At 67.6% G+C, this 110308-nt stretch carries 108 protein-coding genes, 1 pseudogene and 1 riboswitch; of the genes and pseudogenes, 66 read left to right on the forward strand and 43 right to left on the reverse strand.

Annotated features, from left to right (window positions below):
- Positions 1 to 54 precede the first annotated feature (54 nt).
- Positions 55 to 417 carry a hypothetical protein gene (locus PcP3B5_RS04160; RefSeq protein WP_043273669.1) on the forward strand — a complete coding sequence of 121 codons (363 nt, stop codon included), beginning with the start codon at positions 55 to 57 and terminating at the stop codon, positions 415 to 417.
- A 321-nt stretch (positions 418 to 738) separates the two neighbouring features.
- On the opposite strand, the gene trxA is transcribed toward PcP3B5_RS04160, so the two are convergent.
- The 3 genes from trxA to PcP3B5_RS04175 all read right to left on the reverse strand — a co-directional run bounded on the left by trxA (position 739) and on the right by PcP3B5_RS04175 (position 2976).
- Positions 739 to 1608 (reverse strand): thioredoxin, encoded by an 870-nt coding sequence (trxA, locus tag PcP3B5_RS04165; RefSeq protein WP_061560623.1) that lies wholly within the window; start codon positions 1606 to 1608, stop codon positions 739 to 741.
- Between the two features lie 265 nt (positions 1609 to 1873).
- Positions 1874 to 2533, reverse strand: a complete 660-nt coding sequence (locus PcP3B5_RS04170; RefSeq protein ID WP_061560624.1) for a class I SAM-dependent methyltransferase — start codon at positions 2531 to 2533, stop codon at positions 1874 to 1876.
- Positions 2530 to 2976, reverse strand: a complete 447-nt coding sequence (locus tag PcP3B5_RS04175) for a YbaY family lipoprotein (protein ID WP_061560625.1) — start codon at positions 2974 to 2976, stop codon at positions 2530 to 2532. The genes PcP3B5_RS04170 and PcP3B5_RS04175 overlap by 4 nt, the downstream gene beginning before the upstream one ends.
- A 163-nt stretch (positions 2977 to 3139) precedes the next feature.
- On the opposite strand from PcP3B5_RS04175, the gene nrdR reads away from it, so the two are divergent.
- The 12 genes from nrdR (at position 3140) to PcP3B5_RS04235 (ending at position 12307) form a co-directional block, all read left to right on the forward strand.
- Positions 3140 to 3604, forward strand: a complete 465-nt coding sequence (nrdR, locus tag PcP3B5_RS04180; protein WP_024128042.1) for a transcriptional regulator NrdR — start codon at positions 3140 to 3142, stop codon at positions 3602 to 3604.
- A complete protein-coding gene (gene ribD / locus PcP3B5_RS04185) occupies positions 3601 to 4701 on the forward strand; it encodes a bifunctional diaminohydroxyphosphoribosylaminopyrimidine deaminase/5-amino-6-(5-phosphoribosylamino)uracil reductase RibD (RefSeq protein ID WP_061560626.1) in 1101 nt (366 codons plus the stop codon). Before nrdR ends, ribD begins: the two co-directional genes overlap by 4 nt.
- A gap of 114 nt (positions 4702 to 4815) precedes the next feature.
- Positions 4816 to 4981, forward strand: a riboswitch (FMN riboswitch).
- Positions 4982 to 5157: 176 nt separating this feature from the next.
- Complete coding sequence (locus tag PcP3B5_RS04190; protein WP_061560627.1) at positions 5158 to 5820, forward strand: riboflavin synthase; 663 nt, start codon at positions 5158 to 5160, stop codon at positions 5818 to 5820.
- Positions 5821 to 5834: 14 nt separating this feature from the next.
- Complete coding sequence (ribBA, locus tag PcP3B5_RS04195) at positions 5835 to 6929, forward strand: bifunctional 3,4-dihydroxy-2-butanone-4-phosphate synthase/GTP cyclohydrolase II (RefSeq protein WP_009617266.1); 1095 nt, start codon at positions 5835 to 5837, stop codon at positions 6927 to 6929.
- A gap of 99 nt (positions 6930 to 7028) precedes the next feature.
- A complete protein-coding gene (gene ribH, locus PcP3B5_RS04200) occupies positions 7029 to 7505 on the forward strand; it encodes a 6,7-dimethyl-8-ribityllumazine synthase (RefSeq protein ID WP_043313777.1) in 477 nt (158 codons plus the stop codon).
- The gene (gene nusB / locus PcP3B5_RS04205; RefSeq protein WP_043273460.1) at positions 7502 to 7981 is read left to right on the forward strand and encodes a transcription antitermination factor NusB; all 480 of its coding nucleotides are present in this window, start codon (positions 7502 to 7504) and stop codon (positions 7979 to 7981) included. The genes ribH and nusB overlap by 4 nt, the downstream gene beginning before the upstream one ends.
- Positions 7982 to 7995: 14 nt before the next feature.
- Positions 7996 to 8955 (forward strand): thiamine-phosphate kinase, encoded by a 960-nt coding sequence (gene thiL / locus PcP3B5_RS04210; protein WP_061560628.1) that lies wholly within the window; start codon positions 7996 to 7998, stop codon positions 8953 to 8955.
- A 5-nt stretch (positions 8956 to 8960) separates the two neighbouring features.
- A complete protein-coding gene (locus PcP3B5_RS04215) occupies positions 8961 to 9476 on the forward strand; it encodes a phosphatidylglycerophosphatase A family protein (protein WP_043313774.1) in 516 nt (171 codons plus the stop codon).
- An 84-nt stretch (positions 9477 to 9560) separates the two neighbouring features.
- On the forward strand, positions 9561 to 10208 hold the full coding sequence (locus PcP3B5_RS04220; RefSeq protein ID WP_009617275.1) for a retropepsin-like aspartic protease family protein: 648 nt from the start codon (positions 9561 to 9563) through the stop codon (positions 10206 to 10208).
- Between the two features lie 262 nt (positions 10209 to 10470).
- Positions 10471 to 11094, forward strand: a complete 624-nt coding sequence (ribA, locus tag PcP3B5_RS04225) for a GTP cyclohydrolase II (protein ID WP_043273465.1) — start codon at positions 10471 to 10473, stop codon at positions 11092 to 11094.
- Positions 11091 to 11507 (forward strand): hypothetical protein, encoded by a 417-nt coding sequence (locus tag PcP3B5_RS04230; protein WP_061560629.1) that lies wholly within the window; start codon positions 11091 to 11093, stop codon positions 11505 to 11507. The genes ribA and PcP3B5_RS04230 overlap by 4 nt, the downstream gene beginning before the upstream one ends.
- The gene (locus tag PcP3B5_RS04235; protein WP_061560630.1) at positions 11507 to 12307 is read left to right on the forward strand and encodes a cobalamin-binding protein; all 801 of its coding nucleotides are present in this window, start codon (positions 11507 to 11509) and stop codon (positions 12305 to 12307) included. The genes PcP3B5_RS04230 and PcP3B5_RS04235 overlap by 1 nt, the downstream gene beginning before the upstream one ends.
- 483 nt (positions 12308 to 12790) lie before the next feature.
- Here the strand turns inward: PcP3B5_RS04235 and PcP3B5_RS04240 are convergent, their stop codons facing one another.
- Complete coding sequence (locus PcP3B5_RS04240; RefSeq protein WP_061560631.1) at positions 12791 to 13804, reverse strand: zinc-binding alcohol dehydrogenase family protein; 1014 nt, start codon at positions 13802 to 13804, stop codon at positions 12791 to 12793.
- Between the two features lie 9 nt (positions 13805 to 13813).
- Complete coding sequence (locus PcP3B5_RS04245) at positions 13814 to 14107, reverse strand: putative quinol monooxygenase (protein WP_061560632.1); 294 nt, start codon at positions 14105 to 14107, stop codon at positions 13814 to 13816.
- Positions 14108 to 14210: 103 nt separating this feature from the next.
- Between PcP3B5_RS04245 and PcP3B5_RS04250 the strand changes: the two genes are divergently transcribed.
- Entirely contained in the window at positions 14211 to 15113 is a 903-nt protein-coding gene (locus PcP3B5_RS04250) for a LysR family transcriptional regulator (RefSeq protein ID WP_061560633.1), read from the forward strand.
- A gap of 3 nt (positions 15114 to 15116) precedes the next feature.
- Here the strand turns inward: PcP3B5_RS04250 and PcP3B5_RS04255 are convergent, their stop codons facing one another.
- Complete coding sequence (locus tag PcP3B5_RS04255; RefSeq protein ID WP_061560634.1) at positions 15117 to 16430, reverse strand: bifunctional DedA family/phosphatase PAP2 family protein; 1314 nt, start codon at positions 16428 to 16430, stop codon at positions 15117 to 15119.
- A complete protein-coding gene (locus PcP3B5_RS04260; protein ID WP_061560635.1) occupies positions 16427 to 17146 on the reverse strand; it encodes a DNA-3-methyladenine glycosylase in 720 nt (239 codons plus the stop codon). Before PcP3B5_RS04260 ends, PcP3B5_RS04255 begins: the two co-directional genes overlap by 4 nt.
- A gap of 63 nt (positions 17147 to 17209) precedes the next feature.
- Between PcP3B5_RS04260 and PcP3B5_RS04265 the strand changes: the two genes are divergently transcribed.
- The 4 genes from PcP3B5_RS04265 (at position 17210) to PcP3B5_RS30505 (ending at position 22971) form a co-directional block, all read left to right on the forward strand.
- Entirely contained in the window at positions 17210 to 18064 is an 855-nt protein-coding gene (locus PcP3B5_RS04265; protein ID WP_061560636.1) for a class I SAM-dependent methyltransferase, read from the forward strand.
- A gap of 385 nt (positions 18065 to 18449) precedes the next feature.
- Positions 18450 to 19940, forward strand: coding sequence for a DUF6531 domain-containing protein (locus tag PcP3B5_RS30500; protein WP_082816249.1), 1491 nt, complete (start codon positions 18450 to 18452; stop codon positions 19938 to 19940).
- A gap of 15 nt (positions 19941 to 19955) precedes the next feature.
- On the forward strand, positions 19956 to 22583 hold the full coding sequence (locus PcP3B5_RS04275; protein WP_082816250.1) for an RHS repeat-associated core domain-containing protein: 2628 nt from the start codon (positions 19956 to 19958) through the stop codon (positions 22581 to 22583).
- Between the two features lie 7 nt (positions 22584 to 22590).
- A complete protein-coding gene (locus PcP3B5_RS30505; protein WP_082033734.1) occupies positions 22591 to 22971 on the forward strand; it encodes a DUF4279 domain-containing protein in 381 nt (126 codons plus the stop codon).
- Between the two features lie 837 nt (positions 22972 to 23808).
- Here PcP3B5_RS30505 and PcP3B5_RS04280 read toward each other — a convergent pair.
- Positions 23809 to 25035, reverse strand: a complete 1227-nt coding sequence (locus PcP3B5_RS04280; RefSeq protein WP_061560637.1) for an alpha/beta fold hydrolase — start codon at positions 25033 to 25035, stop codon at positions 23809 to 23811.
- A 318-nt stretch (positions 25036 to 25353) separates the two neighbouring features.
- Between PcP3B5_RS04280 and PcP3B5_RS04285 the strand changes: the two genes are divergently transcribed.
- From PcP3B5_RS04285 to PcP3B5_RS04370, 18 genes are all read left to right on the forward strand, one after another.
- On the forward strand, positions 25354 to 26619 hold the full coding sequence (locus tag PcP3B5_RS04285; RefSeq protein WP_061560638.1) for a glutamate-5-semialdehyde dehydrogenase: 1266 nt from the start codon (positions 25354 to 25356) through the stop codon (positions 26617 to 26619).
- Entirely contained in the window at positions 26619 to 27281 is a 663-nt protein-coding gene (nadD, locus tag PcP3B5_RS04290) for a nicotinate-nucleotide adenylyltransferase (RefSeq protein ID WP_043313759.1), read from the forward strand. Before PcP3B5_RS04285 ends, nadD begins: the two co-directional genes overlap by 1 nt.
- An 11-nt stretch (positions 27282 to 27292) precedes the next feature.
- Positions 27293 to 27646, forward strand: a complete 354-nt coding sequence (rsfS, locus tag PcP3B5_RS04295) for a ribosome silencing factor (RefSeq protein ID WP_009617292.1) — start codon at positions 27293 to 27295, stop codon at positions 27644 to 27646.
- A gap of 6 nt (positions 27647 to 27652) precedes the next feature.
- Entirely contained in the window at positions 27653 to 28120 is a 468-nt protein-coding gene (rlmH, locus tag PcP3B5_RS04300) for a 23S rRNA (pseudouridine(1915)-N(3))-methyltransferase RlmH (protein WP_009617293.1), read from the forward strand.
- Positions 28121 to 28135: 15 nt separating this feature from the next.
- On the forward strand, positions 28136 to 30022 hold the full coding sequence (mrdA, locus tag PcP3B5_RS04305) for a penicillin-binding protein 2 (protein WP_009617294.1): 1887 nt from the start codon (positions 28136 to 28138) through the stop codon (positions 30020 to 30022).
- 50 nt (positions 30023 to 30072) lie between these two features.
- The gene (rodA, locus tag PcP3B5_RS04310) at positions 30073 to 31176 is read left to right on the forward strand and encodes a rod shape-determining protein RodA (RefSeq protein WP_099049098.1); all 1104 of its coding nucleotides are present in this window, start codon (positions 30073 to 30075) and stop codon (positions 31174 to 31176) included.
- Positions 31177 to 31197: 21 nt separating this feature from the next.
- The gene (gene mltB, locus PcP3B5_RS04315; protein WP_145923851.1) at positions 31198 to 32220 is read left to right on the forward strand and encodes a lytic murein transglycosylase B; all 1023 of its coding nucleotides are present in this window, start codon (positions 31198 to 31200) and stop codon (positions 32218 to 32220) included.
- A complete protein-coding gene (locus PcP3B5_RS04320; protein ID WP_061560640.1) occupies positions 32217 to 33248 on the forward strand; it encodes a septal ring lytic transglycosylase RlpA family protein in 1032 nt (343 codons plus the stop codon). The genes mltB and PcP3B5_RS04320 overlap by 4 nt, the downstream gene beginning before the upstream one ends.
- Before the next feature lie 89 nt (positions 33249 to 33337).
- Positions 33338 to 34498: a D-alanyl-D-alanine carboxypeptidase family protein gene (locus tag PcP3B5_RS04325; RefSeq protein WP_009617298.1), complete on the forward strand. Its 1161-nt coding sequence runs from the start codon at positions 33338 to 33340 to the stop codon at positions 34496 to 34498.
- A 196-nt stretch (positions 34499 to 34694) separates the two neighbouring features.
- Positions 34695 to 34985, forward strand: a complete 291-nt coding sequence (locus PcP3B5_RS04330) for a DUF493 domain-containing protein (protein ID WP_009617299.1) — start codon at positions 34695 to 34697, stop codon at positions 34983 to 34985.
- Positions 34985 to 35647, forward strand: coding sequence for a lipoyl(octanoyl) transferase LipB (lipB, locus tag PcP3B5_RS04335; protein ID WP_009617300.1), 663 nt, complete (start codon positions 34985 to 34987; stop codon positions 35645 to 35647). Before PcP3B5_RS04330 ends, lipB begins: the two co-directional genes overlap by 1 nt.
- Positions 35644 to 36627, forward strand: a complete 984-nt coding sequence (gene lipA, locus PcP3B5_RS04340; RefSeq protein ID WP_009617302.1) for a lipoyl synthase — start codon at positions 35644 to 35646, stop codon at positions 36625 to 36627. The genes lipB and lipA overlap by 4 nt, the downstream gene beginning before the upstream one ends.
- Before the next feature lie 393 nt (positions 36628 to 37020).
- The gene (locus tag PcP3B5_RS04345) at positions 37021 to 37563 is read left to right on the forward strand and encodes a fimbrial protein (protein ID WP_009617304.1); all 543 of its coding nucleotides are present in this window, start codon (positions 37021 to 37023) and stop codon (positions 37561 to 37563) included.
- Positions 37564 to 37612: 49 nt separating this feature from the next.
- The gene (locus PcP3B5_RS04350) at positions 37613 to 38344 is read left to right on the forward strand and encodes a fimbrial biogenesis chaperone (protein WP_043313755.1); all 732 of its coding nucleotides are present in this window, start codon (positions 37613 to 37615) and stop codon (positions 38342 to 38344) included.
- A gap of 5 nt (positions 38345 to 38349) precedes the next feature.
- The gene (locus PcP3B5_RS04355; protein ID WP_082816438.1) at positions 38350 to 40899 is read left to right on the forward strand and encodes a fimbria/pilus outer membrane usher protein; all 2550 of its coding nucleotides are present in this window, start codon (positions 38350 to 38352) and stop codon (positions 40897 to 40899) included.
- Positions 40900 to 40932: 33 nt separating this feature from the next.
- On the forward strand, positions 40933 to 41931 hold the full coding sequence (locus PcP3B5_RS04360; RefSeq protein WP_061560641.1) for a fimbrial protein: 999 nt from the start codon (positions 40933 to 40935) through the stop codon (positions 41929 to 41931).
- Between the two features lie 8 nt (positions 41932 to 41939).
- Positions 41940 to 42926, forward strand: coding sequence for a fimbrial protein (locus tag PcP3B5_RS04365; RefSeq protein ID WP_061560642.1), 987 nt, complete (start codon positions 41940 to 41942; stop codon positions 42924 to 42926).
- Positions 42927 to 43169: 243 nt separating this feature from the next.
- Positions 43170 to 44195, forward strand: a complete 1026-nt coding sequence (locus PcP3B5_RS04370; protein ID WP_082816251.1) for a fimbrial protein — start codon at positions 43170 to 43172, stop codon at positions 44193 to 44195.
- A 43-nt stretch (positions 44196 to 44238) separates the two neighbouring features.
- On the opposite strand, the gene PcP3B5_RS04375 is transcribed toward PcP3B5_RS04370, so the two are convergent.
- The 9 genes from PcP3B5_RS04375 to leuS all read right to left on the reverse strand — a co-directional run bounded on the left by PcP3B5_RS04375 (position 44239) and on the right by leuS (position 55916).
- Positions 44239 to 45543: a lytic murein transglycosylase gene (locus tag PcP3B5_RS04375; protein WP_371263889.1), complete on the reverse strand. Its 1305-nt coding sequence runs from the start codon at positions 45541 to 45543 to the stop codon at positions 44239 to 44241.
- A gap of 77 nt (positions 45544 to 45620) precedes the next feature.
- Entirely contained in the window at positions 45621 to 45911 is a 291-nt protein-coding gene (locus PcP3B5_RS04380) for a hypothetical protein (protein ID WP_009617320.1), read from the reverse strand.
- 129 nt (positions 45912 to 46040) lie between these two features.
- On the reverse strand, positions 46041 to 46193 hold the full coding sequence (arfA, locus tag PcP3B5_RS04385) for an alternative ribosome rescue factor ArfA (RefSeq protein ID WP_043313745.1): 153 nt from the start codon (positions 46191 to 46193) through the stop codon (positions 46041 to 46043).
- An 81-nt stretch (positions 46194 to 46274) separates the two neighbouring features.
- A complete protein-coding gene (locus tag PcP3B5_RS04390; protein ID WP_058071575.1) occupies positions 46275 to 47231 on the reverse strand; it encodes a helix-turn-helix domain-containing protein in 957 nt (318 codons plus the stop codon).
- Between the two features lie 96 nt (positions 47232 to 47327).
- Positions 47328 to 49409, reverse strand: coding sequence for a caprolactamase subunit alpha (gene capA, locus PcP3B5_RS04395; protein ID WP_061560644.1), 2082 nt, complete (start codon positions 49407 to 49409; stop codon positions 47328 to 47330).
- Positions 49410 to 49419: 10 nt separating this feature from the next.
- Entirely contained in the window at positions 49420 to 51093 is a 1674-nt protein-coding gene (capB, locus tag PcP3B5_RS04400; RefSeq protein WP_237142649.1) for a caprolactamase subunit beta, read from the reverse strand.
- A 448-nt stretch (positions 51094 to 51541) separates the two neighbouring features.
- A complete protein-coding gene (gene holA, locus PcP3B5_RS04405; protein WP_009617330.1) occupies positions 51542 to 52579 on the reverse strand; it encodes a DNA polymerase III subunit delta in 1038 nt (345 codons plus the stop codon).
- Positions 52580 to 52618: 39 nt separating this feature from the next.
- Positions 52619 to 53233 (reverse strand): LPS-assembly lipoprotein LptE, encoded by a 615-nt coding sequence (locus PcP3B5_RS04410; RefSeq protein WP_043273491.1) that lies wholly within the window; start codon positions 53231 to 53233, stop codon positions 52619 to 52621.
- Positions 53234 to 53294: 61 nt separating this feature from the next.
- On the reverse strand, positions 53295 to 55916 hold the full coding sequence (leuS, locus tag PcP3B5_RS04415; RefSeq protein ID WP_061560645.1) for a leucine--tRNA ligase: 2622 nt from the start codon (positions 55914 to 55916) through the stop codon (positions 53295 to 53297).
- Between the two features lie 237 nt (positions 55917 to 56153).
- Between leuS and PcP3B5_RS04420 the strand changes: the two genes are divergently transcribed.
- The gene (locus PcP3B5_RS04420) at positions 56154 to 56582 is read left to right on the forward strand and encodes a hypothetical protein (RefSeq protein ID WP_009617334.1); all 429 of its coding nucleotides are present in this window, start codon (positions 56154 to 56156) and stop codon (positions 56580 to 56582) included.
- A gap of 50 nt (positions 56583 to 56632) precedes the next feature.
- A complete protein-coding gene (locus tag PcP3B5_RS04425; protein WP_061560646.1) occupies positions 56633 to 57394 on the forward strand; it encodes a YdcF family protein in 762 nt (253 codons plus the stop codon).
- A 205-nt stretch (positions 57395 to 57599) separates the two neighbouring features.
- Here the strand turns inward: PcP3B5_RS04425 and lnt are convergent, their stop codons facing one another.
- The 5 genes from lnt to miaB form a co-directional block, all read right to left on the reverse strand.
- Entirely contained in the window at positions 57600 to 59132 is a 1533-nt protein-coding gene (gene lnt, locus PcP3B5_RS04430; RefSeq protein ID WP_061560647.1) for an apolipoprotein N-acyltransferase, read from the reverse strand.
- A 332-nt stretch (positions 59133 to 59464) separates the two neighbouring features.
- The gene (locus tag PcP3B5_RS04435) at positions 59465 to 60304 is read right to left on the reverse strand and encodes an HlyC/CorC family transporter (protein ID WP_009617338.1); all 840 of its coding nucleotides are present in this window, start codon (positions 60302 to 60304) and stop codon (positions 59465 to 59467) included.
- Between the two features lie 21 nt (positions 60305 to 60325).
- The gene (gene ybeY, locus PcP3B5_RS04440) at positions 60326 to 60787 is read right to left on the reverse strand and encodes an rRNA maturation RNase YbeY (protein ID WP_061560648.1); all 462 of its coding nucleotides are present in this window, start codon (positions 60785 to 60787) and stop codon (positions 60326 to 60328) included.
- Positions 60780 to 61796, reverse strand: a complete 1017-nt coding sequence (locus PcP3B5_RS04445) for a PhoH family protein (protein WP_043273496.1) — start codon at positions 61794 to 61796, stop codon at positions 60780 to 60782. The genes ybeY and PcP3B5_RS04445 overlap by 8 nt, the downstream gene beginning before the upstream one ends.
- 90 nt (positions 61797 to 61886) lie before the next feature.
- The gene (miaB, locus tag PcP3B5_RS04450; protein WP_043273497.1) at positions 61887 to 63227 is read right to left on the reverse strand and encodes a tRNA (N6-isopentenyl adenosine(37)-C2)-methylthiotransferase MiaB; all 1341 of its coding nucleotides are present in this window, start codon (positions 63225 to 63227) and stop codon (positions 61887 to 61889) included.
- Positions 63228 to 63359: 132 nt separating this feature from the next.
- Here miaB and PcP3B5_RS04455 point away from each other — a divergent pair, with 132 nt between their 5' ends.
- Entirely contained in the window at positions 63360 to 63689 is a 330-nt protein-coding gene (locus PcP3B5_RS04455; RefSeq protein WP_009617346.1) for a DUF1820 family protein, read from the forward strand.
- A 148-nt stretch (positions 63690 to 63837) separates the two neighbouring features.
- Here the strand turns inward: PcP3B5_RS04455 and PcP3B5_RS04460 are convergent, their stop codons facing one another.
- The 4 genes from PcP3B5_RS04460 to PcP3B5_RS04475 all read right to left on the reverse strand — a co-directional run bounded on the left by PcP3B5_RS04460 (position 63838) and on the right by PcP3B5_RS04475 (position 67379).
- The gene (locus tag PcP3B5_RS04460) at positions 63838 to 64383 is read right to left on the reverse strand and encodes a tetratricopeptide repeat protein (protein WP_043313729.1); all 546 of its coding nucleotides are present in this window, start codon (positions 64381 to 64383) and stop codon (positions 63838 to 63840) included.
- Between the two features lie 215 nt (positions 64384 to 64598).
- Positions 64599 to 65882 (reverse strand): glutamate-1-semialdehyde 2,1-aminomutase, encoded by a 1284-nt coding sequence (gene hemL, locus PcP3B5_RS04465; RefSeq protein ID WP_058488471.1) that lies wholly within the window; start codon positions 65880 to 65882, stop codon positions 64599 to 64601.
- Positions 65883 to 65938: 56 nt separating this feature from the next.
- Positions 65939 to 66562, reverse strand: a complete 624-nt coding sequence (thiE, locus tag PcP3B5_RS04470) for a thiamine phosphate synthase (RefSeq protein ID WP_009617352.1) — start codon at positions 66560 to 66562, stop codon at positions 65939 to 65941.
- Positions 66563 to 66581: 19 nt separating this feature from the next.
- Complete coding sequence (locus tag PcP3B5_RS04475) at positions 66582 to 67379, reverse strand: hydroxymethylpyrimidine/phosphomethylpyrimidine kinase (RefSeq protein WP_024128129.1); 798 nt, start codon at positions 67377 to 67379, stop codon at positions 66582 to 66584.
- A 180-nt stretch (positions 67380 to 67559) separates the two neighbouring features.
- Between PcP3B5_RS04475 and PcP3B5_RS04480 the strand changes: the two genes are divergently transcribed.
- The 3 genes from PcP3B5_RS04480 to PcP3B5_RS04490 all read left to right on the forward strand — a co-directional run bounded on the left by PcP3B5_RS04480 (position 67560) and on the right by PcP3B5_RS04490 (position 72371).
- On the forward strand, positions 67560 to 69947 hold the full coding sequence (locus PcP3B5_RS04480) for a hybrid sensor histidine kinase/response regulator (protein WP_043313724.1): 2388 nt from the start codon (positions 67560 to 67562) through the stop codon (positions 69945 to 69947).
- Between the two features lie 130 nt (positions 69948 to 70077).
- Positions 70078 to 70725, forward strand: a complete 648-nt coding sequence (locus PcP3B5_RS04485) for a TetR/AcrR family transcriptional regulator (RefSeq protein WP_061560649.1) — start codon at positions 70078 to 70080, stop codon at positions 70723 to 70725.
- Entirely contained in the window at positions 70722 to 72371 is a 1650-nt protein-coding gene (locus PcP3B5_RS04490) for an acyl-CoA dehydrogenase family protein (protein WP_043313719.1), read from the forward strand. The genes PcP3B5_RS04485 and PcP3B5_RS04490 overlap by 4 nt, the downstream gene beginning before the upstream one ends.
- A 32-nt stretch (positions 72372 to 72403) precedes the next feature.
- On the opposite strand, the gene PcP3B5_RS04495 is transcribed toward PcP3B5_RS04490, so the two are convergent.
- A complete protein-coding gene (locus tag PcP3B5_RS04495; protein WP_009617370.1) occupies positions 72404 to 72739 on the reverse strand; it encodes a type II toxin-antitoxin system RelE/ParE family toxin in 336 nt (111 codons plus the stop codon).
- A complete protein-coding gene (locus PcP3B5_RS04500; protein WP_009617373.1) occupies positions 72739 to 73005 on the reverse strand; it encodes a type II toxin-antitoxin system Phd/YefM family antitoxin in 267 nt (88 codons plus the stop codon). The genes PcP3B5_RS04495 and PcP3B5_RS04500 overlap by 1 nt, the downstream gene beginning before the upstream one ends.
- Before the next feature lie 166 nt (positions 73006 to 73171).
- On the opposite strand from PcP3B5_RS04500, the gene amn reads away from it, so the two are divergent.
- A complete protein-coding gene (gene amn / locus PcP3B5_RS04505; RefSeq protein ID WP_009617376.1) occupies positions 73172 to 74647 on the forward strand; it encodes an AMP nucleosidase in 1476 nt (491 codons plus the stop codon).
- An 84-nt stretch (positions 74648 to 74731) separates the two neighbouring features.
- Positions 74732 to 75490 (forward strand): deoxyribose-phosphate aldolase, encoded by a 759-nt coding sequence (deoC, locus tag PcP3B5_RS04510; protein WP_061560650.1) that lies wholly within the window; start codon positions 74732 to 74734, stop codon positions 75488 to 75490.
- Positions 75491 to 75798: 308 nt separating this feature from the next.
- Here deoC and PcP3B5_RS04515 read toward each other — a convergent pair whose 3' ends face one another.
- Positions 75799 to 76845, reverse strand: a complete 1047-nt coding sequence (locus PcP3B5_RS04515; RefSeq protein ID WP_061560651.1) for an MBL fold metallo-hydrolase — start codon at positions 76843 to 76845, stop codon at positions 75799 to 75801.
- A 95-nt stretch (positions 76846 to 76940) separates the two neighbouring features.
- On the opposite strand from PcP3B5_RS04515, the gene PcP3B5_RS04520 reads away from it, so the two are divergent.
- Complete coding sequence (locus tag PcP3B5_RS04520) at positions 76941 to 77549, forward strand: pseudouridine synthase (protein ID WP_061560652.1); 609 nt, start codon at positions 76941 to 76943, stop codon at positions 77547 to 77549.
- A gap of 7 nt (positions 77550 to 77556) precedes the next feature.
- On the opposite strand, the gene PcP3B5_RS04525 is transcribed toward PcP3B5_RS04520, so the two are convergent.
- From PcP3B5_RS04525 to PcP3B5_RS32405, 3 genes are all read right to left on the reverse strand, one after another.
- Positions 77557 to 77760, reverse strand: a complete 204-nt coding sequence (locus PcP3B5_RS04525; RefSeq protein ID WP_009617380.1) for a DUF2788 domain-containing protein — start codon at positions 77758 to 77760, stop codon at positions 77557 to 77559.
- 559 nt (positions 77761 to 78319) lie between these two features.
- Positions 78320 to 78799 carry an Lrp/AsnC family transcriptional regulator gene (locus PcP3B5_RS04530; RefSeq protein WP_009617381.1) on the reverse strand — a complete coding sequence of 160 codons (480 nt, stop codon included), beginning with the start codon at positions 78797 to 78799 and terminating at the stop codon, positions 78320 to 78322.
- Between the two features lie 485 nt (positions 78800 to 79284).
- Positions 79285 to 79707, reverse strand: a complete 423-nt coding sequence (locus tag PcP3B5_RS32405) for a hypothetical protein (RefSeq protein ID WP_324288145.1) — start codon at positions 79705 to 79707, stop codon at positions 79285 to 79287.
- 207 nt (positions 79708 to 79914) lie between these two features.
- Between PcP3B5_RS32405 and PcP3B5_RS32410 the strand changes: the two genes are divergently transcribed.
- Positions 79915 to 80397, forward strand: coding sequence for a DUF6515 family protein (locus PcP3B5_RS32410; protein WP_338052334.1), 483 nt, complete (start codon positions 79915 to 79917; stop codon positions 80395 to 80397).
- On the opposite strand, the gene PcP3B5_RS04545 is transcribed toward PcP3B5_RS32410, so the two are convergent.
- Genes PcP3B5_RS04545 through PcP3B5_RS04555 form a run of 3 tightly spaced genes read right to left on the reverse strand, consistent with a single transcriptional unit; the run spans position 80390 to position 82216 of the window.
- Positions 80390 to 81280: a cation diffusion facilitator family transporter gene (locus PcP3B5_RS04545; protein ID WP_371263888.1), complete on the reverse strand. Its 891-nt coding sequence runs from the start codon at positions 81278 to 81280 to the stop codon at positions 80390 to 80392. The two genes, PcP3B5_RS32410 and PcP3B5_RS04545, sit on opposite strands and share 8 nt — an antisense overlap.
- Positions 81281 to 81282: 2 nt before the next feature.
- On the reverse strand, positions 81283 to 81798 hold the full coding sequence (locus tag PcP3B5_RS04550; protein ID WP_061560654.1) for a DinB family protein: 516 nt from the start codon (positions 81796 to 81798) through the stop codon (positions 81283 to 81285).
- A 1-nt stretch (position 81799) separates the two neighbouring features.
- Complete coding sequence (locus PcP3B5_RS04555) at positions 81800 to 82216, reverse strand: hypothetical protein (RefSeq protein WP_009617385.1); 417 nt, start codon at positions 82214 to 82216, stop codon at positions 81800 to 81802.
- 167 nt (positions 82217 to 82383) lie between these two features.
- Between PcP3B5_RS04555 and hrpB the strand changes: the two genes are divergently transcribed.
- From hrpB to PcP3B5_RS04580, 5 genes are all read left to right on the forward strand, one after another.
- Positions 82384 to 84900, forward strand: coding sequence for an ATP-dependent helicase HrpB (gene hrpB / locus PcP3B5_RS04560; protein ID WP_043273516.1), 2517 nt, complete (start codon positions 82384 to 82386; stop codon positions 84898 to 84900).
- 88 nt (positions 84901 to 84988) lie between these two features.
- Positions 84989 to 85378, forward strand: coding sequence for a helix-turn-helix domain-containing protein (locus PcP3B5_RS04565; protein WP_051879367.1), 390 nt, complete (start codon positions 84989 to 84991; stop codon positions 85376 to 85378).
- 117 nt (positions 85379 to 85495) lie between these two features.
- Complete coding sequence (locus PcP3B5_RS04570) at positions 85496 to 86152, forward strand: paraquat-inducible protein A (RefSeq protein ID WP_009617388.1); 657 nt, start codon at positions 85496 to 85498, stop codon at positions 86150 to 86152.
- Entirely contained in the window at positions 86139 to 86759 is a 621-nt protein-coding gene (locus tag PcP3B5_RS04575) for a paraquat-inducible protein A (protein WP_009617390.1), read from the forward strand. The genes PcP3B5_RS04570 and PcP3B5_RS04575 overlap by 14 nt, the downstream gene beginning before the upstream one ends.
- Positions 86752 to 89055 carry a PqiB family protein gene (locus tag PcP3B5_RS04580; RefSeq protein ID WP_061560655.1) on the forward strand — a complete coding sequence of 768 codons (2304 nt, stop codon included), beginning with the start codon at positions 86752 to 86754 and terminating at the stop codon, positions 89053 to 89055. The genes PcP3B5_RS04575 and PcP3B5_RS04580 overlap by 8 nt, the downstream gene beginning before the upstream one ends.
- A 413-nt stretch (positions 89056 to 89468) precedes the next feature.
- Here PcP3B5_RS04580 and PcP3B5_RS04585 read toward each other — a convergent pair whose 3' ends face one another.
- From PcP3B5_RS04585 to mksB, 5 genes are all read right to left on the reverse strand, one after another.
- Complete coding sequence (locus PcP3B5_RS04585; protein ID WP_061560656.1) at positions 89469 to 91028, reverse strand: ABC transporter permease; 1560 nt, start codon at positions 91026 to 91028, stop codon at positions 89469 to 89471.
- The gene (locus PcP3B5_RS04590; RefSeq protein ID WP_061560657.1) at positions 91028 to 92035 is read right to left on the reverse strand and encodes an iron ABC transporter substrate-binding protein; all 1008 of its coding nucleotides are present in this window, start codon (positions 92033 to 92035) and stop codon (positions 91028 to 91030) included. Before PcP3B5_RS04590 ends, PcP3B5_RS04585 begins: the two co-directional genes overlap by 1 nt.
- Positions 92036 to 92157: 122 nt before the next feature.
- Complete coding sequence (gene mksF / locus PcP3B5_RS04595; protein ID WP_061560658.1) at positions 92158 to 94995, reverse strand: Mks condensin complex protein MksF; 2838 nt, start codon at positions 94993 to 94995, stop codon at positions 92158 to 92160.
- A complete protein-coding gene (gene mksE / locus PcP3B5_RS04600; RefSeq protein WP_061560659.1) occupies positions 94992 to 95711 on the reverse strand; it encodes an Mks condensin complex protein MksE in 720 nt (239 codons plus the stop codon). Before mksE ends, mksF begins: the two co-directional genes overlap by 4 nt.
- A complete protein-coding gene (mksB, locus tag PcP3B5_RS04605) occupies positions 95701 to 96978 on the reverse strand; it encodes an Mks condensin complex protein MksB (RefSeq protein ID WP_061560660.1) in 1278 nt (425 codons plus the stop codon). The genes mksE and mksB overlap by 11 nt, the downstream gene beginning before the upstream one ends.
- 241 nt (positions 96979 to 97219) lie before the next feature.
- On the opposite strand from mksB, the gene PcP3B5_RS04610 reads away from it, so the two are divergent.
- The 9 genes from PcP3B5_RS04610 (at position 97220) to PcP3B5_RS04650 (ending at position 105239) form a co-directional block, all read left to right on the forward strand.
- Positions 97220 to 97825 carry a hypothetical protein gene (locus PcP3B5_RS04610; RefSeq protein WP_009617406.1) on the forward strand — a complete coding sequence of 202 codons (606 nt, stop codon included), beginning with the start codon at positions 97220 to 97222 and terminating at the stop codon, positions 97823 to 97825.
- 160 nt (positions 97826 to 97985) lie between these two features.
- Positions 97986 to 99050 (forward strand): hypothetical protein, encoded by a 1065-nt coding sequence (locus PcP3B5_RS04615; protein ID WP_009617411.1) that lies wholly within the window; start codon positions 97986 to 97988, stop codon positions 99048 to 99050.
- A gap of 14 nt (positions 99051 to 99064) precedes the next feature.
- Positions 99065 to 99610: a hypothetical protein gene (locus tag PcP3B5_RS04620; protein ID WP_061560661.1), complete on the forward strand. Its 546-nt coding sequence runs from the start codon at positions 99065 to 99067 to the stop codon at positions 99608 to 99610.
- Between the two features lie 43 nt (positions 99611 to 99653).
- Positions 99654 to 100673 (forward strand): DUF6160 family protein, encoded by a 1020-nt coding sequence (locus PcP3B5_RS04625; RefSeq protein ID WP_058071548.1) that lies wholly within the window; start codon positions 99654 to 99656, stop codon positions 100671 to 100673.
- A gap of 106 nt (positions 100674 to 100779) precedes the next feature.
- A complete protein-coding gene (locus PcP3B5_RS04630) occupies positions 100780 to 101589 on the forward strand; it encodes a hypothetical protein (protein ID WP_061560662.1) in 810 nt (269 codons plus the stop codon).
- Positions 101586 to 102038, forward strand: coding sequence for a ribosomal protein S18-alanine N-acetyltransferase (gene rimI / locus PcP3B5_RS04635; protein ID WP_009617416.1), 453 nt, complete (start codon positions 101586 to 101588; stop codon positions 102036 to 102038). Before PcP3B5_RS04630 ends, rimI begins: the two co-directional genes overlap by 4 nt.
- 162 nt (positions 102039 to 102200) lie before the next feature.
- Positions 102201 to 103445 (forward strand): C69 family dipeptidase, encoded by a 1245-nt coding sequence (locus tag PcP3B5_RS04640; protein ID WP_061560663.1) that lies wholly within the window; start codon positions 102201 to 102203, stop codon positions 103443 to 103445.
- 66 nt (positions 103446 to 103511) lie between these two features.
- On the forward strand, positions 103512 to 104156 hold the full coding sequence (gene can, locus PcP3B5_RS04645; protein WP_009617419.1) for a carbonate dehydratase: 645 nt from the start codon (positions 103512 to 103514) through the stop codon (positions 104154 to 104156).
- An 87-nt stretch (positions 104157 to 104243) separates the two neighbouring features.
- The gene (locus PcP3B5_RS04650; RefSeq protein ID WP_061560664.1) at positions 104244 to 105239 is read left to right on the forward strand and encodes an isocitrate/isopropylmalate dehydrogenase family protein; all 996 of its coding nucleotides are present in this window, start codon (positions 104244 to 104246) and stop codon (positions 105237 to 105239) included.
- A gap of 2 nt (positions 105240 to 105241) precedes the next feature.
- On the opposite strand, the gene PcP3B5_RS04655 is transcribed toward PcP3B5_RS04650, so the two are convergent.
- Positions 105242 to 105436, reverse strand: a complete 195-nt coding sequence (locus PcP3B5_RS04655; RefSeq protein ID WP_009617424.1) for a hypothetical protein — start codon at positions 105434 to 105436, stop codon at positions 105242 to 105244.
- A gap of 301 nt (positions 105437 to 105737) precedes the next feature.
- Between PcP3B5_RS04655 and PcP3B5_RS04660 the strand changes: the two genes are divergently transcribed.
- Together PcP3B5_RS04660 and PcP3B5_RS04665 are read left to right on the forward strand one after the other, a co-directional pair.
- A complete protein-coding gene (locus PcP3B5_RS04660; protein WP_061563199.1) occupies positions 105738 to 105995 on the forward strand; it encodes a type II toxin-antitoxin system Phd/YefM family antitoxin in 258 nt (85 codons plus the stop codon).
- Between the two features lie 26 nt (positions 105996 to 106021).
- The gene (locus tag PcP3B5_RS04665; RefSeq protein ID WP_061560665.1) at positions 106022 to 106273 is read left to right on the forward strand and encodes a HigA family addiction module antitoxin; all 252 of its coding nucleotides are present in this window, start codon (positions 106022 to 106024) and stop codon (positions 106271 to 106273) included.
- A 615-nt stretch (positions 106274 to 106888) separates the two neighbouring features.
- Here PcP3B5_RS04665 and PcP3B5_RS31300 read toward each other — a convergent pair.
- Both PcP3B5_RS31300 and PcP3B5_RS30515 read right to left on the reverse strand, forming a co-directional pair.
- Entirely contained in the window at positions 106889 to 108244 is a 1356-nt protein-coding gene (locus PcP3B5_RS31300) for a P-loop NTPase family protein (protein WP_009617427.1), read from the reverse strand.
- Positions 108245 to 108438: 194 nt separating this feature from the next.
- On the reverse strand, positions 108439 to 108612 hold the full coding sequence (locus tag PcP3B5_RS30515; protein WP_306151184.1) for a hypothetical protein: 174 nt from the start codon (positions 108610 to 108612) through the stop codon (positions 108439 to 108441).
- Between the two features lie 218 nt (positions 108613 to 108830).
- Here PcP3B5_RS30515 and PcP3B5_RS04670 point away from each other — a divergent pair, with 218 nt between their 5' ends.
- From PcP3B5_RS04670 to PcP3B5_RS04685, 4 genes and pseudogenes are all read left to right on the forward strand, one after another.
- Positions 108831 to 109103, forward strand: a complete 273-nt coding sequence (locus tag PcP3B5_RS04670) for a hypothetical protein (RefSeq protein WP_058071543.1) — start codon at positions 108831 to 108833, stop codon at positions 109101 to 109103.
- Positions 109104 to 109120: 17 nt separating this feature from the next.
- Positions 109121 to 109507: pseudogene (locus PcP3B5_RS04675) on the forward strand (tyrosine-type recombinase/integrase); the annotation flags it as partial.
- A gap of 80 nt (positions 109508 to 109587) precedes the next feature.
- Entirely contained in the window at positions 109588 to 109833 is a 246-nt protein-coding gene (locus tag PcP3B5_RS04680) for a FitA-like ribbon-helix-helix domain-containing protein (RefSeq protein ID WP_009617429.1), read from the forward strand.
- A complete protein-coding gene (locus tag PcP3B5_RS04685) occupies positions 109830 to 110249 on the forward strand; it encodes a type II toxin-antitoxin system VapC family toxin (protein ID WP_061560667.1) in 420 nt (139 codons plus the stop codon). The genes PcP3B5_RS04680 and PcP3B5_RS04685 overlap by 4 nt, the downstream gene beginning before the upstream one ends.
- Positions 110250 to 110308 lie beyond the last annotated feature (59 nt).

The following is a 110308-nucleotide window of genomic DNA, read 5'->3' on the forward strand; positions in this document are numbered from 1 at the left end:
ATTGGCGCGGCCGGGCTGGCGTGGGAGCATGCCGGCATGCAGGAGGAAACCGACATGCGAATCCGTGGAAGCATCGGCGACTGGCCGGTGGACCTGAGCCTGGAACTGGACGAGGAAGAGTGGCAGCGCCTGGGCGCGGCACTGCGCCATGCGCCCGCCGCCCCGGTCGCCGCGCCGGCAGCGCCTGTGGATAACCCGCCGGTGGCGCCCAGCGGCGTTGATCGACTGTGGCAGGCGGCCCGCGACCTGCTGCGCCAGGCCGGCAGCTATGAAGGCCCGCAGCTGCTCGATGAACTGGCGGCTCTGGCTGGTAGCGCTGGCGCGGCGAAGGGGTTGTTGGTGCGCTTGCGGCATAGCGCGGATGTGAGGATCGAGGTGCGGGAGGGGACTCAGGTGTTTACCTGGGTTGGGGAGTAGGGGCTTTTTGATTTTTGCTTTTCGTAGGAGCGAGCTTGCTCGCGAACCTGGCGCGGGGTTCAACTCCGCTCCCTCTCCCTAACCCTCGGCTGCGCGCCCCGCCCTGAAGGGAGAGGGGACTGTTCGGAGCGCTTGGGTATTCCTGAGTTAGCCGGCTAGTCCGTTGGCTTCGAGCTGAAACCATCACCTCTCTCGGCACGGACAAGCCCCCTCTCCCTTCAGGGAGAGGGCTGGGGAGAGGGGACGGCGCCACACCCAGCACCAGAGCAGCCGGTTGGCACCGTTCGCGAGCAAGCTCCTACACGAAACGAACCCCGCCACTCAATACAGCAGATTGGCCAACTTCCGCCGATAGGCGATCACCAGCGGATGCTCATTGCCCAGCAGGTCGAACACCTGCACCAGCGTCTTGCGCGGCAGGTCTTCGCCGTAGCCGCGGTTGCGCTGGAACAGGCGCAGCAGGCCATCCATCGCCGCCTCGTACTGCTGCCGCGCGAGTTGCTGCACGGCCAGTTGGTAGGCGGCCTCGTCGTCGCCGGCGTCGGCCGCCAGGCGGGTTTTCAGGGTGGCGGCGTCGGGCAGGTCGGCGGCCTGGCGCAGGAAGGTCAACTGGGCGCGGGCGGCGGCCAGGGCGGCCTTGTGCTCGTCGCTCTTCACCGCGTCCAGCACCGTCTCGGCTTCGCCCAGCTCGCCGCGCTCGGCCAGGCAGCGGGCGTAGAGAATCAGCGCCGCTGCGTTGGTGTTGTCTTCGCCCAGCAGGGCCTTGAGCTGGGCCTCGGCCTCGGCGAAGCGGCCTTCGGCGAAGGCCGCTTCGGCGGCGTCCAGCGGGTTGGCGGCGGGGGCCGCCGGCGGTTGTACGTGCTGCTCCAGCATCTGCCGCACCGCCGATTCCGGTTGTGCGCCGGCGAAGCCGTCGACCGGCTGGCCGTCCTTGAACAGCACCACGGTGGGCAGGCTGCGGATGCCGAAGCGCATGACGATGTCCTGCTCGACGTCGCAGTTGACCTTGGCCAGCAGCAGCTCGCCCTGGTAGGACTCGGCGACCTGCGCCAGCATCGGCATCAGCGCCTTGCAGGGCGCGCACCAGTCGGCCCAGAAGTCGACCAGCACCGGCTTGTGGAAGGAGTTCTGGATCACCAGCTGGTCGAAGTCGGCGCTGGTGACGTCGAAGATGTAGGGCGTGTCGCTCATGGGGGCTCTCGTCGGGCGAAAGGGGCGAAGGATGCTGGTCACTATAAGTGGGGGCGCGGCGGACGGAAACAAGGCAATGCCGCGCCGCGCCCTACGTCCCTGTAGGAGCGCGCCCTGCGCGCGAATCGCGGGCAGGGCCCGCTTCCTACAGTTCCAGGAAAGCCCGTAGGATGGGTTGAGCGAAGCGATACCCATCACCATGGCCCGATGGGTTTCGCAAGCTCAACCCATCCTACGAAAAGCACCTCGACGCAGACGGTTGCTCCTACAGGGGACGGCTGGCGTGATACAGGCTGACCTTGCGGAATTCGTGGGGCTCGGCCAGGTCCGGCCAGGTGCAGGCGTCGAGGATGTCCAGGCGCCGGTACAGCGGGTGCTGGAAGTCGCGCACCCGCGAGTCGGCCACCAGGGCCTCGCGGCCCTTGCCGAGGAAGGCGTCGAGCAGCGGCAGGTTGGCGCGGTCGTAGAGCACGTCGGCGACCAGGATCAGGTCGTAGCGGTCCTCCTCGCCGAAGAAGTCTTCGGAATAGCTCAACTGCACCCCGTTCAGCTCGGCATTGGCGCGGCTGGCGGCCAGGGCCAGCGGGTCGAGGTCGCAGGCCACCACTTCGGCGGCGCCGGCCTTGGCCGCGGCGATGGCGGCGATGCCGGAGCCGGCGCCGAAGTCCAGCACGCGCTTGCCGGCCACCCACTGCGGGCGCTCGGCCAGCCAGCGCGCCAGGGCCAGGCCGCTGGCCCAGCAGAAGCACCAGTAGGGCGGTTCTTCGAGGATGCGGCGGGTCTCGTCGGGGCTGAACTGGCGGTCCATGTTCTGCGCATCGATCAGCCACAGCGCCAGGTCGGTGCCGGGCAGGCGCTCGGCGCCCAGGCGGGCGTCGCCGAGCAGCTCGCCCAGGGCCTGTTGCAGGTCCTGCGGGGCCTTCATGGCGCCGGCTCCAGGCGCAGCTCGCCGAGGGCCTGGGACTGCCCGGGAGCGATGGTCAGCGGGCGCAGGCGCCAGGCCAGCTGGCCGTTCTGCGCCACCCGCGCATGCAGTTCGATGCGCCCGCCGCTGGGGAAGTCGCTGGGGTCGTAGCGCAGGCTGAAGGGCAGGGCGCCGCCGTTGCCCACCAGCTCCAGGCTGGCCAGGGCGCGCTGCGGGCGGTCGCGTTCGTCCATCAACAACAGGGCCAGTTCCACCTCGGCGCCATCGGGCAAGGCGCCGCGGCTGCTGGTGAGCACCCCGGACAATTCGCGCTGGTTGGTCGGCAGCGGCGTCGCGACGGCCTTGGCCGGGGCGCTGGCGGCGGGAGGCTGCGGAGCGGGTTGCTTGCTCGAACAGGCGGCCAGCAGGGCCAGGGCGAGCAGGCAGAGAAGGCGGTGCGGCATGGGCGATTTCCCTCGCGGCGGTTTCCAGGGCGGCGCCTGTATAGCGTAAAGCCTGCGGCTTGTCTCGGGGAGCGCGGCGCCGGATGTTTCGTCGAACGGCCGGTCGAAGGGCCCGGGCGGATGGGGTACCATGGGCCACCATTTCGTAGGGCCATTCTCTGCCATGCATTGTCCCTTCTGCGGTGCCCACGACACCAAAGTCATCGATTCCCGCCTGGTCGCCGAGGGCGACCAGGTCCGCCGCCGCCGCGAGTGCCTGGCCTGCGGCGAGCGCTTCACCACCTTCGAGACCGCCGAGCTGGTCATGCCGCGGCTGATCAAGCAGGACGGCAGCCGCCAGCCGTTCGACGAGGACAAGCTGCGCGCCGGCATGCAGCGCGCGCTGGAGAAGCGTCCGGTCAGCGTCGAGCGCCTGGAAGAGGCCATCGCCCACATCAAGCACAAGCTGCGCGCCACCGGCGAGCGCGAGGTGAAGTCGCGGGTGCTCGGCGAGCTGGTGATGGCCGAGCTGCAGAAGCTCGACGAGGTGGCCTACATCCGCTTCGCCTCGGTGTACCGGCGCTTCCAGGACCTCAACGAGTTCCGCGAGGAAATCGAGCGCCTGGCCCGGGAGCCGTCCAAGGAATGAGCGCCGTCGACCAGGCCTACATGGCCCGCGCGCTGGAGCTGGCGCGCAAGGGGCTGTATTCCACCCACCCCAACCCCCGCGTCGGCTGCGTGGTGGTCAAGGACGGCGTGGTGATCGGCGAAGGCTGGCACGTCCGCGCCGGCGAGCCCCATGCCGAGGTCCACGCCCTGCGCCAGGCCGGCGACAACGCCCGCGGCGCCACCGCCTACGTCACCCTGGAGCCCTGCAGCCACTTCGGCCGCACCCCGCCCTGCGCCGATGCCCTGGTGAAGGCCGGCGTCGCCCGCGTGGTGGCGGCCATGCAGGACCCCAACCCGCAGGTTGCCGGGCAGGGGCTGCGGCGCCTGGCCGAGGCCGGCATCGAGGTGGCCTGCGGCGTGCTGGAGGCCGAGGCCCGGGAAATCAACGTCGGCTTCATCAAGCGCATGGAGACCGGCCTGCCCTTCGTCCGCGTCAAGCTGGCGATGAGCCTGGACGGGCGCACCGCCATGGCCAGCGGCGAGAGCCAGTGGATCACCGGCCCCGCCGCGCGCCGCGCCGTGCAGCGCCTGCGGGCGCGCTCCAGCGTGGTGCTCTCCGGCGCCGACACCGTGCTGCTGGACGCTGCCCGCCTGACCGTGCGCCCCGACGAGCTGGGCCTGGACGCCGAGCAGACCGCCCTGGCCGCTGCGCGCCAGCCGCTGCGCGTGCTGGTGGACGGCCGCCTGCGGGTGCCGACCGACGCTGCTTTCTACCAGGCCGGCCCGGCGCTGGTGGCCAGCTGCGCCGAACGCGACGGTTTCGCCGCCGAGGGCCGCGAACTGCTGGTGCTGCCCGGCGCCGATGGCCACGTCGACCTGGCGAAGCTGCTCGCCGAGCTGGGCGCGCGCGGCGCCAACGAAGTGCTGGTGGAAGCCGGCCCGCGCCTGGCCGGGGCCTTCGCTCGCCTGGGGCTGGTGGACGAGTACCGGATTTTCGTCGCGCCCAGGCTGCTGGGTTCCAGCGCCCGCCCGCTGCTGGAGCTGCCGTTGGAGAAGATGGCCGAGGCGCGCGAACTGAAGATCGCCGACATCCGCGCCGTGGGCGACGACTGGCTGGTCACGGCGCGGCCGGTCTGACGGAATCGTCTGTGCTACCCCCTGCGAATGCGCGGGGAGAGCAAACTGAACCTTCCGACTTGCGCCGGCCTGTGGTAAAACGCCACACGCGGCCAACGCTGTAACGGCCGCGATTGACGTTCTCAGGGCGGGGTGCAAGTCCCCACCGGCGGTGATGGCGCGCAACGCGTCGAGCCCGCGAGCGCTTGCCACGACCGGCTTACCGCCGCAGCGGCAAGGTCAGCAGACCCGGTGCGATCCCGGGGCCGACGGTAACAGTCCGGATGAAGAGAGAACGGGATGAACCTGCGCAAGGTGCGTCTGCACGCCTGCGCGTCGTGTCCCTTCGATCGGTATGCCCTGTTTTTCCCAAAACAGGAGTTCCAACACCATGCACCATCCCTTCGTTTCCACTGCGCTGGCTCGCGCCGGCCGGCACGCCTGCGCGCAACCGCATTGCGCCGTCCGGGAGGCCCCATGTTCACCGGCATAATCGAAGCCATCGGCAGCATCCGCTCGATCACCCCCAAGGGCGGTGACGTGCGTCTCTACGTGCAGACCGGCAAGCTCGACCTCGCCGACGTCAAGCTCGGCGACAGCATCGCCGTCAACGGCATCTGCCTGACCGCCGTGGAGCTGCCCGGCGACGGCTTCTGGGCCGACGTCAGCCGCGAGACCCTGGCGCGCACCGCCTTCGCCCAGCTCAAGGTCGGCAGCCGCGTCAACCTGGAGAAGGCCCTGACCCCCACCACCCGCCTGGGCGGCCACCTGGTCAGCGGCCACGTCGACGGCGTCGGCGAGATCGTCAAGCGCGAGGATAACGCCCGTGCCATCCAGTTCACCGTGCGCGCCCCGCGCGAGCTGGCCAAGTACATCGCGCTGAAGGGCTCGATCACCGTCGACGGCACCAGCCTCACGGTCAACGCGGTGAACGGCGCCGAGTTCGAGCTGACCATAGTCCCGCACACCCTGGGCGAGACCATCATGGGCGACTACCGCCCCGGTCTTCAGGTGAACCTGGAAGTGGACCTGCTGGCGCGCTACCTGGAGCGCCTGCTGCTCGGCGACAAGGCCGCCGAGCCCGCCGCCAGCGGCATCACCGAAGCATTCCTGGCCGAAAACGGCTTCATGAAGCATTGATAGGAGCTGCCCAGATGGCACTCAACAGCATCGAAGAACTGGTCGAAGACATCCGCCAAGGCAAGATGGTCATCCTCATGGATGACGAGGACCGCGAGAACGAAGGCGACCTGATCATGGCCGCCGAGTGCGTGCGCACCGAAGACATCAACTTCATGGCCAAGTACGCCCGCGGCCTGATCTGCATGCCGATGACCCGCGAGCGCTGCGAGCGCCTGGGCCTGTCGCTGATGGTGCAGCGCAACGGCTCGGGCTTCGGCACCAAGTTCACCGTTTCCATCGAGGCCGCCGAAGGCGTCACCACCGGCATCTCCGCCGCCGACCGCGCTCGCACCGTGCAGGCCGCCGCCGCGAAGGAAGCGGTGGCCGCCGACATCGTCAGCCCCGGCCACATCTTCCCGCTGATGGCCCAGCCCGGCGGCGTGCTGGCCCGCGCCGGCCACACCGAGGCGGCCTGCGACCTGGCGCGCATGGGCGGCTTCGAGGCCTCCGGGGTGATCTGCGAGATCATGAACGACGACGGCAGCATGGCCCGCCGCCCGGAACTGGAAGCCTTCGCCGAGCAGCACGGCATCAAGATCGGCACCATCGCCGACCTGATCCACTACCGCCTGATCCACGAGCGCACCGTCGAGCGCCTCGCCGAGCAGCCGCTGGATACCGAGCTGGGCCAGTTCAACCTGATCACCTACCGCGACTCGGTGGAGGGCGAGGTGCACCTGGCGCTGACCCTGGGCGAGATCTGCGCGGAAGAGCCGACCCTGGTGCGCGTGCACAACATGGACCCGCTGCGCGACCTGCTGATGGTCAACCAGGCCGGGCGCTGGAGCCTGCGCGCGGCCATGGCCAAGGTGGCCGAGGCCGGCAGCGGCGTGGTGCTGCTGCTGGGCCACCAGATCGGCGGCGAGGACCTGCTGGCCCACGTGCGCGAGATCGCCGCCAGCGCGCCGGCGCCCAAGCCCACCACCACCTACAGCACCGTCGGCGCCGGTTCGCAGATCCTCCGCGACCTGGGCGTGCGCAAGATGCGCCTGATGTCGGCGCCGATGCGCTTCAACGCGATATCCGGTTTCGACCTGGAAGTTGTAGAATACCTGCCCGCCGAATGAACCCGCGCCGCCGTGCCCTGGCACGGCGGCGTTGTTCTTCTAGCCTAATTTCGCGGAGCGTCGCCGACGCTCCGGCTCTTTAACAGACGAGACCTGCCCATGACCCTGAAGACCATCGAAGGTACCTTCATCGCCCCCAAAGGCCGCTTCGCCCTGGTGGTTGGCCGCTTCAACAGCTTCGTGGTGGAAAGCCTGGTGCAAGGCGCCATCGACGCGCTGGTGCGCCACGGCGTCGCCGAAGGCGACATCACCATCATCCGCGCCCCGGGCGCCTTCGAGATCCCCCTGGTAGCCCAGAAAGTCGCCCAGCGCGGCGAGTTCGACGCCATCATCGCCCTCGGCGCGGTGATCCGCGGCGGCACCCCGCACTTCGAATACGTTGCCGGCGAGTGCACCAAGGGCCTGGCGCAGGTTTCCCTGCAGTTCGGCGTGCCGGTGGCCTTCGGCGTGCTGACCGTCGATTCCATCGAGCAGGCCATCGAGCGCTCCGGCACCAAGGCCGGCAACAAGGGCGCCGAGGCCGCGCTGTCCGCCCTGGAAATGGTGAGCCTGCTGTCGCAGCTGGAGGCCAAGTGAGCAGCAACGACAACGGCGCTCCGTCCAAGCCGGCCAAGCCCAACAAGATCGCCATGCGCCGCAAGGCCCGCAGCCTAGCGGTGCAGGCCCTGTACTCCTGGCAGATGGCCGGCCAGCCGCTGAACGAGATCGAGGCGACCTTCCGCACCGACAACGACTTCAGCGACGTCGACGGCGCCTACTTCCACGAGATCCTCCACGGCGTGCCGCGCCTGAAGACCGAGCTGGACCAGGAATTCACCCCCTGCCTGGACCGCCCGCTGGAAGAGATCGACCCGGTCGAGCTGGCCATCCTGCGCCTGGCCACCTACGAGCTGCGCAACCGCCTGGACGTGCCCTACAAGGTGGTGATCAACGAAGGCATCGAGCTGGCCAAGACCTTCGGCGCCACCGACGGCCACAAGTTCGTCAACGGTGTGCTGGACAAGCTGGCGCCGCGTCTGCGCGCCGCCGAGCTGCGCGGCGCCAAGCGCTGAGTCCGCCGCAAGGCATGGGTGAGTTCGAACTGATCCGCCGCTATTTCGCCGCGGCCGCCTGTGCGGCCGCGGCCGATGGCGTGGCCCTGGGCATCGGCGATGACTGCGCCCTGCTGGCGCCGGCCGCCGGGCAGCAACTGGCGGTGTCCACCGACACCCTGGTGGCCGGCGTGCACTTCCCTGCGCTGTGCGATCCCTTCCTGCTCGGCCAGCGCGCCCTGGCGGTTTCCGCCAGCGATCTGGCGGCCATGGGCGCCGCGCCCCTGGCCTTCACCCTCGCCCTGACCCTGCCCGAAGCCGATCCGGCCTGGCTGGAAGCCTTCGCCCAGGGCCTGAACCGCATGGCCGCGGCCTGCGGCCTGGCGCTGGTCGGCGGCGACACCACCCGCGGCCCGCTGAGCATGACCCTCACGGTGTTCGGCCAGGTGCCCGTCGGCCAGGCGCTGACCCGCAGCGGCGCCCGTCCCGGCGACCTGCTCTGCGTCGGCGGCCCGGTCGGCGAGGCCGGCGGCGCCCTGGAGCTGGTGCTCGGCCGCCTTGCCGCCGAACCCGAAGTGGCCGAGCCGCTATTGGCGCGCTACTGGGCGCCGCAGCCACAGCTGGCCCTCGGCCAGGCCCTGCGCGGCCGCGCCACGGCGGCGCTGGACGTGTCCGACGGCCTGCTCGCCGACTGCGGCCACATCGCCCGCGCCTCCGGCGTGGCCCTGGTCATCGAGGCCGAACGCCTGCCGGCCAGTGCGCCGCTGGAAAGCCTGCTGGGCGCCGAGCGCGCGCTGCAGGCCAAGCTCGGCGCCGGCGACGACTACGTCATCGCCTTCACCCTGCCGCCTGCGCAGTTGCCGGCCCTGCAGGCGCAATGGCCGCAGCTGGCGGCCATCGGCCGCGTCGAGGCCGGCAGCGGGGTGCGCGTGCTGGACGGCGCCGGCCACGACATCACGCCGCGCCAGGGCGGCTACCTGCATTTCACGGAGTGACCGCAGTGCCCGAACATCCCGACCAAGCCCCCGCCCAGCCCGTGCCGCCGTCGGTCTGGCGCAACCCCTGGCATTTCCTGGCCTTCGGCTTCGGCTCCGGAACGCTGCCCAAGGCGCCGGGCACCTGGGGCTCGCTGGTGGCCATCCCCTTCGTCCCGCTGTGGCAGTTGCTGCCGGACTGGGGCTACTGGCTGATGCTGGGGCTGACCATGCTGTTCGGCTTCTGGCTGTGCGGCAAGGTCGCCGACGACCTGCGCGTGCACGACCACGAAGGCATCGTCTGGGACGAGATGGTCGGCATGTGGATCACCCTCTGGCTGGTGCCCGAGGGCTGGTGGTGGCTGCTGGCGGGCTTCCTGGTGTTCCGCTTCTTCGACATCCTCAAGCCCTGGCCGATCCGCTGGGTCGACCGCCACGTGCACGGTGGCGTGGGCATCATGCTCGACGACGTCCTCGCCGGGGTCTTCGCCTGGCTGGCCATGCAGGGCCTGGTCTGGGCCTGGGCCACCTGGCTGCTCTGACAACAGCCGACTTCATCACTGACGGCGCAGCGGCGCCGGTGTAACGTGGCGCCACCCTCGCGCCAGCCGACAAGGAGCCCCACCATGCTGCGCCTGCTGCCCGCCCTGAGCCTCGCCCTTGCCGCCAGCGCGGCCCTCGCCGCCCCGCAGGTATGGGTGGTGGGGCTGTTCCCCAACGCCGCGGTGGTCAACATCGACGGCCAGCGCAAGTTCCTCCGCGTCGGCGAGACCGGGCCGCAGGGCGTGCAGGTGGTCAGCGCCGACGCGCACAAGGCGGTGCTGCGCGTCGAGGGCGTGGAACGCACCTACGAACTGAGCCGCGAATACAACGCCAGCGGCTACTCGGCCCCGGCGCCGGTGCAGGAAATGAGCATCGCCCGCGGCACCGGCGGGCACTACTGGGTGTCCGGCTCGATCAACGGCCAGAACGCCCAGTTCCTGGTCGACACCGGTGCCACCACGGTGGCGATGAACGAAGCCCAGGCGCGGCGCCTGGGCATCGACTACCGGGTGGTCGGCAAGCCCATGGTCGCCTCCACCGCCAGCGGCACCGTCAAGGGCTGGCGCATCAGCCTGAACAGCGTGAAGCTCGGCGGCATCGAGGTGCTGGGCGTCGACGCCAGCGTGCTGGAAGGCGAGTTCCCCACCGAGATCCTGCTGGGCATGAGCTTCCTCAACCGCGTCGGTTGGCGGGAGGAGCAGGGGATGATGTACATCCAATCCAAACATTGAGAGCCCCTCCACAGCCTGCTGCGCGTCGGCATAACTGCGTTGGGAACAGGTTCGAAATGCTCATTTAGCGGCCTGAACTGCGCTTCCGAACCTGTTCCCGCCTTGTTCTGCTCCAGCTTGCGAGGCGGTGAAGGGACTCTGCCAGATCGCCGATCCATCGATGGCTTCGATAGCCAAGTTGCGGATTTCGCAATGACGGCGGCCCCGGCACTGCTGTTACAATGCCGGCTCCTTACTACTGTCTGACTTTCAGGAGTTTCCGGTGTCCGTCGTGTTCGTCGCCGCCTCCAAGCTGCCCACTCCCTTCGGCGAATTCACCATGCATGGCTTCCTCGACGAGGAAACCGGCAAGGAACATGTCGCCCTGACTATGGGCACCCTCGACGACGGCCAGCCGGTGCTCGGTCGCCTGCATTCCGAATGCCTGACCGGCGATGCCCTGTTCAGCCTGCGCTGCGACTGCGGCTTCCAGCTCGAAGGCGCGCTCTCGGCCATCGCCCGCGAAGGCCGCGGCGTGCTGCTGTACCTGCGCCAGGAAGGCCGCGGCATTGGCCTGCTGAACAAGATCCGCGCCTACGCCCTGCAGGACGAAGGCGCGGACACGGTCGAAGCCAACCTCAGGCTGGGCTTCGGCGCCGACCAGCGCGACTACGCCATGTGCCTGCCGATGCTGCAGCACCTGGGCGTCTGCTCGCTGAAGCTGATGACCAACAACCCGCGCAAGGTCAAGGCGCTGGAAGGCTACGGCCTCACAGTGGCCGAGCGCGTGCCCCTGCAGAAGGGCCTGAACCCGCACAACAAGCGCTACCTGGCGACCAAGGCCGGCAAGCTCGGGCACATGCTCGGCGAGCTGCACCAGGGCGAGGCGGAGATCGAGGCGCAGTGAACCGCGCCGCCGAGTTCGGCCGCCTGGGGCGTCTGTGGTGGCTGCACCTGGCCCTGGCTCTCGGGCCGCTGCTGGCGCTGCTGCTGTGGGGCTTCGAGATCGACGCCCTGGCCGTGCTGGCCACCCCGCTGTACGTCGTTGCGCTGGTCTCGATGTACTTCACCCTGCCGCTGTTCCGCCGCTACAAGCTCGCCCTGATCGACGCCGGCAAGGTCCGTGACACGGCCGAAGAGCCCGTCGCCTGGGCGGAATTGGCGCGCACCTGGCGCAACGGCGTCCTCGGCGCCAGCCTGCCGGCCTGGATCGGCGTGCTGGCGTGCTTCACCGACCTGTCCGGCGTGGCGCTGATCCTCCTCGGGCTGACCAGCCTGCTGATCCTCTGGCTGTACCGCCTGCCGCGCCAGTTGCTCTGATGCGCCTGCTCGTTGCCGTCCTGCTGCTATCGCTAGGCCTGCCGGCACTGGCGGCGCAGCGGGTGGTGAGCCTGTCGCCCTCGATGACCGACAGCGTCCTGGAACTGGGCGCCGGCGCGCGCCTGGTGGGTGTGCTCGACGGCGACGAACGCCCGGCGCAACTGGCGGCCCTGCCTTCGCTGGGGCGCTACGGGCAACTGAACCTGGAACGCCTGCTGAGCCTGCGGCCGGACCTGGTGCTGGTCTGGCCCGGCAGCATTCCCGATGCGCAGATGGCGCGGCTGAAGGGCCTGGGCCTGAAGCTCTACGTCGCCGAACCGCACCGGCTGGAGGATATCCCCAGCCAACTGGAAGAGCTGGGCGCGCTGCTCGGCGCCCAGGACAAGGCCGCGGCCCTGGCCGCCAGCTTCCGCCAGCGCATCGCCGAACTGCGCCAGCAGTACGCCCGCGAGCACCCGCTGCGGTTGTTCTATCAGGTATGGAACCGCCCGCTGTACACCCTGGGCGGACGCCAGGTGGTCAGCGATGCCCTGCAGGTCTGCGGCGCGCGCAACCTGTTCGACGACCTGCAGCAGCCGGCGCCGCAGGTGGGCATGGAAGCGGTGCTGGCCCGCGATCCGCAAGTGATACTGGCGCCCAACGCCGAACAAGCGGCGCAATGGCGGGCCATGAAACAGCTGAGCGCAACGCGCCTGAACCAGCTGTGGGTACTGCCCGACCGCAACCTGGAGCGGCCGAGCTACGCCATGCTGGCCGCCACCGAAAAACTCTGCCGCCTGCTCGCCCAGGCCGAGCCGTAGGGCGGATAACCGTTCGCGGTTATCCGCCGGCCGGGATGCCGTACCCCCCCATAACCTGTAGGAGCGGGCCCTGCCCGCGAAATCGCGCGCAGGGCGCGCTCCTACGAAAAGCTGTGCTCGCCTGCAGCGTAGGACCTCATCCGCGAATCGCGTCGGTATGTCCGGCTATCGCGGACAAGGTCCGCTCCTACGGGAGAGGAATGCCGTGCCTCCCGGCGGACTGTAGGGGCGGGCCCTGCCCGCTATTTCGCGCGCAGGGCGCGCTCCTACAGGGGAGCGGTGCGGGTGGGGCAGCGTAGGAGCGGATCTTATCCGCGAATCGCGCCGAAACCTCCGGCTATCGCGGACAAGGTCCGCTCCTACGGGAGAGGAATGCCGTGCCTCACGGCGAACTGTAGGAGCGGGCCCTGCCCGCGATTCGCGCGCAGGGCGCGCTCCTACATGGGGATGGTGTGGGGGGCGGCGTACCGTGCCTCCCGCCGTTCAGAACCCTTCCAGCACGATCTTGCCCTTGGCCTTGCCGCTTTCCAGCAGCGCGTGGGCGCGGCGCAGGTTGGCGGCGTCGATGCGGCCGAAGTGCTCGCCCAGGGTGGTGCGCAGCACGCCCTGGTCGACCAGGCTGGACACGCGCTGCAGCAGGCGGTGCTGCTCGATCATGTCGTCGGTCTGGAACATCGAGCGGGTGTACATGAACTCCCAGTGCAGCGACAGGCTCTTCTGCTTGAGCAGGCTCACGTTCAGGTTCGCCGGGTCGTCGATCAGGCCCAGGCGGCCCTGCGGGCGCAGGCTGGCGACTATCTGCTGCAGGTGCCCGTCGGTGTGCGTCAGGCTGGCCACGTGGCTCACCTGGCCGATGCCGATGCGCTGCAGTTCCTCGCTCAGCGGCTTGCCGTGGTCGATGACGTGGTGGGCGCCGAGGTCGCGGACCCATTCCTGGGTTTCCGCCCGCGAGGCCGTGCCGATCACGGTCACGCCGGTCAGGTGCCGGGCCAGTTGGACGAGGATGGAGCCCACGCCGCCGGCGGCGCCGACGATCAGCAGGCTCTGCCCGGCGCTGCCCGGGCCCTCGGCGATCTGCAGGCGTTCGAACAGCAGTTCCCAGGCGGTGATGCTGGTCAGCGGCAGGGCCGCGGCCTGGGCGAAGTCGAGGCTGGCTGGCTTGGCGCCGACGATGCGCTCGTCCACCAGTTGCAGTTCGGCGTTGCTGCCCGGGCGCGTCAGGTCGCCGGCGTAGAACACCTCGTCGCCGGGACGGAACAGGCTGACCTCGCTGCCCACCGCGCGGACCACGCCGGCGGCGTCCCAACCCAGCACCTTGTATTCGCCGGCCGCAGGCTCCGTGCGCTGGCGCACCTTGGTGTCCACCGGGTTGACGGAAATGGCGCGGACCTCCACCAGCAGGTCGCGCGGGCCGGGCGTCGGCTCCGGCAGCTGGATGTCGAGCAGGGCGTCGTCGGCGTCGATCGGGCGGCTGTGGGTGTAACCGATGGCTTTCATGGCGGCTCCTCAGTCGATGCGGTTCATCAGGCGGATGTCGAGTTCGTCCAGATCGTCCCGGCTGGCGGCGACGAAGGCCTGGAAGTGCTCGCTGGCCTCGTGCTCGGCGAGGGCCGCCTCGTCGCGCCATTGCTCGATCATGTAGATCAGGTCGGCGTCCTTGCGGTCGCGGTGCAGGTCGTACTGGATGCAGCCGGGCTCGGCCCGCGAGGGCACGCGCAGCTCGGCCAGGCGGGCCTGCAGGGTGTCGGCGCGGCCGGGCTTGGCGCGGATGATGGCGATCAGGGTAATGGGGCTGCTCATCGGGACTCTTCCTTGCGGCAGTGGGGGATGGGCGCATCCTCCGCTCTTTCGTTGTGAAGAAAAACCGCGTAGGAAGAAAGTCTCTTTCAAAGGAAAATTGAAAATGCTGCGTTTCGACGACCTCCAGCTGTTCGTCCGCACCGCCGAGCGCGGCAGCCTCTCCGCCGCGGCCCGCGAACTGGAGGTGTCGCCGGCGGTGGCCAGCGCCGCGCTCAAGCGCCTGGAGGGCGCCCTGCAGGCGCGCCTGTTCGCCCGCTCCACCCGCAGCCTGCGGCTGACCGCCGAGGGCGAGCAGTTCCTGGCCCATGCGCGGGCCTCGCTGCAGAGCCTGGAGGAGGGCCGCCAACTGCTGGCCGGCGGGCGTAGCGAGATCGCCGGGCCGTTGCAGGTCTCGGCGCCCTCGGACCTGGGGCGCAACGTGCTGTTGCCCTGGCTCGACGAGTTCCAGGCGCAGCACCCGCGGCTGGTTTTGCGCCTGCTGCTCAGCGACCGCCAGGCCGACCTCTACCGCCAGCCGGTGGACGTGGCCATCCGCCTCGGCCAGCCGCCGGACTCCAGCCTGGTGGCGCTGCCCCTGGCGGCGGACAACCGCCGCGTGCTGTGCGGCGCGCCGGCCTATTTCGCCCTGCATGGCCGGCCGCAGCGGCCGCAGGACCTGGCCCGGCACAACTGCCTGCTGTACATGCTCGGCGGCCGTGTGCACGAACGCTGGCGCTTCGGCGACGAGACGGTCGAGGTGGGCGGCGACCGCGTCAGCGACGACGCCGACGTGGTGCGGCGCTGGGCGGTGGCCGGGCGCGGGCTGGTCTACAAGTCCTGGCTGGACGTGGCCGCCGACGTGCGCGCCGGGCGCCTGGAGGTGGCCCTGGCCGACCAGCGGGGCGAGGCGGCGCCGCTGAACCTGTTCTGCACCCACCGCGCGCAGCTGAGCCCGCCGGTGACCTTGCTGCGCGAGTTCGTCCAGCAGCGCTGCGCCGAGCATCTGCGCGGCGCGCCCTGGCGCTGAGCCTCAGAGCGGGGTGTAGCGCGCCACGGCGTGGCTGAGGTTCCAGCCGACCGAGACCGAGAACACCAGCAGCAGGGCCGGCACCAGGCACCACCAGATGCGCTTGGGCAGGGCCGGCAGTGACTGGCGCAACTGGCTGGCCCAGAGCGCGGCGGCGCAGACGGCGGCGGCGAGCAGGGCGCCGGCGATCACGTCGCTGGGCCAGTGCGCGCCCAGGTACAGGCGCGAGCCGGCGATCCAGGCCGCCGGCAGCATGGCCAGCAGCAGCCAGGTCAGGCGCACCCGCGGCGAGCCCTCGCGGCTGGCCAGCACGCCGAGCACCAGGAAGCAGGCGAAGGACGCCGAGCTGTGCCCGCTGGGCATGCTGAAGGCGCTCAGCGGGTCGGCGATCACCTCGGGGCGGGCGCGGCCGAAGAAGTGCTTGAGGGTGGTGTTGAGCAGTGCCGTGGCCAGCAGGGTGCCGCCGGCGAACAGCGCATGGCGCCATTTGCCCAGGCCCAGCAGCAGGCCGCTGACGACGATGCCGACGATCACCTGGGTGCGGAAGTCGCCCAGGCGCGTCACCGCCACCATGATCTGGTTCAGCAGCGGGCTGCGTTCCTGCTGGATCAGCGTCATCAGGCCGTGGTCGAGGGCGTCCAGGTGCGGCCAGCCGATCAGGATGCCCAGCAGCAGGGCGGCGCTCAGCCCGGCGGCGATCAGTGCGGTGCCGTGGCGCCGCTTCAGGCAGGCATGGATCAAGGCGCCGCCGAGCACGGCCAGGCCGCCGGCGACCACCGCCATTTCCGGCCAGAAGCCTTCCGGCAGTGGCAGGCGCAGGGCCGCGCCGGTGGTCCAGCCGGGTAGCAGGTAGGCCACCGACCAGCCGGCGGCGGCCAGGATGGAGACCGCCAGGAAGCGCCCGAAGGGCATGTCGAGCATGCCCGCCACCAGCGGCAGGAACGGCCGCAGGGCGCCGATGAAGCGGCCCACCAGCAGGCTGGTGACGCCGTAGCGGGCGACGAAGCCTTCTGCGCCGGCCAGCCATTCCGGATGGTGGCGCAGCAGCGGCAGGCGGCGGATGTCCTGGTGGAAGCGGCGGCCGAGGAAGTACGAGCAGAGGTCGCCCAGCAGGCCGCCGGCGAAGGCCAGCAGCAGCGTCTGCCCCAGGCCCAGGGCGCCGCCGCCGGCCAGCACGGCCACGGCGAAGAGCATCACCACGCCGGGCAGCACCAGGCCGACCACCGCCGCGCATTCGAGGAAGGCGATGAGGAAGACCACCAGCCCCAGCCACTGCGGGTGGCCGGCGATCCATTGGTTGAACAGGTCCAGGCTCATGTGCGGTGCGCTTCCGAGCTGTCCAGCAGGTAATAGTCGCGGCCTTCGACCTGGCCGCGGCGCAATGGGTTTCGCGTGCAGAAGGGCGCGAAGGCGGCGTCGACGAAGCGGTACATCAGGTGCTCGTCGCGGCCGTGGGGGATGCCCAGGCGGGTGGTCTGGATGACCTGGGCCGGGGTGTCGCCGATGTCGTCGACGAACAGCCGCTGCACGTCGAACTGCCTGGCGTCCCAGTCCGGCACCTTGAGGCCCATGGCCTTGCACAGCAGGGTCTGGCCGGCGCAGAGCTTGCCCAGCGGGCGCTCGCTGCCATCGGCGGCGGGGTTGAGCTGGCGCATGCGGGCCAGGGCCTCGTCGCCGCTGACGCGGTCCATCCAGGGGTGGCCGGACTTGATCAGCACGGCATTGCCGGCGCCGCCTGCGCTGAAGTTCAGCGAGTCGCCGCCGCGCGCGTAGTACATGTAGATGTGCCCGCCGTCGAGGAACAGCGCCTTGCGCTTCTCGGTGTAGCCGAGCGAGGCGTGGCTGCCTTTCTCGGCCAGGTAATAGGCTTCGGTCTCGATGATCCGCGTGGACAGCCAGAGCTCGCCGACGCGGTGACGGATCACCTTGCCCAGCAGTTGGCGCGCCACCAGCAGGGCGTCGCGGTCGAAGAAGGAATGGGGCAGCGGCCGCGCTTCGGGCCAGGGCAAACCAAGGATGGGATCGGCAGGCATGGGATTGTCGTGGGTACCAGGGCGCTCTTAGGCTGGCGGATGATAACAACAAGAGACTGAATCATGGCTGAACGCATCCGCGCCGACAGCGCGCACATCACCCCCAGTGCGCACTACACCGGCTATGTCTGGTTCCGCCACAAGCTCGCCGAGCCGGCCTTCGCCACCGCCTTCGGGCGCTGGGTGCACGGCTGCGTGGCGCCGATCGCCTGGGGCGCGCGCCTGGGCTTCGGGCTGAACATCGAGGACTTCCTGCTGCAGCGCCACCTGCTGATAGACGCGCGCCTGCGCCAGGCCATCGAGCAGCGCGGCGTCACCCAGGTGGTGGAGATCGCCTGCGGCCTGTCGCCGCGCGGCAGGCGCTTCCGCCAGCGTTACCCACAACTGGACTACCTGGAGGCGGACCTGCCGCCCATGGCCGCGCGCAAGTCGGCCCTGCTGCAAGGGCAGGGCTGGCTGGACGAAAGGCACCGGGTGCACCCCGTGGACATCCTCGCCGAACAAGGCCCGCATACCCTGGCCGCGCTCTTCGCCCAGCTCGACCGCCAGCGCCCGGTGGTGGTGATCACCGAGGGCCTGGTGAACTACTTCCAGCGCCCGCTGATCGAGGGCTTCTGGACGCGCCTGGCGGCGGTCCTGGGCGACTTCCCGGCGGCCACCTACCTCACCGAACTCTACCCCGACCTGCGCGAACACCCGCGCTACCGGCAGATCCGCTGGGGCGTCGGCCTGATCGGCCGGCTCACCCGCGGCGGCTACCCGCTGCACTACCGCAGCGAGGCGGAAATAGCCGCGGCCTTCCGCGGCTGCGGCTTCGCCGGCGTGGAAGTGCTCGATCCACAGGTGCATGGCGCCGAACTGTGCCTGCCGCGCGGGCGGATGCCGAGCCTGGTGCGCGTCATCGAAGCCCGCATTTGAATTTGGACGAAACAGGAGAGGAACTGTCGCTATCCTGGGCATGGATATGATTTGAAGGGATTTCCTACAAATTAAGTTCGCTGTTCCCTTTGATATTTGCGACTCATGTATAGGGTTGTGTTCTGTTCTTTATTTATCTTTTGTGCATGCGGAAATTTTTTGCTGTTGGTGTATGTAATTAATTATTTCTCTCACCTTGCTTGCCTTTCTTGGTGAAAGATCAATTCAATCATTTTCTTCTGTTTTTCTTCTAATGGGCATTGTCTGTTCCGCGTGGCCTGATTTTTCGTCTTGAAATACTTCTTTACATGCGTCTGACATCGCTCCTTGGGCCGATGGATTTACCACTGTGTGGTCGGTCAATTCAGCACATGGAGGTAGGCGTATGCACAGGTTCACTCTGCTTGCAGTCGCGGTCATGGCGCCGTTCACGGCCCAGGCCTGTTCGTTGAGTTTCACCTCTCCAGGGGATGGCGCAACGGTTCGCAGTCCGGGTATTACCGTCTATGGCCAGGGCGGTGCGAATGCCCAGGAAGGCGATCAAGGAACGGTGACTGCCACGCTCAATGGCGTCCCCTTTTTCAACTATTCCGGCTCATTTACCGCTGCGGTTTCCTTTCTCGAGAGTCGCGGTGTGCCGGTCAGGCTGAGGCCTGGGCAGAATTTTCTATTCGTCAGCGGTAGCGCGGGTAGTTGTTCCGCATCGGATACCATGACCGTGACCTACGATCCCGAGGTGACCCAGGCGAAGAACAAGGGGGAGCCACCTCCGGAAACCTGCATCGGTAATCCGATCAACCTGGCCGTCGGGAACAAGTACCAGCGGGAGGTCGACTATCTCGACAAGTCTTCGCCGCTCATGGAGTTCGCCAGAGCGTACAACAGCTTCGACGGATACTGGCGGCATAACTTCTCGACGCGCCTGGTCGTGGGAAAGACCAGCATTCGCCTTGTCCATGCGGACGGAAGAGAAGTCGAATTTGCACTGGCCGGTAACGTGGCCACACCTCCGGCCGATGAGTTGGGCAGCTTGAAGCATGAGGCGGGAAAATGGCTGTTCGCCTCGGCTGACCAGGAGCAGGGCGCGTTCGACGGGCAGGGGCGCCTGTTGTCCTGGCGGGACGCATCGGGGAGAGGCGTGGCGCTGGATTATTCGGCCGCCGAGATAACGGTCACGGATGATCATGGCAAAAGCTTCAGGTTCACCCAGGACGAGAAGTATCAGCCATTGTCCTTCGTGGCAGCGGATTCGACAGTGGATTATGCCTATGACTCGACCAGGCGCCTGGTCAGCGTCAAGCGATCCGGCCAGGGCAGTACCGGGGAACGCCGCTACCTCCATGAGAACAAGCTGTATCCCCGCTTCCTGACCGGCATCGTCGACGAAAACGGAGTCCGCTACGCAACCTGGACATACGACGGCCAGGGGCGTGCCATTTCCAGCGAGCACGCCAATGGCGCCGAGAAAATCGTTCTGGCGTACAACCAGGACGGTTCGACCACGGTCACCAACGAATACGGCAAGAAGGCCACCTACCGTTTTCAGGTGATCCACGGGATTCGCAAGCTGGTGGCCGTCGAGGGCGAGCCTTCGCCGAACTGCCCTGCCAGCAACTCCACCTTCGCCTACGACGAGCGCGGGTTGTTGACGCGTCGTACGGACAACAACGGCAACGTCACCACCTACGAATACAACGAGCGCGGGCTGGAGACCTCCCGCCGCGAAGCGCTGGGCACGCCCCAGGAACGCACCATCCTCACGCAGTGGCATCCCCGCTTCTACCTGCCTAGCCAGGTGGAGGAGCCCGGACGAACCATCCGCTACCAGTACGACGAACAAGGGCGGCAGATCAGCCAGACCTTTTCCACTCACTGAACAAGGATGTCGATCATGCGTAAGCCATACAGCTTCCGGCTTGGGGCTCTCGCCCTGGCCTGCACCTTGAGCCTGGGCATCCAAGCTGCCGAGCGCAGCTGGACCTACAGCTACAACGACCTGGGCCTGATCGAAAGCGCCGACGGCCCGCGCACCGACGTGCAGGACGTCACCCGCTACAGCTACGACGCCAAGGGCAACCTCACCGCCGTGACCAACGCCCTGGGCCACGTCACTCGCCTGGCCGACCACGACGAGCGCGGCAACCCCGGCACCCTCACCGACGCCAACGGCGTGGTCAGCACCCTGACCTACAGCGGCATCGACGCGCGTCTGGCCTCCATCGGCAGCGCCGGCAGCACCACCCGCTTCGAATACGACGCGGTCGGGCAGATCACCCGCCTGACCCGCGGCGACGGCAGCTGGCTGGCCTACACCTATGACGACGCGCGGCGCCTGGTGGCCATCGCCAACAATCTCGGCGAGCGCCTGGAATACGACGTCGACGCCCAGGGCAACCGCACGGCGCAGCGGCTGAAGGACGCCAGCGGCAGCCTGGTGCGCCAGCAGCAGTGGGTGTACGACGAACTCGGCCGGCTGCTGCGCTCGGTCGGCGCCGCCGGCCAGACCCACCACTACCGGTACGATCTCAACGACAACCCCACCGGCCGGACCAACCCGCGCCAGTACGCCAGCACCCAGGCGTTCGACGCCCTCGATCGCCTGGTCAGCCATACCGACGCCCTCGATGGCGTCACCCAGCTGACCTACGACGCCCAGGACAACCTCACCCAGGTCAGCGATCCCCGCGGCGTCACGACGCGTTATGTGTATGACGGCCTGGGCAACCTCATCCAGCGCATCAGCCCCGACAGCGGCGCCACCCACTTCGAGTACGACGCCGCCGGCAACGTCATCCGCCAGACCGATGCCCGTGGCGTGGTGGTGGAGTTCAGCTACGACGCCCTGAACCGCCTGAGCGAACGCCGCTACCCGGCCACCCCGGCCTTCGACGTGCGCTACCAGTACGACGGCAGTGCCGACGGCAACCACGGCATCGGCCGCCTGACGGCCATCGAGGATGGCAGCGGCCGTCTCGCCTATCGCTATGACGCGCGCGGCAACCTGGTGCAGCAGACGCGCAGCCTGAGCGTCAACGGCCAGGTATTGGAAGAGTCCCTGAGCTTCCAGTACGACGCCGCCGACCGCCTGGTTGGCATCGGCTATCCGTCCGGCTACACCCTTGGCTACCCGCGCAATGCCGGCGGCCAGGTGAGCAGCGTCACCCTGGGCGTAGGCAGCCAGGCGCCTCTCGTCCTGGCCAGCGATATCGCCTATCTGCCCTTCGGCCCCCTGCAACGCCTGAGCTGGGCCAACGGCATCAGCCTGGCCCGCGAGTACGACCAGGACTACCAACTGATCCGCCAGCGCATCGGCCCCTGGCAGAGCGACTACCGGCACGACGCCAACGGCAACATCACCCAACTGGCCCACAGCCTCTGGGGCACGCTGGACTACCAGTACGACCCCCTGGACCGCCTGACCACGGAACGCAGCAGCCAGGCCGAGCGCCGCTACGGCTATGACGCCGTGGGCAACCGCACCGAGAAGAGCGCCACGCGCCTGGCCGACGGCGAATCCCTGCAGGACAGCTACCGCTACGCCAGCGACAGCAACCGCCTCACCGCCCTCAGTGGCCACACGGTGACCAGCGATGCCGCCGGCAACCTGCTCCAGGACCGCGCCAGCCGCCTGCTCGGCTATGACGCCCAGGGCCGCCTGGCGAACGTGCGGATCGACGGCCAGGAAGTCGCCCAGTACCGCTACAACGCCCACGGCCAGCGCATCGCCAAGCTGACCGCGCAAGGCTTCACCACCTACCTCTACGGCCCCGACGGCCAACTGCTCGGCGAAGCCGCCTACGATCGGAATGGCCAGTCCCGCCGCGAACAGTACTACCTGTGGCTCAACCGCCTGCCCCTGGCCACCCTGAGCACGGCCTACGACGACCAGGGCCATCCGGGCAACCCCCGCGTGCTCTACCTGCACAGCGACCACCTCGACACCCCGCGGCTGGCCAGCGACGACGACCAGCGCCTGGCCTGGCAATGGCAGTCCGACGCCTTCGGCAACGGCCAGCCCAGCAGCCCGGACAACACCGTGGTGAACCTGCGCTTCCCTGGGCAGTACTACGACGCCGAGAGCGGCCTGCACTACAACTACTTCAGGGATTACGACCCGCAGATCGGACGGTATGTGGAGAGTGATCCGATTGGGCTTGAGGGTGGTTTGAACACCTATGGCTATGTGTTTGCCAATCCGCTCATCTACGCTGATTATTTCGGGCTTGCTGTAAAATGCAAAACCATTCTTAAACTGCCATATAACGACATCCAAGCTTGCACAAAAGATAATAGTCTCCCAAGCGAACAGGACGCTAAAGATGCTACGCGGATGTCTAAAAAAGAACTTGATCAGGCATGTAAGAATAATGGCTATAAGGATGCTCATGACATGAAAAGAGATTTGCAGCTAGACTCTAAGTACGACATTTTTGTGGACAAGCATGGGAATATGTACGCCGGCCCCCGGCAGGGTACAGGAATTCCCCAATATCTGAATATGAACACACAGGGTTGGTGAGTTTGTAATGGATAGCTCTCTGCAAATTGATTTTCAGCTTCTAGGGACTACAGTATCTCCGAAGGATATTTCTAGGATCATTGAAATAGTCCCGGATACGGCTCTGCTGCAAGGTGAACGAAATCCCACCCGCGGATTGCCGCGACAGAACGTTTGGTCTGTCAGGTCAAGATCTAAATCTAGTGATCTTGTTGATCACTGGAAAAGCCTGGAAGCGGCCTTGCTCAAGGCCAAGGAAAAGATCAGGAATATAGCAAGGACAGGTAAGGCAAAAATAACCATCATAGTTTCTGATGGGGACAGAATTCCGCCGCTCACCATACCTCCTGCTATGTCCGAGTTTGCTGGGTTTATAAAGGCCGAAATAGATATCGATCATCTTCAATGATAACGCCTATTGCGCGGTGCAGAAGGCTGTGGTCTATAGACTTCGATTGCTAATAGTCCATTTCATGATTTCTGGAGGTGGTTCAAATTTTGATGTGGGAATAGAGGGTGGAAGCCTAACTAAGGATTAGCTGATGTCTTTTATGTATTTGAAATTTAGTTTATTTCGACGGAAGTGGTGCTCATTTTGACGTTTCTGTGCGGTTTTTTTGTGTAAAAATTTTCTGGTGCTGTAAAGCGCTGAACAAGGCGCTCTGCTTGTTAATTTAAGAGATTTATAAAGTAAATATGGCTACGATCTATGACTTGGAGTTAAAGTTTTTGCTGAGGGAGGAGGTTGACCTGGAGTTATTGGTCTCTATGGTGGGTGAGAGTTTAAAGCTCTCAGGCTGTGAGGTTTCTATATTTTTGGGTGATTTTCTATTGTCGGATTTTGAGGTTTTTAATAGGAATGTCTGTGATCGACTTGTGCCGTTTTTAGGTGTTAATTGGGCTGGAGGGTGTTTGAGAGTTGGGGTTTTCTATGATTTGAGTGAGTCGATCGTGTTTCCTATGAAATATGGTTTGGAATTAATGCGTCTTTTGGTGAGCATGAACTTGAGCATCGAGTGTGTGGGCTATCCATGTGATGGATAATGGACGATCGATTTAGCGCTGAGGTCTGTGCAGAAACGGTGCGGGTAGAAAGCCACCGTGGCCCAAATGGCAAGACAATACGAGCATCTCGGATGCTACATGGGAGTTTTTTCCAGGCCACGCTATGAGGGGCGCGCCCTGTCTTGTATTTAAGCGAATACGTAGGGACGCACGACCGTTTGTGATCTTGCGCCATCCGGTATCAGGCCGCGCAGGCCCCTTGCTGCAGCGGCACCACCAGCTCCGCCAGGCTGGCGCTGGCGCGAGGATCGCCGTGGGGGAAGATGAAGGCGACGCCGTCCGTGGTGCGGCGCAGCGGCAGGATGTCCAGTTCTTCCACGCCGGGGACGGCCAGGCGCCAGCCGCGTTGCGGCAGTTCCGGCGGCAGGTCGGCGTGGGCCAGGCCGCCGAAGTAGCCGATTTCCACCAGTTCGGCGCGCCATTGCCCGCCGTCGGCGTGGCGCAGCAGGGCGCGGGGTTGCGGTGGCGCCAGGCGCGGTTCGAAGCGGCGCTCCAGGTGTGGCAGTTGCTGGCGCTGGAAGCGCGTGCTGCCGGCGGCGTTGCGCGGCAGTGGCTGGCCGTCGAGGAAGGGCGTGTACAGCCGGGCGCAGGCGCCGCGGCGTTCGAACTGGGCCAGGTGGTCGGCGTCGTGGATCAGGGCGAACTGGGCGTCGGCGCAGGCGAGGGCGAATTCGGCGTGTTCCCAGGGCTGGGTGAAGTGGTCGTATTCGCCGGCCAGCACCAGGGTCGGGCATTGCGGGTGGCGCTCGAAGCCGCCGAAGGCCAGCAGGCGCCGGCTGTTCTGCCGGTAGCGTTCGACTTCCGCCGGTGTCAGGCGCTGCAACTGGCGCAGCAGGGCCTTGCGGAACACCGGGGAGACGCCGGTATCGGCCAGGCGCAGCGGGTTGACCAGGCCGGTCAGCACGCCGTTGGCGAAGGCTTCGTGCTGGCCCAGGTCCAGGCGCGCCAGGGCTTCTTCCAGCAGGGCGCGGGCGCCGGGGCGGCCGAAGGCGGTGATGCCGGCCAGCAGCAGGCGCGCGCAGCGCCCGGGGTGGCGGGCGGCGAAGAGGGCGGCCAGGGCCGAGCCGTAGGACAGGCCGATGGGCATCAGCGGTGGCAGGCGCAGCGCCTCGGCGAAGGCGGCGATCAGGTCGGCCAGGTCCTCCAGGCTCAGCTGCGGCGCCAGTTGCAGGTTGCCGCCCTGGCTGGGCAGGTCGAGGAGGATCACCGGGTGCTCGGCGAGCAGTTCGCTGACTTCGCCGGCGAAGGAGCGGAAGCTCTGGAAGGCGCCGCCGAGCAGCAGCACCGGCGGGCGCGGGTCGTCCGCGCGGTGGGCGAAGGCCTGGTAGTGGAGTTGCCAGCCGTCCAGTTCGAGCACCGCCGGGGCGGCGGTGAGGGTCTGGGCGCTGTAGTCGGTGCGGTAGCGCATGGCGAATCTCCGGCGGTGTTCCGCCTCTTGTTGTTCTTCCCTGGCGTGCCGGATGGCGAACGGCTGGCATTGCGCGGCGGGGTGGCTCCAAGGTAGACAGAGGCCGGCCTTTTGTTTACCCAACCTTCGGGCGGGGGAAATCGCAACGCGCTGTTGCGGGTGTCACCGTTCCGCGGCCGGTGCGCGGCCCGCGGCGCCCGGGCGGCGTTACCGGCGCGCCGGCGGGACGCCCTGTCTACCGGCTGGCTGCTGTGGCTGGGCGGGCGCAGGCGGGGTCGCTATAATCGCGCATTTCCCTCACGCAGACGCGTACGAACCATGACCGAGTCCGTCCTCGACTATATGAGCCGCCTGGGCCGCGCCGCCCGTGAAGCCTCGCGCGTGCTCGCGCGGGCCTGCACCGCGCAGAAGAACGCCGCCCTGCTGGCCGCCGCCGATGCCCTGGACGCTGCCCGCGAGCAGCTCGCCCACGCCAACGAGCAGGACCTGGCCGCCGGCCGGGCCAATGGCCTGGAGCCAGCCATGCTCGACCGCCTGGCGCTGACCCCGGCGCGCATCGACGACATGATCGAGGGCCTGCGCCAGGTGGCCAAGCTGCCGGACCCCATCGGCGAGATCCGCGACATGCGCTTCGTGCCCTCGGGCATCCAGATCGGCAAGATGCGCGTGCCCCTGGGCGTGGTCGGGATCATCTACGAGTCGCGGCCGAACGTGACCATCGACGCCGCCAGCCTGTGCCTGAAATCGGGCAACGCCACCATCCTGCGCGGCGGCTCCGAGGCCATCCATTCCAACCAGGCCATCGCCCGCTGCATCCAGCAGGGCCTGGCCGCGGCCGGCCTGCCGGCGAGCGCCGTGCAGGTGGTCGAGACCACCGACCGCGCCGCCGTGGGCGCGCTGATCAGCATGCCCGAGTACGTCGACGTGATAGTCCCGCGCGGCGGCAAGGGCCTGATCGAGCGCATCAGCCGCGAGGCCAAGGTGCCGGTGATCAAGCACCTGGACGGCATCTGCCACGTGTTCATCGACGAGTCGGCCGACCTCGACAAGGCCATCCGCATCGCCGACAACGCCAAGACCCAGCGCTACGCGCCGTGCAACACCATGGAAACCCTGCTGGTGCACAAGGCCATCGCCGCGCGCGTGCTGCCGCCGCTGGCCGCCATCTACCGCGACAAGGGCGTGGAGCTGCGCGGCGACGCCGCCACCCGCGCGCTGCTGGGCAGCGAGGTGCTGGAGGCGACCGAGGAAGACTGGCGCACCGAGTACAACGCGCCGATCCTGTCGATCCGCATCGTCGACGACCTGGACAGCGCCATCGAGCACATCAACACCTACGGCTCGCAGCACACCGACGCCATCGTCAGCGAGAACTTCAGCAACGCCCGGCGCTTCCTCGCCGAGGTGGACTCGGCTTCGGTCATGGTCAACGCCTCGACGCGCTTCGCCGACGGCTTCGAGTATGGCCTGGGCGCGGAGATCGGCATTTCCACCGACAAGCTGCACGCCCGCGGCCCGGTCGGCCTGGAAGGCCTGACCAGCGAGAAGTACGTGGTCTTCGGCGACGGGCACGTGCGCACCTGATGAGTAAACGGCAAGCGCGGCGGATCGGCCTCTTCGGCGGCACCTTCGATCCGGTGCACATCGGGCACCTGCGCAGTGCGCTGGAAACCGCCGAGCTGCTGGGCCTGGACGAGCTGCGCCTGCTGCCGGCGGCGCGCCCGCCGCACCGCGAGACGCCGCAGGTCTCGGCGCAGCAGCGCCTGGCCATGGTCGAGCTGGCGGTGGCCGGCGTCGCGCCCCTGACGGTGGATGCCCGCGAGCTGGCCCGCGACAAGCCGTCCTACACCATCGACACCCTGGAATCGCTGCGCGCGGAGCTGGGGAGCGAGGCGCAGCTGTTCCTGATGGTCGGCTGGGACGCTTTCTGCGGCCTGCCCACCTGGCACCGCTGGGACGAGCTGCTGCAGCACTGCCACATGCTGGTGCTGCAACGCCCGGATGCCGACGTGGAAGCGCCGGAAGCCCTGCGCGATCTGCTGGCGGCGCGTAGCATGGCCGACCCCAACGCCCTCGCCGGGCCGGCCGGGCAGGTCACTTTCATCTGGCAGACGCCCCTGGCGGTGTCGGCCACCCAGATCCGCGCCCTGCTGGCGCAGGGGCGCTCGCCGCGCTTCCTGGTGCCGGACGCGGTATTGAACTACATCGAGGCGCACGGGCTGTACCGCGCGTCCCTGGCAAACTAGAGAGTCATTCAATGCAAACCGAACAACTGGTCGAGCTGGCCGTCGCCGCTCTGGAAGACATGAAAGCGCAGGACATCACCGTCCTCGACGTGCGCGACAAGACCAGCATCACCGACGTCATGGTCATCGCCTCCGGCTCCTCCAGCCGCCAGGTCAAGTCGCTGGCCGACAACGTCCTGGAGAAGGTCAAGGAACAGGGCGTCAAGCCCATCGGCAGCGAAGGCCAGGAAGGCGGCGAGTGGGTGCTGATCGACCTGGGCAACGTCGTGGTCCACGTCATGCAGCCGGCCACCCGCCAGTTCTACGACCTGGAGCGCCTCTGGCTCGGCGCCGAACAGAGCCGCGCCCACCACAGCGGCGAGTAAGCGTCCTTGCGCCTGCGTCTGATCGCGGTCGGCTCGCGCATGCCGCGCTGGGTCGAGGAGGGCTGGCAGGAGTACGTCAAGCGCCTGCCCTCGGAGTTGTCCCTGGAACTGGTGGAGATTCCGCTGAACACGCGCGGCAAGAACGCCGACGTGGCGCGGCTGATCCGCCAGGAAGGCGAAGCCATGCTGGCCAAGGTGCAGCCCGGTGAACGGGTGGTGACCCTGGAAGTCGAAGGCAAGCCCTGGAGTACCCCGCAACTGGCCGCCGAGCTGGACCGCTGGCGCCTGGACGCGCGCACCGTCAACCTCATGGTCGGCGGCCCGGAAGGGCTGGCGCCGGAGGTCTGCGCGCGCAGCGAACAGCGCTGGTCGCTGTCGCCGCTGACGTTGCCGCACCCGCTGGTGCGCATCCTGGTGGGCGAGCAGATCTACCGCGCCTGGACGGTGCTGTCCGGGCACCCCTACCACAAGTAGTCGTAGCCGTACCCGATGCCGCAGCCGATACAACTCAAGGACCACGAGAAGGACGCCCGCCTGGTGCGTCGCCGGGTCGTCGTCGGCGCGGTGGCGATCTTCCTCCTGGCCCTGGTGCTGGTGGCGCGCATGTACCACCTGCAGGTCACCCAGTACGAGTACCACTCGACGCTGTCGGAGAACAACCGCGTCCACGTCCAGCCGATCCCGCCGAACCGCGGCCTGATCTACGACCGCAACGGCGTGCTGATCGCCGACAACCGCCCCAGCTTCAGCCTCACGGTCACCCGCGAGCGCACCGAGAACCTGCAGCAGGAGCTGCAGGCGCTGGTGGAGATCCTCGGCCTGACCGAGGAGGACAAGGCGATCTTCGAGAAGCGCATGAAGCAGGGCCGGCGGCCGTTCGAGCCGGTGCCGATCATGTTCGAGCTGTCCGAGGAGCAGATCGCCCGCATCGCCGTGAACCAGTACCGTCTGCCGGGCATCGACGTCACCGCGCAGTTCGTCCGCCACTATCCGCTGGGCGAGCACTTCGCCCATTCGGTGGGCTACGTCGGGCGGATCAACGAGGCCGAACTGAAGGTGCTCGACCCGGTCAACTATTCCGGCACCCACCACATCGGCAAGACCGGCGTGGAGAAGTTCTACGAGGCCGAGCTGCACGGCACCGTGGGCTACGAGGAGGTCGAGACCAACGCCCGCGGCCGCGTGCTGCGCGTGCTCAAACGCACCGACCCGGTGCCGGGCAAGGACATCGTCCTGAGCATCGACAGCAAGCTGCAGGCCAAGGCCGAGGAGGCCCTGGGCGGGCGCCGCGGCGCCATCGTGGCGATCCAGCCGGCCACCGGCGAGGTGCTGGCGATGGTCAGCCAGCCCAGCTACGACCCCAACCTGTTCGTCACCGGCATCAGCTTCAAGGACTACTCGGCGCTGCGCGATTCCATCGACCGCCCGCTGTACAACCGCGTGCTGCGCGGCCTGTACCCGCCGGGCTCGACGGTGAAGCCGGCGGTGGCCCTGGCCGGCCTCGACGCCGGGGTGGTCACGCCCAGCTCGCGGGTCTTCGACCCCGGCTACTACCAACTGCCCAACTACGATCACAAGTACCGCAACTGGAACCGTTCCGGCGAGGGCTGGGTGAACCTGGAGACGGCGATCATGCGTTCCAACGACACCTACTTCTACGACCTCGCCCACAAGCTCGGCATCGACAGGCTGCACGACTACATGAGCCGCTTCGGCTTCGGCCAGCGCGTGTCCCTGGACATGTACGGCGAGTCGCCGGGGCTGATGCCCTCGCGCGAGTGGAAGCGCGCCACCCGCCGCCAGGTCTGGTTCCCCGGCGAGACGCTGATCCTCGGCATCGGCCAGGGCTACATGCAGTCCACGCCGCTGCAGCTGGCGCAGATGACCGCGCTGATCGCCAACCACGGCAAGTGGATCCGCCCGCACCTGGCCAGGACCGTCGACGGCCAGCCGCCGGTCGACCCCGAGCCGATGCCCGACATCGAGCTGCGCGAGCCGGGCAACTGGGAACTGATCGACTCCGACATGCAGCAAGTGGTGCACAATGCCCGCGGCACCGCGCACAAGGTCGGCGCCGCCTCGGTCTACCGCATCGCCGGCAAGTCCGGTACCGCGCAGGTGGTGGCGATCAAGCAGAACGAGCGCTACGACCGTTCCAAGCTCAACGAGCGCAACCGCGACCACGCGCTGTTCATCGGCTTCGCCCCGGCGGACAACCCGCAGATCGCGGTGTCGGTGATGGTGGAGAACGGCGAGTCCGGCTCCGGCGTCGCCGCCCCCGTGCTCAAGCAGGTGATGGATGCCTGGCTGCTGGACGAGAGCGGCAAGCTCAAGCCCGAATTCGCGCCACAGGTGGCGGAGGCGCCGAAGCCATGAGCATGAACATGAACCCCAACTTCGACCGCACGCTGTCCAACGAGGACGTGATGAAGCGGCGCGCCAGCCTGCTGCAGCGGCTGCACATCGACGGCCTGCTGCTGCTGCTGTTGCTGGTGCTGGGCGCGGCCGGCCTGTTCGTCCTCTATTCGGCCAGCGGCAAGAGCTGGGACCTGCTGCTCAAGCAGGCCTCGTCCTTCGGCCTGGGCCTGGTGATGATGTTCGTCATCGCCCAGATCGAGCCGCGCTTCCTGGCCCGCTGGGTGCCGCTGGGCTACCTGATCGGGGTGCTGCTGCTGGTGGTGGTGGACGTCATGGGCCACAACGCCATGGGCGCCACGCGCTGGATCAACATCCCCGGGGTGATCCGCTTCCAGCCCGCCGAGTTCATGAAGCTGTTCATGCCCATGACGCTGGCCTGGTACATGTCCAAGCGCAACCTGCCGCCGAACCTCAAGCACCTGGCGATCAGCCTGGCGCTGATCGGCGTGCCCTTCGTGCTGATCCTCAAGCAGCCGGACCTGGGTACCGCCATGCTGGTGCTGGCCTCCGGCGCCTTCGTGCTGTTCGTCGGCGGCCTGCAGTGGCGCTGGATCCTCGGCGCGGTGACCGCGGCGGTGCCGGTGGCGGTGGCCATGTGGTTCTTCGTCATGCACGATTACCAGAAGCAGCGCGTGCTGACCTTCCTCGACCCGGAAAGCGACCCGCTGGGCACCGGCTGGAACATCATCCAGTCAAAAGCGGCCATCGGTTCCGGCGGCGTGTTCGGCAAGGGCTGGCTGCTGGGCACCCAGTCGCACCTGGATTTTTTGCCGGAAAGCCATACGGACTTTATCATTGCCGTGCTCGGCGAAGAGTTCGGCCTGGTGGGGGTATGCCTGCTGCTGGCCCTGTACCTGATGGTGATCTACCGCGGGCTGGTGATCACGGCGCAGGCCCAGACGCTGTATGGCAAGCTGCTGGCCGGCAGCATCACCATGACCTTCTTCGTGTACGTGTTCGTCAACATTGGTATGGTCAGCGGGTTGCTGCCGGTCGTGGGGGTTCCGCTTCCCTTCATCAGCTACGGCGGAACTTCGCTGGTGACGCTGATGTCAGGGTTCGGGGTTTTGATGTCGATTCATACGCACCGGAAATGGATCGCCCAGGTTTGAAGAAGAAACGTTGAGACCAGAGTGAAGAAAGGAATGCAGATACTGCGCGAGTGGGCCGTCAGGGGTGTCCATTGGGTGGGGCTGGCCGGGGCCATCGGCTTCGGCGGCGCCGCCCAGGCGGGCGACTACGACGGCTCGCCCCAGGTCGCCCAGTTCGTCGGCGAGATGACCCGCGACTACGGCTTCGCCGACGAGCAGCTGCTTTCGCTGTTCCAGGACGTCGAACGCAAGCAGTCGATCCTCGACGCCATTTCCCGGCCCGCCGAGCGCGTCAAGCCGTGGAAGGACTACCGGCCGATCTTCCTCACCGACGCGCGCATCAAGCGCGGCGTGGAGTTCTGGAACCAGAACGCCGAGGCCCTGGCCCGCGCGGAAAAGGACTACGGCGTGCCGGCCCAGTACATAGTGGCGATCATCGGCGTCGAGACCTTCTTCGGCCGCAACACAGGCAACTACCGGGTGATGGACGCGCTGTCCACTCTGGCCTTCGACTACCCGCCGCGCGCCGACTTCTTCCGCAAGGAACTCAAGCAGTTCCTCCTGCTGGCCCGCGAGCAGCAGGTCGACCCGCTCGGCCTGAATGGCTCCTACGCCGGCGCCATGGGCCTGCCGCAGTTCATGCCCAGCAGCTTCCGCGCCTACGCCGTGGACTTCGACGGCGACGGCCACATCAACATCTGGACCGACCCGACCGATGCCATCGGCAGTGTCGCCAGCTACTTCAAGCAGCATGGCTGGCAGGCCGGCGAGCCGGTGGTGTCGCAGGCCGAGCTGAGCATGGACAGCGCCCAGGACGCCGTCACCCAGGGCCTGGAGCCGCAGATGAGCCTCGGCCAGCTGCGCGCCGCGGGCTGGCGCACCCATGACGTGCTGCGCGACGACCTCAAGGTCACCGCCATCCGCTTCGAAGGCGCCGACGGCCCCGAATACTGGGTCGGGCTGCCCAACTTCTACGTGATCACCCGCTACAACCGCAGCGCCATGTACGCCATGGCGGTCCATCAGCTGGCCGGCGAGATCGTCCGGGCGCGAGGTGTCCAGTGAACCAGCGACTGAAGCGACCGGGCTTCTGGTCGGCGGCGGCGTGCTTCGGCCTGAGCGCCGTGCTGCTCGCCAGCTGCACCAGCTCCCGGGCTCCGCAACCGGCGAAAAGCGGCGGCCTTTCCGGGCCGATGGACTACAACCGGCCGCACCGCGACGGCGCCCCCTGGTGGGACGTCGACGTGTCGCGCATCCCCGATGCCGTGCCGATGCCGCACAACGGCCCGTTCAAGAACAACCCCTACACCGTGCTGGGCAAGACCTACTACCCGCTGAACGACGCGCGCGCCTACAGCGTGACCGGCACGGCGTCCTGGTACGGCACCAAGTTCCACGGCCAGGCCACCGCCAACGGCGAGATGTACGACCTCTACGGCATGACCGCGGCGCACAAGACGCTGCCGCTGCCCAGCTACGTGCGGGTGACCAACCTGGACAACGGCAAGAGCGTCATCGTCCGCGTCAACGACCGCGGCCCGTTCTATTCCGACCGCGTCATCGACCTGTCCTTCGCCGCGGCCAAGAAGCTCGGCTACGCCGAGACCGGCACCGCGCGGGTCAAGGTCGAGGGCATCGACCCGCAGCGCTGGTGGGCCGCCCAGGGCCGCCCGGTGCCGATGGTCCTGGCGCAGCCGAAGATGGCGCCGGTGCAGAGTGCCCCGGCGGCCGGCGCGCAGCCCCAGGCGGTGGCCATGGCCCAGCCGATCGAGGTCTACACCCCGCCGCCGGCGCAGCACGCCGCGCCCGTGGCGCCGGTGCAGGTCGACTCAAAAAAAAACGCTTCATTACCAGCCGCTGGCCTGTATCTCCAGGTGGGTGCCTTCGCCAACCCGGACGCTGCGGAACTGCTCAGGGACAAGATCAGCGGCATGACCTCGGCCCAGGTCTTTATCAGCTCGGTCGTGGTCAACAAGCAGACCTTGCACCGGGTGCGCCTGGGGCCGATCGGAACGCAGGATGAAGCGGCGCGGATGCAGGACAGCATCCGCCTGGCCAACCTCGGCCAACCCAAGCTGGTGCGCCCGGACTGAACGCGGCGCACCGATCAAGCGGCACGCCAGAGGCCGCCCGGGAATTCCCCCAAGGGATTGTTTGACCATTAGTGAACCCAGAGAGACGGATGAACATCATCACCATCGCCAAACGCCTGTCCATGCTCGTGTTGCTCAGCGCCCCCGTGGCCGGCTGGGCGGCTGAATCCGTTGTCCCCGCCGCGCCGCAGCTGGCGGCCAAGGCCTGGGTGCTGATGGACGGCGCCAGCGGCCAGGTCCTGGTGGAGAACAACGCCGACGAGCGCCTGCCCCCGGCCAGCCTGACCAAGCTGATGACCGCCTACATCGCCACCAAGGAAATCGAGGGCGGGCGCATCGCCGAGAGCGACATGGTGACCGTCAGCGAGCACGCCTGGCGCACCGGCGGCTCGCGCATGTTCATCAAGCTGGGCTCGCAGGTGTCGGTCAGCGACCTGCTGCACGGCATCATCATCCAGTCGGGCAACGACGCCTCCGTCGCCCTCGCCGAGCACATCGCCGGCAGCGAGGACGCCTTCGCCGACATGATGAACAACACCGCGCAGAAGCTGGGCATGACCAATTCCCACTTCATGGACGCCACCGGCCTGCCGAACCCGGAGCACTACTCCTCGGCCCGCGACATGGCGACCCTGGCCCGCGCCATCATCTACGGCGAGCCGACCCACTACGCCATCTACGCGCAGAAGGAATTCCTCTGGAACAACATCAAGCAGCCCAACCGCAACCTGCTGCTGTGGCGCGACAAGACCGTCGACGGCCTGAAGACCGGCCACACCGAGGAAGCCGGCTACTGCCTGGTGGCCTCCGCCGTGCGTGACGGCCAGCGCATGATCGCCGTGGTGTTCGGCACCAACAGCGAGCAGGCCCGCGCCGCCGAGACGCAGAAGCTGCTGACCTACGGCTTCCGCTTCTTCGAATCGCAGACCTTCTACAAGAAAGGCGCCGAGCTGACCAAGGCCATGGTCTGGAAGGGCTCCGAGCATGAAGTGAAGGCCGGCCTGTCCGAAGACCTGACCATGACCGTGCCGCGCGGCCAGCTCAAGCAGCTGCAGGCCAACATGGTGCTGCAGCCGCAGCTGATGGCCCCGATCCAGCAGGGCCAGGTGATCGGCAAGGTGGAAGTGAAGCTGGGCGACAAGGTCGTGCGCACCTCCGACCTGGTGGCCCTGAACGCCGTGGAGGAGGGTGGTATCTTCCGCCGCCTGTGGGATAGCATCCGCCTGTTCTTCTACGGCCTGTTCAACTGACCGACGGTCCCCCGGGCTCGTACTTTTGTATACAAGCCCGGGAATTTCTACGCATGCGCGCGCCCGACTCAGGTAAAATGCGCGCCTGCGCCTGATCGACCTCCCCCGTGGCGTCGGCAGCCGTCAGGTCCGATCCATCCGGAACCTCCCGACCCGGGAGCTTCGTGCGGAGGCGGGCTACCCGCCCGCGACAGCCATGACTGAAACCACTGATACCAGCACTCCTCCCGCGCCCAAGATCGAGTTCCCCTGCGAACGCTACCCGATCAAGGTGATCGGTGACGCCGGCGACGGCTTCGCCGACCTGGTCGTGGAGATCATCCAGCGCCACGCGCCGGACCTGGACGTCACCACCCTGGTGAGCCGCGACAGCCGCAACGGTCGCTTCCTCTCGGTGCAGGTGCTGATCACCGCCACCGGCGTCGACCAGTTGCAGAACATCCACAGCGACCTGCGCGCCAGCGGCCGCGTGCACATGGTGCTGTGATGCCCGAGGCCGGTTCTTCCCTGGGCTTCCGCGAACTCGGCGTGCTGCCCTACGAGCCGACCTGGCACGCCATGCAGCGCTTCACCGCCGAGCGCGACGAGGGCACGCCCGACGAAGTCTGGCTGCTGGAGCACGAGCGGGTGTTCACCCAGGGCCAGGCCGGCAAGGCCGAACACGTGCTGATGCCCGGCGACATCCCGGTGGTCAAGGTGGACCGCGGCGGCCAGGTGACCTACCACGGCCCCGGCCAACTGGTGGCCTACCTGCTGCTCGACGTGCGCCGCTCGCACCTGGGCGTGCGCGAGCTGGTCACGCGCATCGAACAGAGCCTGATCGGCCTGCTCGAGGGCTTCGGCGTCAGCGCCGTGTCCAAACCCGACGCCCCAGGCGTCTACGTGGACGGCGCGAAGATCGCCTCCCTCGGCCTGCGCATCCGCAACGGCCGGTCCTTCCATGGCCTGGCGCTGAACGTCGACATGGACCTGGAGCCTTTCCGTCGTATCAATCCCTGCGGCTACGCAGGCATGGCCATGACCCAGCTGCGCGAGCTGGCCGGCCCCATCACCCTGGCCGAGGTGCGCGAACGCCTGCGCGGCGAACTCACCGAGCGTCTTGGCTACGCTGAACAGAAGACCCTAACGGGCGGGATCGAACTGAGATGAGCACTGTTGTGGAGACCCCGGGCCAAGGCAAGCCGGGCAAGGTGGAAGTCGGCGTGAAACTGCGCGGCGCCGAGAAGGTGGCGCGCATTCCGGTGAAGATCATCCCCACCGAGGAACTGCCGAAGAAACCCGACTGGATCCGCGTGCGCATCCCGGTCTCGCCCGAGGTGGACCGCATCAAGCAACTGCTGCGCAAGCACAAGCTGCACAGCGTGTGCGAAGAGGCCTCCTGCCCGAACCTGGGCGAGTGCTTCTCCGGCGGCACCGCGACCTTCATGATCATGGGCGACATCTGCACCCGCCGCTGCCCGTTCTGCGACGTCGGCCACGGCCGGCCGAAGCCGCTGGACGTGGACGAGCCGACCAACCTGGCCATCGCCATCGCCGACCTGCGCCTGAAGTACGTGGTGATCACCTCGGTGGACCGCGACGACCTGCGCGACGGCGGCGCCCAGCACTTCGCCGACTGCCTGCGCGAGATCCGCAAGCTGTCCCCCGGCATCCAGCTGGAAACCCTGGTCCCGGACTACCGCGGACGCATGGACATCGCCCTGGAAATCACCGCCGCCGAGCCGCCGGACGTGTTCAACCACAACCTGGAAACCGTGCCGCGGCTGTACAAGTCCTCGCGCCCGGGTTCGGACTTCGAGTGGTCGCTGGACCTGCTGCAGAAGTTCAAGCAACTGGTGCCCCACGTGCCGACCAAGTCCGGCCTGATGCTCGGCCTGGGCGAGACCGACGACGAGGTCATCGAGGTCATGCAGCGCATGCGCGAGCACGACATCGACATGCTGACCCTCGGCCAGTACCTGCAGCCCTCGCGCAACCACCTGCCGGTGCAGCGCTTCGTCCACCCGGACACCTTCGCCTGGTTCGCCGAGGAAGGCGCGAAGATGGGCTTCAAGAACGTCGCTTCCGGCCCGCTGGTGCGCTCCTCGTACCACGCCGACCAGCAGGCCCACGGCGGCAAGATCGGCTGACCGGCGCCCGATACCCCGGCCGGCCCGCAAGGGGCCGGCCGTTCATCCTGCGAATTTTCCCCTCCCTGCGACACCTCTCTTTCCCCTCCGCGCCATACCCACGAACCGCGCTTGCCCCGGGCCTCTGTGCGGCCGGTCACAGATATGGCTTACGGGAATAGTGGCACATTGCCAGGAAATAAGTGGGGCTGAAGGCGCCTTTCCCTGACTGTATAGGGGAAAAGTTCGATTGGGCGTATAGGGCGTTTCCTACGTTTTTTGGGGGTTCCCTTACCTTAATTCATTTCCGAGTTTGTTCGACCATTTGTCCGGGCCTTTGAAGACGCCCTGACAACCAACGAGTCAGTGCCAGCCAAGCGCTGCCTGACGCCGTATCGACTGGAGTTCGAACAAATGAGCAAGAAGCTAATCGCCGCCCTGGCGTGTCTTTCCGTGGCCGGCTTGTCCGGTGCGGCAACGGCTGCCGACGGTACCCTGACCTTCGAGGGCCTGGTCAACGCCAAGACCTGCACCCTCGAGCCTTCCAGCGCCAGCCAGCTCGTCACCCTGCAGCCGGTGAACGCCGACCTCCTGCAGGGCGCCGGGACGGTTGCCGGCTCGCAGACCTTCACCCTCAACACCACCGGCTGCGACGCCAATGCCATGGTCGCCGCGGTGTTCGCCACCGGCGGCAACGTCGACCCCGCCACCGGCAACCTGAACAACACCATCCCTCCCGCGAACGGCGGCACCAATGCGCAAGTCGCCCTGTTCCGCGCCGACGGCACCACCAAGATCGACCTGAGCGACATCTCCAGCTCCGGCGGCTACCAGGTGGAGTCCGGTGCTGACGGCAAGGCTTCCCTGGGGTTCGTCGCCAAGTATGCCGCGAGCAGTGCCACCACCACCCCTGGCGTACTGAAGACCAACCTGCAGTACACCATGAGCTACCAGTAAGTCCCGCTTCCCCCGGGAGGCGACTCCCGGGGCATCCACCGAGGTTTCCATGAGCATGCTGATTCGTGCTGTCGCAATGACGGCAGGGCTCGCCTTTGCCGCGTGCCTGAGCACTTCCGCCTGGGCCGCCGTCACCGTCCAGGGCACCCGCCTGGTCTACCCCGCCGGCGAGCGGGAAATCACCGTCCGCCTGAGCAACGACGGCAAGGTCCCGGCGCTGATGCAGATCTGGGTCGACGAAGGCGACATCCAGACGCAACCCCAGGATGCCGACGCGCCCTTCGTCATCACCCCGCCGATCTTCCGCCTCGACCCCGCCAAGGGCCAGTCGGTGCGCGTGGCCTTCAGCGGCGAGACGCTGCCGGACGACCGCGAGTCGCTGTTCTGGTTCAACGCCCTGGAGATCCCGCCGCTGCCGGACGCCAGCGAGCGCAGCTACATGCAGATCGCCGTGCGTTCGCGGCTGAAGCTGTTCTACCGCCCCTCGGGCCTGCCCGGCAGCGCCGCGGAGGCGGTGCGCAAGGTGCGCTGGCAGGTGCTGGAACAGGCGGGCAAGCGCGTACTGCGCGGGGAAAATCCCACGCCTTACCACGTCTCCTACGCCAGCCTGGGGCTGAAGCAGGGCGGGCGCGGCCACGATCTCGGCCCGGGCATGCTCAAGCCGTTCTCCCACGAGGACTTCGCCCTGCCCGCCACCCTGCAGGCCGCCGGCAGCACCCTGGAGTACAGCTGGATGAGCGACTACGGCGTCGCCACCGACGACAAGGTCAAGCTGCCGTGACCGGCATGGGCTCCTGCACAGGCTTCATCCGGCGCTGGAGCGGGCGGCGCGGGACCACCGTCGCCCTGGGCTCGCTCGCCGCCGCCCTGGCCGGCCTGCCGAGCCTCGTCGGCTGGGCGGACGACCAGCCGGTGCGCTTCGACACCGACTTCCTGCGCAACGCGCCGGGCCAGACGGTCGACCTGACGCGCTTCGAGCAGGGCAGCCCGGTGCAGCCCGGCAGCTACACGCTGGACCTGTACCTCAACGACAACTGGCAGGGGCGGCAGCGCGTCGAGGTGCGCGAGGACGCCAGCGTGTGCTGGGCGCGCGAGCAACTGCCGCTGCTGGGGCTGGCCATCGACCGCCTGCCGGCCGAGGCCCGCGAGGCGCTGCAGGCCGCCGACCCGGCGTGCATCGACCTCCAGCGCCTGATCCCGGACAGCCGGGTTGCGCCCGACCTGGCCGACATGCGCCTGGAACTGAGCATTCCCCAGGCCTACCTGCGCCGCACCCGCGCCGACCACGTCGACCCGCGCGACTGGGACCGCGGCATCACCGCGGCCTTCGTCGACTACAACGCCAACGCCTACCGCAGCGACGTCGGCGGCAGCAGTTCCAGCCAGTACTACGCCGGGCTCAACAGCGGGGTGAACCTCGGCGACTGGCGCCTGCGCCACAACGGCAGCTACAGCCGCTCCGACGGCGCTTCCGAGTACGACGCCATCAGCAGCTATGCCCAGCGCGACATCACCGCGCTGAAGTCGCAGCTGACCCTGGGCGAGTACTACACCCCCGCCGACCTGTTCGACAGCGTGCCCTTCACCGGCGTCCAGCTGGCCTCGGACGAGCGCATGCTGCCCGACTCGCAGCGCGGCTTCGCCCCGGCCATCCGCGGCACCGCCGAGACCAACGCCAAGGTCACGGTGCGCCAGGGCGGCAACATCCTCTACGAAACCACGGTGGCGCCCGGCCCCTTCATCATCGACGAGCTCTACGGCACCGGCTATGCCGGCGACCTTGAGGTCACCGTGACCGAGGCCGACGGCCGCGAACGGCGCTTCACCGTGCCCTTCGCCAGCGTGGCGCAGCTGCTGCGTCCGGGCGTGTCGCGCTACAGCCTCAGCGCCGGCGAGTACCGCGACGAGCGCCTGGACGACGCGCCTAAGTTCCTCCAGGGCACCTACCAGCGCGGCCTGTCCAACCTGTGGACCGGCTACACCGGCGGCATAGTCGCGCAGAACTACCTGGCGCTGCAGGGCGGGGTGGCGCTGAGCACGCCGGTGGGCGCCTTCGCCTTCGACGTCACCCGCTCCAGCGCCTCCGGCCTGGACCCGGTCCACGGCCTGGGCGGCGATGCCAGCGGGGAGAGCTACCGGCTGAGCTACAGCAAGCTGGTGGAGTCGACGCGCACCAACTTCGCGGTCGCCGCCTACCGCTTTTCCAGCGAAGGCTACCTGGGGCTGGGCGAGTTCGCCGAACTGAGCGACGGCTCCGGCGGCACCGGGCGCTTCCGCCAGCGCAACCGCCTGCAGGCCAACATCAGCCAACCCCTGGCGGACGGCTGGGGCAGCTTCTACCTCAGCGGCTCGGCGCAGAACTACTGGAACGTCGACGCCGGCAGCGACCTCAGCTACCAGGCCGGCTACAGCAACGGCTGGCGCTGGGGCAGCCTTAACCTGTCGGCCAGCCGCACCCGCTCGCAGTCCGGGCAGAGCCAGAACCAGTACATGCTCAGCCTGTCGCTGCCCCTGGGCCGCGCGCCCAGCTCGCCCTACCTGAGCAGTTCCTACAGCCGCACCGACAACGGCGCCAGCGATGCCCAGCTCGGCCTGTCCGGCTCCCTCGGCGAGCGCAGCGCCTTCAGCTACGGCGTCTACGCATCGCGCAGCCGCAACGACGGCGGCAGCAGCACCAGCAGCGGCGCCAACGCCCAGTATCGCGCCTCGGCCGCCTCGCTGTCGGCCAGCGTCAGCGATGGCGACGGCTACCGGCAACTGGGCGTGGGCCTGTCCGGCAGCCTGCTGGCCCATGCCGGCGGCATCAACTTCAGCCCCGACCAGGGCGAGACCAAGGTCCTGGTCGAGGCCCGCGGCGCCAGCGGCGCCGGCCTGGTCAACAGCACCGGCGCGCAGGTCGCCGGCAACGGCTTCGCCTTCACCAGCGGCCTCACCCCCTACCGGCGCAATCGCGTGGGGCTGGACCCCAAGGGCCTGGGCGAGGACGTCGAACTGCAACTGACCGAGCAGACGGTGGCCCCGCGCTTCGGCTCGGTGGCCCTGCTCAAGTACCCGACGCGCAACGGCCAGCCGCTGCTGCTGACGCTGCGGGACGAGGACGGCGGCAAGCTGCCGGTGGGCGCCGAGGTGCTGGATGCCGAGGGTACCAGCCTGACCCTGGTGGGGCAGGGCAGCCGCGTGTTCCTGCGCGCCGAACAGGCGCAGGGCGAACTGCTGGTGCGCTGGGGAACCAGCCCCGACCGCCAGTGCGCGGCCGCCTACCAACTGCCGGAAGCGAAGGCCGAAGGCCAGCCGTTCTTCCGCCTCGAGGCGCTCTGCCGCCGATCCGCCAACTGACAGGTGGGCGCCCGGCGTCCACGGAGACTCCCCATGCTGAGAACAACCCTGTCGCTCTGCCTGCTGCTGTTCGCCGCGCCCTCGGCCTGGGCTTCCTGCGCCTTCGTGCCGGGCTACATGACCTCGGTCTTCAGCGTGCCCATCGATAACGTCCTGGCCGTTCCGCGGGACGTGCCGGTCGGCACCGCGCTGTTCGACAGCGGCTGGCAGCGCGCGACCGGCGTGACCATCCGCTGCGACAGCAGCGGCCAAGCACAGGGCCAACTGGGCGGGGGCTTCGGTGCGCCACTGTCGGGCATTCCCGGGTTCGGCAATGGCGAGGTGCTGGATACCGACATTCCGGGTGTGGGCATCCAGGTGTTCTGGTGCAACTACGACTCCAAGTGCGGAAGCCCTCCCGTGCCGAACGAGAGCGTGTCGCTGGTACAGAAGCTGGACTGGCGGGTGTTTGCCGAGACCTATTCGCCCAGGAACAACTGGTGGGTGCGGCTGGTGAAGACCGGGCCGCTCCAGGCTGGCCTCCACAGCTTCGCTGGCACGGCGACGGTACGCTACATCGACCTGGACATCGGTACGCTCAGCGTCCAGGGCTCGTTGACCACCAGCGCACCGACCTGTCGGCTGGACACGCCCAACCTGGTGGTGCAGATGCCCACCGCGCCCCTGGATGCCTTCCAGGGCCCGGGGGTATTGCCGGAGCCCTGGCAGAAGCGCTTCGACATCAACCTGCAGTGCGACGCCGGCATCCGCCTCAGCTACCGGGTCGACCCGCTGTCGCTGTCGGCCGCGGCGGTGGGTGTCATGGCCAACCGCGAGGGGCCGCACATGGCCAGGAACGTCGGCATCCAGCTGTTCCACGGCGATGGCGACGACGCGCAGCCGCTGCCCATCATGACCAAGCTGCTGCACACCCCCTCGACCGCGGCCGGCCTGGTGCGCATCCCGCTGCTGGCCAGGTACTACCAGATTTCCCCGAAGGTCACCTCGGGGCTGGTGACCACCTCGGCCACGCTGACCCTGACCTACGAGTGAGGCCTTCCATGTTCAACAGAACCCTGGGTTGTGCCCTGTGCCTGCTGCTGTGCCTAGCCGCACCGGCGGCCTGGGCGAAATGCAGTTTCAAGCAGGGCTACATGAAGTCCGTCTACAAGGTCGAGCTGCCGGCGGACCTGGACTTCCCCCAGGACCTGGCGCCAGGCCGGATGCTGTATTCCAGCGCCTGGCAAAACGCCACCGGCGTGCGCATCGCCTGCAACGCCTCGGGCTGGGTGTCCGGGCGGGTGGCGGGGCACATCGGCCCGCTGCTCGAGGTGCCGGGCTGGTACAACGGCGGCGTGCATTCCACCAACGTGCCGGGCGTGGGCGTCGCCGTGTACTGGTGCAACCGGGGCAACAGCTGCGAGCCCTCGCTGCCGGTCACCAGCCTGGACTGGGAGGTCGGGCCCTGGGACTACGATCCGGAGAACAACTGGCTGGTGCTGCTGGTCAAGACCGGGCCGATCGCCTCGGGCGTGCACGACTTCCTCGGCACCGCGACGGTGAGCTACGACAACCTGGACGTCGGCGAGCTGAGCATCCACGGGCGCTTGAAGGTGACCGCCCGGGGCTGCCGGCTCGACCCCGCCAGCAGCACCCAGACCATACGCCTGCCGACGGTCCCGGTGGATGCCTTCCAGGAGGGCGGCGTGTTGCCCGACCCCTGGCTGGGGCGGCCCTTCGACCTGCGCATGGAGTGCGATCCGGACATCCGCCTGAGCTACCGCATCGATCCGCTGTACCCCAGCAACTTCCCCGACGTCCTGGCCAACCGGCAGGGCGACGGCCTGGCGCGCAACGTCGGCATCCAGCTGTTCCGCGAGCTTGGCGGCAAGAGCGTGGTGCTGCCGCTGCGGATGACGGTGTTCGAGGGCTGGACCCAGGGCGGCGCGCAGCGTATCTCGCTGTTCGCCCGCTACTACCAGACCGGCGCGCGGGTCACGCCCGGCGCCCTCAACACCGCTGCGACCTTCAGCATGATCTACGAGTGACGCATTCGACATCCTGAGCCCTGGCGGCGGAACCCGTTTGCATTTGCGCGGACGGGCCGTTGAGCCAGGGCGGCGACACCCCGATCATGGTCCGACCCGGCAGGCGCCTGCCGCCGAGCCGGGGCACATTGCCACGGAGCGGGGGAGTCGTGTGCGGAGGTTCCGGGCACCGTTCGTCTGCCACTGGATGGAGAACGAGAAGTGTCACGGAAATGCTTGCGTGTCGGACCCTTGTCATTGCCCATGAAATCCCTGGGGTTGTCGATCGCCTCGGGCCTGGCGCTACTGTCGCCGGTGCTGGCCCAGGCCGACTGCTCCTGGAGCAACGGCGGCTCGGGGTATGCTGGCCCCGGCAAAGTCGATTGGCCTCTACCTGCCACGCTGTCGGTTCCGCGGGATAAACCGGTAGGCGCGGTGCTCTGGCGTTCGGGTTGGAAATGGGGGGCCACCGGCATGCTCAACCGCTGTTCGGCGGGGCGTATCAGCGGCCGCCTGAGCAGCGACATCGGCCAGCCCACCGGCAATCCTGCGGTCCATGCCACGAACGTTCCCGGTATCGGCATCGCGGTGTTCTGGTGCAACGTGGGCCAGTCTTCCTGTGTGCCCGATCCGTTTCCGCTCGGGCTGACCGACAACCGCACCTGGTCGGAAGTCTCGGCGCTGAACTGGAGCTACCGGGCCGGCACCTACGATCCTTTCACGCACTTCATCGTGTATCTGGTGAAGACCGGCGACGTCAGCCCCGGCGTGATACGGATCGGTGGCCTGTCACAAGTGTTCTACAACGCCATCGAGGTCTCCCAGCTGACCCTGTCGGGGCAAACCATCGTCAGCGCGCCCGCCTGCCAGATCACCTCGGGCACCGACGTGCGCGTGCGGATGCCCCAGGTGACGGTCACCGACTTCCCGCCGGGCATCGGGGTGATGACCGACGACAGCAAGGCCGCCCCGTTCAAGATCGGCCTGCTGTGCAGCGGCAGCATGAAGGTCAGCTACAGGATCGATCCGCTGAACGCCGCGACCGTCGCCAACGTCATCGACAATGCGAAGGGCGCGGACTACGCGGCGGGCGTCGGCATCCAGCTGTTCCAGGGCGACGCGTCCAGTTCCACGGTGCTGCCGCTGTCCACCCGCCTGACCCAGGCGAACGTCTCGGGCTCCAACCTGCCGCTGTCGATCCCGCTGGTGGCCAGGTACTACAAGACTTCCAACCGCATCAGCGGCGGTGCGGTGCGGGCTTCGGCGATGTTCACGCTGTTCTACGAATGAGGCGGTCGGTGCGGGCCGGCGTTGCCGGCCCGCACTGGACCTTTCAGTCGCCTTGCTGCAGGCGCGCCAGCAGCGCCGGAGTGGGGTAGCCGTCGGCCGGCAGGCCCTGGCTCTGCTGGTAGGCGCGGATGGCCGTGCGGGTGTTGGCGCCGATGATGCCGTCCGGGTTGCCCGGCTGGTAGCCGCGGGCGGCCAGGCCCTGCTGCAGGGCGATGCGCTCGCTGCGGCTGAGCGGGCGGTCTTCCACCGGCCAGCCGGCCTCGATGCGGCCCAGGCCCTTGAAGCTGTCCGACAGCAGCCCGACGGCCAGCGCATAGGCGGTGGAGTTGTTGTACCTGAGGATGGCGCGGAAGTTGTCCAGCACCAGGAAGGCCGGGCCGCGGTAGCCGGCCGGCAGCAACAGCGAGGCCGTGGCCTGGGGGTTGCCCGGCAGGCGCCCGCCCACCGGTTGCACGCCCAGGCGCAGCCATTCGCCGATCGGCTTGCGGATGCTCATGTCGGCCTGGGCGTAGTCGAAGCCCTGGGCCAGGCGCACCTCGAAACCCCAGCTCTGGCCGGGCTTCCAGCCGGAGGCCTGGAGGTAGTTGGCGGTGGAGGCGAGGGCGTCGTCGGCGGAGCGCCAGATGTCGCGGCGGCCGTCGCCGTCGAAGTCCACCGCGTACTGGTCGTAGGTGGTGGGGATGAACTGCGTCTGGCCCATGGCGCCAGCCCAGGAGCCGACCATGGCGCTGGCCGGCACGTCGCCGTGCTGGATGATCCGCAGGGCGCTCAGCAACTGGCCGTGGGCGTACTCCGGGCGGCGCCCTTCGTAGGCCAGGGTGGCCAGGGAGCGGATCACGTTGCGCTCGCCCATGTTGTTGCCGAAGTTGCTTTCCATGCCCCAGATCGCCACCACGGCCTCGGCATCCACCGCGTAGCGGCTGTCGATGCGCTGCAGCACGGCGGCGTTCTGCGTCAGCTTGCCCTGGCCATTGCGGATGCGCGCCGGCGACACGGCGCCGGCCAGGTATTCCCACACCGGCCGGGTGAACTCCGGCTGGCTGCGGTCGGCGGTGACCACCGCCGGGTCGGGCTCCAGGCCGGCGAAGGCCTGGTCGAAGGTCTGCGCGCTGATGCCGGCGGCCAGGGCCTGCTGGCGGAAGCCCTCGCGCCAGGTCTCGAAGCTGATGGACGGCAACGGCTGGCCATCGGCGTCGAGCAGCACGCTGGCCGTGGACGGCTGCGAATTCGCCGCCGGCGCGTCGGCGCAGGCGGAGAGCACGCAGGCACTGAGAAGGGTCAGGCAGAGGGGAAACAGACGGAAGGGTGAAGCGGGTGTGCGCATTGCGCTCCTCGGCGGGTTCTTCAGGCAGCGGCCACCTTAGCACGCGGACGCCGGAGCGTCTGCCGCCGGGCCGGGCGCCGCGATGACAGGTTGTTGCAGGTTCAGGGGGCGGGCTTGGCCTTGGCGGCGCTCTGGTCCAGCTCCTTGAGCATCTGGTCGTAGGCCGCGCAGTCGTCCGGGCGCTCCTTGCTGGAACGGCTCTTCTTCATGGCGGCGAGCTGGGCGTTGAGGCGCTTGGCGGTTTCCGGGTCGCGCTGGGTGATGGCGGCGACCTTGTCCGCGACCTGGCGGCCCTTGGCCAGGGCCTGCTGGTCGGAACAGAAGGCCCAGGCCGAGCCGGCCATGGGCAGCAGGGCCAGCACCAGGCCGGCGGCGAGTGTCCTGGTGTTCATCGTGCTTCTCCGGGTGTCGTGCCTATTCCATGGAGGCTCGAACGGGCTGCCAAGTTCAATCGAACTGGCCGGGAAGCGCAGGGGGCGGGGAGGGACGAGGGCGGGGCGATGCGGAGGGACGTGCGGTTTTCAGGCTGCCAGAAAGAACGAAGCCTCCCAGTTGTGGGAGGCTTCGCGGCGGTAGCTGCCTTTGCCTTTCTGCGGTTTTTCCTGGCGGCTGCGGAACAGCGGTTGGGCTACCAGGGACTTGGCCTTGTTCGGCCGCTTGGCTTTCTTCGCCATGCTCTTCTCCTCGGGATGAACGCCCGCCCATTGCGGGCGCGGGCATCATCGGCGCTTTCGCCGGGAATGTCCATGCTCGGCTCAGGCCTTTGGTCGGTTGCGCCGGACCTCGCCGGGGGTGACGCCGAAGCGCTGCTTGAACAGACGGCTGAAGTGGGCCTGGTCGGCGAAGCCCCAGCGGTAGGCCAGCTCGCCCAGCGGCAGGTTCGGCGGGCCGCTGCTCAGGGCCTCGTGGCAGGCCTGCAGACGCAATGCGCGAATCCACTCCTGCACGCTGCGGCCGCTGCCCTGGAACAGGCGGTGCAGGTAGCGCACCGAAATGCCGCAAGCCGCGGCGATGCTGGCTGGACTCAGGTCGTTGTCGCCGAGGTGGCGGTGGATGTGCCGCTCGATGCGCAGCAGGTGGGCGGCGCTCACCGCGCTTTCGCCGCTCTCGCCCGGGGCCTGGCGCTCCAGGGCCAGGCCCAGCAGTTCCATGAGCTGGCGGCCAAGGTGCGCTTCGTCGCCGGGGTGCAGTTCGCCGAGGCGCCGCACGCACAGCTCCAGGTAGTCGACGAAAAGGGCGCCGGCGCCCTGGCTGGCGTCGAAGGCCAGGGCGCAGAGGCGATCGGGTGCGGCCACGTGGCGGCGCAGGGTGGTCTCGGGCAGCTTGAGCACGCGCAGCAGGTTGTCCTGGGCGTAGTGGAACTCGTAGGGCTCGGCGCTGCGCTCGAGGACGAAGGACCCGGGCGCGCAGCGGATGCTGCGGCCGCGCTGGGTAAATTCGAAACAGCTGTGCAGCGGCAGCGTCAGCAGGAACGACGCCTCGTCGCAGGCGCTCAGGTGGCGCGTCTGGCGGCGGTAGCACAGCGGCGTGGAGCGCAACTGGGAGAGCGACAGTTCGCCCAGGTCGAAGAGCTCCAGGCTGGCGCACAGGGGCTGGGGCCCGGTGTAGTCCAGTTCCAGCGGGAAATAGGCGCCGCTGACGCACTGGTTCCAGTAGGCCTGGCGCTGCTGTTCGGGCTGGCTGGCGGTGTCGAAGCGGGCGATGGCGGTCATGGCGGGCGCTGTGTGGCTGGCGTGCAGGGGCGTTTTCCAAGCAGGTCCCGTGCCGCATCCCGGGCAACGGCCGGGGCGGGGCCCCGGCCGTGCGGCTCAGCGCTGGCGCGTCAGGCGGTAGCAGCCGGACTCGTGCAGCTCGACGACCCAGCTGGGGCGGATGAGGATGTTGGTGGTGGCTTCCTCGATCACCGCCGGGCCGTGCAGGCGGTCGCCGGCCAGCAGCAGGGCGCCCTGGTAGACCGGCGTGTCGGTGCGGATGCCGTCCTCGCCGAAAAGCATCGGCCGGCTGCCGGCCAGGGCCCGCTGGGCATGGCCGTCGCTGGCCGCCAGGCTGGGGAAGGGCGGGCGCGAGACGCGGCCGATCACCTGGCTTTCCAGGTTGACGATCTCCACCGGGTTGTCCGCCTCGGCGTAGGTGTAGAGCGCCTCGTGGCGGCGGTGGAAGGCTTCGACTATGGCCGGCAGGGTGTCGGCGTTGACCTGCAGGTCGCCGATTTCCACCGTGCATTCGTGGATCTGCCCGACGTAGCGCATCTCCAGGCTGCGCACCACGGCGATGTCCTCGTCGCGGAAGCCGTCGCCGCGCAGGGTGGCGCGGCCCTGCTGCTCCAGTTCGGCGAAGGCCGCTTCCAGGCCGGCCAGGTCGGTGTCCTCGCGGGCGAGGATGGGGTAGGTGGCCAGGTAGTTGTGCTTCACGTCGGAGAGGATCTGCCCGAGCGCGCACAGGCCGGAGGCGACCTTGGGGATCAGCACGGTGTCGATGCCCATGTCCTCGGCCAGCGCGGTCATGTGCACGCCCGCCGCGCCGCCGGCGCCGATCAGGGCGAAGTCGCGCGGGTCGTAGCCGCGCTCGATGGACACGCGGCGGATGCCGTTGACCATGTTGGCGTTGACGATGGCGTGGATGCCCCAGGCCGCCTTGTCCACGTCCATGCCCAGGGGCTCGGCGATCTTCGTGCGGATGGCCGCCAGCGCCGCCTCGCGGTCCAGGCTGATGCGCCCGCCCAGGCGCGCCTCGGGGTTGAGGTAGCCCAGGGCGAGGTTGGCGTCGGTCACCGTCGGCTGCTCGCCGCCCTGGCCGTAGGCCACCGGGCCGGGGCTGGAGCCGGCGCTCTGCGGGCCCACCTCGAGCATGCCGTAGGGGTTGATGTGGGCGATGGAGCCGCCGCCGGCGCCGAGGGTCTCGACCTGGATCATCGGCACGCCGATGCGCTGGCGCAGGAAGTCGGCGTCGCGGCTGAGGTTGGTCTTGCCTTCGCGGGTCAGGGTGATGTCGAAGGAGGTGCCGCCCATGTCCACGGTGATGACGTTGCGGATGCCGAATGGCTGGGCCACGAACAGCCCGGCCTGGGGCGCCGAGGCCGGGCCGGAGTTGATCGCGTTCACCGCGCGGCCGCGCATGTGCTCGCCGGTGGCCAGGCCGCCGTTGGACTGGAAGTAGCGCACCGGGCGCTGGGCGCCGAGCTGGCGGAAGTAGTCGTCGATCTTCGCCACGTAGCGCGCCATCACCGGGCTCAGGTAGGCGTTGACCAGGGTGGTGGAGGTGCGGGTGTATTCGCGGATCTGCGGGAACACCTCGGTGCCGGTGCAGACGAACACCCCCGGCAGCATTTCGCGGAGGATGGCCGCGGCGCGCTGCTCGTGGGCCGGGTTGCGCACCGACCAGAGGAAGGACACGGCGACCGCCTCCACGCCCTGCTCGGCGAACAGTCGCGCGGCCTCGCGCACGTCGTCCTCGTTCAGCGGCGTGTGCTCGCGGCCATCGGCGAGGATGCGCCCGCGCACCGGGCGGCGCAGGAAGCGCCGGGCCAGCTGCGGCGCCGGCGGGTAGTCGGGGTCGTAGCGGTAGCCTTCTTCCTTGTGGCCCAGGCGGATCTCGATGCTGTCCTCGTGGCCGGCGCTGGCCAGCAGGCCGACCTTCACGCCCTTGAGTTCGATCAGCGCGTTGAGCGCCACGGTGGTGCCGTTGATGCAGAGGTCGCAGTTGGCGACGACCTCCTGCACCGGGCGGCCCAGCGCCTGGCTGATCTGGCGCAGGCCGTCAGCGATGGCCAGGGTGCCGTCCTGCGGGGTGGAAAGGGCCTTGAACAGGTGAACGCGGCCTTCGCGCTCGGCCAGGATGAAGTCGGTGAAGGTGCCGCCGGCGTCGACACCGAGGCGGTATTGGCTGTGCATGTCGGTTTCCTCAGGCGGTTTGGCGGCGTTGGGCGGTGGCGTCGTGGTCGACTTCGCCGGCGGGGCTCAGCACCACGCCGTAGTCGAGTTCGGCGCCCTGCGGCGAGACCAGGCCGTCGCGCACGTCGCGGGCGACCGCCTCGGGCAGGCGGCGGAAGGCCGGGCCGTAGCCGCCGCCACCCGGGGTGCGGTTGACCAGGCGCTCGCCGGGTTTGAGCACGGTCATGACGTTGCGGGTGTGCTTCTCGTGCTCGCCGGCGCGGACGATCTCCACGCCGCCCAGCTTGGGCGCGTCCAGGCCGTTGGCCGCGCCGGCGGCGCCCATGGTGGTGCGCTGGCGGCCTTCGCCGAAGGAGATCACGGTCATCTCGTGGTCCAGCGGCTCCACTTCCAGGCAGGTGCCCGAGCCGCCGCGCAGCTGGCCGGCGCCGGCGCTGTCGGCCATCAGGCCGTAGCGGTGGATGAGGATCGGGTAGCTGTACTCCAGCAGCTCGATGTCCCCGGAGTAGAGGGCGCCGAAGCAGCACAGCGGGCCGCAGGCGTGCCAGCCGTCCAGCTCCGAGGTGGCGCCGGCGCCGGAGATGATCGAGGCCAGCACCATGGTCACGTATTCCTCGCCGGTGCGTGGGTCGACGCCGGCGATGTTCACCCCGCTGGTGTGCCCCCAGGAGGCGGTGACGCGTTCCGGCGCGGCCTGTTCGAAGGCCTGGCGCACGGCGTCGGTGAGGGTTTCCATGGGCGTGGTGGTGCAGTTGACGTGGGGCGCCGGTTCCTCGGCGTTGCACAGGGTGCCTTTCGGCCCCAGGTCCACGGTCACGCAGCGGTACAGCCCGGCGTTATAGGGCGGCGGCACCTGGGCGAACATCATCAGCCCGAGGTAGATGCCCGACATCGAGTTGCCGGCGTAGGAGTTGATGAAGTAGGGCACCTGCGGCGGGCTCTGCACGGCGATGTGGCAACTGTCGTCCTCGATGGTGACGGTGGCGCTGATGGCCAGTTCGCCCAGGCCGTGGCCGGAGTCCTCCAGCACCGCGTGGCCGGTGTAGCTGCCGTCGGGCACCGAGCGGATCAGCTCGCGCATCTGCCGGTCGGCCATGTCCTTCAGCTCGGCGATGCACTCGCGCACCGTGGCCACGCCGTACTTGTCCAGCAGGGCGACCAGGTTGCGCTCGCCGACGCGGCAGGCGCCGTACTGGGCGTTGAGGTCGCCCTCCTGGTTGCGCCGGGCGCGCATGTTGGTGAGCAGCAGGTTGATCACGTCCTCGCGGCGGCGGCCCTTTTCCCACAGCTTCACCGGCGGGATGCGCAGGCCTTCGGCGTAGATTTCCTTGGCGTCGGGGTTGTAGCCGGCCGGCACCGGGCCGCCGATGTCGGTGAGGTGGCCCTTGCACACGGTCCAGAACACCAGTTCGCCCTGGTAGAACACCGGCTTGTACATGCAGCAGTCGATGATGTGGCTGCCGGCGTAGGTGGGGTCGTTGTGGTAGATCACGTCGCCTTCGGCGATGTCGTCGCCGAAGTAGCCGGACACGGCTTTCATCGCCGGGATCAGCGAGCCCAGGTGGATGGGGATGTCCTGGCCCTGCAGGATCATTTCCGAGTGGTGGTCGAAGAGCGCGTTGGAATAGTCGTGGGCGAGGTTGAAGACGCTGGAACGGCTGGTTTTCTCCAGCGTCAGGGTCATCTCGCGCTGGGTCATCTCCAGCGCGCCGCGCACCACGGCCAGGGTAATAGGATCGGCCGGCATCGCTTTGTTCTCCTTATCGGCGGGTCGATGGGGCGACGATAGGGAGGCGCCGGCCGGGCGTATTGCGCGGCAGCGCAGTGGTTTTTGTCGTACAGCGCACAGGTGCCGAACGGGGGCTTTCCGGCATCAACCTGTAGGAGCGGGCCCTGCGCGCGATTCGCGCGCAGGGCGCGCTCCTACCAGGGAACGGCGCGGGTGAGCAGCGTAGGAGCGGATCTCATCCGCGAATCGCGCCGGGACGTCCGGCCATCGCGGACAAGGTCCGCTCCTACGGCTCCGGCAAACCCGACACCCCGTAGGATGGGTTGAGCGAAGCGATACCCATCACCTGGGTCTGTAGGAGCGGATTTATCCGCGATTCGCGCGCAGGGAGACGGCAGGGGGATCAGCCCGGCGGCAGCGGCAAACGCTGGCCGGCCAGCAGCAGCGCCAGGCGCGCCAGGCCGTTCCAGGCGTCGCCCTGGGCCTGGCCCTTGATCTGCGCGTCGATCAGCTGGGCGTCCTGCAGCAGCTGGTTCCAGCGGTTGCCGCTGTGGCGCTGCAGGGCGCGGGTGAGCAGGGGGCGGCGTTTGTCCCACACCGGCGGGCGGCATTGGGCGAAGGCCTTGTCCAGGGGCACGCCCTGGCCGAACTGCTGGGCGATGCCGGCCAGCTGGCGGATTTCCCGGGCCAGGGCCCAGAGGATCACCGGCGGCTCCACGCCCTCGCCGCGCAGGCCTTCGAGCATGCGCAGGCTGTGCGCGGCTTCGCCGGCCAGGGCCGCGTCGATCAGGCCGAACACGTCGAAGCGCGCGCTGTCGGCCACCGCCGCCTGTACGGTGGCGGCGTCGAGCTGGTTGCCGTCGGCCAGCAGCTTGAGCTTCTCGATTTCCTGCGCGGCGGCCAGCAGGTTGCCTTCCACCCGCGCGGCAATCAGGTCCACCGCGTCCTGGCTGGCGGCGAGGCCGGCCTGGGACAGGCGCTGGCGGATCCACTGCGGCAGCTGGTGCACGTCCACCGGCCAGATCTGGATGAACTGCGCGGCCTCGCCGTCGATCAGCGCCTTGGCCCACTTGGTCTTCTGGGTGGCGCCGTCGAGCTTGGGCAGGGTGACCAGCAGCACCGTGTCTTCCGGCGGGCGCTGCAGGTATTCCTGGAGGGCGGCGGCGCCCTTGTCGCCGGGTTTGCCGGAGGGCAGGCGCAGCTCCAGCAGGCGCTTCTCGGCGAACAGCGAGAGGCTGGCGCCGGCTTCCAGCAGCAGGCCCCAGTCGAAGTTGGCTTCGGCGTTGAACACCTGGCGTTCGCTGAAATCACGCTGGCGGCAGGCGGCGCGGATGGCGTCGCAGGCTTCCTGGCAGAGCAGCGGTTCGTCGCCGCTGACCACGTAGACGGGGGCCAGGCTGCCCTGCAGGTGCTTGGCGAGTTGGGCGGGATTGAGCTTCATGAAAGTACTGGGGCCGGCATGGCCGGCCCCCTGGTCCTCTTACTGCGCCTTGGGCAGTTCGATCGGCGACTGCTGCGGCTGCTGCCTGGCCGCTTCGTCCGCGGCCTTGAGCGCGTCGGCTTCGGCCTTGGCCTTGGCTTCGGCCTGCTGCTGCAGGTATTCCAGGCGGGCCGGGGTGAGCATCTGCAGGCGCAGGGCGAGTTGCTGCACCAGGTCGCGGCGCATTTCCTTGCGCAGCTGGGCGGCTTCCTGGTCGGAGCCGATCAGGTTGTTCTCGTCGTGCAGGTAGACCTTCTGCACCTCGACCTTGTCGGTCATCAGCAGCAGGTTGTCGGCGCCGCGCACTTCGTAGTCGACCGTGGTGGTCAGCTCGTACTCGGCACTGCGCGCCGAGCTGCTGTAGCTGGCGGTGCGCTGGGTCTCGGCCTCGCTGGCGAGGAACAGGTGGTAGGGCGCGCTCTTGGTCACTTTCACGCCGCTGTTCTCCAGCAGGCGCTGCAGGTCCTTGACGGTGTCGCCATAGGCGTTGCGCGCGCTCAGGTCGACTTCCTTGAGCGCGAAGTTCGTATCGCCCAGGCCGCGCAGGTGGAAACCGCAGGCGGCCAGCACGGTGGTCAGGCCGATCAGCGCGATGCCGGTCAGGATACGTTTCATCAAGCTTCCCTCACTCCTGTTGATCCGGGTTGCCCGCGGCAAGCGCCGCGGGCGAATGCCATCAGTTGGCGACGATGTTGACCAGCTTGCCGGGGACCACGATCACCTTGCGGATGGTCAGGCCGTCGGTGAAGCGCAGCACGTTCTCGTTGGCGCGGGCGGTGGCCTCGACGTCCTCGCGGCTGGCCTCGGCCGGCACTTCGATGTGCCCGCGCAGCTTGCCGTTGACCTGCACCACCAGTTGCAGGGTGTCTTGCACCAGCGCGCTCTCGTCGACCTGCGGCCAGGGCGCGTCGATCACCGCGCCGGTGTGGCCCAGCTCGTGCCAGAGCACGTGGCAGATGTGCGGGGTGATCGGCGCCAGCAGCAGGGCGACGGTCTCCAGGCCTTCCTGCAGCAGGGCGCGGTTGCCGGCGCCTTCCTGCGGGACCTTCTCCAGCACGTTCATCAGCGTCATCACCGCGGCGATGGCGGTGTTGAACTTGTGGTTCTGGCCGATATCCTGGCTGGCCTGCTTGATGGCCAGGTGGATGGCGCGACGGATTTCCTTCTGCGCGTCGTCCAGCGTGTCCTGCGCCACGGCGGCGGCGAAGCCGGCGTTGACGTGGGCCTGGGCCAGGCGCCAGACGCGGCGCAGGAAGCGGCTCGCGCCCTCGACGCCGGAGTCGGACCATTCCAGGCTCATGTCCGGCGGCGAGGCGAACATCATGAACAGGCGGCAGGTATCGGCGCCGTAGGCGTCGATCATGGCCTGCGGGTCCACGCCGTTGTTCTTCGACTTGGACATCTTCTCGGTGCCGCCGATCTCCACCGGCAGGCCGTCGGTCTTCAGGCGCGCGCCTATGACCTTGGCCTTGGCGTCGCGCTCGACTTCCACGTCGGCCGGGTTGAACCAGTCCTTGCCGCCGTTGGCGGTGGTGCGGTAGTAGGTCTCGGCGACCACCATGCCCTGGGTCAGCAGGTCCTTGAACGGCTCGTCGGAGTCGATCAGGCCCTCGTCGCGCATCAGCTTGTGGAAGAAGCGCGCGTACAGCAGGTGCAGGATGGCGTGCTCGATGCCGCCGATGTACTGGTCCACCGGCAGCCAGTAGTTGGCGGCCTTCTTGTCCAGCATGCCGTCCTCGAACTGCGGGCAGGCGTAGCGGGCGAAGTACCAGGACGACTCGACGAAGGTGTCCATGGTGTCGGTTTCGCGCTTGGCCGGCTGGCCGCATTTCGGGCAGTTGCACGCGTAGAATTCCGGCATTTTCGCCAGGGGCGAACCGGCGCCGTCCGGCACCACGTTCTCCGGCAGCACCACCGGCAGCTGGTCGGCCGGCACCGGCACGTCGCCGCAGGCTTCGCAGTGGATGATCGGGATCGGGCAGCCCCAGTAGCGCTGGCGGCTGATGCCCCAGTCGCGCAGGCGGAACTGGGTGCGCGCCTGGCCCAGGCCCTTGGCGGCCAGGTCGGCGCCGATGGCGTCGAAGGCGGCCTGGTAGCCGAGGCCGTCGTACTTGCCGGAGTTGACGGTGCGAATGCTGTCGTCCTTGGCGCCGTACCACTCCTGCCAGGCGCTGGCGTCGTAGCCGTCGTCGCCGGCGGCCAGGGTGATCACCTGCTTGATCGGCAGCTGGTACTTGTTGGCGAACTCGAAGTCGCGCTCGTCATGGGCCGGCACGGCCATCACCGCGCCTTCGCCGTAGGTCATCAGCACGTAGTTGGCGATCCACACCGGCAGCTTCTCGCCGGTCAGCGGGTGCTCGACGAACAGGGAGGTGGCGACGCCCTTCTTCTCCTGGGTGGCGATGTCCGCCTCGGCGACGCCGCCGCGCTTGCACTCGTCGATGAACGCCTGCAGGGCCGGCTCGCGCTGGGCGGCCAGGGTCGCCAGCGGGTGCTCGGCGGCCACGGCCACGTAGGTGGCGCCCATCAGGGTGTCCGGACGGGTGGTGAAGACCTTCAGCTGGCCGGCCTCGCCGATGGAGGCCTGGTCGTAGGGGAAGGCGATCTCCATGCCGCGGGACTTGCCGATCCAGTTGCGCTGCATGGTCTTGACCTGTTCCGGCCAGCCCGGCAGGTGGTCGAGGCTTTCCAGCAGCTCTTCGGCGTAGGCGGTGATCTTGAAGTAGTACATCGGGATTTCGCGCTTCTCGATCAGCGCGCCCGAGCGCCAGCCGCGGCCGTCGATGACCTGCTCGTTGGCCAGCACGGTCTGGTCCACCGGGTCCCAGTTGACGGTGCCGTTCTTGCGGTAGATCACGCCCTTCTCGAACAGGCGGGTGAACAGCCACTGTTCCCAGCGGTAGTAGTCCGGCTTGCAGGTGGTGACTTCGCGCGACCAGTCGATGGCCAGGCCCAGGCTGTTGAGCTGGGCCTTCATGTAGGCGATGTTGTCGTAGGTCCAGGCGGCGGGGGCGACGTTGTTCTTCATCGCGGCGTTTTCCGCCGGCATGCCGAAGGCGTCCCAGCCCATCGGTTGCAGGACGTTCTTGCCCTGCATGCGCTGGTAGCGGCTGATCACGTCGCCGATGGTGTAGTTGCGCACGTGGCCCATGTGCAGCTTGCCGCTCGGATACGGGAACATCGACAGGCAGTAGAACTTCTCCTTGCCGGGGACTTCCTCGACGCGGAAGGAGTTGTGTTCGTTCCAGTACTTCTGGGCCTGGGATTCGATCTCGAGAGGCTGGTATTGCTCGTGCATGGCGCGACTTGGACCTGTACGGAATAGACGGCGCGGCCGTGGGAGCGGAGCGGGCGCTCCCGTCTTGCCGGGGCACCGCGGCGGCCGGTCGGCAAGGGGCTGCATAAAGCCTCGTAGCATACATGAGCCCTCCCCGAGCCGGTAGCCCGCGCCGTTTGTCGCGCGCTCGGTGGCCCGGGGGCCGGGGCGCTAAGCTTGGCCTGAGGGCGGGAGGTTTCCGCCTGCTTGAGGTGACTGATGGCTGAGCTGCATCGTGCAAGTTTGTCGGGTCCCGGTCTTTATGAGCGGTTGTTGCATCGACTTGAACTGGCCCTGGACGAGGCCGAGACCGCGGAACGCCTGCGCGATGAGCATCCCGAGGAATTGGAGTTGCGCGGCCTGAGCAGCGCGGAGATGCAGCTGATCCGCGCCTACCTCGACCAGGACGTCAACTGGCTGCGCGGCTGGCACGCCGCCGCCGAGGAACTGGCGCTGATCGAGCACGCTCCCGCCCGTTCCACGCGGGCGCGCCTGGGCGGCAGCGCCGGCAAGACGCGTCCGTCCCACCGCCACCTGCAATTGCTCTGCGCGCTGTGCGGCACGCCGGTTGTGTACAACCGCCAGCACGGGGTGATGCCCTGCGCTTCCTGTGGTTCGCAGTTGTTCCGCGGCTCCCGCGGGCGTTGATTCCGCGCGTTCATCCGCTAGGCTGTGGCGCTCCATGAAAGGAGCCGCCGATGCCGTTGCGCTATCTCATCAAGCAGATCCTGATGCCGCCGGGCATCCTGCTCATTCTCCTGTTGCTGGGCTTCGTCCTGCGCCGCCGTCGGCCGAGGCTGGCGTTGGCCTGCTTCGTCGCCGGGTTCGCCGGCTTCTGGCTGCTCAGCCTGCCGCTGACGGTGGAGTGGGGCGCGCGCCTGCTGGAGCGCCAGCCAACCCTGGTGCGTTCGGAGTGGGCGGGGCTGGCGCAGCGCGCCGAGGCCATCGTCATCCTCGGCGCGGGCCGCGAGCGCGGCGACCCGGCCTGGGGCGACGACCAGCCCGGGCTCATGGCCCGCGAGCGGCTGCGCTACGCCGCGCGCCTGGCCAAGGCCAGCGGCTTGCCGATCCTGACTTCCGGCGGCCTGCACTACGGCACGCCGCCCAGCGAGGCGCAGATCATGGCCACCAGCCTGGCGGATGACTACGGCGTGAGCGTGCGCTGGCAGGAAGGGCGCAGCCGCACCACCTGGGAGAACGCCGCCATGAGCGCGGAAATCCTCCGCCAGGCCGGCGTGCGCCGCGTGGTGCTGGTCACCCAGGCGCAGCACATGCCGCGTGCGGTCTGGAGTTTCGAGGCCAATGGCCTGGAGGTGGTGCCGGCGCCGATGGGCTTCATCGGCGTGGACAACGCCCGCCCGTTCGGCGGCTGGTTGCCGGAGGCCAAGGCGTTCTGGCAGAGCAACCAGTTGCTCAACGAGGCGCTGGGGTTGCTGGGCTACCGGTTGTTCTATCGCTGAAGGGATGCATCGCGGACCTTGTCCGCGATTCGCGCGCAGGGCGCGCTCCTACAGGGGAACGATGTGGATGGGGCAACGTAGGGCGGATAACCGTTCGCGGTTATCCGCCGCCTGACCTTGGCTGCATTCCGCTCGGTGTCGAGCACGGAGCCGCTGTTGAACTCAACCTCAGCGTACAACCGCGAACGGTTGTACGCCCTACGGATCAGCCGAACATCCGGCGCTGCTCGGGCGCGGCCTGGCGGCGCACCACGGCCCAGAGCGCCAGGACCACCGCCAGGGCGCCCAGCGGCCACAGGCGCCATTTCAGGTAGGGCGTCAGGCCCTGCATCGGGGTGACCTCGCCGCGCAGCACGCCCTGCTGGAACTGCGGGATCTCGTGGGCGATGCGGCCCTGCGGGTCGATCAACGCGGTGACGCCGTTGTTGGTACCGCGGACCATCCAGCGTCCGGCTTCCAGGGCGCGCATCTGCGCCATCTGCAGGTGCTGCAGCGGGCCGATGGAGGTGCCGAACCAGGCATCGTTGCTGATGGTCAGCAACAGTTGGCTCTGCGCCGCCAGGCCGGCGGCGAACTCCGGGTAGACCACTTCGTAGCAGATGTACGGCGCGACGGAGTAGCCCTTGGCCTTGAGCAGCGCCTGGTCGGCCGGGCCGCGGGCGAAGTCGGACATGGGCAGGTCGAAGAAGGTGATCAGGCCGCGCAGCAGGTCCTGCAGCGGCACGTATTCGCCGAAGGGCACCAGCTTCTGCTTGAGGTAGTCGCCGCTGCCGTCGCCGACCACGGTGATGCCGTTGTAGTAGTGCACGCCGTCGGCGTCGCGCTGGCGCATGGGCACGCCGGTGATGAGCGCGGCGCGCTTCTGCTTCGCCATCTCGTCGAGCATGCCCAGGTAGCCGCCGGCCTGGTCCTTGAGCAGCGGCACGGCGGTTTCCGGCAGGACGATCAGGTCGACGTCGTGCTGCTCGGCGCTGAGGTCGCGGTACAGCTCCAGTTGCGCGGTGACGTGCTTGGGGTCCCACTTCATGTCCTGGGCGACGTTGCCCTGGATGGCGGCGACGGTCAGCGGCTCGCCGGCGGGGGAGGTCCAGGCGTGGCCCTTGAGGACGAGGCCGGCGATCCATGGCGCCAGCAGCAGGACCAGGCCGACGACCAGTTGCGCCGGGCGGAAGGTCAGCTGCGGCAGGTTGATCAGCAGCGCGGCGCACAGGGCGATGCTGAAGGAGATCAGCCACACGCCGCCTATCGGGGCCAGGCCGGCCAGGGGGCCCTGCAACTGGCTGTAGCCGGTGAAGAGCCAGGGGAAGCCGGTGAGGAACCAGCTGCGGAACACCTCCAGGCCCAGCCACAGCGCGGCGAAGGCCAGGGAATCGCTGACCGGCGCGTTGTTGCGCCGCAGCAGGCGCACCCAGGCCCAGGCCGGCAGGCCGAAGAAGAACGCCACCCCGGCGCTGAAGCCGACCACCAGGAAACCGGCCAGGGCCGGCGAGGCGCCGCCGAAGTCGTGGATGCTGTAGTAGATCCAGCCGGTGCCGGCGAGGAAGGCGCCGAAGCCGTACCACCAGCCACGCCACAACGCCGAGCCCGGGGTGACGCCACGCAGCCCGAGGTAGAACAGGGCGACGGAAAGCAGCGCCAGCGGCCAGATGCCGTAGGGGGCCAGGGCCAGCGGGGTGATGGCGCCGGCGGCGAGGGCCAGCAGGTGGCCCGGCCAGCCGGGACGGGTGATCCAGCGCATCGGTATTCCTTGGAAGCGATTTGGCGATGCGCAAGAGTAATGGAGAGACGAACGGTCGGCTATGGGGGCAAGGGCGAAAAGCCATGAGGCGTCTGCGACGCTGTGTTGCAGGATGTCTGAACGGCCCGTAGGCGCGGAGCTTGTCCGCGGCGGGAGGCGTTCTTCGTAGGATGGGTTGAGCCTTGCGAAACCCATGCGGTTGCGGTGATGGGTATCGCTTCGCTCAACCCATCCTACGATGGTGCTTCCCTGGAACTGTAGGAGCGGGCCCTGCCCGCGATTCGCGCGCAGGGCGCGCTCCTACAGAGGGGTGTGGGAGCAGCAGGCCCGCCTCAATCGCGCAGCGGCGTCAGGCGCAGCAGGTGCAGGCGGCGGCTGTCGGCGTTGAGCACGCGGAAGCGGAAGCCGCCCAGTTCGGTGGTCTCGTTGCGCTTGGGCAGGTGGCCGAAGGCGCTCATCACCAGGCCGCCGACGGTGTCGAATTCCTCGTCGGAGAATTCCGCGCCGAAGAAATCGTTGAAGGCTTCCACCGGGGTCAGCGCCTTGACGATGAAGTCGCCGCTGGGCAGCGGCTTGATGTAGCTGTCTTCCTCGACGTCGTGCTCGTCCTCGATGTCGCCGACGATCTGCTCCAGCACGTCCTCGATGGTCACCAGGCCCGCCACGCCGCCGTACTCGTCGATGACGATGGCCATGTGGTTGTGGTTGGCGCGGAACTCGCGCAGCAGCACGTTCAGGCGCTTGGACTCGGGCACGAAGGTGGCCGGGCGCAGCAGGTCCTTGATGTTGAAGGCGTGGCTGTCGTCGTGGAGGATCAGCGGCAGCAGGTCCTTGGCCAGCAGCACGCCCATCACGTCGTCGAGGCTCTCACCCACCACCGGGTAGCGCGAGTGCGCCGCCTCGATGATCGCCGGGAGGAACTCGCGCGGGCTCTGGCTGGCCTTGATGCTGATCATCTGCGAGCGCGGCACCATTATGTCGCGCACCTGCAGGTCGGCGACCTGGATGGCGCCCTCGACGATGGACAGCGCCTCGCTGTCCAGCAGCTTGTTGTCGTGGGCGTCGCGCAGCAGCTCGAGGAGCTCCTGGCGGTTTCTCGGCTCATGGGCAAAAGCCTGGGTGATCTTGTCCAGCCAGGACTTATGCCCGTTGCTCGATCGGTCTTCGCTCATCTTTCCTTTGCTCGTTGGCTTTTATTCTTCATCCGCCGCGTACGGGTCGGGGTAGCCCAGTTCGGCCAGCAATTGCCGTTCCAGGGCCTCCATTTCCTCGGCCTCGGCGTCTTCGATATGGTCGTAGCCCAAAAGGTGCAGGCAACCGTGGATCACCAGGTGGGCCCAGTGCGCCGCTGGTTCCTTGCCCTGTTCGGCGGCTTCGCGCTCGACCACCGGCACGCAGATCACCAGGTCGCCCAGCAGCGGGATGTCCAGCAGCTCGTCGGGTACGTCGGCGGGGAAGGACAGCACGTTGGTGGCGTAGTCCTTGTGCCGCCAGGTGCGGTTCAGTTCGCGGCCCTCGGCCTCGTCCACCAGGCGGATGGTCAGCTCGGAGTCGGCCTGGCGCTGGCGCAGGGCCAGTTCGCACCACTGGCGCAGCTGCGCCTCGGTGGGCAGGTCGGCGGCTTGGCTGGCGACCTGCAGGTCGAGTTCAAGCATCGCGGGTTTCCCCGGGGGCGCGCTCGCCGTCCTGGCGCAGCGGCTGGCGTGCCTCGAAACGCTCGTAGGCTTCGACTATGCGTTGCACCAGCGGGTGGCGCACCACGTCCTTGGGCTTGAAGTGGGTGAAGCTGATGCCCGGCACGTCGCGCAGCACTTCCATCACGTGCTTGAGGCCCGAGCGGGTGCCGCGCGGCAGGTCGACCTGGGTGGCGTCGCCGGTGATCACCGCGGTGGAACCGAAGCCGATGCGGGTGAGGAACATCTTCATCTGCTCGATGGTGGTGTTCTGGCTTTCGTCGAGGATTATGAAGCTGTTGTTCAGCGTGCGCCCGCGCATGTAGGCCAGCGGCGCGACCTCGATCACCTGGCGCTCGATCAGCTTGGCCACGGTCTCGAAGCCGAGCATCTCGTACAGGGCGTCGTACAGCGGGCGCAGGTAGGGGTCGATCTTCTGCGACAGGTCGCCGGGCAGGAAGCCGAGCTTCTCGCCGGCCTCCACCGCCGGGCGCACCAGCAGGATGCGGCGAATCTGCTCGCGCTCCAGGGCGTCCACCGCGCAGGCCACCGCCAGGTAGGTCTTGCCGGTGCCGGCCGGGCCGATGCCGAAGTTGATGTCGTGGTCGAGGATGGCCTTGACGTAGCGCTGCTGGTTGGCGCCGCGCGGGCGAATGTGCGCCTTGCGCGTCTTCAGCGTGATGCTGGGCGCTTCGCCGGAGCTGGCCAGGTCTTCCAGGCCGGATTCCTGGAGGAACAGGTGGACCATGTCCGGGGTCAGCTCGGTGCCGCTCTGCGCCTCGCGGTACAGGCGCTGCAGCAGGTGCTCGGCGGCCTGGGTGCGCGCGGCCTCGCCAACCAGTTCGAACTGGTTGCCGCGGTTGCGGATCTCGATGTCCAGGCGTTTCTCGATCTGGTGCAGGTGCTCGTCGAACTGCCCGCAGAGATTGGCGAAGCTGCGCGCGTCGAAGGGTTCCAGGGTGAAGCGATGAAGATCCAGGGGGGCGTTCAAGGTGCTGTCGGTATGACCGTTGGGAAATTAGGGATGACCGAAGAATAACCCCGGCGGCCCCTGTGGGAAAGTCGGGCGCCGGGATGCACTTCAGTGGCGGGTGGGCTCGATGAGGCGGCCGCGCAGCGAGTTGGGCAGCGCTTCGTAGATCTCCACCTCGGCGAACTGGCCGATCAGGCGCGGATTGTCGCAGGCGAAGTTGACCACGCGGTTGTTCGCCGTGCGGCCCTGCAGCTGGCCCGGGTCGCGCTTGGAATAGTCGGTGACGAGGATGCGCTGGATGCTGCCGACCATGCGTCGGCTGATCTCGAAGCCCTGCTGCTGCAGGCGCGTGTTGAGAATCATCAGGCGCTGCTTCTTCACTTCTTCCGGGGTGTCGTCCGCCAGGTCCGACGCCGGGGTGCCCGGGCGCTGGCTGTAGATGAAGACGAAGGAGTAGTCGAAACCGACTTCTTCCACCAGCTTCATGGTCTGTTCGAAGTCCTTGTCGGTCTCGCCGGGGAAGCCGACGATGAAGTCCGAACTGATGCAGATGTCCGGCACCGCGGCCTTGAGCTTGCGGATGCGCGACTTGTATTCCAGCGCGGTGTGGTTGCGCTTCATGGCGGCCAGCACGCGGTCCGAGCCGGACTGCACCGGCAGGTGGACGAAGGGCACCAGCTGCGGCAGTTCGGCGTGGGCGGCGATCAGCGCGTCGCTGAACTCCAGCGGGTGCGAGGTGGTGTAGCGGATGCGCTCGATGCCGTCGACCTCGGCGACCACCCGCAGCAGTTCGGCGAAGTCGGCGATGCGCCCGTCATGGGTGGCGCCGCGGAAGCCGTTGACGTTCTGCCCCAGCAGGGTGACTTCCCTGACGCCGTTCTCGGCCAGGTGGATGACTTCGGCGAGCACGTCGTCGAACGGCCGGCTGACTTCCTCGCCGCGGGTGTAGGGCACCACGCAGAAACTGCAGTACTTGCTGCAGCCTTCCATCACCGAGACGAAGGCGGTGGGGCCGTCGACCCGCGGTTCGGGCAGGCGGTCGAACTTCTCGATCTCCGGGAAGGACACGTCCACCTGCGGCTTGCGGGTGGTGCGCGCGGCGTCGATCATTTCCGGCAGGCGGTGCAGGGTCTGCGGGCCGAACACCACGTCGACGAACGGCGCGCGCTCGCGGATGGCGGCGCCTTCCTGGCTGGCCACGCAGCCGCCGACGCCGATCACCAGCTCCGGCTTGCGCTGCTTCAGGGCCCGCCAGGCGCCCAGTTCGGAGAACACCTTCTCCTGGGCCTTTTCGCGGATCGAGCAGGTATTGAGGAGGATCACGTCGGCTTCTTCGGCCTTCGCGGTCAGCTCCAGGGCATGTTCCTCGCCCAGCAGATCGGCCATGCGCGAGCTGTCGTACTCGTTCATCTGGCAGCCGTGGGTCTGGATGAAAAGCTTCTTGGCCATGCGCGTTTCGTCGGGGAAATCCAAAATGACCGGGCATTATAGTGGCGCGCCGGGCCCGTTCCTAGGGTTGCGCGCCAGGCGGCTGTGCTATGATTCGCGCCCTCCTTTTCGCAGAACTGTCACCCGTCGTTCATGAACAAGCGCGAGAACCCGATCTACAAAGTCGTCTTCCTCAACCAGGGCCAGGTGTTCGAGATGTACGCCAAGCAGATCTACCAGAGCGATCTGTGGGGCTTCCTGGAAATCGAGGAGTTCGTCTTCGGCGAGCGCACCCAGGTGGTCGTGGACCCCAGCGAAGAGAAGCTCAAGGCCCAGTTCGAGGGCGTTATCCGCAGCTTCGTGCCGCTGCACGCGATCATCCGCATCGACGAAGTCGAGCGCCTGGGCACACCGAAGATCAGCGAAGCCAAGGGCGGCGGCAACGTGATGCCGTTCCCGATGCCGATGCCGGACAAGAGCTAGAAGCTTGAAGCCATGAGCTGGAAGTGGCTGCATGCTTCCAGCTTCCAGCTTCCAGCTTCTAGCTTCTAGCTTCTAGCTTCTAGCTTCTAGCTTCTAGCTTCTAGCTTCTAGCTTCTAGCTTCCAGCTTCCAGCTTCTAGCTTCTTTTTTTAGGGCAACGGCGAAAACGGCGTATTGCCCGCGGTCTGCAGTTCGATCAGGTAGTTGCGGAAGATCTGCCCCAGCACCTTGCTGGCGATGTCCAGTTCGTCCTTGCTCATCTGCTCGGCGACCAGGTCGGCGCTGTCCATGGCGTCTTCGGCGCCGTTCACCGCGGCCATCTTCAGCACTATGTAGGCCTGGATGTTGTTGGCCTTGACCCCTTCGCCGCGGAAGAACATGGTCCCCAGGCGCCACTGGGCCTGGGCGTGGCCCTGCAGCGAGGCTTTTTCGTACCAGCGCAGGGCGGCGGGGAAGTCGCGCGGGGCGCGTTCGCCGGTGTAGTAGTACTCGCCCAGTTCGAACTGCGCCTGGGCGTCGCCGCCATTGGCGATCTGCTGGCAGCTGGCCAGGGCCTGCTGCAGTTGCTCGGGCACCGTGTTCAGGCTGCAACGGCCGGTCGCCGGAACCAGCAGCGAGTTGCCTCCCGCCTGCGCGAACAGGGGCGAGATGAGCAACAGGCTGCCCAGCAGCAGGGCGCGACCAGAACGGTACATGGGGAGAAACGGCCTCCGGCAACGGGGCGGGCACAATGCCCGGCCGGCGAAAACGTGCCGGCCTGCACATTATGAAATAAGCCGATGCTTCCTTACAAAGTCTTTACGGTGTTTTTCGCGGTTTCCGTCCGAATGGCCAAGAAACCGGCGTAGGGCTCGCCGGGAAAGCGTAACGACGGAAAATTGGCCGCGGCGGACGCCGCGGCCGGAGGGAGTTACTTGAGGGCGGCGAAGGCACGCTCGGCGGCGTCCAGGGTCAACTTCAGCTCGGTGTCGCCGTGGGCGATGGAGGTGAAGCCGGCCTCGTAGGCGCTGGGCGCCAGGTACACGCCGCCGTCCAGCATCAGGTGGAAGAAGCGCTTGAAGCGCTCGGCGTCGCTGGCCATCACGTCGGCGAAGGTGACGATGTCGTCCGCGCCGCTGAAGTACAGGCCGAACATGGCCCCGGCCTGGGTGGTGACGAACGGGATGCCGGCGGCATCGGCGCGCTCCTGCAGGCCCTGCAGCATGCGGCTGGTGTAGTCGGTCAGCTCGTCGTGGAAGCCCGGGCGGCTGATCAGCTTCAGGGTGGTCAGGCCGGCGGCCATGGCCAGCGGGTTGCCCGACAGGGTGCCGGCCTGGTAGACCGGGCCCAGCGGGGAAATCTGCTGCATGATCTCGCGCTTGCCGCCGAAGGCGCCCACCGGCATGCCGCCGCCGATGATCTTGCCGAAGGTCGACAGGTCCGGGGTCACGCCGTACAGCGCCTGGGCGCTGCCGAGGTGGACGCGGAAGCCGGTCATCACCTCGTCGAAGATCAGCACCACGCCGTGCTTGTCGCAGGCCTTGCGCAGGCCCTGGAGGAAGCCCGGGGCGGGCGGCACGCAGTTCATGTTGCCGGCCACCGGCTCGACGATGATGCAGGCGACGTTCCGGCCGCACTCGTCCAGGGCCTTCTCCACCGCTTCCAGGTCGTTGAACGGCAGCGTCAGGGTGTGCTTGGCGAAGTCCGCCGGCACGCCCGGGGAGTTCGGCACGCCGAAGGTCAGGGCGCCGGAGCCGGCCTTCACCAGCAGGCTGTCGGAGTGGCCGTGGTAGCAGCCCTCGAACTTGATGATGTCGTCGCGGCCGGTGTAGCCGCGGGCCAGGCGGATGGCGCTCATGGTCGCCTCGGTGCCGGAGCTGACCATGCGCACCATGTCCATGGACGGCACCAGCGAGCAGACCAGGTCGGCCATTTCCACTTCCAGCGCAGTCGGCGCGCCGTAGGACAGGCCGTGCTCCAACTGGCGGCGCACCGCGTCGAGCACTTCCGGGTGGGCGTGGCCGAGGATCATCGGGCCCCAGGAGCCGACGTAGTCGACGTAGCGCTTGTCGTCTTCGTCCACCACGTAGGCGCCTTCCGCGTGCTTGAAGAACAGCGGGGTGCCGCCGACGCTCTTGAAGGCGCGCACCGGCGAGTTGACGCCGCCGGGGATGTGCTTCTGGGCGTTGGCGAAGAGGAGTTCGGAACGGGACATGGCGACCTCTCGTTGGGATCCGTGAAAGCGGCGCGCAGCGGCGCCGCGGGAAAGGGTTAGAACAGCGCGGCGAAGGCGCGGGCGCGGCGCTCGACCTCGGCCGGGGTGTCGGCGGCGAAGAGCGCGTTGATCACCGCCAGCAGGTCGGCGCCGCGGCCGATCAGCTCGGGGGCGTTGTCCAGGCTCACGCCGCCGATGGCCACCAGCGGCACGTTGGCGAAGCGCGCGCGGGCCTGTTCCAGCAGCTCGGGGCTGGCTTCGGAGGCGCCGGGCTTGGTCAGCGACTGGAAGAAGCGGCCGAAGGCCACGTAGTCGGCGCCCTCGGCGACGGCCTGGTCGGCCAGCTGCAGGCTGCCGTGGCAGGTGGCGCCGATGATCGCCTGGCGGCCCAGCAGGGCGCGGGCGGCGGCCAGGGAGCCGTCGGTCTGGCCCAGGTGCACGCTCACGCCCAGGCGCGCGGCCAGCTCGGCGTCGTCGTTGATGATCAGGGTGGCGCCGTGGCGCTCGCAGAGTTCGCGCAGGGCCTCGGCCTCGCGCAGGCGGCGCGACTCGTCGGCGGACTTGTCGCGGTACTGCAGCAGGCGCGCGCCACCGCGCAGCGCGGCCTCGACGTAGGGCAGCAGGCGGCCGTCGGCGAGCAGCTTGCTATCGGTGATGGCGTAGAGTCCGCGGAGTTTCATGAAGGCCTCGGCAGGTGAATCAGGAGCAGAAGTCCAGCGGCAGCCGGCGCGGGACGTACTGGCCGTGGCCGGGGGCCTCGGCGTCGCGCAGGGTGCGCCAGGTGTAGTCGAGGGCGCTGCGCACGGCGCTGGCCAACTCCTCGCCCAGGGCCAGGCGGCCGGACAGGGCGCTGGCCAGGGTGCAGCCGGAGCCGTGGTAGCTGCCCGGCAGGCGCTGGCAGGTGAAGGTGTGCCGGCTGCCGTCGCGGCCGTACAGGCGGTTGTGCACCTCGGACTCGTCGCCGTGGCCGCCGGTGATCAGCAGGTTGCGGATGTACGGCAGCAGCTTCTCGGCGCATTCCTCGGCGCTGCCTTCGGGCAGCTCGGCGAGGATGCGCGCCTCCGGCAGGTTCGGCGTGGCGATGGCGGCCACCGGGAACAGCCGCTCGCGGATCGCGTAGCCGACTTCGTCCTTGCCCAGGGCGCCGCCGCCGCCGGCGCGCAGCACCGGGTCGCAGACCAGCGGCACGCCGGGCAGCGACTGCATGATCTCGACCACGGTGTCGACCATCTCCACCGAGCCGAGCATGCCCAGCTTGACCGCGGCCACCGGCAGGTCGGCGATCACGGCGTTGGCCTGGGCCAGTACCCACTCGCGGTCGAGCACGCGGAAGTCGGAAACGTTGACGGTGTCCTGAACGGTCAGCGCGGTGACGGCGGGCGCCGCATGGCAGCCTTGGGCGATCAGGGCTTCGATGTCGGCCTGCAGGCCGGCGCCGCCACTGGGGTCGTGGCCGGACAGGCAGAGCACTACGGGACGGGAGGTTGGCGTTTTCATGGCGCGGGAGCTTACCACTAAACCCGGCAGGCGTCGTTTGCCCCGACCCCCGGCCCGGCGCTGCTTGATCGTCATGCCGGCGTGCTAAAGTTGGCCGATTCGAAAATCACGCCCACAGGGCGCGCCGATCGCGGGGGATGGGGCCCCTGGGCGCCGTCCGGAGGGGCACTGCGGGGTAGCATGCAGCGCTGGCTGATCCTCTTCCTTCTCCTTCTTTCGCCGCTGGCCGGCGCGGTCAGCTTCGACGAGCACACCAGCCGCCTGCCGCTGGGCCACTCGATCGACGTCTTCGAGGACGTGCGCGGCACCGCCGACATCGCCGACATCACCTCCGCGGCCCTGGCCGACAGCTTCCGCCGCCACGACCGCGACGTGCTCAACGCCGGCTACTCGCGCTCGGTGTTCTGGATCCGCCTGGACCTGGACTACCGCCCGCAGGAATCCCAGGACCCGGCGCCCTGGCTGCTGGAACTGGCCTACCCGCCGCTGGACCGCCTGGACCTCTACCTGCCCGGCGCCGACGGCAAGTACCAGCTGGCCCAGCGCACCGGCGACACCCTGCCGTTCGCCAGCCGGCCGATCAGCCTGACCAACTACCTGTTCGACCTCAAGCTCGCGCCCGGCAAGCCGCTGCGGGTGTACCTGCGCCTGGAGAGCCAGGGCTCGATCCAGGCGCCGCTGACGCTCTGGTCGCCCAAGGCCTACATGGAAAACCTGCCGGGCAACGTCTACGTGCTCGGCATCATCTACGGCGTGCTGCTGGTGATGCTGGTGTACAACCTGTTCATCTTCGTCAGCGTGCGCGACACCAGCTACCTCTATTACATCCTCTACATCGCCTCCTTCGGCCTCTACCAGGTCTCGGTCAACGGCGCCGGCATCGAATACTTCTGGCCCGACAGCCCCTGGTGGGCCAACGCCGCCACGCCCTTCCTGATCGGTTCCGCCAGCCTGTTCGGCTGCCAGTTCGCGCGCAGCTTCCTGCACACCCGCGAGCACAGCCCGTGGGTCGACCGCACCCTGCTGGCGCTGATGGCGGTGGGCGCGCTGGTGATGCTGCTGGCGTTCTCGGCCAGCTATGCGCTGTCGCTGCGCCTGGCCACCTACCTGGCGCTGGCGTTCGTGGTGGTCATCTTCAGCGCCGGCATCCTCGCCTGGCTGCGCGGCATGCGCGTGGCGCGCTACTTCATCTTCGCCTGGACCGCCTTCCTCCTCGGCGGGACCATCAACACCCTGATGGTGCTGGGCTTGCTGCCCAACGTGTTCTTCACCATGTACTCCGGGCAGATCGGCTCGGCGCTGGAGGTGGGCCTGCTGTCCCTGGCCCTGGCCGACCGCATCAACGCCATGAAGGAAGAGCGCACGCGCATCCTCCAGGAATCCAGCCGCAAGCTGGAGCAGCTCAACCTCGAACTGGCCAACAGCAACCGCCTGAAGGACGAGTTCCTGGCCACCGTCACCCACGAGCTGCGCACGCCCATGAGCGGGGTGATCGGCTCGCTGGAGCTGATGCAGACGGTGCCCATGGACGTGGAGCTGGCGCAGTACCAGAAGACCGCCACCGGCTCGGCGCGCGACATGATGCGCATGGTCAACGACATCCTCGCGCTGATCGAGCTGCAGGCCGGCAAGCTCTACCCGCGGCGCGAGCCCTTCAGCCTGCGCGGCCTGTTCGACAGCCTGCGCGCCCAGTACGCGCCGCGCGCCGAGGCCAAGGGCCTGCGCTTCGACCTGCAACTGGACGAGAACCTGCCCGACACCCTGGAAGGCGACGCCGGCAAGCTGGCCCAGACCCTCGGCTACCTGCTGGACAACGCCATCAAGTTCACCCACCAGGGCGGCGTGAGCCTGCGGGTGGACGGCCAGCGGCAGAGCGACGGCGTCGCCCTGCGGGTGACGGTGCAGGACTCCGGCATCGGCTTCGAGACGCCGGCCGACGATGCGCTGTACCAGCGCTTCCACCAGCTCGACGGCTCGCTGACCCGCGAGTACGGCGGCCTGGGCATCGGCCTGGCGCTGTGCCGCCAGCTCACCGAGCTGCTCGGCGGGCAGCTGCAGCACCATTCCAGCCCCGGGCGCGGCAGCCGTTTCGTCCTCGAACTGAACCTCGGCCAGCCGGCGCAGAGCTTCAGCGTGCCGCCACGCCGCGCCGGCGGCCAGGCCCTGCGCCGTCCGGAACAGTGCACGGTGCTGGTGGTGGAGGACAACGCCATCAACCAACTGGTGATCCGCGGCATGCTGCTCAAGCTGGGCTACCGGGTGCGCACCGCCGACAACGGCTCGGAAGCCATCGACCTGCTGCGCCGCGAAGGCGTCGACGCCGTGCTGCTGGACTGCCAGATGCCGATCATGGACGGCTTCGCCACCTGCCGGGCGATCCGCGCGCTGCCCCAGGGCGGCGAGCTGCCGGTGCTGGCCATCACCGCCCACAGCCACAGCGGCGACCGCGAACGCTGCCTGGCGGCGGGCATGAGCGACTACCTGGCCAAGCCGGTGAAGTTCGAGGAACTGCAGACCCTGCTGCACGACTGGCTGCTGTGCCAGCCGGCGCTGCCCAGCCACGCCTGATCCGCCACGCCCGTTGCGTCACGCGGCGCGCTCCGCTGGCCGGAACGCCCGCACCGCTGGCGCAATTCCCCCTATGGCCAAGCCCTGAACCGTGATTCACTGCTTGAAACAGTGAATCCGGATTCAGAGCATGGTCTATCGTCTCACCGAAGCCCGCCTGCAGAAAGATGTGGAACTGCGCGAGCGCATTCTCCAACTGGCCCTGGCGCGGGTCGCCGAGGGCGGCTTCGCGGCGCTGACCATGCAGGGCCTGGCCGAAGAGGCGGGCATCGCCACCGGCAGCCTGTACCGGCATTTCCGCGGCAAGGGCGAACTGGCCGCCGAAGTCTTCGCCCGCGCCAGCCAGCGCGAGGTGGACGCCCTGGCCGTCGTCCTGCGCGGGCCAGGCGGGCCCGCCGGGCGCCTGGCCCGCGGCCTGCGCCAGTTCGCCCGGCGCGCCTGGGACAGCCGGCGCCTGGCCTTCGCCCTGATCGCCGAACCGGTCGACCCCGAGGTGGACGAGCAGCGCCTGCTCTACCGCGAGGCCTACGCCGAACTCTTCATCGAACTGCTGGAAGAGGGTGCGCGCAGCGGCCACTTCCATTGCGGCCCCGCGCCGCTGATCGCCGCCTGCCTGGTGGGGGCGATCGCCGAATCCCTGGTCGGCCCGCTGTCGCCGCCGGCCCGTGCCGCCCGCGATGCCGGGCAACCCAGCCCTGGCCTGGAGCAAGTCAGCCAGGCCCTCGTCGATTTCTGCCTGCGCGCCGTCGGCGCGCCCCAGCCGGAGGAACAGCGATGAACCTGCACCAGTACGCCGAGACCCACGAAGTGACCAACCAGGTGCCGCCGCTGGACGGCGCCAACCTCTACCGCATCGACCTGCCGCTGCAAGAGTGGGTGCGCCGCTACGACGGCGGCTGGGCCGAGCAGCGCCTGGGGGCCTACGGCGCCCTGGCCGGCGGGCCGCTGATGGCCGCCGGCTTCCTGGCCAACGAGAACAAGCCGGTGTTCAAGAGCCACGACCGCTACGGCCACCGCATCGACCTGGTGGAGTTTCACCCGGCCTACCACGAGCTGATGCGCACGGCCATCGAGCACGGCATCCCGTCCATGCCCTGGACCGACCCGCGCGCCGGCGCCCACGTCGCCCGCGCCGGCCTGAGCTACCTGCACAGCCAGGCTGAGGCCGGCACCGGCTGCCCGCTGACCATGACCTTCGCCAGCGTCCCGGCGATCCGCCTGCAGCCGGACATCGCCGAGAAATGGCTGCCGAAGATCCTCGCCAGCGAATACGACCCGCGCAACCTGCCGATCGAGCAGAAGGCCGGCGCCACCATCGGCATGGCCATGACCGAGAAGCAGGGCGGCACCGACGTGCGCGCCAACACCACCCGCGCCTACCCGGTGGGCATCCCCGGCCCGGGCCAGGCCTACGAGCTGGTCGGGCACAAGTGGTTCTGCTCGGCGCCGATGTGCGACGCCTTCCTCACCCTGGCCTACACCGACAAGGGCCTGACCTGCTTCCTGCTGCCGCGCCACCGCCCGGACGGCACGCGCAACGAGTTCTACGTGCAGCGCCTGAAGAACAAGCTGGGCAACTGGTCCAACGCCTCCAGCGAGGTGGAGTACCGCGGCGCCCTGGCCTGGATGGTGGGCGAGGAGGGCCGCGGCGTGCCGACCATCATCGAGATGGTGGCCATGACCCGCTTCGACTGCATGGTCGGCTCCAGCGCCCTGATGCGCCAGGCGCTGACCCAGGCCGCGCACCACTGCGCCTACCGCCAGGTCGGCGGCCGGGTGCTGGCCGAACAGCCGCTGATGCAGAACGTGCTGGCCGACCTGGCCCTGGAAAGCGAGGCCGCGCTGGCCCTGACCATGCGCATGGGCCGCGCCCTGGACCACCTGCACGACGAGCAGGAAGACAAGTTCGCCCGCCTGGTCACCGCCGTGGGCAAGTACTGGATCTGCAAACGCGCCCCGGCGATGATCAACGAAGCCGCCGAATGCCTGGGTGGCGCCGGCTACGTCGAAGACACCATCCTCCCGCGCCTGTACCGCGAGGCCCCGGTGAACTCCACCTGGGAAGGCTCGGGCAACGTCCAGTGCCTGGACGTGCTGCGCGCCCTGTCCAAGGAGCCGGGCGTACTCGACGCGCTGTTCCACGAACTCGGCGACGGCCACGGCGACGCCCGCCTGGCAGCCTTCATCGGCAACCTCAAGGCCTCCTTCGCCGACACCGCCGACATCCAGTTCCGCGCCCGCCAGCTCACCGAGGACGTGGCCGTGGCCCTGCAGGCCAAGCTGCTGCTGGAAGCCGGCAACGCCACCGTCTCCGACGCCTTCATCGGCAGCCGCCTGGGCGGCGGCGGCCGCGTCTACGGCACCCTGCCGCGCGGCACGGACGTCGAGGCGCTGGTGGCGCGGGCGACGCCGCATCTGGCCTGATGCCGCTGGCCGGGAGCCGCGAGGCTCCCGGCCTAGCCCAGCAGGCGCCGACTCAGCAGGTGTTGCAGGTCGCGGCGGCCGTCCACTACCAGATAGACGTGAATGTCCCGTTCACGCTGGCGATAGATGATGCGGTAGGGCTTGAAGAACAGCTGGCGGTATTCGCGGATGCCCAGGCTCAGCAGTTCCTTGGGGAAATTTCCGCGCTCCGGTGAGTGACTCAGCTCGCCGATGCATTCCAGCAGCATGCTCAGGACATGAACCGCATGTTGCGGCCCGTCGAATTCGGCAACGTAGTCGTGGATGGACTTCAAATCGCGTTCGGCGCCCTGCGTGATGAACACGCGATAGGGCGATTCTGCCCCCATCAGGCGTCCCCGCGCAGGCGTTTCGCCACTTCGTCCAGAGCAGCGAATCGGCCTTCCTCGATTTCCTGGTTGCCCAGTGCCAGTAGTTTCAGCAGGGCCAGGGTCTCCTGGGTTTCCTCATAGCTGCGGACGTCCTGAATCACCGCCTTGGCTTCGCCGTTCTGGGTGATGATGAGCGGCTCCTGCTGCTCGCCGAGCTGCTTGAGCACCTCTGCCGCATTGGCCTTGAGGTAACTGATGGGTTTGACCTGGGAGGAGTAGCGCATGGTGGCGGCACCTGGAAGAGTTAAGGACTGAATATAGTCTTTTAATGGTTGCCCGCACAGTGGGAGTCCTCCCGGCTGGATGGGGAACCAAGGACATGATTCAGTCATCCCCTTCCTGCAAATAAGCAGGCAAGATGGAGCTGATCGCTCAGACAGGAAGCCCACCATGAATGCCGAGCTCGGCGACGCTTTCGTCGTCGCCCATACCGCAGAAGAAGCGGTCGACCGCCTTGCCGCCTTGCACCAGCGCGCCACCGGGGCGCTCAGCCAGGCTCTGCGGCGCTACCTGAAGACCCGCGAGCAGCCGGGCGCCGAGGAGCGCGCGCTGTTCCGCTATCCGCAGCTTCGCCTGACCTACCTGTGCCAGGGCGAGGTGCCCTCGACCACCCGCGCCTACGCCAAGGTGCAGACGCCCGGCACCTATGCCGTCACCATCACCCACCCCGCGGCCTTCCGCAAATACCTGCTGGAGCAGTTGCGCCCGCTGATGGAAGACTTCACCGTGCGCATCGAGGTCGGCCCCAGCGAGCAGAACATTCCCTATCCCTACGTGGTGGAGCAGGGCGATGAGCTGGCCGGCTCGGGCGTGACCGCCGCCGAACTGGCGCGGGTGTTCCCCAGCACCGATCTGTCGGCCACTTCCGACGGCATCGCCGACGGCCTGTACCAGTGGGAAGGCGCCGACCCCATGCCGCTGGCGCTGTTCGACGCCGCGCGCACCGACTTCTCGCTGCGCCGCCTGGTGCACTACACCGGCAGCGACTGGCGCTGCGTGCAGCCGTGGATCCTGCTGACCAACTACCACCGCTACGTCGATCAGTTCATCCACATGGGCCTGGAGCGCCTGCACGAGGACCCGCGCTTCGTGCGCATGGTGCTGCCGGGCAACGTGGTGATCGAGCGCGACATGGATCGGGGCGAGGCCAACGCCATCATCGCCGGCGTCGAGTGGCACCGTTTCCAGATGCCGGCCTATCACCTGATCGCCAGCGACGGCGACGGCGTCACCCTGATCAACATCGGCGTCGGCCCGTCCAACGCCAAGAACATCACCGACCACCTGGCCGTGCTGCGCCCGCACTGCTGGCTGATGATCGGCCACTGCGGCGGCCTGCGGCAGTCGCAGACCATCGGCGACTACGTGCTGGCCCACGCCTACATGCGCCGCGACGGCATCCTCGACCGGGTGCTGCCGCCGCACATCCCGATCCCGGCGCTGGCCGAGGTGCAGGTGGCGCTGCAGGAGGCCGCGGCGCTGGTTACCGGCGAACGCGGCGAACAACTCAAGCGGCGCCTGCGCACCGGCACCGTGCTGACCTACGACGACCGCAACTGGGAGCTGCACTGGGCCCAGGAGCGTCCGCTGATCAACCTGGCGCGGGCCGTGGCGGTGGACATGGAGAGCGGCACCATCGCCGCCCAGGGCTACCGCCTGCGGGTGCCCTACGGCACGCTGCTGTGCGTGTCGGACAAGCCGCTGCACAGCGAGATCAAGTTGCCCGGCGCCGCCAGCGCCTTCTACCAGCGCGCGGTGAGCCAGCACCTGGCGATCGGCATCGCCGCCGTCGACCTGCTGCGCACCCAGCTCAACTCGCTGCACTCGCGCAAGCTGCGCAGTTTCGACGAGCCGCCGTTCCGTTGATCCGGCGCATGGCCACGGCCCTTTCCCGCCCGCGCGGGGAGGGCCCGTGGCAGGATGGCGCAAAGGCCGCAACCGGAGGACGCCATGGCTGAACCCCTGCAACCGACCCGCGCCGAACGCGCCACGCGGGTACTGTCGCTGCTCGACCTGACCTCGCTGAACGCCGACGACGACATGCCGCGCATCGTCCAGCTCTGCCGCCGGGCGTTGACGCCCTATGGCGAGGTGGCCGCGGTGTGTGTTTACCCGCGCTTTGTGCATGTGGCGCGGCGTACGCTCAATGGCTTTGGTGCGCGGGCGGTGAGGGTCGCCAGTGTGTGCAACTTTCCCGCCGGTGATGCGCCTTTGGCCGAGGTGGTGGAGGAGGTGCGGCGTACCCTTGCCGAGGGTGCTGATGAGATCGATCTGGTCTATCCCTGGCAGGCGCTCAAGGCTGGACGGGCAGATGGGGCGGTGGGCTTGATCCGGGCCTGCAAGGCGCTGTGCGGGCCCTACCATCGGCTCAAGGTGATTATCGAAAGCGGCGAGTTGGGTGAGCCCGAGTTGATTCGTACGGCTTGTCGCGAGGCTATTGCCGGTGGTGCCGATTTTCTCAAGACCAGTACTGGCAAGGTGGCCGTGAACGCCACGCCTGAGGCTGCGCGGGTGATGCTGGAATGCATCGTGGAGGCGGGCGGCAAGGTGGGACTCAAGGTGGCCGGTGGTATTCGTAGCCTGGACGATGCCGAGGTCTACCTGGCTATCGCGCAGGAGATGCTTGGGGATGACTGGATTACATCCGAGCACCTGCGCTTTGGGGCTTCGGCGTTGCTCGATGAGCTGTTGCGCGAAATGGAGGGGTGACTTGTGTAGGAGCGAGCTTGCTCGCGAATGGTGCCTCTCGGCGATGCCGGGTGTTTATCCCGGAGAGCACCCTCTCCCCAGCCCTCTCCCTGAAGGGAGAGGGGGCTAGTCCGTGCCGACGTGGAAGACATGTCTCATGGAAATATCAGGCGCTATGCGGGGCATCAGGGAGTGCGGAAGTGCCAGCGCACGCCGAACGACTCCCTCTCCCTTCAGGGAGAGGGTTGGGGAGAGGGGCGGCGTTCGTATTGGCACCAATGGTTCCGGGAGACTCCGGTCGAGAGTCCCCCCACACACGAAGCTAAGGCCTACCCACCCATCCGCCCCACCAACCACTGCTCCCCCGGCTTTGGCGCACGAAACGCCTGGCTTTCCACGCCCTGCTCGGCCAACGCCCGGGCCAGGTCGTGGACGGGGGCGAACTGGCCTTCGTCGCTGAGGCGGAAGGTGCCGAAGTGGATGGCCATGCTGCACTGCGATTCCAGCGTGCGGTGGGCCTGCACGGCGTCGTCCGGGTTCATGTGGTGGTGGCGCATGAACCAGCGCGGTTCGTAGGCGCCGATGGGCAGCGCGGCGAAGCGCATCGGCCCGAAGCGTTCGCGGATCAGCGCGAATTCCGGGCCCAGGCCGGTGTCGCCGGGGAACAGCACGGGGCCGTCTGCCGATTCCAGCACGAAGCCCAGCCACAGGGTGCGGTTGGTGTCGTAGCGCGAGCGCGCCGACCAGTGCTGCGCCGGCACGCCGGTGAGCAGCATGCCCTCGTGCAGCGGCAGGCTCTGCCACCAGTCCAGCTCGTGCACGTCGACGAAGCCGCAGGCGCGGATCAGCTCGGCGTTGCCCAGGCCGGTCACCACCTTGGCTTGCGGGAAGCGCCGGGCCAGTTCGCCCAGGCTGCCGACGTCCAGGTGGTCGTAGTGGTTGTGGCTGACCAGGATCAGGTTGATCGGCGGCAGTTCGTCCAGGGCCAGGCCCGGCGGGTGGTGGCGCTTGGGGCCGACGAAGCTGAAGGGGCTGGTGCGCTCGCACCACAGCGGGTCGGTGAGGATGTTCAGGCCGCGGTGCTGGATCAGCAGGGTGGCGTGGTTGATGTAGGTGACGCGCAGTTCCTCGCCGCTGACCTGCGCCGGGGTTTCCGGACGGCGTTCGGCGCCGGGCTGTTCGATCCAGGCCAGTTGCCTGTCGCGCTCCAACTGCCACTTGAGGAATTCACGGAAGCCGTGGTGCGGCTTGGCGTCCAGATTGCGGAAGCGCAGGCCGTCGAAGTTCGTGCTTTGCGGCCCGCTGTAGCCGCCGCCGAGGCGGCCGGCGAGGTTGAGCAGGGTGATCAGCCAGGGGGAGCGACGGGCCTTGGGCATGGCGGGATGCTCTGCGTGCTCTTGCGGGGGAACGGTGGCACAACCTAGCATGCCGGCCCATCCTTGTGCTCCGCCGACTCGTTGCCTTTTCGCCCATGCCCCGTCCGCCTCGTCCCACTGCTCGCCGTCCCGCTCCCCGCCGCGTCACCAAGGCGCCGCCGGCGCAGCCGCGGCTGATCCTGCTGAACAAGCCGTTCGACGTGCTGACGCAGTTCAGCGATGGTGAGGGCAGGGCGACGCTCAAGGACTACGTGCCGGTACCCGGCGTCTATCCCGCCGGGCGCCTGGACCGCGACAGCGAGGGTCTGCTGCTGCTGACCAACGATGGCCGCCTGCAGGCGCGCATCGCCGACCCCAAGCACAAGCTGCCGAAAACCTACTGGGTACAGGTGGAGGGCGAGCCGGACGAGGCGCAGTTGCAGCGCCTGCGCGAGGGCGTGCAGCTCAACGATGGCCCGACATTGCCGGCCGAGGCGCGGCGCATCGACGAGCCGCAATTGTGGGAGCGGGTGCCGCCGGTGCGTTTCCGCAAGTCGGTGCCCACTGCCTGGCTGGAACTGGTGATCCGCGAGGGGCGCAACCGCCAGGTGCGGCGCATGACGGCGGCCGTCGGCCTGCCGACCCTGCGCCTGGTGCGGGTGCGCATCGGCCCTTGGGGCCTGGACGGGCTGCAGCCGGGGGAGTGGCGCGAGGTGCAGCCCTAGGGCCGGATCAGAAACCGCCTTCCAGGCCGGCGACCACGAAGGATTTGACCAGGAAGCCGAAGACGCCGAGGCCGAGGGCGAAGAACAGCACCATGGTGCCCATGCGTCCGGCCTTGGACTTCTTGGCCAGGTCCCAGACGATGAAGGCCATGAACAGGACCAGGGCGCTGACCAGCCCGTACATCATCCAGTCTTCGAAACTCTCGTTCATTGCTGCTCCTGCCCGGCGCGGGCGCTTGAGTGGGGGCCGGAAGGTCCGGCGGTCGCGAGGACGGGCGGCATTATAAGGGCTTGGTCGCCGGTTGATCAGCGCTGTGCAGAAAGTGAGCAGAATTTCCCGCGCGGGGCCGGCGACGGCCGAAGAAGTCCCGCCGCAGCGGCCCTGGCGGGAAATAGTCGAGCGCCGGGCGGCGCTGGCAGGACGCGGGGTGCGCGCATTTGTCGCAGCGGATCTCCTTCGTAGGAGCGAGCCGTGCCTGCCTGGACGGTAGGAGCAACTGTCTTGCCGGCTGCGCCAAGGCGCGCCTCAACGGATGGGGTGAGCCTTGGCGAAACCCATGCGGTCGTGGTGATGGGTATCGCTTCGCTCAACGCCATCCTACGGGTCTTGTGTTTGCCGGAGGGCGTAGGAGCGGACCTTGTCCGCGATAGCCGGATATATCGGCGCGGATCGCGGATGAGATCCGCTACGCGGCCCCAGCCGCACCGGTCCCCTGTAAGCGGGCCCTGCCCGCGATTCGCGCGCAGGGCGCGCTCCTACATTTGCCGGGTCAGCTGCGCAGGTGCTCCAGCGGCAGCTCGGTGCTGGCCATGATGTTGCGCAGCACGAAGCTCGACCGCACGCTGGTCACGCCCTCGATGCGCGTCAGGGTGCCGAGCAGGAAGTGCTGGTAGTGCTCCATGTCCGGCACCATCACCTTCAGCTGGTAGTCCGCGTCCATCCCGGTGACCAGGCTGCATTCCAGCACCTCCGGGCACTGGGCGATGATCGACTGGAAGTGCTCGAAGCGCTCCGGGGTGTGCCTGTCCATGCCGATCAGGACGAAGGCGGTGAGGCTCAGGCCGAGCTTCTTGCTGTCCAGCAGGGCGACCTGGCGCAGGATGTAGCCGTCGTCTTCCAGTTGCTTGACGCGCCGCGAGCAGGGCGAGGGCGACAGGCCGATGCGTTCGGCCAGCTCCTGGTTGGAGATGCGCGCGTCGCGCTGCAATTCGGCGAGGATTCGCAGGTCGTAGCGGTCCAGTTTGTTCATTGTGGCCTCGAAAATTTATCGGCTTGCATGTTTTTATACATTCTTGGTGATTTATTGCGCAATCGATAGTTTGGTGCGCAATCTTCGCAATCCGCTGTCGCTTCGCTCCCCGTAACATGGCTCCAGAAATCACGGCCCGGACCCATACGTCCACGGCGATCCGCCCAATCAGGCGCATCGCGGCCTGCCGACCCGATCGGGTCGCCCAGGCCACCGGGCTACGCACCGCCCAGAAGGTGGAGCGAGGTGAGCCGGCGCCAGAAGCGACGAGCCAGGACGAATTCCCCGAGGGGAGGTCACTGACCTCCCTTTTTTCTTGCCTGCGATTTGCCCGCCGACCTTTACCTTGACTTTACCCTGGCCCCGGGGATGCGCTGCCTGCGCGGTTGTCTATCTGTCATGCAAACGAACGAGGTCGGCCGGCAGGCCGCTGTGAGGCATTCATGAAGTCGGGCATCTGGCGTCTGGCATCCGTTGGGTTGCTGTCACTGGCCATTGCCGGCCAGGCCTTCGCCGAAGGGCAGGGACCCGGGCAGGGCGGCCATGGCGGACAGGGTGGGCATGGCGGCGGCAATGGGGGCGGCCAGTGGCAAGGTCGCCCGCAGGGCAACCAGGGCGGTCAGTGGCAAGGTCGTCCGCAAGGCAACGACGGTGGCCAGTGGCAGGGCCGTCCGCAGGGTAATCAGGGCGGCCAGTGGCAGGGCCGTCCGCAAGGCAATCAGGGCGGACAATGGCAGGGCCGACCGCAAGGCAACCAGGGCGGCCAGTGGCAAGGCCGTCCGCAGGGCAACCAGGGTGGTCAGTGGCAGGGCCACCCGCAAGGCAACCAGGGTGGACAGTGGCAGGGCCGTCCGCAAGGCAATCAGGGCGGCCAGTGGCAAGGCCGACCCCAGGCCAATCAGGGCCAAGGCCGACCCCAGAACAACTGGAACGGCCAATGGCAGGGCCGCCCTTCCGCCGGTCATGACGACCACGGTCCCGGCCGGCCTTCCGCCGGAGGCGGCTCCTGGCAGGGCCGGCCGCCGCCCGCGCCCGGCAATGCCTGGCATGGCCGCCCGGGCGGTAACTGGGGGCCGCATCCGTCGAACTGGCGGCCGGGCTATGTGGTGGATCGGGTGCCCTCGGGCTATTACCGGGTGCCCTGGCGCGGCAGCGACTACTTCTTCAACGACGGCTACTGGTACCGCCCCCATGGCGCGCGCTACGTGGTGGTGGCGCCGCCCTACGGCGTGCGGGTGCGCTACCTGCCGCCCTACGCCGAGCAACTGTGGTTCGGCAGCATGCTGTACTTCCTCGCTGCCGGCACCTACTACCTGTTCGACAATTCCTCGCAGACCTACGAGGTGGTGCCGCCCCCGCCGCAAGTGGCGCAGGCCCCGCTGCCGACGGGCAATCCCTACGACGTGATCGCCTACCCGATGTACGGGCAGAGCCCGCAGCAGCAGGCCCAGGACCGTTACGAGTGCCACACCTGGGCGGTCGGGCAGAGCGGCTTCGACCCGGCCATGGCCGGCTACGCGCCGTCGCAGCAGGCCGTGGATACCTACCGCGGCGCGCTGGGCAGTTGCCTGCAGGGGCGCGGCTACAGCATCAACTGATGGTTTCCCGGCCCACCACTTCCAGTGGGTCGGCATGCACCAGCACCTCGGCCCGGGGGAACTCGGCGCGGATCGCCAGCACGGCCTGGTCGCACAGGGTGTGGGCCTGGGACAGGCGCATGTCGCCGGGCAGCTCCAGGTGCAGCTGGACGAACCAGCGATCGCCGGAAATCCGCGTGCGCAGGTCGTGGGCGCCGACCACTCCGGGCACCTGGCGCACCAGTTCGAGCATGCGCTCGCTGACGTCCGCCGGCAGTTCCTCGTCCATCAGCACCGCAACCGACTCGCGGGCGATGCGCACGGCGCTCCAGAGGATGTAGGCGGCGATGCCCAGGCCGAAGACCGCGTCCATCCGCGGGAAGCCGTAATGCGCCAGCAACAGGGCAACCAGGATGCTGCCGTTGAGCAGCAGGTCGGAGCGGTAGTGCAGCGAGTCGGCCTGCACCGCCAGCGAACCGGTGTGCTTGATGACGTAGCGCTGCACGCCCAGCAGCGCGGCGGTCAGCGCCAGCGACAGCAGCATCACCAGGATGCCCCAGCCGGTGGCGCCCAGCGGTTCGGGGTGCTGCAGGCGGTCCAGCGCCTGGGATCCGATGAGCACCGCGCTGACCGAGATGAACAGCGCCTGGCCCATGCCCGACAGCGACTCCGCCTTGCCGTGGCCGTAGCGGTGGTCGTCGTCCGCCGGGCGCAGCGAATAGCGCACCGCCAGCAGGTTGAGCAGCGAGGCGGCGCCGTCGAGCAGGGAGTCGGTCAGGCCGGCCAGCAGGCTCACCGAGCCGCTGTGCCACCAGGCCAGGGCCTTGGCCACCACCAGGGTGACGGCCACCGCCAGCGAGGCGCTGGTGGCCAGGTGCAGCAGGCGGGCGCGTCGGTTGTCCAAGTTCAGCGGGTGTCCTGGCGTTGCGGCAGGAAATAGATGTAGTCGAGCAGCGGCGCCGGCTGGCCGAGGGCGGTGAGCGCGGCGCTCATCTGCCCGCGGTGGTGGGTGCCGTGGTTGACCAGGTGCTGGACGATGTCGGCCAGGCTCTGGCGGTGGTCCTGGCCGGCCATGTTGCGGTATTCCAGCAGCTTGCCGAGGTCGCGCTCGTCCTGGCGGGCCAGCCACTGCTTCCAGCCCTGCACGCCCTCGCGGAGGAAGTCGGCCAGGGCGGCGCGGTCCGGCGCGGCCTCGCTGTCCAGGCGGGTGAACTGCCAGGGCCGGCCCTCGACGCGATCGAGCCAGATGCGGTCGCCCACCGCGAGGTGGTTGAGGGTGCCGTGCAGGCTGCCGAAGAACAGCCCGCGCGGTTCGCGGTAGGCGGCCTCGTCCAGGGGCGCGACGGCCTCGAGGATGCGCTCGTGGGCCCACAGGTGGTAGTCGAGGAGTTTTTCCAGGTGGCGCCCCAGTGCCGCGTGCATGTCAGCCCTCCAGCTTGAGCCCCAGGCTGGCCAGCTGCTGCGGGTTGCCGACGCGCTGGATCAGGCGTGGGTCGTCCAGCGGCAGGGCGCGGCCGGTCTCGCGTTCGATGATTGCCTTGAGTTTAGTCCGGTCCACCTGGCCGTCGGCGCCGACCGCCTCGTGCAGTTTCTCGGGGGCGACGGAGTATTTCTCGTCCGGCAGGTAGATGGCTCCGGTGGCGAAGTCTACGCCGAAGGCGATCAGCCCCGGGATGATGTAGAACAACAGTCCGATGGCATCGAACACTGCGATGGCCGGGTCGATGCGGCCATCGATCTGGCCGCGGCGGTCGGGGTAGAACAGGGTGCCGCAGGCGGCCAACTGGCTCAGCAGGGCTGCGCTGAGAACCGCGCAGGAAACTCGGGTGGCAAGACGCATCTAGAACCTCCGGAATAGGCTTCGGGCAACTATATCAATGCGGCGCAGGGGCCTCTATCGTCGGCCGCCGCCCTTGTTGCATAGGACTGCGGCGGGTCGGTCGTGGTTCGCCGTTATAATCGCCGGTTCGTTGTTTCCGCGTGCTTGAGGGTGGATGAAATATAGCCATGAATGCCCTTCCCATCGATGCCATTCTGCCATCTCTGCGCCAGGCCCTGGGCGAGCGCGACGAGGCCGTGCTGGAGGCGCCGCCCGGCGCCGGCAAGACCACCCGGGTGCCGCTGGCGCTGCTCGACGAGCCCTGGCTGGCCGGGCAGGGCATCCTCATGCTCGAACCGCGCCGCCTGGCCGCCCGCGCCGCGGCCGAGCGCCTGGCCGCGGAGCTGGGGGAGAAGGTCGGCGACACGGTCGGCTACCGCATCCGCCTGGACAGCAGGGTAGGGCCGAAGACGCGCATCGAGGTGGTCACCGAGGGCATCCTCACCCGCCGCCTGCAGGACGACCCAGCGCTGGAAGGCGTGGGCCTGGTGATCTTCGACGAATTCCACGAGCGCAGCCTGGACGCCGACCTGGCCCTGGCGCTGACCTTGAACGGCCGCGAACTGCTGCGCGATACGCCGCTGAAGGTGCTGGTGATGTCCGCCACCCTGGAGGGCGAGCGGCTGTCCGCCTTGCTCGACGAGGCGCCGGTGGTGCGCAGCGAGGGGCGCATGTTCCCGGTGGAGCTGCGCTGGGGACGGCCCTGGCAGGCTGGCGAATTCGTCGAGCCGCGGGTGGTGCAGACGGTGCTCCAGGCCCTGGCCGACGAGCCCGGCAGCCTGCTGGTGTTCCTCCCGGGGCAGGCGGAGATTCGCCGCGTCGCCGAGCAACTGGGCGAGGCCCTGGCCGGGCGCGACGAGGTGCTGCTGTGCCCATTGCACGGCGAGCTGGAACTGTCCGCCCAGCGCGCCGCCATCGAGCCGGCGCCGCCCGGCAAGCGCAAGGTAGTGCTGGCCACCAACATCGCCGAGACCAGCCTGACCATCGACGGCGTGCGCGTGGTGGTCGACGCCGGGCTGGCGCGGGTGCCGCGCTTCGACCCGGGCAGCGGCATGACCCGCCTGGAGACCCAGCGCATCTCCCGCGCCTCGGCCACCCAGCGCGCCGGCCGCGCCGGGCGCCTGGAGCCGGGCGTGTGCTACCGCCTGTGGTCCGAGGCGCAGCACGAGCAACTGCCGGCCTACGGAACGGCGGAAATCCTCCAGGCCGACCTCGCCGGCCTGGCCCTGCAACTGGGCCGCTGGGGCGTGGCGCCGGAGGAACTGGCCTGGCTCGACGTGCCGCCGGCCGCGGCCTACGCCCAGGCCCGCGAGCTGCTCGCGCGTCTCGGCGCACTGAACGACAGCGGCGCGCTGAACGCCCACGGTCAGGCCATGGCCGAACTGCCGGCGCACCCGCGCATCGCCCACCTGCTGCTGCGCGGCCAGGCGCTGGGCCTGGGCAGCCTGGCCTGTGATGTCGCCGCCTTGCTGGGCGAGCGCGACATCCTGCGCGGCGCCGGCGCCGACCTGCACGAACGCACGGCGCTGCTCGCCGGTGAGTCGGCCGGCAACCGCGCCAGTCGCGGCGCAGTGCAACGGGCCAAGCAACTGGCCCGGCAGTTCCGCGGCTACCTGCGCGGCAAGCCGAGCGAAGCGGTGGCCGACACCGACCACCCGCGCTGGCTGGGCGCGCTGCTGGCCTTCGCCTATCCCGACCGCGTGGCCCGCCAGCGTCGCGAGGGCGGCGGCGAATACCGCCTGGCCAACGGCCGCGCCGCGCAGTTCGGCGAGCCGGACGCCTTGATGAAGGAACCCTGGCTGGTGGTCGCCGACCTCGGCAGCCGCCAGGGCCAGCGCGAAGAACGCATCTACCTGGCCGCCGCCCTGGACGCGGCGCTGTTCGATACTGTGCTGGCCGAGCAGGTGAAGGTGCATGACGAACTGGACTGGGACGAGCGCGAAGGCGTGCTGCGCGCCGAACGCCAGCGCAAGGTCGGCGAACTGGTGCTCAGCCGCGAGGCGCTGCCCGGCCTCGACGCCGAAGCCCGCAGCCGCGCGCTGCTCGGCCTGGTGCGGCGCAAGGGCCTGGAACTGCTGCCCTGGACCCCGGAACTGCGCCAGTGGCAGGCGCGGGTGAACCTGCTGCGCCGTCTCGACCTGGAAGACAAGGGCGAAAGCGAGTGGCCGGACGTCGGCGACGCGGCCCTGCTGGCCTCGCTGGAGGACTGGCTGCTGCCGTACCTGGGCAAGGTCTCGCGCCTGGCCCACTTCGCCAACCTGGAGCTGCCCGGCATCCTCCACGGCCTGCTGCCCTGGCCGCTGCCGCAGCGCCTGGACGAGCTGGCGCCGCGCACCCTGCAGGTGCCGTCCGGCTCGAACATCCGCCTGGACTACAGCGAATTCCCGCCGGTATTGGCGGTACGCCTGCAGGAACTGTTCGGCCTGGCCGACACCCCGCGCATCGCCGGCGGCCGCCTGGCGGTGAAACTGCACCTGCTGTCACCGGCGCAGCGCCCGGTGCAGGTGACCCAGGACCTGGCCAACTTCTGGCGCAGCACCTACGCCGAAGTGAAGAAGGACCTCAAGGGCCGCTACCCCAAGCACTATTGGCCGGACGATCCGCTGATCGCCGAACCCACCGCCCGGGCCAAGCCGCGCAAATGAATGTGAGTCGGAATTAAAATGCCGATTTATAGGGGGCGGAAGGGATGAACCGGAATTTTATTGCCGAAAAAGGCTGATGGGGCCTGCTATGAGGAACATCACCACCGAGGAGCGCCAGCGGCTGATCGACGACATTCTGCGGGCGAATGTGCAGGGGCGGGAGTCGCTCGGTGTTTCCATTCGCCGGTTGCGCGTCGAGGTCACCGGGCTCGACCAGGACACCTTCGCCGCCATGTGCAGGATATCGACGAAGGCGCTCTACCAGCTCGAGAGCGACAAGGGAAACCCCACCATCGGGACGCTCAATGGCATCCTCAACAAATTCGGCATGCGGATGACGCTGGGTGCGATCGTGGCTGATGCGGTACTCCCGGCGCGGCCCGCCAAGGCCGAGGGCCGGTTCCTTCCACGCGGCACCAGCCCCGCCATGGCAAAGCGCCGGGCGGCGGCAGGAGCCACTGGGAAACCCAGGGCCTGAAACACCGCCGATGGCAAGCCCCGCGAGCGGCTTTTCGGCCGATTCCGAGGCGCTGCGGGCGCAGCGCCGCGGGGGCCGCCTCGTCTACAATAGGCACAAATCATCCAGAGTCCCCCCATGTCCGAAACCGACAGCCGTGCGCTGCAAGACCTGCCGCTGGAGCAGCTGATCGCCTGCCATGAATGCGACCTGCTGATGCGCCGCGAGCCGGTCCCCACGGGCAGCCGCTCGGTCTGCCCGCGCTGCGGCTACGAGCTGGAAATCCACCGGCCGCACATGGTGCGCCGCGCCATGGCGCTGGTGCTCACCGCGCTTTTCCTCTACATCCCGGCCAACTTCCTGCCGATCATGAAGATCGACATCCTCGGCCAGGTCGGTATCGACACCGTCTGGGGCGGGGTGCTTGGCCTGTACGCCTCGGGTATGCACGGAGTGGCCGTGCTGGTGTTCCTGTGCAGCATGGTGATCCCCCTGGCCAAGCTGCTGTGCCAGCTGTTCGTCCTCTGCAGCCTGCGCTTCGACGTGGCGCGCGCGCAGGCCATGCAACTGCTGCGCTGGTACCAGCATCTGCGCGAGTGGGGCATGCTGGAGGTCTACCTGATGGGCATCCTGGTGGCCATCGTCAAGCTGATCGACATGGCCGAACTGCACATCGGCGTGGGCCTGGCCTGCTTCATCGGCCTGCTGCTCAGCCAGATATGGCTGGAGGTGACCATGTCGCGCCACCAGGTGTGGGAATCGCTGGCCGGGGAGTTCGACGATGAGGGCCATTGACGCCGGCATCCTGACCTGCGGCGAATGCCACCAGCTCAACCGCGCCACCGACGAGGAGCCGCAGCACTGTTCGCGCTGTGGCTCGGTGCTGCACGCGCGGCGGCCGAACAGCCTCACCCGCACCTGGGCGCTGCTGATTACCGCGGCCATCCTCTACATCCCGGCGAACCTGCTGCCGATCATGACCGTCAACTTCCTCGGCAGCGGCACCCCGGCGACCATCATGGAAGGGGTGGTGGAGCTGATCCACGCGGACATGATCCCGGTGGCCGCGGTGGTGTTCGTCGCCAGCATCCTGGTGCCGACCTTCAAGCTGGTCGGCATCGCCCTGCTGCTTTATTCGGTGCAGCGCCACCAGCCGATGTCGGCGCGGCAACGCATCCTGATGTACCGCTTCATCGAGTGGATAGGTCGCTGGTCGATGCTCGATATCTTCGTCATCGCCATCCTCGTGACCCTGGTGAACTTCGGCAACCTGGCCAGCATCGAGGCGAACCTCGGTGCAGCCGCCTTCGCCACTGTGGTGGTGCTGACCATGCTGGCGGCAGTGACTTTCGATCCCAGGCTGATCTGGGATAACACGGACGCGGAAAACGACGATGAGTGAACTCCCCACCCCGAAACTGCGCAAGACCACCAACTGGTCGGCGATCTGGATCCTGCCGCTGATCGCCCTGGCCATCGGCGCCTGGCTGGCCTGGCGCGCCTACGACCAGGCCGGGGTGACCATCAACATCCAGTTCGAGAGCGGCGACGGCATCCAGCCGAACAAGACCGAGGTGATCTTCAAGGGCATCGCCGTGGGCAAGGTCGTCGACCTGCACGTGAACAAGCCTACCCTGGGCGTCACCGCGGTGGTCGAGATGCGCAAGGAAAGCATCGAGTACCTGAGCAAGCGCACGCGCTTCTGGCTGGTCAAGCCGCGCGTGTCCCTGGCCGGGGTGACCGGGCTGGAGACCCTGGTGTCGGGCAACTACATCGCCGTCGACCCGGTGAAGGGCGAGCTCAACCACGACTTCGTCGCGCTCAAGGAGCCGCCGCCGCTGTCCGACAGCCTGCCCGGCCTGCACCTGATGCTCAAGGCCGAGCGCCTGGGTTCGCTGGAGCAGGGCAGCCCCATCTACTACCGGCAGATCCAGGTCGGCCAGGTGAAGAGCTACCAGCTGGCCGACGACCAGAAGACCATCGAGGTGAAGATCCACATCGAGCCGGCCTACGCCAACCTGGTGCGCAAGCACACGCGCTTCTGGAACGCCAGCGGCATCACCCTGTCCGGCAGCCTCAGCGGCCTGAAGCTGCGCACCGAGTCGCTGGCCAGCATCGCCGCCGGCGGCATCGCCTTCGCCACCCCGGACAGCTACCCGGACAGCCCGCCCACCGACCCGACCAAGCCGTTCCGCCTCTACGAGGACTACGACGCCGCCCAGGCGGGCCTGGCGGTGCGCCTGAAGGTGGACGACGTCAGCGGCCTTTCCGCCGGCAGCACCCCGGTGATGTACAACGGCGTGCAGGTGGGCACGGTGAAGGCCATCGACATGAACAAGGACTTCAACGGCGCCACCGCCACCCTGTCCATGGACCCGCGCACCGAGGAGTTCCTCAACGCCAAGAGCGAGTTCTGGCTGGTCAAGCCGAGCATCTCGCTGGCCGGCATCACCGGGCTGGAGGCGCTGGTGAAGGGCAACTACATCGCCGTGCGCTTCTCCAAGGAGGGCGAACCCACCCGCGAGTTCACCGTGCGCCCGAAGGCGCCGCCGCTGAACCTGGACGCGCCCGGCCTGCACCTGGTGCTGACCAGCGACCGCCTGGGCTCGCTGGAGGTGGGCACGCCCATCCTCTACCGGCAGATGAAGGTCGGCACCGTGCAGAGCTACCAGCTGTCCCGCGATCGCCAGCGGGTGGTGGTGGGCGTGCACATCGAGCCCGAATACGCGGCCCTGGTGAACACCTCGACGCGCTTCTGGAACGTCAGCGGCGTGACATTGAGCGGCGACCTCAACGGCATCAAGTTCAAGAGCGAATCGCTGCAGACGCTGATCAGCGGCGGCATCGCCTTCGACACCCCCGACCCCAAGGCCGCGCCCGTCACCAAGGTGCGCCGCTTCGCCCTCTACGACAGCGAGGACAGCGCCCACGCCAAGGGCCAGTTGATCGAGTTGCGCGCCGACTCGGCCGACGGCCTGCGCGAGGGCACGGTGATCCGCTACCGCGGCCTGGACGTGGGCCGCGTGGAACAGGTGGACCTCAGCCGCGACCTCGGCGGCGTGGTGCTCAAGGCGCGCCTGATCAAGGCCCAGGACAGCATCGCCCGCCAGGGCAGCCGCTTCTGGGTGGTCTCGGCGCAGCTCGGCCTGGGCGGTGCGGAGAACCTCGGCACCCTGGTCAGCGGCCCGTATATCGAAGTGCTGCCGGCGGCCAAGCCGGGCCCGGCGCAGAACAGTTTCAACCTGCTGGCGCAGCAGCCCAACCGCCTGCTCGACGCCGACGGCCTGCGCCTGACCTTGAGCGCCGCCCGCCGCGGCTCGCTGAAGCCGGGCGTGCCGGTGACCTACCGCGAGGTGCAGGTGGGCAAGGTGACCTCCTTCGAACTGGGCGAGCAGGGCGACCGGGTGCTGATCCACATCCTCATCGAACCGCGCTACGCGCCCCTGGTACGCACCGGCAGCCGCTTCTGGAACACCAGCGGGGTGGGCGTGGATGCCGGCCTGTTCAAGGGGGTGAAGGTGCGTACCGAGTCCTTCGAGACCATCCTCGCCGGGGGCGTGGCCTTCGCTACGCCGGACAATGCGCAGATGGGCGCCGCGGCACGGCCGGGGCAGACCTTTGCGTTGTTCGACGAGTACCAGGATGAGTGGCTGCAGTGGGCGCCGAAGATTCCGTTGGGGAAAGCGGTGGGCGAGTAGGGCGTATAACCGTTCGCGGTTATACGCCGCTTATCCGAGGCCAAGCGCCCCGCCGGGAGACCGGCGGGGCGTTTTTGCTTGGGGCGTGCGGGGGCTTTTGATTTTCGTAGGAGCGAGCTTGCTCGCGAACCAAGCTCCTTGTGACATAGACGCGGTGGGACACTCCGCCCCCTCTCCCTAACCCTCGGCTGCGCGCCCCGCCCTGAAGGGAGAGGGGACCATTGGGCAGACGCTGGTGCTCCTGAGTCAGCCGGCAACACCGAAAGCTACCGGCTGAAACCATCACTTCTCTCGGCACGGACAAGCCCCCTCTCCCTTCAGGGAGAGGGCTGGGGAGAGGGTGCTCTTTGAGCCAAACACCAAGCCGCCTGTTGTTCGCGAGCAAGCTCGCTCCTACGAAAAGCACTCCCGCTTCAGCGCCCACCCCGCGCCGCCCGCGTCGTCAGCAGGTACACCGGCACCCCGGAGATCAGAATCAGCAACGCCGCATAGGGTGCCGCCGCCGCGTACTCCAGCGTCGACGTATGCACCCACACCGCCGTAGCCAAGGTCGTCAGCCCCGTGGGCCCGAGCACCAGGGTGGCGGTCAGCTCCTTCATGCTGTCGAGGAACACCAGCACGAACCCCGCGCCCATGGCCGGCGAGATGATCGGCAGGGTGATGCGCAGGAAGGCGCGCAGCGGCGTCTGGCCCAGCGTGCGGGCGGCTTCTTCCAGTTGCGGCGAGGCCTTTTCCAGGGCCACGCGGATCGGCGCCTGGGCCAGGGGCAGGAACAGCAGGGCGTAGGCGACCAGCAGCAGCGCGCTGGTCTGGTACAGGTCCGGCACGTAGTGCAGGGCGAAGTACACCAGCGACAGGGCGATCACCAGCCCCGGCAGGGCCTGCAGCAGGTAGGGCAGGCGTTGCGCCCAGCGCGCCAGCGGGCCGGGGTAGCGCACCACCAGGATGCTCACCGGCAGCGCCAGCAGGCAGCCGAGCAGGGCGCCGCCGAAGGACAGCGACAGCGACGACAGCAGCGCCTGGCCGATCTCCAGCAGCGGGAAGGCCGCCGAGGCGCCGGTGAGCAGCCAGTAGCCGAGCATGGCCATGGGGATGCCGGTGCCGATCACCACCAGCGCCACCAGCAGCAGTTGCAGCGGCCATTTCCAGGCGTGCAGGCGCACCCGCTCGGCCTGCCGCGCGCTGCCCTGGCCGGTGCGCACCAGGCGGCCGCGTCCGCGCATGCGCAGTTCCAGCCACAGCAGCAGGAAGCACAGCGCCAGCAGCACCGAGGAGAGCATGGCCGCGGTGGCGTTGCTGAATTCCAGTTCGAACTCCTGGTAGATCGCCGTGGTGAAGGTCTGGAAGCGCAGGATCGACAGCGCGCCGAACTCCACCAGCATGTGCAGCGCCACCAGCAGGCTGGTGGCGGCCAGGGTCGGGCGCAGCAGCGGCAGGGTCACCCGCCAGAACACCTGGCGGCGCGACACGCCGAGCATGCGCGCGCTTTCCTCCAGCGACGGGTCGAGGTTGCGCAGGGTGGCGGCCAGCGGCAGGTACACCAGTGGGTACTTGGACATGGCCATCACCAGCACCGCGCCGCCCAGGCCTTCGTAGGCCGGGCTCAGGGATACCCAGGTGAAGCTGCTGACGAAGGAGGGGATGGCGAACGGCAGGCACAGCAGCACGTTCCAGTAGCGCCGTCCGGGCAGGTCGCTGCGCTCCACCAGCCAGGCGCAGGCCAGGCCGAGCAGGGCGCTGAGCACGGTGACCAGCACCAGCAGCTTGAGGGTGTTGCCGAACAGGCGGAACACGTAGGGCCGCCAGAGCAGTTCCCAGGCCAGGTGCCAGCCCGAGTCCCAGGCCTTGGCCGCGACGTAGAACAGCGGCAGCGCCGCCAGCAGGGCGAGCAGGAGCACCGGCGGCAGCAGCCACAGCGGCGCCTTGCGCCCGTGGCCGCCGCGGGCCTGGACCACGGGCGCGGCGATGGACATCAGTTCAGGCCGACGTCGCGTTCGAGGTCCAGCGCGTCCTTGGCCTCACCCATGTCGGCGGGGCTGAGTTGCGGCGGGTTCAGCTCGGCGAACGGCTTGAGCTGCGGGTCGGCCTGCATGCCCTTGCGCAGCGGGTATTCGGCGGACTGGCTGAGGATGGCCTTCTGGCCCTCTTCGCTGAGCATGAAGGCGACGAACTGCTGGGCCTCCTTCGGATGCTGGCTGGACTTGAGCACGGCGGCGCCGGAGACGGTGACCAGCGCGCCCGGGTCCTGGTTGCCGAAGAAGTGCAGGCGCGAGTTCAGCTCGCCCTTCTCCTTCTTCAGGGTGTACCAGTAGTAGTTGTTGATCAGCGCCATGTCGACCTCGCCGTTCTCCACGGCTTTCATGGCGGTGACGTTGTTGGTGTAGATGGAGCCGAAGGCCTTCAGCCCGGTGAGCCAGTCCTCGGCGGCGTCGCGGCCCTTGAGCTTGATCACCGCGGAAACCTGTTCGAGGAAGGCGCCACTGGTAGGAACGAAGCCGAAGCGCCCGGACCACTGCGGGTCGGACAGGTCCATCAGGCTCTTGGGCAGGTCCTTCTCGTCGATCTTCTTCGGGTTGTAGGCCAGCACCCGGGCGCGGGCGGTGATGCCCACCCAGTCGCCCTTGCCGCCGGCGTTCTGCGCCTCGACCAGGGCCAGGGTGCCGGCGTCCAGCGGGGCCAGCAGGCCGGCGCCGGACAGGCGCATCAGCGGCGGTGATTCCTCGGTGTAGATGACGTCGGCCGGCGAGCGCGCGCCTTCCTCGGTGATCTGGCTGGCCAACTGGCCGTCGCCGCCCTTGCGGATCTTGACCTGGATGCCGGTCTTGTCAGTGAAGGCCTTGGCGATGGCGATGCCGGTGGCGGCATGCTGGCCGTTGTACAGGGTGAGGGTGACCGGATCGGCAGCGGCGTGCAGAGACAGGCCGCCGAGCAGGCAGGCCAGGACAGCGCCCTTGACGCCGGCGAGCAGACGAACAGACATGGAAACTCCCGTGGTGTCGCCAATGAGAATGCAAGCCATTATATGTAACCTGGCCTTTCCGGCCAAACTCCATAGCCTGCTCATGAATGCCGCCGCCGGCTGCGCGCCGGCGGCGGGGGCGCTCAGGCCGGCTCCGCGGCCTCTTCGGCCGTGGCGGCGGGGTGGTCGACGGCCAGTTCGCGGCGGCGGATGAACTTCCAGTCGGCCTCGTCGATGTAGATGCCGTTGGGCCCGCTGCCGCCTTCCAGGTCGATGGCCACCTGCGCCGAGACCTGCGGCTTGACGCTCGCCAGGATCGGCACGAAGCCCAGCTGCAGGCTGGTTTCCAGCAGCGCGGCCTGGTTGCGTTCGTCGATGTCGGCGGCCTCGTCGAGGTAGTAGGGCAGGCGGATGCGCCCGGCCTGCTCGCGGTCCATCAGGTGCAGCAACAGGTACATGTTGGTCAGCGCCTTGATGGTCATGGTGGTGCCGTTGGAGGCGGCGCCGTCGATGTCGGTGTGGACGATCGGCTGGCCGCCGACCTTGGTGATCTCGAACGCCAGCTCGAACAGGTCCTTCAGGCCCAACTGGTTGTTGTTCGCCGCCACCAGGCGCGACAGGTAGTCCTTGGCTTCCTCGTTCTTGGCATCCTGCTCGGCGCTCTGCGTCAGGTCGAACACCGAGAGGTTCTCGCCTTCCTCGTACTGGCCAGCGCTGTGGATGATCTGGTCGATGTGCTTGAGCGCTTCCTTGTTCGGCGCCAGCACGATGCGGAAGCTCTGCAGGTTCGACACCTGGCGCTTGTTGATCTCGCGGTTGAACAGCGCCAGCTGGTGCTCGAGGTTGTCGTAGTCGCTGCGGATGTTGCGCAGCGTCCGCGCGATGTCGGTCACTGCCGCACGGCGCGCCTTGGCCAGGGTCAGGGCTTCGTCGGTGCGGTGCGCGTAGGCGTTGATCAGCAGTTGCAGGCGGCGCTCGGGGTCGTCCTCGCTGTCGAACTTGGCCACGCCCTTCAGGCGCACCTGGGCGTACAGCGCCTCGATCTGGCCGTCGATGCGCTGCAGTTGCTGCCAGGTGTCCTGGTAGTCGTTGAGCAGCGGCAGCAGGTTGTCCAGGGAGTCGTCCACCGGTTCCATGAACGGCGTGCCGAACGGCAGGTCGGCGGGCAGCAACTGGCGGCGGCGCAGGGCGTCGTCGAGGGTGCGCTGCTTGGCTTCCAGGTCGGCCAGCTGGCGGCCCACCAGTTGCAGCTTGGCGGAGAGCTGCTGGACGCGCTCGGTGAAGGCGTCGGCCGAGCGCTTGAGCTCGTCCTGGGTGGCTTCCAGTTGCGCGAGTTTTTCCAGCTTGGCCGGTTCCTCGGCGCTCAGCGTCTCGCTGCGGCGGAAGTCTTCCAGGGCCTTCTGCGCGTCGAGCACGTCCTGGTACAGCTTGTCGGCCTGGGCCTTGCTGGCGTTGCGGTCGGCGGCCACGGCCTGCTGCGTCTTGAGCTGCTTGAGCTCCTTCTCCAGGCGTTCCTTCTGGTCGCGCAGGGCGGCGCGGTCGGCCAGGGCCTGCAGCGCCGGCGGCTCGATGTGCGAGAGGTCGATGGCAAGGCCCGGCACTTCGAAGCGCTCGCCCTTGAAGGCGTCGAGGATCTTCTCGACGCTGCCCACCCACTGGCCTTCCTCGTCCAGGCTCACGCCCTTGTCGCCCAGCGGCAGGCTGAACAGCGCGCCGTTGAACAGGCGCATCAGGCGCTCCACGTCCTGCTGCGAGAATTCCTCGCGCAGGCGCGCATAGCTGTTGTTGTCGGCGTGTTCGAGCTGCTGGCGCACGCTCTTCACGCGCTTCTCCAGGTCGCGCACGCGCTCGTCCAGGTCTTCGCTGGAGAACTGCCGCGAGTGGGCCAGGGCGCCGGCCAGCTCGTCGTGGGCGTCCTTGGCGGCGAGCAGCTGCTGTTCCAGGACCTTGGCGTCCTCGACCAGGGCGAAGCGGTTCTTCAGCACCGCCAGCTCACCCATCCAGCGCTGGATCTCGCTGATCTCGCGCTCCAGGCGCATCAGCTCGGCGGTGCCGCCGCGCTGTTCGTTCTGCAGGCCGTCCTGCTCGCTGCGGTAGTGCTCGGCCTGGATCACCAGCTCTTCCTTGCGCGCCCCGGCGTAGTCTTCCCAGGTGCCCAGCAGGTTGTCGAGCAGCGGCGAGAGGCGGTGCATCTTGCCGCGCAGGAATTCGCGCTGCTGCACGCCGTTGGCCAGCGCCTCGACCAGCGGGCCGGCGGCGACCAGGGCCTGGTAGTCGCCCTCCATGCGGCGCACGTCGCGGAAGGCTTCCTCGCAGGCGGCGATGTAGTCGACGCTGCCCGAGCGCAGGCTGTGCTCGAAGGCGTCGAGGAACAGCTGCTTGAGCTTGGCCGCGGTGATTTCGCGCATGTGCAGCAGGTTGATAAACAGCGAGCGGAAGGTCTTCAGGCTCTGCTCGCTGGTGGAGCGCAGCGGGATCAGCGTCAGGTCCAGCGGCACCGAGGTGTGGCCGCCGACCAGCAGCCGGCGCAGCTCGTCGGGCTTGAGCTCGTAGGCCTTCAGGCCGGCGCGCTCCAGGCTGGCGTACAGCTCGCGCAGGCGCAGGCAGGTGCCGTTCTTCTGGTAGTGCTCCAGGTCCAGCTCGCCCTGGTAGGCGAAGAACTGGTGGCCGAAGCCGCCGCCCGGACCGCGCCCGCCGCAGCCGATGACGTGGCGGCCGTGGGGCAGTTCCAGCTCGATGAGGATGTAGCTGGTGTCGGTGGCGAAGTAGAACTTGCGCGAGGCTTCCAGGCTGTACTTGCCGAAGCTCATGTCCGACATGCGCGCCAGGATCGGGAACTGCAGCGCGTTGATCGAGGCGGACTTGCCGAGGTTGTTGGCGCCGTAGACCGACAGCGGCTGCTCCAGGGGGAACACGCCGAGGCTGTAGCCGGCGGTGTTGAGCAGGGCGAAGCGGCGAATGCCGTAGCGTTCCTGGGTCATGCCTGGGCCTCCATGTCGGCTTGTTCTTCGGCGATGGCGCGGGCGAGGGCGTCTTCCTCGCTTTCCGCTTCTTCAATGAGCGGCGTGGCCGGATCGGCGGGTTCTTCCAGGCTGACGATGGGCTCTTCGTCCTCCTCGGCCAGGGCCGGGGCGACGTAGGCCAGGTCCTTGGCGTGCAGGCTGGCGGCCAGGTCGCGGTCCTGCTGCACCGACAGGCAGACGTCGAGGAAGCGGTGCACAGGCGGCAGGAAGCGGTACACGCCGTTGTCCTCGGCGGCGAAGCCGAGCTGGGTCATCCGCCGCATGACCTTCTCTTCCAGTTCCTCCTGGGTGGTCACCTCGGCCTGCAGGAACAGGTCGCGGTACTTCTCCAGCAGCGGCGGCAGCTCGTCGCGGCCGATGCTGCCGCCGTCGAGCACGGCCAGCGGGTCGCGCCCCTGGTCGGCCAGGTGCTCCACCAGGATGAAGGTGAACAGCGCCAGGCGCTGGGCGGTCTTGTTGACCTGGGCGCCGATCTGCTCGGGGACGAAGTAGTAGAAGCCGCGGGTGTCGCAGACCAGCTCGAAGCCCAGCGAACGGAACAGCGCGCGGTACTGGTCCTGCTGGTTGGACAGCTGGCTGTACAGCTCGGGGTCGCGGCGGCTGATGTGGAAGCCCTTGAACAGCTCGCGGAAGATGGGCCCGAGCTGGGTCAGTTCGGAAAGATCAATTTGCATGGGGTTCGCTCGCTTTGTCGGCCTTGCCGCTCGGGGCGGCGAGCAGGGCGAAGGAGCACAGGCTGACGCTGTGCTGGGCGGTATCGTAGTCGCGGCGCTCCAGGCGCTCGCGCTGGAAGCGGCCGTCGCGCGACAGGCGCGAGAACCAGTAGAGCAGCTCGTCGGTAGCGCCCTCGGGCTCCTGCTGCAGCAGCCAGACCATCAGGTCCGGCAGCGGCAGGGCGGCCTGGCAGCGCTCGAGCATCTCCCGCGCGGTGCGTGGCGCGTTGCGCGGGCCGTCGCCGCCGCGCTTGCCGGTCGCCTTGGGGAAGTGCGCCGGCTTGGGCTCGAAGCGGGCCAGGGCGAAGACGTAGCTTTCCACCTGCGAGGCGCTGCCGAGGAAGGTGCTCTGCGGCCGGGTGAACAGCGGCAGGGAGGCCTGGGGCACGGCGTCGATGCCCTTGCGGCGGATCACCGACAGGGCCAGCGCGGCGCCGCGGGTGATCGCGTTGTGTCGGCGGGCTTCCTCGCGCAGTGGCAGCAGCAGCTCGCGGGCGCGACGCAGGGTGAGCTGGGCGGTGGTCTGCATTTCCAGGATGCGCGCGTGGGTGCGCAGCAGCTGGTCGTCGTCCACCAGATGGCCCAGGCGCTGCTGTTCGCCCAGCAGGCGCAGCAGCACCTGCTCGACGCGGCGCACGCCCTGCTCGAAGGCGCCGTCGGCGGAAACCAGCTGGATCATCGGTTCGACGTACTCGTCCCAGGTCGCCAGGACCTCGGCGTAGCGCTGGCGCAGGGGAATCTGCCGGTCGCTGGTCTTGGCCCGCTCGGCCACGGCGATCAGCGCCTGTTCGTCGTTGGCCAGCTTCTTCAGCACGTCGCGCACGCGCATGTCGAGCAGGCGCAGCTGGCGCGCCAGGTCGTTGCCGTCGCGCACCTCGAAGGCGTCGCGGATGTAGCCGGCCAGGCGCTCCAGGTGGCGCAGGTAGGCCTCGATCTCCAGGCACAGGCCCAGGCGGTGCTCGTGGCGCAGGTAGGCGAGGAAGTCGTGGATCTGGGCGTTCAGCTCGAAGCGGTTGGGGCTCTTGGCCACCGGCACCAGGATGTCCAGGCGGATCCACTGGTCGAGCAGGGCGGTGACGTCCGCCGGGCTGCCTTCGGGCAGCTGCGCCGTGAGTTGCAGGCGCAGCTCCGCCAGGGCCAGGGTGCCGCTGTCGAAGCGCTCGCAGAGCGGTTCGAGCAGGGCCCAGTGTTCGGCGAGGGCGCGCAGTACGCGTCGGGGGTCGATCATCGGGTAGCCGCTGTTGACGGGTAAAGGGGGCGATTGTACTGCAAAGGTCCGCCCGCGGCGGAAGGGGTGACGAAACGCGGCAGTTTACGCCGTGAGGGATGTCGCCACGGCCCTGAAAAACGGCGTTAACCCCCTGAAATTCCTGGCATGTTTTCTGCCAGTTGGCCAGGGCCTGTTCTCGTTTCGTTCGCTCGTGAACGAAACGGGAACAGGCCCTGACAGTCAGTAGCCAATTGCCGCCATGACATACGACGCCGCACTCGCCAAGGCCCGCTGGGCCGAACTGGAGCGCCAGGACGACCTGGACTGGGACCTGGACGCCATCACCGACCGCAGCGAGGCCATCGACTTCCTCAGGCGCTTCGAGAACCGCCTGTGCATCTATTCCTCCTACGTGGAGAAGCTCTACAGCAACTACAGCTTCGTGATCCCGGAGAGCCAGGAGGGCGGCATCACCATCCTGCCCAACGAGCAGGCCTGGTTCGACACCTTCCACGACATCCCCGCCGATGCCGTGGAGCCCACCGGCATCCACATCCTGCCCGGCGAGACCATGGGCCACAGCGGCCTGTACCTGAAGATCCCCGGCGAGCACCGCCTGGTGGGCTCCGCCGAGCTGCCGTTCCAGGACGGCCTGAAGCTGCTGATCCGCCGCTACCGCATGCGCGACGAGCCCTTCCTGCCGGTGCTGGTCAAGGGCGACCTGCGCGAGTACGAGGCGCGCATGCCCTCGCTGCACCTGCACCGGCTGAACAGCGCGAAGCTGCAGGCGCAGTCGCGGCTGAACCTGGAGGCCATAAAAGGCGCCATCGCCGAGCACCTGATCGGGCTGTTCCGCCACGGCTGACGCGGCTGTTACGCCGGTGTGACCTTGGGTAACACGGCGGCCACCTGCCAGCAGGCGATTCTCGACTATGGGTCGGGCCGCAAGGGCCGACGACTCCCTATAGTGGCAGACAGGGCTTTTGCCCCTTGGTCGGCGAACGAGAAAAGAACAAGAGGTGGCCATGGCCAGCAGCCGTATCAGCCTTCCGCGCCCCGCCCGCATTGCGCTGGCGACCGGCGCCTGCCTTGCCTGGATGGCCCTGGCGGCGCGCGCCGACATGGTCGCCCTGGACGACGAGCAGCTGTCCGACGTGCAGGGCGCCGGCATCGGCTTCGTGGTGGACAACGCCATGATCGACGGCAGCAAGGCCACCACCAACATCACCGGGCTGAAAGACCCCAACGGCAAGGACGTCTCCATCGCGGTGCGCAACCTCTACCTGGGCGCCACCGGCAGCAACCACGGCAGCAACCTGCAGCCGGTGACCATCGGCCGCCTGACCTACCCCTTCAAGCTCAACCTGGCCAAGGGCTCGGTGCTCACCACCCAGCTCGCCGACGGCCGCGTGGTCAACACCCTGCCCAGCGACGCCGACGTGCTCGAACTGGCCTTCCCGCCGCTGATCGCCAACAACGCCGGGCAGCCCTGCATCAGCGGCTACGCCGGCGCCGGCAGCGGCTGTTCGAGCCGCGCCAGCGAGAAGGTCGACCTGGGCGCGCGCTTCGACTTCACCGTGCCGGTCAGCGGCGGCACCCGCACCGACGTGCTGGCCCTGGACTTCCAGGACCTGGCGATGGACGGCAGCTACCTGCGCCTGTGGGGCTCCAGCGCGCGCAGCCAACTGGTCGGCGAACTGCGCCTGAACCTCTACGCCAAGACCCTCGACATCCTTTCCTGCGCCGCGGGCAACGCCAACTGCGCCAGCGCGGCGGAGAAGGCCGCGCGCAGCGTCTACCTGACCAACGCCTACGCCAGCGTCGCCCTGGGCTACGGCAAGTCCCAGCCGCTGCTGCTGTCGGTGACCGCCGACGGCAACTTCACCTTCGAGCTGCCCATGCTGACCGCGGCCAACGCCGCGGACTTCTACGCCAACGCGCCGCGCACCAGCCTGGTGATCGACAACCTGAACATCGGCGGCACCCGGGCCTCCTACGGCGCGGTGCCGACCGGCGGCGTCAACCTGGGGCGCAGCGAGCTGTCCGGGTTGAGCTTCAACTACCTCAAAGTCACTTCCCACAACCTCTGACGGAGCACGGCACGATGAGCTTTCCACCGCTGCTTCCGCCCCGCCGCCGGCTCCGGGCCGCCGCCGTCGCCCTGCTGGCGATGCTGGCCGGCCCGCTCGCCCAGGCGGAACTGCGCACCCTGCCGGACGACGACCTCGGCCTGGTAGTGGGCCAGGACGGCCTGAGCCTGGGCGTCACGGTCAACATCCAGAAGACCCCCGGCATCACCCGTTGCCCGGGCGGCTGCGGCGCGCGGGTGGCGATCCAGCCGGCGGGCAGCGGCAACAACTTCCTGGTGCTGGACAACATCAGCGGGACCTTCAGCTTCGACGAGGTCACCGTGGACATCCTCTCCATCAACAGCGGCTTCGGCGGCGACGGCGCCGCCTTCAACCGCCAGGTCCTGCGGGTCGGCCTGAAGGACGTCAACTTCGACAACATCAGCCTGACCCTGGCCGGCGCCAACAAGGCCCGCAGCACCGACGCCGGCCTGGTGCAGACCGACCTGCTCAGCGCCCGCGTCGACGGCGTGCTGCACGTGCAGGGCAACCTCAACCTGTTCCAGGTCCCGGCCCGATGAGGGGAGCGCCCATGGCCGGGACCAAGCTCCAGGGGGAAAACCCATGACCTTCCTTTCCATACGGCGCCTGCTGCTGGCCGGCGTGCTGCTGTGCCTGGCCGGCGGCGCGAACGCCGAGCTGCGGGCGCTGAGCGACAGCCAGCTGTCCGACGTCACCGGCCAGGCCTTCATCAACCTGGCCACCGACGCCGCCGCGGGCATCAACTACACCCGCCTGAACATCGGCGCCACGGTGGAAACGCAGCTGAACATGAACAAGCTGCAGCTCGGCCTCTACGACCGCGCCGGCGAAGCCGCCAACAGCGCGGACATCTCCATCAACAACTTCGCCCTGGGCACGGTCAACAACCAGACCGGGCAGATCAACCCCTTCACCATCGTCGATCCCTACGTCGAGTTCGCCTACGACGGCAACAAGATGGTCGGCGTGCGCATCGGCTTCAACCAGGCCAAGGGCGTGCTTTCCGGCGACATCCAGTCGCTGACCGGGAACATTCCGGTGCACATCAAGGGCACTGCCGACGCCATCTACAACAAGGCCACGGTAGGGCAGCAACTGCTGCTCGGCCTGGCGGGCATCTACCGCAGCAGCACGGTGGAGGCGGATGCCGGCCTGGTCACCTCCGGCGGCGCCAGCGACCCGGTGCGCGGCACCTACGCCGGCATGACCAACGGCTCGCGGCTGGACTGCACCAACGGCTGCGTGCCGCTGTGGACGGACATCGTCACCGGGCTGTTCACCTCCAACAGCTGCGCCATCCTCGGCATCACCACCTGCTTCAAGCTCAGCCAGTTCCAGTCGCTACCGGTGGGCGACCTGAGCCAGGCCGGCCTGGCCGGCGCCGCCAAGGGCTTCTTCATCTCCCTGCAGAGCCAGGACGTGCAGTGGCGCGACATGGACTCCGGGCAGATGATCACCGCGCTCAAGGGCGCCTTCATGAACATGCCCAAGTACCGCGACGCCAACGGCAACCTGGTTTCGCCGATCAACATCGACTTCAACCAGGCCTTCAACGGCATCCCCCGCCAGGACACCTGCGTCGGCATGAACAAGGGCTGCTGAGCGGCCCATCCGCCGGCCGGCCTTTCCGTCGGGCGCGTTTCACGCGACAATTCCGCTCCGTTGCGTTTAGCCCTGCGCCCGCAGGATGCCCACAGGTACAGGACTCTTGATCGAAGAAGCCCGCCGCCGCGCCTACCTTGGCGCCATGCAGGTCGCCTCCTGGCTGCCGCGCGTGGTGCTGCCTTTCGCCGCGCCTTCGCGCCCGCAGCTGCTGGAAGCGCCGGAGCCCGTCCAGGCCCCGGCGCCGAGCGCCGTGCCCGAAACCGCCCGCACGCCGGCCGCCGCGCCGGAGAAACCGGCGCCGACGGCCGAGGCCCGGCCCTCGATCCCGGTGGTGGTGCCGCGCCCCGCCGCCCAGGCCCGCACGCCGGTGGCCGCAGAAGTGCCCGCCGAAGCCGAGGCGCCTGCGCCCCGTGCGCCGGTCGAGCCGCCGCCGCGTTTCAGCCTGCAACTATTGCGCGCCGGCGATTGCGCGCTGCTGGTCGAGCTGCCTACCGGCGAGCCCCTGGCCAGCCGCGACCCGGCCTACCTGCTGCTCAAGGACCTGCTGCGCGCCGCCGGCCTGCCGGACAGCCCGCAACTGCTCGGCGAGCCGGTGCGCTGGCCGCTGCTTTCCGGCGGCAACATGGACCAGGGCCCGCAGGCGGCCCGCGAGTTCGTCCAGGGCTTCGTCGCCGCGCGCCTGGAAGACAGCGGCCCGTGCCGCTGCCTGTGGCTGGTCGGCCGGCCGGCCGTGCGCTTCGCCGGCGAGGCGGACGACGAGGCGATGCTGCGCGAGCTGCAGATCGAGGAACTGGGCGTGGCCTGGGCCATCCCCGGCCTGGAGCGGCTGAGCGACGAACCCGCCCTCAAGGGCGAACTGTGGCGTGCCATGCGCCGGGTGCGCCAGCGCTGGCTGGACCAGGACGCAGAATGACCGACGCCATTTCCTTCCGCCCGATGACCGAGGCGGATCTCGACGCCGTGCTCAAGATCGAATACGCCGCCTTCAGCCACCCCTGGACCCGCGGCATCTTCACCGACGGCTTGAAGAGCTACGATTGCTGGCTGATGTTCGAAGGCACCCAGCAGGTCGGCCATGGCGTCATCCAGATCATCCTCGACGAGGCGCACCTGCTGAACATCACGGTGAAGCCGGAAAGCCAGGGCCGCGGCCTCGGCTTGCGCCTGCTCGAACACCTGATGGCGCGGGCCGGCGAGCTGGGCGCGCGGGAGTGCTTCCTGGAGGTGCGCGAGACCAACCAGAGCGCCTACCGCCTATACGAGCGCTTCGGCTTCAACGAGATCGGCCGCCGGCGCGGCTACTACCCGGCGGTGGGCGGGCGCGAGGACGCCCTGGTGATGGCCTGCACGCTGCTCGACTGACCGTCATCCAGGCCATATCCGGCCGCCGCGCACAGGCGTAGGCTGGCGATCGATAACAAGAACAAGGTCGCGACATGAAGCCAACCGCTGCAGCGGCGGCGCCTGCCCGTCGTCATCCGCTTCCCGCCTCACATGCCGCCGGCGCGCGGCAGGAGGGCGTGCATGTGTGACACCCTCGTCCTGCGCGCCGACGGCTGCACCTGGTTCGCCAAGAACAGCGACCGCGAACCCTCCGAACCCCAGCGCCTGCTGCGCCTGCCCGCGGTGCGCGGCGATACGGCCAGGCAGATGCGCGCCACCTACCTGGAGATTCCCCAGGTCGCCGACCGCCATGCCGTCATCCTCAGCCAGCCCGCTTGGCTGTGGGGCGCGGAAATGGGCGTGAACGAGCACGGCGTGGCCATCGGCAACGAAGCGGTCTTCACCCGCCTGCTGGACCAGACCGGCGAGGCGCTGCTGGGCATGGACCTGGTGCGCCTGGGCCTGGAGCGCGGCGCCAGCGCGCGAGAAGCCCTGGAAGTGATCATCGGCCTGCTGGAACGCCACGGCCAGGGCGGGCCGGCGGGCTTTCGCAACAAGCGCCTGCGCTACGACAACAGCTTCGTCATCGCCGATGCCGGCGAGGCCTGGGTGCTGGAGACCGCCGGCCGCCTGTGGGCGGCGCGGCGGGTGGAGCGCTGCGCCATCTCCAACGCCCTGAGCATCGGCCACGAATACGACCTGTGCAGCCACGACCTGCCGGCTCACGCCCGGCGCCTGGGCTGCTGGAACGGCCGCGGCGACTTCCACTTCGCCCGCGCCTTCGACGGCCGCCTGCTGCCCTGGGTGGCCGGGGCGCACCAGCGCCGGCGGATGAACCAGGAGTTCCTCGCCAGCTGCCCGCGCCAGCCCGGCTGGGAGGCCCTGGTGGTCGCCCTGCGCAACCATGGCCGGCGCGACCACAACTTCACCCGCCACGACAACCGCCAGGTGTGCATGCACGCCGGCAGCTTCTGGCGCCCCTCGCAGACCACCGCCAGCCTCATCGCCCGCCTGGGCCCGGACGGCCCGCGCCTGGCCGCCACCGGCACCTCGGCGCCGTGCCTGTCGCTGTTCCAGCCGCTGGGCTTCGAGGCGGCCGCCGGCGCCAGCCTGCTCAGCAAGGCCGACGAGCCGCTGGAGCAATCCCTCTGGTGCCGTTTCGAAGCGGTGCACCGCCGCGCCCTGGTGGATGCCGAATTCGCCGCCGCCCTGCGCGCCGGGCACGCCTGGCTTGAGGCCGAGCAACTCGCCGCGCTGGACCGCCGCAACCCCGACTGGGCGCACCTGGCCGCCGAAGCCGAGGCCTGGCACGCCGCCTGGCAGCAACTCGCCGGGCAACTGGAGCCGCGCCTGCCGCGCTGGTGGCGGCAGCACGCCACGCCTTGAGCCATAGTGCTTGTCAAAGGCTGTCGGCGTTACGTAAGGTGCGCCAGCCGCAGAGGAGGAGCCACCATGAGCGACCTGGAACAACTGTTCGAGAACAACGCCCGCTGGGCCGAAGCAATCAATCGCGAGGACCCTGACTTCTTCGCCAAGCTGGCCCGCCAGCAGGCACCGGAATACCTGTGGATCGGCTGCTCCGATGCGCGGGTGCCGGCCAACGAGATCGTCGGCATGCTGCCCGGCGACCTGTTCGTCCACCGCAACGTCGCCAACGTGGTGCTGCACACCGACCTCAACTGCCTGTCGGTGATCCAGTACGCGGTGGACGTGCTCAAGGTGAAACACATCCTGGTCACCGGCCACTACGGCTGCGGTGGCGTGCGCGCCTCGCTGCAGGACCAGCAGTTCGGCCTGATCGACGGCTGGCTGCGGACCATCCGCGACCTCGCCTACGAGTACCGCGACCACCTGTCCCAGTTCGCCAGCGAGGAAGAGCGCGTCGACCGCCTGTGCGAGCTGAACGTCATCCAGCAGGTGGCCAACGTCAGCCACACCACCATCGTGCAGAACGCCTGGCATCGCGGCCAGTCGCTGTCGGTGCACGGCTGCATCTACGGCATCAAGGACGGCCGCTGGAAGAACCTCAACGTCACCGTCAGCGGCCTCGACCAGCTGCCGCCGCAGTACCGCCTGCGCCCCATGGGCGAGGCCTGAGCCGCCCCGTGCCGGTCGTCCGGCCCGCCTCGCCGGGCGCGCCGGGCAGACCGAAGATAGGGATAGGTGACTGACGAAGAGGCGAGCATGCGCGAACTCTGCGTGATCCCCGGCGACGGCATCGGCCGTGAGGTCGTGCCGCCGGCCGTGGCCGTACTGCAGAAACTGCTGCCTGACCTGCGCCTGCGCGAAGCAGAGGCGGGTTGGGAGTGCTTCCAGCGCCACGGCACCTCGGTGCCCGAAGCCACCCTGGAAGCGCTGCGGGCATGCGGAGCCGGGCTGTTCGGCGCGGTGTCCTCGCCCAGCCACAAGGTGGAAGGCTACCGCAGCGCCATCCTGCGCCTGCGCCAGGAACTGGGCCTGTACCTCAACCTGCGCCCGGTGCGCACCTGGCCGGTGGTATCGCCCCACGCCGGCGTCGACCTGCTGATCCTGCGCGAGAACAGCGAAGGCCTGTACAGCGGCCGCGAGCACTGGGAGGCCGACGGCGTGGCCATCGCCGAGCGGGTGATCAGCCGCGCCGCCTGCACGCGCCTGGCCCAGGCCGCATCGCGCATCGCCCGGCAACGCCAGGCGCGGCGCATCACCCTAGTGCACAAGGCCAACGTCCTGCCGCTGACCTGCGGCCTGTTCCGCGACACCTGCCGCGACCTGCTGGCCACCGAAGGCTGGGGCGACGTGCTCGACGAGCGCCTGGTGGACGTGGCGGCCCTGCAACTGGTGGAGCGCCCGGAAGCCTTCGACCTGATCGTCACCAGCAACCTGTTCGGCGACATCCTCTCCGACCTCGCCAGCCACTGGGGCGGCGGCCTGGCCCTGGCGCCCTCGCTCAATCTGGGCGAGCAACTGGCCCTGGCCGAACCGGTCCACGGCAGCGCCCCCGATATCGCCGGCAGCGGTCGCGCCAATCCCCTGGCTGCCATCCTCAGCGCCGCCATGCTGCTGCGCTTCCACTGGCACGACGAAACCGGCGCTACACGCATCGAGCGCGCGGTGGAAAGCTTCCTGCGCGAAGAAGGCCACCTCGACCACGGCCTGGAAACCACTCGCGTGGTGGGTGAAGGCGTCCTGCAGCGTCTCTAGGGCTAGCCCAGCTCGGGATGGTCGGCCAGCCAGGCCGCGCAGCCGCTGCCCACGGCCAACAAGGGCAGCACCGTTAGCATCGCGCGCAAGCCTCCGCCCATGGGCAACCCCTGGACGAACAACGTCCATTCCTGGGCCGCCAGCCCGAGCAGCAGGGAAAGACAGACCACGATCAGCGTGCGGACGAGATAACGCATACAAACGCCCTGAAAAGCGGGAAAAAAGAAGCCATCGCCCGCTCGGAGCGGGGGCGGGCAATGGCTATGGGAGGGCAGGGAAATGGAAGAACCTGCGAAGGCAAAGGTAGCGTCCGGGGATAACATTAGCTAGCTAACGAATGCGCGAAGGAGTTTTTCCCGGGGTGAAACAATTCGGGTATCTGGAGTGGGAGCCGATGGGCGGGGCTGCGTCCTACGGCATGCCTTCGCCTGTCATTACAGGAGTGGGGGAGGGGGCATACCGCCGTTGCGGCGAATTCCGGGGCACTCTTCGATCATCATGGGATGCGCTATTGCCCGGAAGTCTTGGAGTCCGCCATGCATCCTTTTCTCCTATGCCCACAACAACCTGAAGAAGCTCATCGAAGATGTTGTCGGTGGCGAGGATTTCATCGTGATTTCTCGTCGAGATGCGCCGGATGCTGTGCTGCTTTCGCTCGATAGCTTCAACGGCCTGATGGAAACCGTCCATCTGCTGAAGTCCCCAGCCAATGCCGCCCGCCTGGCGCGTTCCTTGGCTCAAATGGAGCAGAGATAGTGGATTGCCACTGAGGGAGCTGGACCATGACAACCAACGGCATGCGCCCCATTCATCCTGGGGAAATCCTGCGTGAAGAGTTTCAGCTGGCGCTGGGAATAACTCCGGCCGCTCTGGCTCGCGCCTTGAACGTGTCGGTCCCGACTGTCAAAGACATTGTCCGCGAGCGCCGTGGCGTCACTGCGGATATGGCTATTCGGCTGGGCCGCTACTTCGACACCTCAGCCGGGTTCTGGATGAACCTGCAGAGCCAGTACGAGCTAGCGACTCACGGTTAGAACTACTGGCTCTATGAAAGTATCAGGATGACTCCGAACTCCCAGCGCCTAAAGCTCTCGGGAAATCCGTAGGGCGGATAACGCCGAATCGCGGACAGAGTCCGCTCCTACGGTTCAGGGAAGCATGGGCGTAGGAGCGGACTTCGTCCGCGATTGGACTTGCCGGCCACGCCTGCCGTCCAGATGGCACTGCGTGTTCAGGATGACTCTGGAGTTTCCGGCAGCTCCAACGGCCCCCTCTCCCTCCGGGAGAGGGCTGGGGTGAGGGGAGCGGAGCCAGGATCAGGTACCTTCGCTGAGCCAACGCATCGCTTACTTAAATGAACAGCGGGATGCGGTGGGACTTGAGGGCGCGAGAGGGAGGGCCAGGTTGCTGACGCTTTGTAATCGCCGCCCAAAAGAAAAGGGATTAGCTTGCGCTAACCCCTTGAAAATAATGGTGGCTACACCGGGACTTGAACCTGGGACATCAGCATTATGAATCGCATGAGACACCCCACGTCTCACCCTAAAGCCCCATGAATCGGGGCCTTCCGAGGGGCTGATAGCTGGTTCAACCTCGCTGTTTCACGCTGGCGCTATGATGTAGTCACCACTGACTCAGACATCAAAGCGCTATTTTCCGGCTTTTTCTGTGAAAAGACCGTATGAGTGGCCCAGTCTTGCAATGCCTCTGAGTCGGTAGTTTACTGCTTTCCCCTCCTGCTCTCGTACAAGGAGGTTCATACCATAAAGTTTAGTCAGATAATTGCTGGAAAAATCTTGCAAAGTTCTGAAGTTAAAGTCTTTGAACTCGCTTGGTCTGGCTTTTCCTTTTTCACCAATTTGGTGAAGGACAATTTTTTCTTTTGGCTTAAGAGACAAGCCTTTAATCTCTGACTCTACAATCTGTCTTAAGTAGCTGACGCAGAGACTGTGATCGATTTGGTCGTTAATCATCTGCTTGCCAATTGCTTGATCGAGGTATTCATTCAAGGCTCGTCTATTGGCTGTTTTGTTTTTTTCAAGGACGACTTGGCGAATTTTCTCTACGAATTTTGTACAGATTGAATTGCTGTATTTGAAGACGAATCGCATTTCTCCGTAGGATGCTTCAAATAGCATTTTGTGAGTATCGATAGTTAGAGGGGCAGTTCCATTTTGGGATTTGTGGAACTTCTTTACTCGTGCTGATATTGCAGAGTTTAACTCGTCAAGCTCAATAGGGGTGATCTCAATTCCCGACCCTGTTGTGCGCTCAAATACTCTAGGGTCAAGGGATTGGATTAGGCTTCCAAGTCCGCTTTGTCCGATGAGTACCCACCATAAGTTTGGGATGCTGAATAGTGTGTCCCTGAAGGAAATAAGCATCGCTTTTAGCTGATCTTCTTTCAGATTCTCAAGGTTGTCTAAAGTTATAATTGAGCATTCAAATCCGAGGGTCGCTGCGGCTTCTGAAGCTAATGCTTCGATTGCGTTAACGATTGATTCGAAAGAAGCGTCTGCGAGGCTCGGTAGGTCGACACTTCGTCCAATGTTTCCTCCGTTGCCAAAAATCTGAATCCCAAAGTCGAATCCTGTATTAGCACCAGTTAGCCACTTTCCGATTTTCTTGGTTTCGGTTGGAATCAGTTGGCCTTTGATTCTGCACCATTCTTCAATTGACTTGTGCAGGGAGTCGAGCGCTCGTACTGCAATGGTCCTAACGTCGTCGCCAGGTTGTATAGGGCATAGTTTTCGTGATGCTAGTGCATGAGGACCTATAATTGCTTCTTGACTTTCTAAAAGATATTGTTGAACGTTAAAGAAACTCGTTTTTCCGACGCCTGGCGCACCGGAGAGTATCAGAACACCTTTCCTGTCGGTTTCGAGTTGTGTACAGAATTCTATAGACTCTTTTTCGCGTCCGACTAAAAGCTCAACATCTTCTTTTCGAGATTTCAGGGGGTCCGTGTTGTAGGGGCTTTCTCTGAAGCCTAATGATTCCCACATAATTAAGTCTCGTTTAATTCGTTGATTTTGAAATTCTGTTTTTTTGTTGAGGGTTTAGTATCGGGATTTCTGCCAAGAATTTCTATTTCCAATCCTTGGTTACTATCTGCCGAAATAAGAATTTTGGGTGCCATGATATTGACTTTCCTTGTCTACTCGGGAATACCAGCGCCTAGCTACTTCCTGTGTAATCGCTATCCCGCATTTTGTCCGGTCAAGTTTCGATTGGCCTCGTCATATTCTGGACTCGTTTGTCCTATCTCCGGCGCGACCTCGCCGCTCACCATCCACCAACGGTATTGCGGATACAAGCCGCCCAGCACATCGATCTCTTCAGTGCTGATCCGGACGTCCTTGTTATAGAGCACGGTCCTCCATCTATTCGACCCGATGGGGGTTTCGCGCACTAGCCTATCCATACCTGCCATAGACGCGATTCGTCTAACGCGCTCGTTTGTAGTGCTCATTTTGTATAAGTATTTTGCTCAAATAACTTGAATGGGATAAGCGACTTCTCTATAGCCTATTCAAATAGCTTGACTCAACTATGTGATTTCACTGTTTGAATCGATTATAGGGTAAACCCATGGAAGAGTCTGGAATAGTGGGGTTCACCGTCACCGGAGCCGCCGAGAAAATCTCTGATTTTCGCACCGCTCCATTCTGCTCCCAGGCGGTCTTCGCCCAGATGCTAGGCCTGGAAGAGATCACCGAGGGCGTGGTGCGCGGCTGGGTCGAGACCAAGACCATCCCCACCGCCAAGATCGTCCGCCGCCGCGTCATCAACCTCCAGCGCATACGCCGCGATCTGGAGCGGGGCAAGTCAATCTTCTGCCAAGGGGATTACGACGATGAGTAAGCCGCTCGCGACTCAGAAAGCGGGGCGTACCCGGTACTGGTCGCCTGTTCATGTCCTGCCGTGCTGCCTTTCGCAGTGCATACCGGCGTTGCGGTTTCCACACGCCCGGCCAGATGACACACATCCTACGGCATACCTTCGCTAGTCATTACATGATGGGCGGAGGCGACATACTGACGTTGCAGCGCATTCTCGGGCATTCCTCCATCACCATGACCATGCGTTATGCACACCTGTCGCCGGAGCATCTGGAGTCCGCCATGCGTCTATCACCCCTTGTGCAGTCGGAGCATCAACTGGATGCAGCAGATATCGACGAAGCTGAAGACGATATGGAGCTATGCCGAATCGTTGAGAAGCGAGTGAACGAGCCGTCTCGGGAGGTTTCTCTGGATGAGCTGTGAACATTGTCAGGAACCGTTGGTGTAATGGGATGAGCCCTAGTATGCTATCAGTGATTTCATTGATTGCGTCGGAGGCGATTATGGCCAGCATCACTATTAGAAACCTGGATGAAGATCTCAAAGCCAAGCTTCGCGTGGTTGCCGCCAGCCACGGTCGCTCGATGGAGGAGGAAGTGCGGATCATCCTCGCTCAGGCGCTCTCCAAGGGGGAGAAGCGGGGAGGGCTGGGTAGCCGAATCCATGCTCGCTTTGCTTCCGTGGGTGGCGCTGAAATCGAGCTACCGGCGCGCAAGACCAAGGCTCGGGCTGCGGACTTTGACGAATGATTCTGCTCGACACCAATGTGCTTTCGGAATTGATGAGGCCCAAGCCGGATCCGGCAGTGGTGGCCTGGCTCGATGCCCAGTCTGTGGATGACTTGCACATCTGTGCGATCACTGTGGCAGAAATTCTCTACGGCATAGCCAGGATGCCCGATGGGAAGCGTAAGCAGGCCCTCCATGACCTGGCCCTCGCAATGTTCGAGGAAGACTTCTCCGGCAACATCCTGCCGTTCGATACCGATGCAGCGGTGCACTATGCCGAACTGGTTGCTGCGAGCGAAGCGCGAGGCAAGATTGCTGATATGGCGGATGGGCAGATTGCCGCGATTGCCAGGTTGAATGGCGCGCAGATCGCCACGCGGAATGTCCGGCACTTCGAAAGCTTCGGTGTTCCGCTGATTGATCCCTGGAAAGGCTAGGCGGTAGGCACGCTGTAGTCACTTCGTAGTCACCACAGGCAAAAGAAAAGGGGTTAGCT

Origin of the sequence: Pseudomonas citronellolis, assembly GCF_001586155.1 — a bacterium.
Taxonomy (GTDB): domain Bacteria; phylum Pseudomonadota; class Gammaproteobacteria; order Pseudomonadales; family Pseudomonadaceae; genus Pseudomonas; species Pseudomonas citronellolis.

Excerpts from the sequence above, each read along its gene's own strand:
- PcP3B5_RS04525 (WP_009617380.1), bottom strand. The coding sequence starts at position 77,760 with ATGAACGAGAGTTTCGAAGACTGGATGATGTACGGGCTGGTCAGCGCC.
- PcP3B5_RS04565 (WP_051879367.1), top strand. The coding sequence starts at position 84,989 with ATGAGGAACATCACCACCGAGGAGCGCCAGCGGCTGATCGACGACATT.
- PcP3B5_RS04615 (WP_009617411.1), top strand. The coding sequence starts at position 97,986 with ATGGCCAGCAGCCGTATCAGCCTTCCGCGCCCCGCCCGCATTGCGCTG.
- PcP3B5_RS04640 (WP_061560663.1), top strand. The coding sequence starts at position 102,201 with ATGTGTGACACCCTCGTCCTGCGCGCCGACGGCTGCACCTGGTTCGCC.
- PcP3B5_RS04575 (WP_009617390.1), top strand. The coding sequence starts at position 86,139 with ATGAGGGCCATTGACGCCGGCATCCTGACCTGCGGCGAATGCCACCAG.
- PcP3B5_RS04590 (WP_061560657.1), bottom strand. The coding sequence starts at position 92,035 with ATGTCTGTTCGTCTGCTCGCCGGCGTCAAGGGCGCTGTCCTGGCCTGC.
- PcP3B5_RS04570 (WP_009617388.1), top strand. The coding sequence starts at position 85,496 with ATGTCCGAAACCGACAGCCGTGCGCTGCAAGACCTGCCGCTGGAGCAG.
- ybeY (WP_061560648.1), bottom strand. The coding sequence starts at position 60,787 with ATGCTTGAACTCGACCTGCAGGTCGCCAGCCAAGCCGCCGACCTGCCC.
- PcP3B5_RS04550 (WP_061560654.1), bottom strand. The coding sequence starts at position 81,798 with ATGCACGCGGCACTGGGGCGCCACCTGGAAAAACTCCTCGACTACCAC.
- PcP3B5_RS04580 (WP_061560655.1), top strand. The coding sequence starts at position 86,752 with ATGAGTGAACTCCCCACCCCGAAACTGCGCAAGACCACCAACTGGTCG.
- PcP3B5_RS04370 (WP_082816251.1), top strand. The coding sequence starts at position 43,170 with ATGAAATCCCTGGGGTTGTCGATCGCCTCGGGCCTGGCGCTACTGTCG.
- mrdA (WP_009617294.1), top strand. The coding sequence starts at position 28,136 with ATGCCGCAGCCGATACAACTCAAGGACCACGAGAAGGACGCCCGCCTG.
- PcP3B5_RS04655 (WP_009617424.1), bottom strand. The coding sequence starts at position 105,436 with ATGCGTTATCTCGTCCGCACGCTGATCGTGGTCTGTCTTTCCCTGCTG.
- PcP3B5_RS04250 (WP_061560633.1), top strand. The coding sequence starts at position 14,211 with ATGCTGCGTTTCGACGACCTCCAGCTGTTCGTCCGCACCGCCGAGCGC.
- PcP3B5_RS04455 (WP_009617346.1), top strand. The coding sequence starts at position 63,360 with ATGAACAAGCGCGAGAACCCGATCTACAAAGTCGTCTTCCTCAACCAG.
- PcP3B5_RS04345 (WP_009617304.1), top strand. The coding sequence starts at position 37,021 with ATGAGCAAGAAGCTAATCGCCGCCCTGGCGTGTCTTTCCGTGGCCGGC.
- can (WP_009617419.1), top strand. The coding sequence starts at position 103,512 with ATGAGCGACCTGGAACAACTGTTCGAGAACAACGCCCGCTGGGCCGAA.
- PcP3B5_RS04220 (WP_009617275.1), top strand. The coding sequence starts at position 9,561 with ATGCTGCGCCTGCTGCCCGCCCTGAGCCTCGCCCTTGCCGCCAGCGCG.
- thiE (WP_009617352.1), bottom strand. The coding sequence starts at position 66,562 with ATGAAACTCCGCGGACTCTACGCCATCACCGATAGCAAGCTGCTCGCC.
- trxA (WP_061560623.1), bottom strand. The coding sequence starts at position 1,608 with ATGAGCGACACGCCCTACATCTTCGACGTCACCAGCGCCGACTTCGAC.
- hrpB (WP_043273516.1), top strand. The coding sequence starts at position 82,384 with ATGAATGCCCTTCCCATCGATGCCATTCTGCCATCTCTGCGCCAGGCC.
- PcP3B5_RS04265 (WP_061560636.1), top strand. The coding sequence starts at position 17,210 with ATGGCTGAACGCATCCGCGCCGACAGCGCGCACATCACCCCCAGTGCG.
- PcP3B5_RS04350 (WP_043313755.1), top strand. The coding sequence starts at position 37,613 with ATGAGCATGCTGATTCGTGCTGTCGCAATGACGGCAGGGCTCGCCTTT.
- mksE (WP_061560659.1), bottom strand. The coding sequence starts at position 95,711 with ATGCAAATTGATCTTTCCGAACTGACCCAGCTCGGGCCCATCTTCCGC.
- PcP3B5_RS04435 (WP_009617338.1), bottom strand. The coding sequence starts at position 60,304 with ATGAGCGAAGACCGATCGAGCAACGGGCATAAGTCCTGGCTGGACAAG.
- rodA (WP_099049098.1), top strand. The coding sequence starts at position 30,073 with ATGAAGCGGCGCGCCAGCCTGCTGCAGCGGCTGCACATCGACGGCCTG.
- PcP3B5_RS04670 (WP_058071543.1), top strand. The coding sequence starts at position 108,831 with ATGGAAGAGTCTGGAATAGTGGGGTTCACCGTCACCGGAGCCGCCGAG.
- PcP3B5_RS04685 (WP_061560667.1), top strand. The coding sequence starts at position 109,830 with ATGATTCTGCTCGACACCAATGTGCTTTCGGAATTGATGAGGCCCAAG.
- PcP3B5_RS04170 (WP_061560624.1), bottom strand. The coding sequence starts at position 2,533 with ATGAAGGCCCCGCAGGACCTGCAACAGGCCCTGGGCGAGCTGCTCGGC.
- PcP3B5_RS04625 (WP_058071548.1), top strand. The coding sequence starts at position 99,654 with ATGACCTTCCTTTCCATACGGCGCCTGCTGCTGGCCGGCGTGCTGCTG.
- PcP3B5_RS04240 (WP_061560631.1), bottom strand. The coding sequence starts at position 13,804 with ATGAAAGCCATCGGTTACACCCACAGCCGCCCGATCGACGCCGACGAC.
- PcP3B5_RS04500 (WP_009617373.1), bottom strand. The coding sequence starts at position 73,005 with ATGCGCTACTCCTCCCAGGTCAAACCCATCAGTTACCTCAAGGCCAAT.
- PcP3B5_RS04285 (WP_061560638.1), top strand. The coding sequence starts at position 25,354 with ATGACCGAGTCCGTCCTCGACTATATGAGCCGCCTGGGCCGCGCCGCC.
- ribH (WP_043313777.1), top strand. The coding sequence starts at position 7,029 with ATGACCCTGAAGACCATCGAAGGTACCTTCATCGCCCCCAAAGGCCGC.
- PcP3B5_RS04530 (WP_009617381.1), bottom strand. The coding sequence starts at position 78,799 with ATGAACAAACTGGACCGCTACGACCTGCGAATCCTCGCCGAATTGCAG.
- thiL (WP_061560628.1), top strand. The coding sequence starts at position 7,996 with ATGGGTGAGTTCGAACTGATCCGCCGCTATTTCGCCGCGGCCGCCTGT.
- PcP3B5_RS04555 (WP_009617385.1), bottom strand. The coding sequence starts at position 82,216 with ATGCGTCTTGCCACCCGAGTTTCCTGCGCGGTTCTCAGCGCAGCCCTG.
- PcP3B5_RS31300 (WP_009617427.1), bottom strand. The coding sequence starts at position 108,244 with ATGTGGGAATCATTAGGCTTCAGAGAAAGCCCCTACAACACGGACCCC.
- lipA (WP_009617302.1), top strand. The coding sequence starts at position 35,644 with ATGAGCACTGTTGTGGAGACCCCGGGCCAAGGCAAGCCGGGCAAGGTG.
- lipB (WP_009617300.1), top strand. The coding sequence starts at position 34,985 with ATGCCCGAGGCCGGTTCTTCCCTGGGCTTCCGCGAACTCGGCGTGCTG.
- PcP3B5_RS04610 (WP_009617406.1), top strand. The coding sequence starts at position 97,220 with ATGACATACGACGCCGCACTCGCCAAGGCCCGCTGGGCCGAACTGGAG.
- PcP3B5_RS04425 (WP_061560646.1), top strand. The coding sequence starts at position 56,633 with ATGCCGTTGCGCTATCTCATCAAGCAGATCCTGATGCCGCCGGGCATC.
- PcP3B5_RS04650 (WP_061560664.1), top strand. The coding sequence starts at position 104,244 with ATGCGCGAACTCTGCGTGATCCCCGGCGACGGCATCGGCCGTGAGGTC.
- PcP3B5_RS04620 (WP_061560661.1), top strand. The coding sequence starts at position 99,065 with ATGAGCTTTCCACCGCTGCTTCCGCCCCGCCGCCGGCTCCGGGCCGCC.
- PcP3B5_RS04665 (WP_061560665.1), top strand. The coding sequence starts at position 106,022 with ATGACAACCAACGGCATGCGCCCCATTCATCCTGGGGAAATCCTGCGT.
- PcP3B5_RS04680 (WP_009617429.1), top strand. The coding sequence starts at position 109,588 with ATGGCCAGCATCACTATTAGAAACCTGGATGAAGATCTCAAAGCCAAG.
- rimI (WP_009617416.1), top strand. The coding sequence starts at position 101,586 with ATGACCGACGCCATTTCCTTCCGCCCGATGACCGAGGCGGATCTCGAC.
- nrdR (WP_024128042.1), top strand. The coding sequence starts at position 3,140 with ATGCATTGTCCCTTCTGCGGTGCCCACGACACCAAAGTCATCGATTCC.
- PcP3B5_RS04585 (WP_061560656.1), bottom strand. The coding sequence starts at position 91,028 with ATGTCCATCGCCGCGCCCGTGGTCCAGGCCCGCGGCGGCCACGGGCGC.
- nadD (WP_043313759.1), top strand. The coding sequence starts at position 26,619 with ATGAGTAAACGGCAAGCGCGGCGGATCGGCCTCTTCGGCGGCACCTTC.
- capB (WP_237142649.1), bottom strand. The coding sequence starts at position 51,093 with ATGACCCTGACGCTGGAGAAAACCAGCCGTTCCAGCGTCTTCAACCTC.
- PcP3B5_RS04475 (WP_024128129.1), bottom strand. The coding sequence starts at position 67,379 with ATGAAAACGCCAACCTCCCGTCCCGTAGTGCTCTGCCTGTCCGGCCAC.
- PcP3B5_RS04245 (WP_061560632.1), bottom strand. The coding sequence starts at position 14,107 with ATGAGCAGCCCCATTACCCTGATCGCCATCATCCGCGCCAAGCCCGGC.
- lnt (WP_061560647.1), bottom strand. The coding sequence starts at position 59,132 with ATGCGCTGGATCACCCGTCCCGGCTGGCCGGGCCACCTGCTGGCCCTC.
- hemL (WP_058488471.1), bottom strand. The coding sequence starts at position 65,882 with ATGTCCCGTTCCGAACTCCTCTTCGCCAACGCCCAGAAGCACATCCCC.
- PcP3B5_RS04235 (WP_061560630.1), top strand. The coding sequence starts at position 11,507 with ATGCGCCTGCTCGTTGCCGTCCTGCTGCTATCGCTAGGCCTGCCGGCA.
- PcP3B5_RS04275 (WP_082816250.1), top strand. The coding sequence starts at position 19,956 with ATGCGTAAGCCATACAGCTTCCGGCTTGGGGCTCTCGCCCTGGCCTGC.
- PcP3B5_RS04515 (WP_061560651.1), bottom strand. The coding sequence starts at position 76,845 with ATGCCCAAGGCCCGTCGCTCCCCCTGGCTGATCACCCTGCTCAACCTC.
- holA (WP_009617330.1), bottom strand. The coding sequence starts at position 52,579 with ATGAAGCTCAATCCCGCCCAACTCGCCAAGCACCTGCAGGGCAGCCTG.
- miaB (WP_043273497.1), bottom strand. The coding sequence starts at position 63,227 with ATGGCCAAGAAGCTTTTCATCCAGACCCACGGCTGCCAGATGAACGAG.
- PcP3B5_RS04390 (WP_058071575.1), bottom strand. The coding sequence starts at position 47,231 with ATGACCGCCATCGCCCGCTTCGACACCGCCAGCCAGCCCGAACAGCAG.
- capA (WP_061560644.1), bottom strand. The coding sequence starts at position 49,409 with ATGCACAGCCAATACCGCCTCGGTGTCGACGCCGGCGGCACCTTCACC.
- leuS (WP_061560645.1), bottom strand. The coding sequence starts at position 55,916 with ATGCACGAGCAATACCAGCCTCTCGAGATCGAATCCCAGGCCCAGAAG.
- ribBA (WP_009617266.1), top strand. The coding sequence starts at position 5,835 with ATGGCACTCAACAGCATCGAAGAACTGGTCGAAGACATCCGCCAAGGC.
- PcP3B5_RS04355 (WP_082816438.1), top strand. The coding sequence starts at position 38,350 with ATGGGCTCCTGCACAGGCTTCATCCGGCGCTGGAGCGGGCGGCGCGGG.
- PcP3B5_RS04325 (WP_009617298.1), top strand. The coding sequence starts at position 33,338 with ATGAACATCATCACCATCGCCAAACGCCTGTCCATGCTCGTGTTGCTC.
- ribD (WP_061560626.1), top strand. The coding sequence starts at position 3,601 with ATGAGCGCCGTCGACCAGGCCTACATGGCCCGCGCGCTGGAGCTGGCG.
- PcP3B5_RS04420 (WP_009617334.1), top strand. The coding sequence starts at position 56,154 with ATGGCTGAGCTGCATCGTGCAAGTTTGTCGGGTCCCGGTCTTTATGAG.
- amn (WP_009617376.1), top strand. The coding sequence starts at position 73,172 with ATGAATGCCGAGCTCGGCGACGCTTTCGTCGTCGCCCATACCGCAGAA.
- rsfS (WP_009617292.1), top strand. The coding sequence starts at position 27,293 with ATGCAAACCGAACAACTGGTCGAGCTGGCCGTCGCCGCTCTGGAAGAC.
- PcP3B5_RS04380 (WP_009617320.1), bottom strand. The coding sequence starts at position 45,911 with ATGAACACCAGGACACTCGCCGCCGGCCTGGTGCTGGCCCTGCTGCCC.
- PcP3B5_RS04660 (WP_061563199.1), top strand. The coding sequence starts at position 105,738 with ATGGGATGCGCTATTGCCCGGAAGTCTTGGAGTCCGCCATGCATCCTT.
- PcP3B5_RS30500 (WP_082816249.1), top strand. The coding sequence starts at position 18,450 with ATGCACAGGTTCACTCTGCTTGCAGTCGCGGTCATGGCGCCGTTCACG.
- PcP3B5_RS04365 (WP_061560642.1), top strand. The coding sequence starts at position 41,940 with ATGTTCAACAGAACCCTGGGTTGTGCCCTGTGCCTGCTGCTGTGCCTA.
- PcP3B5_RS04190 (WP_061560627.1), top strand. The coding sequence starts at position 5,158 with ATGTTCACCGGCATAATCGAAGCCATCGGCAGCATCCGCTCGATCACC.
- PcP3B5_RS04410 (WP_043273491.1), bottom strand. The coding sequence starts at position 53,233 with ATGAAACGTATCCTGACCGGCATCGCGCTGATCGGCCTGACCACCGTG.
- PcP3B5_RS04495 (WP_009617370.1), bottom strand. The coding sequence starts at position 72,739 with ATGGGGGCAGAATCGCCCTATCGCGTGTTCATCACGCAGGGCGCCGAA.
- PcP3B5_RS04520 (WP_061560652.1), top strand. The coding sequence starts at position 76,941 with ATGCCCCGTCCGCCTCGTCCCACTGCTCGCCGTCCCGCTCCCCGCCGC.
- PcP3B5_RS04280 (WP_061560637.1), bottom strand. The coding sequence starts at position 25,035 with ATGCGCTACCGCACCGACTACAGCGCCCAGACCCTCACCGCCGCCCCG.
- mksB (WP_061560660.1), bottom strand. The coding sequence starts at position 96,978 with ATGATCGACCCCCGACGCGTACTGCGCGCCCTCGCCGAACACTGGGCC.
- PcP3B5_RS04260 (WP_061560635.1), bottom strand. The coding sequence starts at position 17,146 with ATGCCTGCCGATCCCATCCTTGGTTTGCCCTGGCCCGAAGCGCGGCCG.
- arfA (WP_043313745.1), bottom strand. The coding sequence starts at position 46,193 with ATGGCGAAGAAAGCCAAGCGGCCGAACAAGGCCAAGTCCCTGGTAGCC.
- PcP3B5_RS04460 (WP_043313729.1), bottom strand. The coding sequence starts at position 64,383 with ATGTACCGTTCTGGTCGCGCCCTGCTGCTGGGCAGCCTGTTGCTCATC.
- PcP3B5_RS30505 (WP_082033734.1), top strand. The coding sequence starts at position 22,591 with ATGGATAGCTCTCTGCAAATTGATTTTCAGCTTCTAGGGACTACAGTA.
- PcP3B5_RS04255 (WP_061560634.1), bottom strand. The coding sequence starts at position 16,430 with ATGAGCCTGGACCTGTTCAACCAATGGATCGCCGGCCACCCGCAGTGG.
- PcP3B5_RS04490 (WP_043313719.1), top strand. The coding sequence starts at position 70,722 with ATGAACCTGCACCAGTACGCCGAGACCCACGAAGTGACCAACCAGGTG.
- PcP3B5_RS04175 (WP_061560625.1), bottom strand. The coding sequence starts at position 2,976 with ATGCCGCACCGCCTTCTCTGCCTGCTCGCCCTGGCCCTGCTGGCCGCC.
- mksF (WP_061560658.1), bottom strand. The coding sequence starts at position 94,995 with ATGACCCAGGAACGCTACGGCATTCGCCGCTTCGCCCTGCTCAACACC.
- PcP3B5_RS04485 (WP_061560649.1), top strand. The coding sequence starts at position 70,078 with ATGGTCTATCGTCTCACCGAAGCCCGCCTGCAGAAAGATGTGGAACTG.
- PcP3B5_RS04480 (WP_043313724.1), top strand. The coding sequence starts at position 67,560 with ATGCAGCGCTGGCTGATCCTCTTCCTTCTCCTTCTTTCGCCGCTGGCC.
- PcP3B5_RS04360 (WP_061560641.1), top strand. The coding sequence starts at position 40,933 with ATGCTGAGAACAACCCTGTCGCTCTGCCTGCTGCTGTTCGCCGCGCCC.
- PcP3B5_RS04160 (WP_043273669.1), top strand. The coding sequence starts at position 55 with ATGCGAATCCGTGGAAGCATCGGCGACTGGCCGGTGGACCTGAGCCTG.
- deoC (WP_061560650.1), top strand. The coding sequence starts at position 74,732 with ATGGCTGAACCCCTGCAACCGACCCGCGCCGAACGCGCCACGCGGGTA.
- PcP3B5_RS04330 (WP_009617299.1), top strand. The coding sequence starts at position 34,695 with ATGACTGAAACCACTGATACCAGCACTCCTCCCGCGCCCAAGATCGAG.